The 114354-nt window shown below is 57.9% G+C and carries 109 protein-coding genes and 2 rRNA genes (2 of these 111 running past the window's edge); 51 read left to right on the plus strand and 60 right to left on the minus strand.

What is annotated here, in order from left to right; genetic code table 11:
• From EY643_RS03925 to EY643_RS03940, 4 genes are all read left to right on the plus strand, one after another.
• Window positions 1–575, plus strand: a 23S ribosomal RNA gene (locus tag EY643_RS03925); it begins 2327 nt to the left of the window's first position.
• 170 nt (window positions 576–745) lie between these two features.
• Window positions 746–861: ribosomal RNA gene (rrf, locus tag EY643_RS03930) — 5S ribosomal RNA — on the plus strand.
• 106 nt (window positions 862–967) lie between these two features.
• A complete protein-coding gene (locus EY643_RS03935) occupies window positions 968–2002 on the plus strand; it encodes a patatin-like phospholipase family protein (protein ID WP_152660961.1) in 1035 nt (344 codons plus the stop codon).
• Window positions 2003–2069: 67 nt separating this feature from the next.
• On the plus strand, window positions 2070–2273 hold the full coding sequence (locus EY643_RS03940) for a hypothetical protein (protein WP_152660962.1): 204 nt from the start codon (window positions 2070–2072) through the stop codon (window positions 2271–2273).
• 6 nt (window positions 2274–2279) lie between these two features.
• Here EY643_RS03940 and EY643_RS03945 read toward each other — a convergent pair whose 3' ends face one another.
• Together EY643_RS03945 and EY643_RS03950 are read right to left on the minus strand one after the other, a co-directional pair.
• Complete coding sequence (locus EY643_RS03945; RefSeq protein WP_205743144.1) at window positions 2280–5426, minus strand: HD domain-containing phosphohydrolase; 3147 nt, start codon at window positions 5424–5426, stop codon at window positions 2280–2282.
• Window positions 5427–5540: 114 nt separating this feature from the next.
• Window positions 5541–7844: an Ig-like domain-containing protein gene (locus EY643_RS03950; RefSeq protein WP_152660963.1), complete on the minus strand. Its 2304-nt coding sequence runs from the start codon at window positions 7842–7844 to the stop codon at window positions 5541–5543.
• A 326-nt stretch (window positions 7845–8170) separates the two neighbouring features.
• Here EY643_RS03950 and EY643_RS03955 point away from each other — a divergent pair, with 326 nt between their 5' ends.
• The 4 genes from EY643_RS03955 to EY643_RS03970 are packed head-to-tail and all read left to right on the plus strand — an operon-like array spanning window position 8171 to window position 10630.
• Window positions 8171–8995 carry a glycosyltransferase family 2 protein gene (locus EY643_RS03955; protein WP_152660964.1) on the plus strand — a complete coding sequence of 275 codons (825 nt, stop codon included), beginning with the start codon at window positions 8171–8173 and terminating at the stop codon, window positions 8993–8995.
• Window positions 8996–9038: 43 nt separating this feature from the next.
• A complete protein-coding gene (locus EY643_RS03960; RefSeq protein ID WP_152660965.1) occupies window positions 9039–9788 on the plus strand; it encodes a uracil-DNA glycosylase family protein in 750 nt (249 codons plus the stop codon).
• A gap of 1 nt (window position 9789) precedes the next feature.
• Window positions 9790–10230, plus strand: a complete 441-nt coding sequence (gene rimI / locus EY643_RS03965) for a ribosomal protein S18-alanine N-acetyltransferase (protein WP_152660966.1) — start codon at window positions 9790–9792, stop codon at window positions 10228–10230.
• Window position 10231: 1 nt separating this feature from the next.
• On the plus strand, window positions 10232–10630 hold the full coding sequence (locus EY643_RS03970) for a hypothetical protein (protein ID WP_240732816.1): 399 nt from the start codon (window positions 10232–10234) through the stop codon (window positions 10628–10630).
• A 9-nt stretch (window positions 10631–10639) separates the two neighbouring features.
• On the opposite strand, the gene EY643_RS03975 is transcribed toward EY643_RS03970, so the two are convergent.
• Genes EY643_RS03975 through rsxA form a run of 6 tightly spaced genes read right to left on the minus strand, consistent with a single transcriptional unit; the run spans window position 10640 to window position 16281 of the window.
• Entirely contained in the window at window positions 10640–11356 is a 717-nt protein-coding gene (locus EY643_RS03975) for an electron transport complex subunit E (RefSeq protein WP_152660967.1), read from the minus strand.
• 36 nt (window positions 11357–11392) lie between these two features.
• Window positions 11393–12007 (minus strand): electron transport complex subunit RsxG, encoded by a 615-nt coding sequence (gene rsxG, locus EY643_RS03980; protein ID WP_153240901.1) that lies wholly within the window; start codon window positions 12005–12007, stop codon window positions 11393–11395.
• Window positions 12007–13038, minus strand: coding sequence for an electron transport complex subunit RsxD (gene rsxD / locus EY643_RS03985; protein ID WP_152660968.1), 1032 nt, complete (start codon window positions 13036–13038; stop codon window positions 12007–12009). Before rsxD ends, rsxG begins: the two co-directional genes overlap by 1 nt.
• 1 nt (window position 13039) lies before the next feature.
• Entirely contained in the window at window positions 13040–15073 is a 2034-nt protein-coding gene (gene rsxC, locus EY643_RS03990; RefSeq protein ID WP_152660969.1) for an electron transport complex subunit RsxC, read from the minus strand.
• The gene (gene rsxB / locus EY643_RS03995) at window positions 15070–15696 is read right to left on the minus strand and encodes an electron transport complex subunit RsxB (protein WP_152660970.1); all 627 of its coding nucleotides are present in this window, start codon (window positions 15694–15696) and stop codon (window positions 15070–15072) included. The genes rsxC and rsxB overlap by 4 nt, the downstream gene beginning before the upstream one ends.
• A gap of 6 nt (window positions 15697–15702) precedes the next feature.
• Window positions 15703–16281 carry an electron transport complex subunit RsxA gene (rsxA, locus tag EY643_RS04000; protein ID WP_152660971.1) on the minus strand — a complete coding sequence of 193 codons (579 nt, stop codon included), beginning with the start codon at window positions 16279–16281 and terminating at the stop codon, window positions 15703–15705.
• Window positions 16282–16503: 222 nt separating this feature from the next.
• On the opposite strand from rsxA, the gene metG reads away from it, so the two are divergent.
• The 3 genes from metG to dcd are packed head-to-tail and all read left to right on the plus strand — an operon-like array spanning window position 16504 to window position 19985.
• Window positions 16504–18543 carry a methionine--tRNA ligase gene (gene metG / locus EY643_RS04005; RefSeq protein ID WP_152660972.1) on the plus strand — a complete coding sequence of 680 codons (2040 nt, stop codon included), beginning with the start codon at window positions 16504–16506 and terminating at the stop codon, window positions 18541–18543.
• 8 nt (window positions 18544–18551) lie between these two features.
• Window positions 18552–19370, plus strand: a complete 819-nt coding sequence (gene apbC, locus EY643_RS04010; protein ID WP_152660973.1) for an iron-sulfur cluster carrier protein ApbC — start codon at window positions 18552–18554, stop codon at window positions 19368–19370.
• A gap of 45 nt (window positions 19371–19415) precedes the next feature.
• On the plus strand, window positions 19416–19985 hold the full coding sequence (gene dcd / locus EY643_RS04015) for a dCTP deaminase (RefSeq protein ID WP_152660974.1): 570 nt from the start codon (window positions 19416–19418) through the stop codon (window positions 19983–19985).
• A gap of 13 nt (window positions 19986–19998) precedes the next feature.
• Here dcd and EY643_RS04020 read toward each other — a convergent pair whose 3' ends face one another.
• Genes EY643_RS04020 through purM form a run of 3 tightly spaced genes read right to left on the minus strand, consistent with a single transcriptional unit; the run spans window position 19999 to window position 22401 of the window.
• Window positions 19999–20724: a DUF3108 domain-containing protein gene (locus EY643_RS04020; RefSeq protein ID WP_152660975.1), complete on the minus strand. Its 726-nt coding sequence runs from the start codon at window positions 20722–20724 to the stop codon at window positions 19999–20001.
• On the minus strand, window positions 20705–21313 hold the full coding sequence (purN, locus tag EY643_RS04025; protein ID WP_240732884.1) for a phosphoribosylglycinamide formyltransferase: 609 nt from the start codon (window positions 21311–21313) through the stop codon (window positions 20705–20707). Before purN ends, EY643_RS04020 begins: the two co-directional genes overlap by 20 nt.
• A 47-nt stretch (window positions 21314–21360) precedes the next feature.
• Complete coding sequence (gene purM / locus EY643_RS04030; protein WP_152660977.1) at window positions 21361–22401, minus strand: phosphoribosylformylglycinamidine cyclo-ligase; 1041 nt, start codon at window positions 22399–22401, stop codon at window positions 21361–21363.
• Between the two features lie 155 nt (window positions 22402–22556).
• Here purM and EY643_RS04035 point away from each other — a divergent pair, with 155 nt between their 5' ends.
• The 4 genes from EY643_RS04035 to EY643_RS04050 are packed head-to-tail and all read left to right on the plus strand — an operon-like array spanning window position 22557 to window position 26412.
• Window positions 22557–23594 carry a DUF2066 domain-containing protein gene (locus EY643_RS04035; protein WP_152660978.1) on the plus strand — a complete coding sequence of 346 codons (1038 nt, stop codon included), beginning with the start codon at window positions 22557–22559 and terminating at the stop codon, window positions 23592–23594.
• Window positions 23582–24664 (plus strand): AI-2E family transporter, encoded by a 1083-nt coding sequence (locus EY643_RS04040; RefSeq protein WP_152660979.1) that lies wholly within the window; start codon window positions 23582–23584, stop codon window positions 24662–24664. Before EY643_RS04035 ends, EY643_RS04040 begins: the two co-directional genes overlap by 13 nt.
• Complete coding sequence (hda, locus tag EY643_RS04045; RefSeq protein WP_152660980.1) at window positions 24654–25349, plus strand: DnaA regulatory inactivator Hda; 696 nt, start codon at window positions 24654–24656, stop codon at window positions 25347–25349. Before EY643_RS04040 ends, hda begins: the two co-directional genes overlap by 11 nt.
• 22 nt (window positions 25350–25371) lie before the next feature.
• The gene (locus EY643_RS04050; protein WP_152660981.1) at window positions 25372–26412 is read left to right on the plus strand and encodes an OmpA family protein; all 1041 of its coding nucleotides are present in this window, start codon (window positions 25372–25374) and stop codon (window positions 26410–26412) included.
• A 41-nt stretch (window positions 26413–26453) separates the two neighbouring features.
• Here the strand turns inward: EY643_RS04050 and EY643_RS04055 are convergent, their stop codons facing one another.
• From EY643_RS04055 to EY643_RS04070, 4 genes are read right to left on the minus strand one after another with little or no spacing between them, the layout of a single operon-like run.
• Entirely contained in the window at window positions 26454–27356 is a 903-nt protein-coding gene (locus tag EY643_RS04055; RefSeq protein WP_152660982.1) for a DUF3014 domain-containing protein, read from the minus strand.
• Window positions 27357–27390: 34 nt separating this feature from the next.
• On the minus strand, window positions 27391–28164 hold the full coding sequence (locus EY643_RS04060) for an amidohydrolase (protein ID WP_152660983.1): 774 nt from the start codon (window positions 28162–28164) through the stop codon (window positions 27391–27393).
• Entirely contained in the window at window positions 28152–29300 is a 1149-nt protein-coding gene (locus EY643_RS04065) for a methionine aminotransferase (protein ID WP_152660984.1), read from the minus strand. Before EY643_RS04065 ends, EY643_RS04060 begins: the two co-directional genes overlap by 13 nt.
• Window positions 29301–29777: an Lrp/AsnC family transcriptional regulator gene (locus EY643_RS04070; RefSeq protein WP_152660985.1), complete on the minus strand. Its 477-nt coding sequence runs from the start codon at window positions 29775–29777 to the stop codon at window positions 29301–29303.
• Window positions 29778–29910: 133 nt separating this feature from the next.
• Here EY643_RS04070 and EY643_RS04075 point away from each other — a divergent pair, with 133 nt between their 5' ends.
• From EY643_RS04075 to EY643_RS04085, 3 genes are all read left to right on the plus strand, one after another.
• On the plus strand, window positions 29911–33408 hold the full coding sequence (locus EY643_RS04075) for an indolepyruvate ferredoxin oxidoreductase family protein (protein WP_152660986.1): 3498 nt from the start codon (window positions 29911–29913) through the stop codon (window positions 33406–33408).
• A gap of 32 nt (window positions 33409–33440) precedes the next feature.
• Window positions 33441–34499 carry a Glu/Leu/Phe/Val family dehydrogenase gene (locus tag EY643_RS04080; RefSeq protein WP_152660987.1) on the plus strand — a complete coding sequence of 353 codons (1059 nt, stop codon included), beginning with the start codon at window positions 33441–33443 and terminating at the stop codon, window positions 34497–34499.
• Between the two features lie 84 nt (window positions 34500–34583).
• Window positions 34584–36392 carry a DUF885 domain-containing protein gene (locus EY643_RS04085; protein WP_170287273.1) on the plus strand — a complete coding sequence of 603 codons (1809 nt, stop codon included), beginning with the start codon at window positions 34584–34586 and terminating at the stop codon, window positions 36390–36392.
• 285 nt (window positions 36393–36677) lie between these two features.
• Here the strand turns inward: EY643_RS04085 and EY643_RS04090 are convergent, their stop codons facing one another.
• From EY643_RS04090 to EY643_RS04100, 3 genes are all read right to left on the minus strand, one after another.
• Window positions 36678–36974 (minus strand): hypothetical protein, encoded by a 297-nt coding sequence (locus tag EY643_RS04090; RefSeq protein WP_152660989.1) that lies wholly within the window; start codon window positions 36972–36974, stop codon window positions 36678–36680.
• Between the two features lie 260 nt (window positions 36975–37234).
• Window positions 37235–39346, minus strand: a complete 2112-nt coding sequence (locus EY643_RS04095) for a peptidase domain-containing ABC transporter (protein ID WP_152660990.1) — start codon at window positions 39344–39346, stop codon at window positions 37235–37237.
• Window positions 39343–40590, minus strand: coding sequence for an HlyD family secretion protein (locus EY643_RS04100; protein ID WP_152660991.1), 1248 nt, complete (start codon window positions 40588–40590; stop codon window positions 39343–39345). Before EY643_RS04100 ends, EY643_RS04095 begins: the two co-directional genes overlap by 4 nt.
• 165 nt (window positions 40591–40755) lie before the next feature.
• Between EY643_RS04100 and EY643_RS04105 the strand changes: the two genes are divergently transcribed.
• Window positions 40756–40935, plus strand: coding sequence for a hypothetical protein (locus EY643_RS04105; protein ID WP_152660992.1), 180 nt, complete (start codon window positions 40756–40758; stop codon window positions 40933–40935).
• A gap of 4 nt (window positions 40936–40939) precedes the next feature.
• Here EY643_RS04105 and EY643_RS04110 read toward each other — a convergent pair whose 3' ends face one another.
• Complete coding sequence (locus EY643_RS04110) at window positions 40940–41707, minus strand: queuosine precursor transporter (protein WP_152660993.1); 768 nt, start codon at window positions 41705–41707, stop codon at window positions 40940–40942.
• A complete protein-coding gene (locus EY643_RS04115; protein WP_152660994.1) occupies window positions 41707–42408 on the minus strand; it encodes an SDR family NAD(P)-dependent oxidoreductase in 702 nt (233 codons plus the stop codon). The genes EY643_RS04110 and EY643_RS04115 overlap by 1 nt, the downstream gene beginning before the upstream one ends.
• A gap of 43 nt (window positions 42409–42451) precedes the next feature.
• Here EY643_RS04115 and EY643_RS04120 point away from each other — a divergent pair, with 43 nt between their 5' ends.
• The 3 genes from EY643_RS04120 (at window position 42452) to EY643_RS04130 (ending at window position 44252) form a co-directional block, all read left to right on the plus strand.
• The gene (locus EY643_RS04120; protein ID WP_338035561.1) at window positions 42452–42991 is read left to right on the plus strand and encodes a 6-pyruvoyl trahydropterin synthase family protein; all 540 of its coding nucleotides are present in this window, start codon (window positions 42452–42454) and stop codon (window positions 42989–42991) included.
• Between the two features lie 123 nt (window positions 42992–43114).
• Window positions 43115–43807, plus strand: coding sequence for an aquaporin Z (aqpZ, locus tag EY643_RS04125; protein WP_152660995.1), 693 nt, complete (start codon window positions 43115–43117; stop codon window positions 43805–43807).
• 13 nt (window positions 43808–43820) lie between these two features.
• Entirely contained in the window at window positions 43821–44252 is a 432-nt protein-coding gene (locus tag EY643_RS04130) for a hypothetical protein (RefSeq protein WP_152660996.1), read from the plus strand.
• On the opposite strand, the gene prlC is transcribed toward EY643_RS04130, so the two are convergent.
• The 3 genes from prlC to EY643_RS04145 form a co-directional block, all read right to left on the minus strand.
• Window positions 44253–46286, minus strand: coding sequence for an oligopeptidase A (prlC, locus tag EY643_RS04135; RefSeq protein ID WP_152660997.1), 2034 nt, complete (start codon window positions 46284–46286; stop codon window positions 44253–44255).
• An 80-nt stretch (window positions 46287–46366) separates the two neighbouring features.
• Window positions 46367–46891 (minus strand): RNA 2',3'-cyclic phosphodiesterase, encoded by a 525-nt coding sequence (thpR, locus tag EY643_RS04140; protein ID WP_152660998.1) that lies wholly within the window; start codon window positions 46889–46891, stop codon window positions 46367–46369.
• Window positions 46891–48216 (minus strand): DEAD/DEAH box helicase, encoded by a 1326-nt coding sequence (locus tag EY643_RS04145; RefSeq protein ID WP_152660999.1) that lies wholly within the window; start codon window positions 48214–48216, stop codon window positions 46891–46893. The genes thpR and EY643_RS04145 overlap by 1 nt, the downstream gene beginning before the upstream one ends.
• Window positions 48217–48284: 68 nt before the next feature.
• Between EY643_RS04145 and EY643_RS04150 the strand changes: the two genes are divergently transcribed.
• From EY643_RS04150 to EY643_RS04165, 4 genes are all read left to right on the plus strand, one after another.
• Window positions 48285–50426: a cation:dicarboxylate symporter family transporter gene (locus EY643_RS04150; RefSeq protein ID WP_152661000.1), complete on the plus strand. Its 2142-nt coding sequence runs from the start codon at window positions 48285–48287 to the stop codon at window positions 50424–50426.
• Between the two features lie 77 nt (window positions 50427–50503).
• A complete protein-coding gene (locus tag EY643_RS04155) occupies window positions 50504–52384 on the plus strand; it encodes a metallophosphoesterase (protein ID WP_152661001.1) in 1881 nt (626 codons plus the stop codon).
• An 85-nt stretch (window positions 52385–52469) separates the two neighbouring features.
• On the plus strand, window positions 52470–53729 hold the full coding sequence (locus EY643_RS04160; RefSeq protein WP_152661002.1) for an NTP/NDP exchange transporter: 1260 nt from the start codon (window positions 52470–52472) through the stop codon (window positions 53727–53729).
• Complete coding sequence (locus EY643_RS04165) at window positions 53722–54693, plus strand: quinone oxidoreductase family protein (RefSeq protein WP_152661003.1); 972 nt, start codon at window positions 53722–53724, stop codon at window positions 54691–54693. The genes EY643_RS04160 and EY643_RS04165 overlap by 8 nt, the downstream gene beginning before the upstream one ends.
• Here the strand turns inward: EY643_RS04165 and cysK are convergent, their stop codons facing one another.
• From cysK to EY643_RS04185, 4 genes are all read right to left on the minus strand, one after another.
• Window positions 54694–55674 carry a cysteine synthase A gene (cysK, locus tag EY643_RS04170; RefSeq protein ID WP_152661004.1) on the minus strand — a complete coding sequence of 327 codons (981 nt, stop codon included), beginning with the start codon at window positions 55672–55674 and terminating at the stop codon, window positions 54694–54696. It abuts the gene before it with no gap.
• Window positions 55675–55967: 293 nt separating this feature from the next.
• Complete coding sequence (locus EY643_RS04175; RefSeq protein ID WP_152661005.1) at window positions 55968–57410, minus strand: right-handed parallel beta-helix repeat-containing protein; 1443 nt, start codon at window positions 57408–57410, stop codon at window positions 55968–55970.
• Window positions 57411–57469: 59 nt separating this feature from the next.
• A complete protein-coding gene (locus EY643_RS04180; RefSeq protein ID WP_152661006.1) occupies window positions 57470–57952 on the minus strand; it encodes a TlpA family protein disulfide reductase in 483 nt (160 codons plus the stop codon).
• Window positions 57949–59178: a YihY family inner membrane protein gene (locus EY643_RS04185; protein ID WP_152661007.1), complete on the minus strand. Its 1230-nt coding sequence runs from the start codon at window positions 59176–59178 to the stop codon at window positions 57949–57951. Before EY643_RS04185 ends, EY643_RS04180 begins: the two co-directional genes overlap by 4 nt.
• A gap of 86 nt (window positions 59179–59264) precedes the next feature.
• Between EY643_RS04185 and arsC the strand changes: the two genes are divergently transcribed.
• The 5 genes from arsC to EY643_RS04210 are packed head-to-tail and all read left to right on the plus strand — an operon-like array spanning window position 59265 to window position 62793.
• Window positions 59265–59615, plus strand: a complete 351-nt coding sequence (arsC, locus tag EY643_RS04190; RefSeq protein ID WP_152661008.1) for an arsenate reductase (glutaredoxin) — start codon at window positions 59265–59267, stop codon at window positions 59613–59615.
• Complete coding sequence (gene wrbA, locus EY643_RS04195) at window positions 59615–60214, plus strand: NAD(P)H:quinone oxidoreductase (RefSeq protein WP_152661009.1); 600 nt, start codon at window positions 59615–59617, stop codon at window positions 60212–60214. The genes arsC and wrbA overlap by 1 nt, the downstream gene beginning before the upstream one ends.
• Window positions 60211–60582, plus strand: a complete 372-nt coding sequence (locus tag EY643_RS04200) for a DUF2069 domain-containing protein (protein ID WP_152661010.1) — start codon at window positions 60211–60213, stop codon at window positions 60580–60582. The genes wrbA and EY643_RS04200 overlap by 4 nt, the downstream gene beginning before the upstream one ends.
• A 3-nt stretch (window positions 60583–60585) precedes the next feature.
• Window positions 60586–62433, plus strand: coding sequence for a signal peptide peptidase SppA (gene sppA / locus EY643_RS04205; protein ID WP_152661011.1), 1848 nt, complete (start codon window positions 60586–60588; stop codon window positions 62431–62433).
• Between the two features lie 3 nt (window positions 62434–62436).
• Entirely contained in the window at window positions 62437–62793 is a 357-nt protein-coding gene (locus tag EY643_RS04210; protein WP_152661012.1) for a diacylglycerol kinase family protein, read from the plus strand.
• On the opposite strand, the gene EY643_RS04215 is transcribed toward EY643_RS04210, so the two are convergent.
• The 3 genes from EY643_RS04215 to EY643_RS04225 form a co-directional block, all read right to left on the minus strand.
• Window positions 62790–65930, minus strand: coding sequence for an efflux RND transporter permease subunit (locus tag EY643_RS04215; protein ID WP_152661013.1), 3141 nt, complete (start codon window positions 65928–65930; stop codon window positions 62790–62792). The two genes, EY643_RS04210 and EY643_RS04215, sit on opposite strands and share 4 nt — an antisense overlap.
• Window positions 65927–67231, minus strand: a complete 1305-nt coding sequence (locus tag EY643_RS04220) for an efflux RND transporter periplasmic adaptor subunit (RefSeq protein WP_152661014.1) — start codon at window positions 67229–67231, stop codon at window positions 65927–65929. The genes EY643_RS04215 and EY643_RS04220 overlap by 4 nt, the downstream gene beginning before the upstream one ends.
• A 138-nt stretch (window positions 67232–67369) precedes the next feature.
• The gene (locus tag EY643_RS04225; protein ID WP_152661015.1) at window positions 67370–68185 is read right to left on the minus strand and encodes a mechanosensitive ion channel family protein; all 816 of its coding nucleotides are present in this window, start codon (window positions 68183–68185) and stop codon (window positions 67370–67372) included.
• 167 nt (window positions 68186–68352) lie between these two features.
• On the opposite strand from EY643_RS04225, the gene EY643_RS04230 reads away from it, so the two are divergent.
• Genes EY643_RS04230 through EY643_RS04240 form a run of 3 tightly spaced genes read left to right on the plus strand, consistent with a single transcriptional unit; the run spans window position 68353 to window position 70794 of the window.
• Window positions 68353–68808 carry a MaoC family dehydratase gene (locus tag EY643_RS04230; protein WP_152661016.1) on the plus strand — a complete coding sequence of 152 codons (456 nt, stop codon included), beginning with the start codon at window positions 68353–68355 and terminating at the stop codon, window positions 68806–68808.
• Window positions 68809–68818: 10 nt separating this feature from the next.
• On the plus strand, window positions 68819–70351 hold the full coding sequence (locus EY643_RS04235) for an FAD-dependent oxidoreductase (protein ID WP_170287274.1): 1533 nt from the start codon (window positions 68819–68821) through the stop codon (window positions 70349–70351).
• Window positions 70348–70794: a c-type cytochrome gene (locus tag EY643_RS04240; RefSeq protein WP_152661018.1), complete on the plus strand. Its 447-nt coding sequence runs from the start codon at window positions 70348–70350 to the stop codon at window positions 70792–70794. The genes EY643_RS04235 and EY643_RS04240 overlap by 4 nt, the downstream gene beginning before the upstream one ends.
• Here EY643_RS04240 and EY643_RS04245 read toward each other — a convergent pair.
• Together EY643_RS04245 and EY643_RS04250 are read right to left on the minus strand one after the other, a co-directional pair.
• Complete coding sequence (locus EY643_RS04245) at window positions 70756–71943, minus strand: lipid-transfer protein (protein ID WP_152661019.1); 1188 nt, start codon at window positions 71941–71943, stop codon at window positions 70756–70758. The genes EY643_RS04240 and EY643_RS04245 overlap by 39 nt on opposite strands.
• Window positions 71944–71959: 16 nt before the next feature.
• A complete protein-coding gene (locus EY643_RS04250; RefSeq protein ID WP_152661020.1) occupies window positions 71960–72394 on the minus strand; it encodes a Zn-ribbon domain-containing OB-fold protein in 435 nt (144 codons plus the stop codon).
• Window positions 72395–72532: 138 nt separating this feature from the next.
• Here EY643_RS04250 and EY643_RS04255 point away from each other — a divergent pair, with 138 nt between their 5' ends.
• Complete coding sequence (locus EY643_RS04255) at window positions 72533–73210, plus strand: SOS response-associated peptidase (RefSeq protein WP_152661021.1); 678 nt, start codon at window positions 72533–72535, stop codon at window positions 73208–73210.
• Between the two features lie 40 nt (window positions 73211–73250).
• Here the strand turns inward: EY643_RS04255 and EY643_RS04260 are convergent, their stop codons facing one another.
• Window positions 73251–75716, minus strand: a complete 2466-nt coding sequence (locus EY643_RS04260) for a TonB-dependent receptor (RefSeq protein WP_152661022.1) — start codon at window positions 75714–75716, stop codon at window positions 73251–73253.
• Between the two features lie 295 nt (window positions 75717–76011).
• On the opposite strand from EY643_RS04260, the gene EY643_RS04265 reads away from it, so the two are divergent.
• Window positions 76012–76809, plus strand: a complete 798-nt coding sequence (locus EY643_RS04265; RefSeq protein ID WP_152661023.1) for an SDR family oxidoreductase — start codon at window positions 76012–76014, stop codon at window positions 76807–76809.
• On the opposite strand, the gene EY643_RS04270 is transcribed toward EY643_RS04265, so the two are convergent.
• The 5 genes from EY643_RS04270 to EY643_RS04290 are packed head-to-tail and all read right to left on the minus strand — an operon-like array spanning window position 76806 to window position 80817.
• Complete coding sequence (locus tag EY643_RS04270) at window positions 76806–77378, minus strand: PqiC family protein (RefSeq protein ID WP_152661024.1); 573 nt, start codon at window positions 77376–77378, stop codon at window positions 76806–76808. The genes EY643_RS04265 and EY643_RS04270 overlap by 4 nt on opposite strands.
• Window positions 77375–78343: an MlaD family protein gene (locus tag EY643_RS04275; protein WP_152661025.1), complete on the minus strand. Its 969-nt coding sequence runs from the start codon at window positions 78341–78343 to the stop codon at window positions 77375–77377. Before EY643_RS04275 ends, EY643_RS04270 begins: the two co-directional genes overlap by 4 nt.
• Window positions 78344–78356: 13 nt before the next feature.
• Complete coding sequence (locus EY643_RS04280; protein ID WP_338035562.1) at window positions 78357–79124, minus strand: ABC transporter ATP-binding protein; 768 nt, start codon at window positions 79122–79124, stop codon at window positions 78357–78359.
• Window positions 79124–80254, minus strand: coding sequence for an ABC transporter permease (locus EY643_RS04285; RefSeq protein WP_152661027.1), 1131 nt, complete (start codon window positions 80252–80254; stop codon window positions 79124–79126). The genes EY643_RS04280 and EY643_RS04285 overlap by 1 nt, the downstream gene beginning before the upstream one ends.
• A 59-nt stretch (window positions 80255–80313) precedes the next feature.
• Entirely contained in the window at window positions 80314–80817 is a 504-nt protein-coding gene (locus tag EY643_RS04290) for a DUF3806 domain-containing protein (RefSeq protein WP_152661028.1), read from the minus strand.
• A gap of 172 nt (window positions 80818–80989) precedes the next feature.
• On the opposite strand from EY643_RS04290, the gene dapA reads away from it, so the two are divergent.
• The 3 genes from dapA to EY643_RS04305 are packed head-to-tail and all read left to right on the plus strand — an operon-like array spanning window position 80990 to window position 83683.
• Window positions 80990–81865 carry a 4-hydroxy-tetrahydrodipicolinate synthase gene (dapA, locus tag EY643_RS04295; RefSeq protein ID WP_152661029.1) on the plus strand — a complete coding sequence of 292 codons (876 nt, stop codon included), beginning with the start codon at window positions 80990–80992 and terminating at the stop codon, window positions 81863–81865.
• The gene (gene bamC, locus EY643_RS04300) at window positions 81862–82917 is read left to right on the plus strand and encodes an outer membrane protein assembly factor BamC (protein WP_152661030.1); all 1056 of its coding nucleotides are present in this window, start codon (window positions 81862–81864) and stop codon (window positions 82915–82917) included. Before dapA ends, bamC begins: the two co-directional genes overlap by 4 nt.
• A 10-nt stretch (window positions 82918–82927) precedes the next feature.
• A complete protein-coding gene (locus EY643_RS04305) occupies window positions 82928–83683 on the plus strand; it encodes an MBL fold metallo-hydrolase (protein WP_152661031.1) in 756 nt (251 codons plus the stop codon).
• Here the strand turns inward: EY643_RS04305 and EY643_RS04310 are convergent.
• Together EY643_RS04310 and EY643_RS04315 are read right to left on the minus strand one after the other, a co-directional pair.
• Entirely contained in the window at window positions 83680–84561 is an 882-nt protein-coding gene (locus tag EY643_RS04310) for a lysophospholipid acyltransferase family protein (RefSeq protein ID WP_152661032.1), read from the minus strand. The two genes, EY643_RS04305 and EY643_RS04310, sit on opposite strands and share 4 nt — an antisense overlap.
• Window positions 84558–85055, minus strand: coding sequence for a leucine-rich repeat domain-containing protein (locus EY643_RS04315; protein WP_170287276.1), 498 nt, complete (start codon window positions 85053–85055; stop codon window positions 84558–84560). The genes EY643_RS04310 and EY643_RS04315 overlap by 4 nt, the downstream gene beginning before the upstream one ends.
• A 65-nt stretch (window positions 85056–85120) precedes the next feature.
• Between EY643_RS04315 and EY643_RS04320 the strand changes: the two genes are divergently transcribed.
• The 3 genes from EY643_RS04320 to EY643_RS04330 are packed head-to-tail and all read left to right on the plus strand — an operon-like array spanning window position 85121 to window position 88040.
• Entirely contained in the window at window positions 85121–86446 is a 1326-nt protein-coding gene (locus EY643_RS04320) for a hypothetical protein (RefSeq protein ID WP_240732817.1), read from the plus strand.
• Window positions 86433–87221: a class I SAM-dependent methyltransferase gene (locus EY643_RS04325; RefSeq protein WP_240732818.1), complete on the plus strand. Its 789-nt coding sequence runs from the start codon at window positions 86433–86435 to the stop codon at window positions 87219–87221. Before EY643_RS04320 ends, EY643_RS04325 begins: the two co-directional genes overlap by 14 nt.
• 60 nt (window positions 87222–87281) lie before the next feature.
• On the plus strand, window positions 87282–88040 hold the full coding sequence (locus tag EY643_RS04330; protein WP_170287277.1) for an SDR family NAD(P)-dependent oxidoreductase: 759 nt from the start codon (window positions 87282–87284) through the stop codon (window positions 88038–88040).
• Here the strand turns inward: EY643_RS04330 and dapE are convergent.
• From dapE to EY643_RS04345, 3 genes are read right to left on the minus strand one after another with little or no spacing between them, the layout of a single operon-like run.
• On the minus strand, window positions 88026–89159 hold the full coding sequence (gene dapE, locus EY643_RS04335; protein ID WP_152661036.1) for a succinyl-diaminopimelate desuccinylase: 1134 nt from the start codon (window positions 89157–89159) through the stop codon (window positions 88026–88028). The genes EY643_RS04330 and dapE overlap by 15 nt on opposite strands.
• 14 nt (window positions 89160–89173) lie before the next feature.
• Window positions 89174–90193 carry a 2,3,4,5-tetrahydropyridine-2,6-dicarboxylate N-succinyltransferase gene (dapD, locus tag EY643_RS04340; protein WP_152661037.1) on the minus strand — a complete coding sequence of 340 codons (1020 nt, stop codon included), beginning with the start codon at window positions 90191–90193 and terminating at the stop codon, window positions 89174–89176.
• A gap of 25 nt (window positions 90194–90218) precedes the next feature.
• Entirely contained in the window at window positions 90219–90575 is a 357-nt protein-coding gene (locus EY643_RS04345) for an ArsC family reductase (protein ID WP_152661038.1), read from the minus strand.
• 74 nt (window positions 90576–90649) lie between these two features.
• On the opposite strand from EY643_RS04345, the gene EY643_RS04350 reads away from it, so the two are divergent.
• Window positions 90650–91078, plus strand: a complete 429-nt coding sequence (locus EY643_RS04350) for an MAPEG family protein (RefSeq protein ID WP_152661039.1) — start codon at window positions 90650–90652, stop codon at window positions 91076–91078.
• A 32-nt stretch (window positions 91079–91110) separates the two neighbouring features.
• Here the strand turns inward: EY643_RS04350 and EY643_RS04355 are convergent, their stop codons facing one another.
• The 4 genes from EY643_RS04355 to gatC are packed head-to-tail and all read right to left on the minus strand — an operon-like array spanning window position 91111 to window position 94623.
• On the minus strand, window positions 91111–91401 hold the full coding sequence (locus EY643_RS04355) for a PA4642 family protein (RefSeq protein ID WP_152661040.1): 291 nt from the start codon (window positions 91399–91401) through the stop codon (window positions 91111–91113).
• The gene (gene gatB / locus EY643_RS04360; RefSeq protein ID WP_152661041.1) at window positions 91398–92840 is read right to left on the minus strand and encodes an Asp-tRNA(Asn)/Glu-tRNA(Gln) amidotransferase subunit GatB; all 1443 of its coding nucleotides are present in this window, start codon (window positions 92838–92840) and stop codon (window positions 91398–91400) included. Before gatB ends, EY643_RS04355 begins: the two co-directional genes overlap by 4 nt.
• Entirely contained in the window at window positions 92840–94306 is a 1467-nt protein-coding gene (gene gatA / locus EY643_RS04365; RefSeq protein WP_152661042.1) for an Asp-tRNA(Asn)/Glu-tRNA(Gln) amidotransferase subunit GatA, read from the minus strand. The genes gatB and gatA overlap by 1 nt, the downstream gene beginning before the upstream one ends.
• Window positions 94307–94335: 29 nt before the next feature.
• Complete coding sequence (gatC, locus tag EY643_RS04370; RefSeq protein WP_152661043.1) at window positions 94336–94623, minus strand: Asp-tRNA(Asn)/Glu-tRNA(Gln) amidotransferase subunit GatC; 288 nt, start codon at window positions 94621–94623, stop codon at window positions 94336–94338.
• A 235-nt stretch (window positions 94624–94858) separates the two neighbouring features.
• Between gatC and EY643_RS04375 the strand changes: the two genes are divergently transcribed.
• The 6 genes from EY643_RS04375 to EY643_RS04400 all read left to right on the plus strand — a co-directional run bounded on the left by EY643_RS04375 (window position 94859) and on the right by EY643_RS04400 (window position 103427).
• The gene (locus EY643_RS04375) at window positions 94859–95896 is read left to right on the plus strand and encodes a rod shape-determining protein (protein WP_152661044.1); all 1038 of its coding nucleotides are present in this window, start codon (window positions 94859–94861) and stop codon (window positions 95894–95896) included.
• Between the two features lie 131 nt (window positions 95897–96027).
• A complete protein-coding gene (gene mreC / locus EY643_RS04380) occupies window positions 96028–96828 on the plus strand; it encodes a rod shape-determining protein MreC (RefSeq protein WP_240732819.1) in 801 nt (266 codons plus the stop codon).
• Between the two features lie 2 nt (window positions 96829–96830).
• On the plus strand, window positions 96831–97319 hold the full coding sequence (gene mreD, locus EY643_RS04385) for a rod shape-determining protein MreD (protein ID WP_152661046.1): 489 nt from the start codon (window positions 96831–96833) through the stop codon (window positions 97317–97319).
• Between the two features lies 1 nt (window position 97320).
• Window positions 97321–97923 carry a Maf family protein gene (locus tag EY643_RS04390; protein ID WP_152661047.1) on the plus strand — a complete coding sequence of 201 codons (603 nt, stop codon included), beginning with the start codon at window positions 97321–97323 and terminating at the stop codon, window positions 97921–97923.
• Window positions 97920–99377 carry a ribonuclease G gene (gene rng, locus EY643_RS04395; RefSeq protein ID WP_152661048.1) on the plus strand — a complete coding sequence of 486 codons (1458 nt, stop codon included), beginning with the start codon at window positions 97920–97922 and terminating at the stop codon, window positions 99375–99377. Before EY643_RS04390 ends, rng begins: the two co-directional genes overlap by 4 nt.
• A gap of 51 nt (window positions 99378–99428) precedes the next feature.
• A complete protein-coding gene (locus tag EY643_RS04400; protein WP_205743145.1) occupies window positions 99429–103427 on the plus strand; it encodes a YhdP family phospholipid transporter in 3999 nt (1332 codons plus the stop codon).
• On the opposite strand, the gene yjgA is transcribed toward EY643_RS04400, so the two are convergent.
• From yjgA to EY643_RS04465, 13 genes are all read right to left on the minus strand, one after another.
• On the minus strand, window positions 103421–103942 hold the full coding sequence (gene yjgA / locus EY643_RS04405) for a ribosome biogenesis factor YjgA (RefSeq protein WP_152661050.1): 522 nt from the start codon (window positions 103940–103942) through the stop codon (window positions 103421–103423). The genes EY643_RS04400 and yjgA overlap by 7 nt on opposite strands.
• Window positions 103935–105287, minus strand: coding sequence for a magnesium transporter (gene mgtE, locus EY643_RS04410; RefSeq protein ID WP_152661051.1), 1353 nt, complete (start codon window positions 105285–105287; stop codon window positions 103935–103937). The genes yjgA and mgtE overlap by 8 nt, the downstream gene beginning before the upstream one ends.
• 6 nt (window positions 105288–105293) lie before the next feature.
• Window positions 105294–105563: an HPr family phosphocarrier protein gene (locus EY643_RS04415; protein WP_152661052.1), complete on the minus strand. Its 270-nt coding sequence runs from the start codon at window positions 105561–105563 to the stop codon at window positions 105294–105296.
• Window position 105564: 1 nt separating this feature from the next.
• Complete coding sequence (gene rapZ, locus EY643_RS04420; protein ID WP_152661053.1) at window positions 105565–106419, minus strand: RNase adapter RapZ; 855 nt, start codon at window positions 106417–106419, stop codon at window positions 105565–105567.
• A gap of 3 nt (window positions 106420–106422) precedes the next feature.
• Window positions 106423–106875, minus strand: a complete 453-nt coding sequence (gene ptsN, locus EY643_RS04425; RefSeq protein ID WP_152661054.1) for a PTS IIA-like nitrogen regulatory protein PtsN — start codon at window positions 106873–106875, stop codon at window positions 106423–106425.
• Between the two features lie 8 nt (window positions 106876–106883).
• Window positions 106884–107171 carry a ribosome hibernation-promoting factor, HPF/YfiA family gene (hpf, locus tag EY643_RS04430; protein ID WP_152661055.1) on the minus strand — a complete coding sequence of 96 codons (288 nt, stop codon included), beginning with the start codon at window positions 107169–107171 and terminating at the stop codon, window positions 106884–106886.
• 138 nt (window positions 107172–107309) lie between these two features.
• Complete coding sequence (locus EY643_RS04435) at window positions 107310–108797, minus strand: RNA polymerase factor sigma-54 (protein ID WP_152661056.1); 1488 nt, start codon at window positions 108795–108797, stop codon at window positions 107310–107312.
• 143 nt (window positions 108798–108940) lie between these two features.
• Window positions 108941–109666 (minus strand): LPS export ABC transporter ATP-binding protein, encoded by a 726-nt coding sequence (gene lptB / locus EY643_RS04440; protein ID WP_152661057.1) that lies wholly within the window; start codon window positions 109664–109666, stop codon window positions 108941–108943.
• Window positions 109644–110210, minus strand: a complete 567-nt coding sequence (gene lptA / locus EY643_RS04445; protein ID WP_170287278.1) for a lipopolysaccharide transport periplasmic protein LptA — start codon at window positions 110208–110210, stop codon at window positions 109644–109646. Before lptA ends, lptB begins: the two co-directional genes overlap by 23 nt.
• Window positions 110194–110751, minus strand: a complete 558-nt coding sequence (gene lptC / locus EY643_RS04450) for an LPS export ABC transporter periplasmic protein LptC (RefSeq protein ID WP_152661059.1) — start codon at window positions 110749–110751, stop codon at window positions 110194–110196. The genes lptA and lptC overlap by 17 nt, the downstream gene beginning before the upstream one ends.
• Window positions 110751–111269: a KdsC family phosphatase gene (locus EY643_RS04455; RefSeq protein WP_152661060.1), complete on the minus strand. Its 519-nt coding sequence runs from the start codon at window positions 111267–111269 to the stop codon at window positions 110751–110753. The genes lptC and EY643_RS04455 overlap by 1 nt, the downstream gene beginning before the upstream one ends.
• Window positions 111269–112252 (minus strand): KpsF/GutQ family sugar-phosphate isomerase, encoded by a 984-nt coding sequence (locus tag EY643_RS04460; protein ID WP_240732820.1) that lies wholly within the window; start codon window positions 112250–112252, stop codon window positions 111269–111271. Before EY643_RS04460 ends, EY643_RS04455 begins: the two co-directional genes overlap by 1 nt.
• 12 nt (window positions 112253–112264) lie before the next feature.
• Window positions 112265–113239 carry a calcium/sodium antiporter gene (locus tag EY643_RS04465; RefSeq protein WP_152661061.1) on the minus strand — a complete coding sequence of 325 codons (975 nt, stop codon included), beginning with the start codon at window positions 113237–113239 and terminating at the stop codon, window positions 112265–112267.
• A gap of 175 nt (window positions 113240–113414) precedes the next feature.
• Between EY643_RS04465 and EY643_RS04470 the strand changes: the two genes are divergently transcribed.
• Both EY643_RS04470 and EY643_RS04475 read left to right on the plus strand, forming a co-directional pair.
• Window positions 113415–114089 carry an MlaC/ttg2D family ABC transporter substrate-binding protein gene (locus tag EY643_RS04470; RefSeq protein WP_152661062.1) on the plus strand — a complete coding sequence of 225 codons (675 nt, stop codon included), beginning with the start codon at window positions 113415–113417 and terminating at the stop codon, window positions 114087–114089.
• Window positions 114090–114265: 176 nt separating this feature from the next.
• Window positions 114266–114354 carry the 5' portion of a BolA family protein gene (locus EY643_RS04475; protein WP_152661063.1) on the plus strand. Its footprint extends 151 nt past the window's final position, so only the first 89 of its 240 coding nucleotides appear in the window; its start codon is at window positions 114266–114268; its stop codon lies off the right edge, out of view.

Here is a 114354-nt window from a genome sequence, read left to right on the forward strand (position 1 = left end):
GGCACAAGCGCGCTTGACTGTGAGTCTGACAAGACGAACAGGTACGAAAGTAGGTCTTAGTGATCCGGCGGTTCTGAATGGAAGGGCCGTCGCTCAACGGATAAAAGGTACTCCGGGGATAACAGGCTGATACCGCCCAAGAGTTCACATCGACGGCGGTGTTTGGCACCTCGATGTCGGCTCATCACATCCTGGGGCTGAAGCCGGTCCCAAGGGTATGGCTGTTCGCCATTTAAAGTGGTACGCGAGCTGGGTTTAGAACGTCGTGAGACAGTTCGGTCCCTATCTGCCGTGGGCGTTGGAGAATTGAGGGAAGCTGCTCCTAGTACGAGAGGACCGGAGTGGACGAACCTCTGGTGTTCGGGTTGTGTCGCCAGACGCATTGCCCGGTAGCTACGTTCGGACAGGATAACCGCTGAAAGCATCTAAGCGGGAAGCCCCTCCCAAGATTAGTTCTCCCTGAGACTTTAAGTCTCCTAAAGGGCCCTTGAAGACTACAAGGTTGATAGGCTGGGTGTGGAAGCGCTGTGAGGCGTTGAGCTAACCAGTACTAATTGCCCGTGAGGCTTGACCATATAATCCAAGTTATTTGCGCATGAGAATGTGCGAAGTTAAGAAGACAACGGATGTTGTGATTGAGTCCAGTGTTGAGATACACACAGAACATACAGTTTGATTTACCACCCTATTTGTTGAGACGAGGCAGTCCTTAGGGGCTTAAGACCGACGACAGCAAGCCAGTTTGCCTGGCGACAATAGAGCAATGGAACCACCTGACCCCATCCCGAACTCAGAAGTGAAACGTTGCATCGCCGATGGTAGTGTGGGGATTCCCCATGTGAGAGTAGGTCATCGCCAGGCTTCTAAACCTAAAATCCCGTTACTCCTTGAGTAACGGGATTTTTTTTGGGTTCCGTAAATAGACTACACTCAAGGCATCCGGTCTTCCCAGGGAGGGCAGTGTGCCATGGACTATCCGTTCAGGAATCTCGTATTCGAGGGAGGCGGAGTCAAGGGGATCGCCTATGTGGGCGCCATGCGCGTTCTGGAAAGTGAGGGCATTCTCAACCAGATCCAGCGTGTAGGCGGCACTTCAGCTGGCTCTATCAATGCTGTGTTGTTCGCAGCGGGTTACTCCAACGAGGAAACTCGTAAAATTCTCAAAGCGCTGGACTTCAACACCTTCAAAGACGACAGCTGGAATGTGCTTAGCGATATGAAGCGCTTGAAGGACGAGTACGGCTGGCACAAGGGGAACACCTTCCGGCGCTGGATCGGTGCTTTGCTGGAAAAAAAGACGGGGAGCCGTGACGTCACGTTCAAGGCGCTCCAGGATCATAGTGGCAAGGCGCTTTATGTGTTTGCCAGCAATCTATCAACGGGTTTTGGCGAGGTGTACTCTCCGGAACACACGCCACGCATGCGTGTGGTCGATGCCGTGCGTCGATCCATGTCTATTCCGCTGTTCTTTCGCGCTATTCGGGACGACAGGAACGACGTGTTTGTAGACGGTGGTGTCGTCAACAATTATCCAGTGAAACTCTTCGACCGGCAGAAGTATCTGCAAAATACCTCGCTAGAGCGTATCCCTGCTTATTATGAGGAGGAGAACGAGCGCCTGGAAGCCTTGATCCCGGGTCGAAGCCCCTACGTTTACAACAAGGAAACACTTGGCTTTCGTCTCGATTCCGCGAGGGAAATCGGTGTATTTCGCGACGGCCAGGAGCCCGCGAGTGAAAAGATAGACAACTTTATGGATTACACCCTGCAGTTGGTTAAAACCATTCTCGCTGTGCAGGACACCCAGCACCTGCACAGTGATGACTGGCACAGGACCATCTATATCGACACCCTGGGCGTCGGTACGACCGATTTCGACCTCAGCAACACCCTGAAGAACAAGTTAGTAGCGGAAGGTAAGCGTCGAACCCTGGCCTACCTGAAGTGGTGGCGAAATACCGCTGGAGAACTCCCGATCAATCACCCCGATTCCACTGAATAGTGCTGTAATTGGCCGAAAAGGGAAATATGGACTAGTCTGGTGGCAGGAATTCTCAGGAGATATAAGGATGCGCTCTTTAGTAATTGTTGTTGCTCTGGCTGCATTGGCCGGTTGTTCCACCCAAGGTGTAGTTCACCACTCGCCCTACGACCTGGATCGAGACGGGACCATGGATGCCCGTTGCCCGGGCCTTGAGTATGACACCTCCAAGAACACCCTGTACGGGTGGCGCTCGAAGGGGTCAGAGGCTTGCGAGGAACAGAGTAGCTAAGCGTCGCTAGTGGCTTAGATACTTTCCAATTTCCACCTTGTCAATTTGCTCCGGGGCCAGATAGGCCTCGGCGTATTCCATATATACGCCTTCGCGGATGAATAGCTCGAAGCAGTCCCGATCGATGTGGTTGTCTTCCACCATCTTGTGCAGGATATCCACCGCTACGGATACAGGCTTGGCTTTTTTGTAGGGCCGGTCCGACGCGGTGAGGGCCTCGAATACATCTGCGACCGCGAGTATTCTTTCTGGGATGGACAATTCTTCTCCCGGCAATTTGCGAGGGTAGCCGCTGCCACGCATGGTTTCGTGGTGAGTGGATGCGTAACGGGGGACTTTACTGAGTTCTTCGGGGAATGGCAGGCTTTCCAGCATGCGAATGGTGCTGATCATATGCTCGTTGATCTTGAAGCGGTCTTCGGCCGTGAGCGTGCCTCGGGAGATGGATAGGTTGTAGACTTCGCCCTGGTTGTAGAGGTGCTCGGGAATATCCATATTGATCCCCAGCTTGGGATCGTAGTCGGTGGAACGGGTCCGTTCCACAATGTGCTCTGCCTTATCGGCCAGTAGTGCTTCCGTGGCGGGAGTGGGCACTCCCTTACCTTTGAGGTTAAGCTCTTCAACGGGTGACAAGCCGGCACGGTCGTCAAAGTTGCGGGTCCAACTCTTCTGGGCAATGGTTTTGAGGCGAGCCTGAGCCTCATCCCCGAGAAACTCCCCGCCTACATTACACTTGGCGACGAACTCGAAGTCGTCCTGTAGCTGATGGTGTGTTGCCGCAAGTTGCTCTGCCAGTGCAGCTTCCTGCTCGGGGTTCGCGTGTCTCTGTTGCCAATAGTCCACTTCAGCATCGCGCCAGAGCACTTCAAACCGCATACGTACCTCGTGGATTCGATTGTAGATGGTCTCAAGCTTGCTGCCTTTGTCGACGATGTGCTCCGGGGTGGTGATCTTGCCGCAGTCGTGCAGCCAGGCCGCGATGCGATACTCGCGCCACTCATCTTCTGATTCCGGATGGAACTGGTCGAAAGGGGCCGCGTCACTGTCAGCGGCGCGTTTGGCCAGCATCAAGGCCAATTCGGGTACACGCTCGCAGTGGCCGCCGGTGTAGGGTGATTTCTCGTCAATGGCCTCGGCGATCAGGCGAATGAAGGCGTCCATCAACTCCCGCTGGGCCTCTTCGTATTCTTGGATCGAACCGACCATGCCGACCATTGATTCAGAGAGTTCGTCCAACTCTTTGACCCGCGATGGAATACGTACGACGCTGTCAAATTCCCGCCGGCGCACTTTGTCGTTTTCCATGGCCAGTTGGCGCACAGGTTTGACAATGGGATTAGCGAAAAGCCAGGAGAGCGGCAGGATCAACAAGAGCAAGCCTACGGTAATAGCCATGGAGAGGCGTACTTTTTCCAGATACGGTGCCATCACCGTATCTAGTGGAGTGACAATACCCAGCAGCATACCGTTGGTGCCCGCGGCAATCGGAGTGCTGAACACGACGTGGTCGCGCCCCGCGAGCTGGGCGCTGTGGAGCTGGTCTTGCATGGCCGGTGTATTGGCTATTTCCACCAGCAATTCTGCAGGTACGCTCTCTGACGTGCTTTCATCAAGCTGGGAGTCGAACTTGAGCCACGTGGCTTCAAGTCTGGCCAGGTTCTCTGCGTCGATGGCAGCGATGGCCTTGTCGATAATCACGCGCAGCTCTGGTTTGTCATGGGCTACGACCACGTGCAGCTTGTCGGGCACCTTCGTAGCGTCCAGGTCGATATTTTCGTGATACTGGATGCCCCGCACGAAGTAGTGGCGTGTGAGATAACGCAGAATTACCTCGTTATCCAGCGCCGCATACACTTCACCATTGGCGACTTTCTCTACCGCTTCCAGCGTGCTGGCGACTTCTACAATCGGGATCTCAGGGTGGTTTGCGCGTACGACTTCGAGAATCGACCATCCCGCCGGAATGGCCAGTGTGCGCTTTCCTAAATGGGCCACACGTTTTAGCGGTGGTTCGCCCTCACGAGTGAGCAGGGCATACGGTATACGGATGTAGGGCTCTCCTGGCAGGCCCCAATCCTTGTTTTGCTCGGTCAGGGTAACCGAGTGCAGCAGGTCGATGTCACCGGCTTTGAACGTGTCCACCAGCTGGGTCCAGGTCATGCCATTCACATATTCGATCTCAATCTGCAGCATCCGCGCGATGAGGTTCATGGTGTCGATCGAATAGCCTCGGGGCTGGCCTTCCTGGGTGTAGTCGAAGGGGGGCCAGTTGGTCTCATTGGATACCCTGAGCGTCGGTAGTTGCTCCAGGTAGGCCCTCTCCGTGCCTGTGAGCTTCACCCGCGGGGCGCGCAGCTCGTCCGCGCCATACTTGTGGGTCACGCTGGAGGCCACCACCGTGCCTTCTGTGTCGTAGAGATAGATGGTGCTATCCCCGGCCATTTCGCGGGTAGCCAGAAACTTGGAGGTCGTGGCCATGGTCATGTCGAGGCCCACGACAGCTTCCGATCCCGCGATGCGTCGCGAAATGCTGCGCCCGGGTACACCCAGGTGGGCGAACAGGTAGGGGGCTGAGGTCTCAACCTTGCCGCTTTCGTAAGCCGAGCGATACCAGGGGCGGCTGGTCACCTGGTAGTCAGTGGGCTCGCTGCGGCTGGTGCGCCGTCGGCCGTTGGTGTCCAGATACTCGTAGCTGCGCATCCAACCTTCGGGAGTGTTTTCGACCCTGATCACGACCCAGTGGTCGGTTGGCGTGGCGAATAATTCTTTGCGGGCCAACTCGCTGACCTGCAGGTTGACGACTTGATACATGTAGCCATCGCTATGGCCCACGTACGCACCGTAGATCATGGGGTTGAGTTCGAGCACCTGGGTAAAGATGTCCAGCGCAGCGGCTTCGTTTTCGCGGTTAACCAGGTCCTGGTTTCCCGCAAGCAGGTTGACCACGTTGGTGTTTACCCTGCCGATGGCCTGCAGTTCTGACGCAACGCTCTCCGCCGTGCTTTTATAGAGTTCGGCGGCGGCGTTGCGGGCCATGGAGTGGCTGAAGTAGTACTGCAGGCCGATCGCCACCGCGGCGGTAAATAACGTGGCGAACACGAAAACGGTGACCACGGTCATACGGATGGTCGTGTGTACCTTGGGTGTGCTCAAGTGGCGCGATCCTTGTTCCGGGCTTGTAGCTTATAACTAAAGCACAAAATTGGCTTTTCGAAAGGCAAAAAAAAACCGCGGACAGTGCCGCGGTATTTTTTGGTAGAAAGCAGTCTAGCCGCCTAAGCCCAGACCATCATCGCCACCTTCCTCGGGATCGGGGCAGTTGCTGGCATCGTCGATGATCTCGACAGTACAGGTGAAGCTCTCGCTGTACTCGTCGTCAACCTTGATCTGGAACTCACTGGTGCCAGAGGGGCGTTCTTCACCATTACAGGAGGAGTAGGTGACAGAGCCTGCCTGGGTGAGAGCCACACCGAAGGCGCCAGGCAGGATCGCGTCGGGCACTTGGGTGTTACCGGACAGCGTCACTTCACAAACGCTGGATTCCGTGCTGATGGTGGTGCCAGCGATCGGTGAGTTGTTGTAGGTATCAGATACATACACCTGGTACTCGCCGCCGTTGTAGGCGGTGCCGCCCACGGCGTTGCCGCTGTTGTTGATCAGCAGCAGTGCCCAGTTCGGGTTGTCCGACAGGATGATCTGCAGGTCGTCGCGTACGTTGACCAGTTCACGGCTACAGTACACGCCGTCGCCTTCCGGTGGGCAGAGCAGGCCGTTGTAAACCGCCGTCACACCTTCATCCGGGTAGCCATTGGCGGGGTCATCACCGTTGGCATCGAAAACGCCATTGTTGTTGAAATCGGTGAAGATCTCTTCAGAACCAGCGCGACACTCATCCAGGTTGGGGTTGTTCAGGCAGTAAGTGCGTGCCGGATCGTAGAAACCATTCCAGTTGTTATCCAGGTAGGCCTCGGTGAGGTTGGCGAAGCGTTCACCTTCGTCGTACACACCGTTGGCGTTGCTGTCGATGAAGGATTCTTCGCCGATGGCAGTCACCAGGATGGTGGAGCGAGCTCCGCGGATATAACCAAGGCTGTCTGGGCAGGGGCCGGCAGCCGCGTTGTGGCTGGGGCAGGCGTAGTCAGGGTCGTAGATGGTCTTCACCAGGGCCTGGTTTTCTGGCAGCGTCGGGAAGCGCGGTGCCTGGCTGGTCCAGGTCACGCTGCACGAACCGCCGGTAGTCTGACAGTTGGATTCAATGGAGCCGTACTCAGTGGTAAATACCGCAGCCGTGCCGTCGGGAACCGGGTTGTTGAATTTGTCAGCCATACGCACAGTGATCGAGCGGGTGATGCCGTCCGTGCTCATCGCGTCTTTCACAATCAGGCTGGTGCCTTCTACCGACAGCGAGATGGAGTTCTGGTCAGGTAGGCCGGTGCTGATGGTCAGTACATCGGAAACCGCAGATACTTCAGTCGAACCGTCGCTGGCTTCCAGGCTGGCTACTACGCGTACTACCGTAGCCACATCGCCTGAGTTGACGAAGGTAGATACGTTACCCTCGGCGTCGGTGGTGGCTGAGGTGGGGTTGAAGGTAATACCGCCAACATCAGTTGTCAGGGAGAAGCGAATTTCAACACCTTCCTGTGGGTTACCCAGCGAATCCACAGCTGCGAAAGTAACTTGCGATTGTTCCTTGCGATCGGGGCCGCCACCTGTGCCTTTGAGCACGATCAAGGTGGGATCAGCGCTGATAAATGTCAGTGAATCGGCAGTGGGGTCGGCGATTTCAATAGTGCCGAATGCCTGAGCGCCTTCACCGACCAATTCGGCGGTGAGTTGATCAACGCCTGAGCAACTCCCAGCGGTGTAGTCAATCTGCACTTGGCCACTCGCCACAGCGATCGGGCTGGCAGGTGCAATCGTGGACTCACCGGAGGTGAGGCAGCTACTGGTGAGGCGGATGCTCTCTGCACTGCCGATGGGCAGGTCGTTCTCATCCACGATCGCCAGCGCTAGTACTGCGGTGCCTTTGGGGGAGATCGGCTCGTTCGGGGCGATGCCGATCTCACCTTCGAAGAACTCTCCATTGAGCAGGTAGCCGATGCGGAGGCCATTCACGCCCAGCTGGAAGTTGATAGTCTCGGTGACCGTGGTGCCGTTTTGGTCGTCTACGGAAACGTTGATGGTGCCCGCGCCGCGACCTTCGCCAGCTTCGATGCGGAACGTGACCGCGCCCTCGGCGTTAGTCAGTTTGGAACCGCTGGAGGGGAAGAGTAGGCCACTGCTAGTGGACGCAGTGACGATCACATCGGCAATAGGGTTGCCGTTGGGGCCATTCCTGGTGATAAGCACCTGGAGTGTGCCGGGGGAATTGGTGCTGACCGTGCTGGTCTCGTTGCCGTCTGAATCCTTCAGCACAGCCTGAATATAGTAAGTATCGCTGCTGCTCCCTGCGTCACCCAGGAAACCGCCGCCTCCACCGCCGCCCCCGCCGCCACAGGCGGTGATGGCAAACAGCGCTATAAAAGTAGCAGCCAATCGGCTGCTGAAAGAGGCGAATCGAGTAATCATCTTGTTCCCCTATGGCTCACATCCTGCGAGTCTTAATATTGTAGATTCGGCTTCTACTGATTCTGGTGTTATCCACCAGCGTGTCAACCTTCCGTTCACACTTTTCACAGCTTAACACGGAGATTTATAAAAACCCCATGAAAACATGGTGATAGCCGGGTTTTGTGATTTTTAACACAAACTTTGAGCTACCCCTGTTCAGGTCGATAATATCCCCGTGGAATGGGAATAAAAGAAAAATTTGGTAAAAAGTTATGAAACGGTGTTTTTGACGTCAAATCGGTCGAAATACGACCTCGATAGGCTCTAACTGGTAACATGCGCCGATGAACCTCACCGTGTCGATTGTCACCTATAACAACGCCCTCGAAATGCTGCAGCGCACGCTCGCCAGCTTGCGGGAGGCGGCAGAGCAGGGTCTGGAAGCCGGGGCGGTGTCTAATGTGGCTGTGTCACTGGTAGACAACGGTTCTGACACCGCATATCGGCGCCGGCTGGAGCAGTTGGTGGCCGATCAGAGTACTCAGGCCACTTACCAGCTGGACTTTGTGCCATTGGCGCAGAATCGGGGCTTTGGCGCAGGCCACAATGCCGCGCTGGCTCGCTCGCGGGGCGACTATCATCTGGTGCTCAACCCGGATGTGGAGATAGCAGCGGATGCGCTGGCAGTGGGCCTTATACGATTGCAAAATGCGCCGGAGCTGGCCTTGCTAAGCCCGCGCTGCACCGGCGGCAGTGGCGAACAGGAATTTTTGTGTAAGCGCTATCCATCGCTGATGGTACTTGCCCTGCGAGCGTTCGCTCCGGGCCTTGGCCGGCGCCTGTTTCCGGCGCGAATGGAGGCCTATGAAATGTCGGACACCTGCGGCGATGTGAATGAGGTGGAAGTGCCGCTGGCGAGCGGTTGCTTTATGCTCACTCGAGGCGCTCAGCTGGCAGAGGTAGGGGACTTTGATGAGGGCTATTTCCTCTACTTTGAGGACTTTGACCTATCGCTGCGCCTGTCGCGGCTGGGCAAGGTACTCTACCTGCCACAGATGCGCATCGTTCATCACGGCGGCTATGCCGCCAGTAAGGGCCTGGCCCACCTGCGAATGTTCGCCAGCGCAGGCCTGCGCTTTTTTCGCCAGCACGGTTGGCGCTGGACGTAGCTATTGCTCTCGTTCGCGGGAGGAATGCTGTTATCATTAGCGTGTGAATCAATCCGCTGAAACTGCCGCCGCCGAAATTCGTCGAATGCACTACCTGCAGGCCATGGGTGTCGAAACCTATGTCTCGCGCCGGCAGCTGCCTGGTGCTGCGCCTAGTCAGCGGCTGACCATCATCCCGGCTGCTGCTGCGGCACCCGTGCCGGCGACGCCCCAGCATGAATCTCATGTCGCCAAGCGCGGCCCCGCGCCGGAAATGCCCCGGTTGGATGCAGGCGATGGAACCAGTGTAAAACCCTCTTCGCGCCAGCCGTCAGCGGCATCGAAACCCGCCGCCGCCAGGTCTACAGATGCGACGCCAGCCCTTACATTCAGCCTTGGCGTGGTGATCTGTGGCGATGTGGCCTGGGTGGAGGCCCTGGACTACCCTCTGGCACGCGAGCAGGTGCAATTGATACAGGCGATGGCCAGAGCCGTGGGCGCCACCCAGGCCAAGCCCAAGGTGGCCCAGTTCGATTGGCCCATGCACAATAATCCCCAGCTTGACCAGGGCGAAGCCGCCGCTCGGGCCAGCCTTGCCGCCTATCTTGATCGTCACCTGAGCGAGGCCAACTGTCGGGCTGTGGTGAGTCTCGGCGATACCGGTACCAAACTGACACCAGTGGAAGCGCTCTCTGCCTTCACCTGTGTCGCGACTCACAGTACCCGGGACATGCTTGAGAATCCCACTTGCAAGCGCAAGGTTTGGGCGGACCTGCAAGTCATCACCGCGCCTGCTGAAGTCACTTCCACGTAAGGTGCTGCGCACCGGCGAACCCGCAGATGTCCCACTGGCGGCGGCGCTGGATACACTCGTTTCAGACAACCCCTGGCAGCCAGCCTCCCTGATGCGCTACTTTGACAATACTGCGAACGCCAGGTCTCTGGTGTGGGAATCGGCCGGTGAGCTCAGGGGTTTTCTCGTCTACTCACTGGTATTGGACGAGGGCAGCGTGGACAATGTCGTGGTGCATCCCGACGCTCAAGGTCAGGGCTATGGCCAGCGCCTGCTTGACGCTGTGCTGGCGCAATTGCGGGAGGCCGGCGCCCGGCGTTGCCTCCTGGAAGTGCGGGAGGGCAATACTGCCGCCCGCGCACTGTATGAAAAAAATGGCTTTACCGAAGACGGCCGCCGAGCCGGCTACTATAAAACTGCGCAGGGCAGCGAAGACGCCTTGCTGATGTCCAGGAGATGGTGAATTGTCGATAAGCATACTCGAGACAGAATGGTGGAGTCTTGCGTTGCCACCAGAGTGGTGGGCAGAGTCGGAAGAAGAGAGCATCCTGGTGGGCGACCACGACGGTGTGGGCTGTATTGAGATATCCACCCTGCACAAGGAAACAGGCGAGTTCGACCCGGTCACGGTTGAGCAGATTGTGCGCGAGGAGTCAGAGCCGGAGCAGGTGTGGAATGCCGCAAGTCTTGCAGAATTCAAAGGGCTCACCAGCAGCTACGTTGCGGAAGATGCTGCCATACGCGAGTGGTACGTTGCCCGCGGTGCGATGCTGTTGTTTGTGACCTATAGCTGTGAGGTAGAGAACCGGGGCATGGATGATGCAGCGGTGGATGAGATCCTCGATACGCTTGTAGCGCTGTAAGAGAACCTCTTAAGAAATAGTGCCCGTTACCCGTACCCGGCGCGAACCGGCCTCTGGTTTTTCCTTCAGCGCATCCATGCGAGCCTGAATACGGCCGTCGATAATATTCTTCACGGCGATAATCAGTCCGGTAAAGATAAATGCCCCGGGTGGTAAAATCGCCAGCAAGAAAGACTCATAGTTTTCAAATAGAACCACTTTCCAATCTGCGGCAGCCGGCCCGAATAGCAAATCCATATCTGCAAACAGGGCGCCTGTACCGGCAAGTTCACGCATGGCTCCCAGCAGGATCAGGATGACACCGAAGCCAACACCCATGATCAGCCCGTCGTAAACAGAGGGCAGCAGGCTGTTCTTGCAGGCGAAGCCGTCAGCTCGGCCGAGGATTACACAGTTCGTTGTGATCAAGGGCAGGAAAATACCGAGGATCTGGTACAACTCGTACGCAAATGCCTGCATCAACAATTCGGTACAGGTCACTGCAGCCGCAATGATCATGACGAATACGGGCAAGCGGATCGCGTCGGAGACAATATTGCGGATCAGCGAAACGCAGGTGTTCGAAGTCACCAGTACCAGCGTGGTGGCCAGGGCCAGGCCAATAGCATTCACCACACTGCCGGTCACAGCCAGCAATGGACACAGGCCCAGCAACTGGACGATCGCCGGGTTGTTCTTCCACAGCCCGTTAAGGGAGAGCTCTTTGTAGCTGACGTCAGTTGTCATAATCTTTTCCAATCGCTTGCGCAGATCAAGTCTCGCCTACGATTCGTCTCCAAATAGCACTGCCTCATTTGCAGCAGCGTACTCTAAAACTCGTTTGGTCGCCGCAACCACCGATCTCGGAGTGATCGTCGCACCGGTAAAGGCATCGAATTCACCGCCGTCTTTGGTGACTGCCCAGGTGTTTTCAGCCAGTGACTTGCCCTCAAAACTCAGGACCCAGTCAGATTTTTTGAGATCAACCTTGTCCCCTAAACCCGGAGTCTCCTTGTGGGAGAGTGCGCGTACCCCTGCTACGGAACCGTCGGCATTGACGCCTACGATCAGATCGATATCGCCGCTATAGCCATCGCGGGCAGTGACCGGAATGATTGCGGCCACGGTGCGTCCGTTTTTACGCGCCAGATAAATACGCTTCTCACTGCGTAGCCCCAGAGCCGCAATGTCGGCTCCCGCTGGCAGGGTGTCATCCAGCATCGAGTTATCATGGCGCTCGCGAGGCACGATCTGTAGCAGCGCCTTTTCTTCGGCTTTGCGGATTTCCGCAGCAATGCGGTCCTTGGTACCGAGATAGCTGCCGGCCAGCGTAAGCGCAGCGGCGATGGCAAAAACGGCAAGCAAGAGCGAATTCTTGGTGATGGACTGGCTCAGCATCACTTCTTACCTCCGGCCGATTGACCATGGCCGTAGGTGCGAGGCTGGGTGTACTGATCAATGAACGGGGCGGCAAAGTTCATAATCAGTACTGCGAACGCCACTGCGTCGGGGTAATTGCCCCACACACGAATCAAGTAGACAAGCAGACCGATCATGGCGCCGTACACCAGTCGGCCGCGAGTGGACACGGCTGAGGTGACCGGGTCTGTCACAATAAAAAAGGCCCCGAACATGGTGGCACCCGAGAGCAGATGGAACAGCGGCGAGCCGCCGCTGGCGCTGGAACCACCGTCGTAAAACAGCGAGCTCATCAATGCCAGCACCACGAGCATTGCCACCGGGGCATGCCAGGTGAATACGCGCTGGTAAATCAGCCACAGGCCGCCGGCGAGAAACGCGATGTTTACCCACTCCCAACCGAGACCCGCCCAACGGCCGAATTGCGGGTTTTCCTGCCACAGATCTTCGATCAGCAGACTGTTGTTCTGCTTGAGTACATCGAGTGGGGTGGCCATGGTCACACCGTCGAAGGCGGCGGGCGTAAACAGGGCTTGAAACGCCTGCATAAGGTCGGGCAAGTCGCCGGCACCGCGGGGCGCGGCCCAGGTGGTCATCTGCACCGGGAAGGAAATAAGCAGTACGACATAGCCCACCATGGCCGGGTTGAAGGGGTTGTAGCCCATCCCGCCATAGAGATGCTTTGCCAACAGTATTGCGGAGGCCATGCCCACGGCGATGAGCCACCAGGGGGAGTAGGGTGGCAGTGCCACGCCCAGCAGTATGGCGGTAACCAGGGCACTGCAATCTTTCAGGTAAAAACCCAGCGGGCGTCCGCGCAGTTTTAGAGCCAGGGCCTCAAAGGCAATGGCCAGGATGCTGGCCCAGGCGATATTGACCAGAGTGCCGAAGCCGAAGAAATAGCTGAGTACCAGCACGCCGGGTACGGTGGCCAGCAGTACATTCTGCATCAGGTTGCCGGTTGAGCGAGCGGTGTGGGCGTGGGGTGACGTTATCCGCAGCAGTGCCATATCAGTTCGCCCCCTCGGTTTCAGTCACTGCCGCGCGGGCGTCCTCGATCTTACCTTTAAGGCGCTCTACGGTGGATTCGAGGGCAGAGATGATTTTCTCCTCGTCGGCTGCGGCTTTGCTCTCAGCTAACTTGGCCTCGGTTTTACTGAGCCGGGTCTCAAGCTTGGCGAGGTTCTCGCGTGCTTTTTCAGCGGGGCTTTTGCTGGCTTCTGCCTCGCGCGCGGCCATCGCTCTCTGGATCGCCAGTTGCGCTGCATCAGCCGGCTCAGCTGCGGCCGGTTCTTCCTGCGGCGCGGCGTTGGCCTGCTGATAATCTTGCAGAGCTTTCTCTGCAGCTTCGAGCTTTGCTCGGGTTTTGTCCACGCCGGTTTGTAGCGCATCAACAAGGTCAGAACCCTCTGCCTTGGCCGCTTCCAGTTTTGTTGTTGCTGTGTCCAGGCGCTTGCGGGTGGTCACCACTGCTTTTTCCAGTTTGTCGCCTTCACTTTCACTGGCTGAAGCATCTGCCTGGGCGGCCTTCTTGGCCTTGGCCCGTTCAATGGCGGCCTGAATCGGGTCTTCCTCGGTAGCGCCCTGCTCAGCGGCCAACTTGGCCTTGGCTTCAGCTGCCTTCTTGCGTGCCGCGCGTTTGGCTTCTTTTTCTGCCTCCTCTCGGGCCAGGCGCTCTTGCCGGGCTTCGAACCGTTTCAAGGAGTATTCTGATTTCTCGGCGTCTTTGCGCTGCTGCAGGATGTCGGCCTTGGAGGCGCGGTAGTACTGCACCAGGGGGATGTGGCTGGGGCAGACATAAGAGCAGGCACCGCACTCGATACAGTCAAACAGGTTGTGCTGTTCGAGCTTCTCGAATTCCTGGCCCTGGGCAAACCAGAACATCTGCTGTGGCAGCAGGCTGGCCGGACAGGCTTCGGAGCAGGTGCCGCAGCGTATACAGGCCTGGGCCGGTGGCGGCGTTGGAAGTTCCGCCTCGGTCGGCGCCAACACGCAGTTGGTGGTCTTGACGATGGGTACCTCTGCCTGGGGCACGGTGAAACCCATCATCGGGCCTCCCATGATCAGACGATTGTTCTTGTCCGGCGCATAGCCGGCCCGGGCCAGCAGGTGGCTCATTGGGGTACCAATCAGGGTCTCGAAATTCTGCGGTTCGGCCACGCTCTCACCGGTGACTGTGGTAATGCGCGATACCAGGGGTTTTCCTTCGAGCACAGCGTCACGGATCGCGACGGCCGTACCGACGTTTTGGCACACGATGCCTACGTCCGAGGGGAGACCGCCCGACGGGACTTGCTTGCCGGTCAGAATTTCAATGAGTTGTTTTTCGCCGCCGGAGGGATATTTAGTGGGGAAAACGACAATCTGGATGTCGGTTCCTTCTGCGGCCTGTTGCAGCGCGCTGATACCTTCCGGCTTGTTGTCTTCTACGCCGATCAATGTTTCGCCCGGTGCGACCAGGTGGGTCAGGATTCTGGCGCCCGCGATGATGTGCTCGGCGCGCTCGCGCATGAGGATATCGTCGGCTGTGATGTATGGCTCGCACTCGGTGCCGTTGAGAATCAGCGTCTCGATATGGGTGCCCGGTTTGACCGACAGCTTCACCGCAGAAGGGAAGCCCGCCCCGCCCATACCGGCGATACCCGCATTGCGAATGAGGCTTATGAGTTCTGCTTTTTCCAGGCTGTCGTACTCGGGAGTACCCTGCAGTGGAACCCACTCGTCCTGGCCATCGGTGTCGATAACGATGCAGCGCGCAGCGCGCCCTGAGGGGTGGGCAATTTGCCGGTCTTCAATCGCTGCGATGGTGCCTGAGCTGGGCGCGTGCAGTGGCACACTGACAAAGCCTGCTGGCTCTGCAATCACCTGGCCTTTGAGAACCTTGTCGCCCACGCTTACAACCGGGGCTGCAGGTGCACCAATGTGCTGCGACAGTGGCAGAATCAACTGGTCAGGGATCCCGGCACTCGCAATCGGTGTGCGCACTGACTGGTGTTTGTTCTCGGCCGGGTGGATGCCACCGTGGAAGTCGAAAATCTTTCTCACGCGGCTTTCTCGGCTGCTGATGGCTTGGCGTCCGTGGCGATAATATCAACTTCACGGCTTACCGGGTCAGGCAGGTCCCATACCCAGTTTTGCAGGGTGGCTGCTTCCGCGGGGCGCATCTCGATGCAGTCTACCGGGCAGGGTTCAACGCACAGGTCGCAGCCGGTGCACTCACTGGCGATGACCGTATGCATGTGTTTCGCCGCGCCCAGAATAGCGTCTACCGGGCAGGCCTGAATGCACTTGGTGCAACCGATGCACTCGGGTTCGCGGATAAAGGCCACCTGGGTCTCTGCTTCTTCGCCGTGCTCGGCGTCGAGCTCCGGGGCTTCTACGTCCAGCAGGTCCGCCAGGGCCTGCACCCCGGCCTGGCCGCCTGGCGGGCACTTGTTAATCTCCTCGCCCTCGTTGGCTATTGCCTCGGCGTAGGGACGGCAACCAGGATGGCCGCACTGGCCGCATTGGGTCTGGGGCAGGATCGCATTGATCTCTTCGACAATGGGGTTGCCCTCGGCCTTGAACCGCACAGCGGCATAGCCAAGAAGGGCGCCGAAAATTAGTCCCAGCGCAACCAGGGCAAATAGGGCGGCAAGCAGGGGGTATTGTGCGATGAGTCCGTACACGTGCGTTTACACCAGACCCGCAAAGCCCATAAAGGCCAGCGACATCAGGCCGGCGGTAATCATACCGATAGCGGGGCCTTTGAAAGGGGTGGGTACGTCGGCCACGGCGAGACGTTCACGCATGGCAGCAAACAGCACCAGCACCAGCGAGAAGCCCACTGCAGCCCCAAAACCATAGAACAGGGCCTGGGTGAAATTATGTTCCTTATTGATGTTGAGGAGCGCTACGCCCAGTACCGCGCAATTGGTGGTGATCAGCGGCAGGTATACGCCCAGAACTCGATGCAATAGCGGGCTGGATTTGCGCACCACCATTTCGGTGAATTGCACCACCACGGCGATGACGAGAATAAATGAAATGGTTTTCAGGTAGGCAAGACCCAACGGGTCCAGCAGGAAATGGTAGGTGATGTTGGAAAGTGCGGACGCCAGGGTGAGTACAAAGGTGGTGGCCATAGACATGCCCATCGCCGTCTCCAGTTTGTTGGACACGCCCATAAACGGGCACAGTCCCAGGAACTGTACCAGTACGAAGTTGTTCACCAGGATCGCCCCGATCAACAGGATGGAATAATCAGCCAACATGGCGCTATCTTACCGCATGAATGCAAAACAGTCAGCTCGGACTTTTTTGCCGAATCAAAGTGCGCCTATTCTAACCTGTCGTCCGTGGGATCGCAGTATGCAATCCCAAACTAATGGTTATTAGGCTGGGCAATATGTCTCAACCGGGTCTTCTAGTGACCCTATCCCCCAAAACAGCTATAGTAGCGCCCCTTTTTTGCGAGCAAACGGACACTGAAACCCATGGCTGCCAACGCCCCGCGCAAGATTCTCGTGACCAGTGCACTGCCCTACGCCAATGGCCCTCTGCATCTGGGCCACATGCTGGAGCAGGTGCAGACCGACATCTGGGTGCGCTTCCAGAAATCCCGCGGTCACGACTGCCTTTATGTCTGTGCCGATGACGCCCACGGCACGGCAATTATGCTGGCGGCAGAGAAGTTGGGCATCACGCCCGAGCAGCACATCGACAATATGCGCGCGCTGCACATGGCAGACAGCGAAGGCTTCCTGATCGATTTCGCCAACTTTCACTCCACTCACTCGGAAGAAAACGAGAAGTGGTCGGCGGAGATCTACAAGCGCCTCAAGGCCAACAGTCATATCGCCAGCCGGGAAATTACCCAGGCCTTTGACCCGGAGAAAGAGCTGTTCCTGGCGGACCGCTTCATCAAGGGCACCTGCCCGCGTTGCAAGACCGCAGATCAGTACGGTGATAACTGCGAGAACTGTGGCGCTACCTACAGCCCCTCCGACCTGATCGATCCAGTGTCTGCCATTTCCGGAGCGACCCCTGTCGACCGGGAGTCCACCCACTTCTTTTTCCGGCTTCCCGAATTCGAGGCCATGCTCAAAGAGTGGCTTGATTCCGACACCTTGCAACCACAGGTGGCAAACAAACTGCGAGAATGGACCGACGCTGGCCTGCAGGAATGGGATATCAGCCGTGATGCGCCCTATTTCGGATTCGAGATTCCAGGCGAGCCTGGCAAGTACTTCTATGTCTGGCTGGACGCGCCGATCGGCTATATCGCCAGTTTTGAAAACTATTGTGAGCGCACCGGCCACGCATTCGATGAGTATTGGCAGCCCGGCGGGAACACTGAGCTGTATCACTTCATTGGTAAGGACATAATAAACTTCCACGGCTTGTTCTGGCCCGCGATGCTGGAGTCTGCTGGCCTGCGCACGCCCACAGCAATTTTCGCTCACGGTTTCCTCACAGTGAATGGCACCAAAATGTCCAAGAGCCGCGGCACTTTCGTTAACGCCAGCACTTATCTGCAGCACCTGCAGCCGGAGTACCTGCGTTACTACTTCGCGGCGAAATTGAGCGACTCCGTCGACGATATCGACCTGAACCTGGAAGACTTTGTGCAGCGGGTGAATTCAGATGTTGTTGGCAAGGTAGTGAATATCGCCAGTCGCTGTGCGGGTTTTCTCAAGAAAGGTTTCAACAACCGTCTGGCGCCCGTGTGCGCCGAGCCGGAGTTGCTGGCGGACGCGATCGCGGCCGGCGAGCAGATAGCCGAGCTCTACGAGAAGCGCGAATTCAATAAGGCGATCCGCGAGATCGTTGCCCTCGCCGACAGGGCGAACCAGTACATTGATGAGCACAAGCCCTGGGTGCTGGCGAAAGAAGAGGGCCGTGAAGCGGACGTTCATGCCGTTTGTTCCGTAGGCATCAATCTGTTCCGGGTTCTGATGACCTATCTCAAGCCAGTACTTCCTGCGATGGCTGAGAAATCTGAGGCGTTCCTGAATATCTCGCTGGACTGGACTGTACTCGAAGCACCGCTGGTTGATCATGAGTTGACCAAGTTCAAACCCTTGATCCAGCGTATCGACCCGAAAGACGTAGAGGCGATGGTGGAAACCAGCAGGCCGGCAGAGGCCCCTGCCGAGAAAACACCGGTAGCAAAGAAGAAGGAGCAACAGCCTGTGGACGAGAGTGGCACCATCGAATTCGATGATTTTGCGAAGGTGGACCTGCGGGTAGCGAAAATTGTAGCTGCCGATCACGTCGAAGGTGCCGATAAGCTTTTGCAACTGACACTCGACGTTGGCGAGCTCGGCACCAAGAACGTGTTCTCCGGCATCAAGGCCGCCTATAAGCCGGAAGACCTGGTGGGCAAGCTCACTGTTATGGTCGCCAATCTGGCACCGCGAAAAATGCGCTTTGGTGTGTCAGAGGGCATGGTCCTCGCGGCAGGCCCCGGCGGCGAAGACATCTATTTGCTGGAGCCACATGCTGGCGCCCAGCCAGGTATGCAGGTTAAATAAGGCGCTTCATGAACGAAATCAAACACATTATTGCCGTAGCTTCCGGCAAGGGCGGCGTGGGCAAGTCCACGACTGCGGTTAACCTTGCGCTCGCGCTCAAGGCGCGCGGCGCTGAGGTTGGCCTGCTCGATGCGGACATCTACGGCCCCAGCCAGCAACTGATGCTGGGCGTGGCGGACGATGTGCGGCCGGAGCAACAGGGCGGCCAGTTCCTGCTCCCGGTGAAAGCCCATGGTCTCAAGACCATGTCGATGGGTTACCTGGTGACAGATAAGACTCCGATGGCATGGCGCGGCCCGATGGCCGGCGGTGCACTTGCACAGATGCTGGAGCAAACCCTGTGGGGGCCTCTGGATTATCTGGTGATCGACATGCCGCCGGGTACGGGCGACATTCAGCTGACTTTGTCCCAGAAGGCCCAGGTTGCCGGCGCTGTTATTGTGACCACGCCACAGGATATCGCCCTGTTGGATGCGCAAAAAGGCATTGAGATGTTCCGTAAGGTTGATGTGCCGATTCTGGGCATTGTTGAGAATATGGCCATGCATGTGTGCAGCAACTGCGGTCACGCAGAGCATATCTTCGGTGCCGAGGGCGGCGAGCGCATGGCGCAGGATTACGGAGTGCCGCTGCTTGCCAGCTTGCCGCTCCAGCGCAGCATCCGCGAGCAGACCGATGCCGGCAACCCGACAGTGGTCGCGGAGCCCGAATCTCCGGCCGCGCTGCTGTATCTGGCGATGGCCGACAAAGTGGCGGCGGCGCTCGCTGCGCAAGGCCCCGACAGTGCAGTAAAGCAATTTCCTGAGATCAAGATTTCAGACGACTGATTTAGAAAATAAGCAATCACCAGGCATTCACAACAGGACAGACACGTGAGCATCAAAGCAGACAAGTGGATCCGTCGCATGGCGGAGCAACAGGGCATGATCGAACCTTTTGAAGCGGGCCAGGTGCGCGTCGACGAGGGCGGCGACAGGCTGATTTCCTACGGCACGTCCAGCTATGGTTATGACGTTCGCTGCTCGAATGAATTCAAGGTATTCACCAATATCAATTCTGCCACGGTGGATCCGAAGGGCTTCGATGAAGGTAGCTTTGTCGATGTAACCAGCGATGTGTGCGTGATCCCGCCGAATTCTTTTGCCCTGGCCCGGACGGTCGAGTACTTCCGCATTCCGCGCAATGTGCTCACCATTTGCCTGGGTAAATCCACCTATGCCCGCTGCGGCATCATTGTAAATGTGACACCCCTGGAGCCTGAGTGGGAAGGGCATGTGACGCTGGAATTCTCCAATACCACGACCTTACCGGCGAAGATCTACGCCAACGAGGGCGTTGCCCAGATGTTGTTCTTCGAATCTGATGAAGTATGCGACGTGAGTTATAAGGATCGCGGCGGCAAGTATCAGGGCCAGACTGGCGTTACCCTTCCCAAGGCCTGAGCGGCGCTCACAGCTACTTGCCTATATTCGCGTCGAGTAACACCATCTCCACTGGCTTACCGTCCTCTACGTGGACGGTTTTCACCATGAGATAATCCAGCTCCGGTGCGATCCAGGTATCTGACTTGCGATCCGGATCGTCGTGAACGCGCTCGAAATGCAGAGTGTTGAATTTGCCCATCGGCGTTTCAATTTCTGCTTCGCCACGGTAAGTAAGAACGTAGTCTTTCACTTTTTTGGCGTCGGCGACGCGAATAGTGACGTCTTCCTTGGGGGTGGGGTCGTTGAGCAGGAACAGGCGCAATTGCTCCTGCTGGCTCATGCGGTCCAGAGTGCCCTCGGTGTAGGGAAGGTCGTACCACTGCTCTTTATAGAGGCTGCGGATCACGTCTGAGCCGGGGGTGAAGTGCACCTCGCGACGACGATTGATCAGCCCCGTGCCTTGATAGACATACGATTTGGGTTGCACCTTGTCGCCGTCGACCTTGAATACACTGATTTCCTGAAAACCCACCACCATGATTTTGCCGCCGTTGGTGAGGGTATAGCTACCATCCCGATTGGCCTGCAGTTTGCGCGTGAGCTTAAGGCCAATACCGCGCGCCGTGGTTTTGTACTCAGCGGTGTAGGGCTTGAGAGAGGTTTCGCTTGCCTGTGCCGGAAACCCGACAAGGACCAGCCCCAGGGCCAATATCGTGCCCAGGGCAGGCAGGCCGGTTTTAATGAACACCTTCAACATAATCTATACCTGTGGCGGGTATGGGCGCGCCGTCAAGGCGCGCGCCAGCCGCGGTCAGTTCCAGTCTACCCTCTAGCTGCCAACGGGCGGCGATAGGGTAGATAACGTGTTCCTGCACTATGACGCGTGCCGCCAGTGATTCGGCGGTGTCGCCGGGCTCTACCGCGACTCGGGCCTGGATAATCGGCGGCCCGCCGTCCAGCTCCGGGGTCACGTAGTGCACGGTGACACCCGCTTCGGCGTCGCCAGCAGTCAGTGCGCGCTGGTGGGTGTGCAGTCCCGGGTACTTGGGCAGCAGGGACGGGTGAATGTTCAATAATTTTCCGGCAAAAGGTTCGATGAAGACCGGTGTGAGAATTCGCATGAATCCCGCGAGGATAACCAGGTCCGGCTCGTGGCGGGCCAGCGCGTGCACCAGGGCGGCGTCGAACGTTTCGCGCGAATCGTAATTCTTGTGGTTGACGCAGGTGGTTTCGAGACCTGCCTGCGCAGCGCGCTCAAGCCCCGCTGCATCCGGCTTGTTGCTCAGCACCAGGCAGATTTCAGCGTTGAGGTCGCCGGTCTGGCAGGCGTCAATAAAGGCCTGCATGTTGGAACCGCGCCCGGATATCAGGATCGCGATGCGGGCTTTGGCGCTCACGGCTTGAGTACGACCTCGTTGCTGCCGGTGGTAATGCCACCGATGCGCCATGCGCTGTGGCCGGACGCTTGCAGTGAGGCGATCGTAGCCGCTTCATCGGCAGCGCTTACGCACACTACCATGCCCACGCCGCAGTTAAATGTACGGTACATTTCCCGTGTGTCGACGTTGCCCTGACTCTGCAGCCAGTTGAATACGGCTGGCCAGTCCCAGCTGGTGGTGTCGATCTCTGCATTGCAGTTTTCGGGCAGTACCCGGGGCAGGTTTTCCAGCAGGCCACCACCGGTGATGTGGGACAGGGCTTTCACATTGACCTGTTTGAAGAGCGCCAGCAGGGCTTTGACATAGATGATGGTCGGAGCCAACAGTGCTTCGCCCAGGGTGGTGTCGCCCAGAGCTTGTCCCAGGTCGGCATCGCTCACCTCGATAATCTTGCGTACCAGGGAGTAGCCATTGGAGTGGGCGCCGCTTGAACCGATGCCGATCAGTACGTCGCCCTCGGCGACGCCGCTGCCATCGATAATTTCAGATTTTTCGACCACGCCAACACAGAATCCGGCCAGGTCGTAGTCTTCACCCTCGTACATTCCGGGCATTTCGGCGGTCTCGCCGCCCACCAGCGCGCAGCCAGAGAGCTCGCAACCTCTGCCAATGCCCTCGACGACATCTGCCGCGGTGTCCACGTTCAGGGCGCCGGTGGCGTAGTAATCGAGGAAGAACAGCGGTTCGGCGCCAGCGACGACCAGGTCGTTGACGCACATCGCCACCAGATCGATACCAATGGTGTTGTGAACGCCAAGGTCCATGGCCAGGCGCAGTTTGGTTCCCACGCCATCGGTGCCCGATACGAGTACCGGCTGTTTATAGCCTTCGGGGATCTCACACAGCGCCCCAAAACCGCCCAGGCCGCCCATTACTTCAGGGCGCGCCGTGCGCTTGGAAACACCTTTGATACGCTCAACCAGGGCATTGCCGGCGTCGATATTGACCCCTGCGTCCTTGTAGCTGAGGGAGGAGGGGGTGCTGCTGTCAGTCATGGGCTTTGGCGTCCGGGGTAGATGTAAAGTGGTCATTGCAAAACGGGCGGCTATTTTAGCTTGCCAGCCTCTCCGGCGCACCTGCCAATTTTGTGGCCGCTGTTGGATTGATGGCTGCTACAATACTGGCCCTGATCATTCACTGGAGCTAGCTGGTGCCCGGTACAATATTTCGTCTTTTGGCCGTGATGGCAGTCGGCCTGCTGCTGGCCGGCACTGTATCTGCCGATGTGGTGCAAAACCTCTATTCCGCCCGGGTGCCTGTTGTGGACCAGAGCTCCCAGACTATTGCGGCTGCAGCCAGTGATGCACTTGGCCAGGTGGTTGTTAAAGTGTCCGGCAGTGAAGAGGCTCTCGAACATCCCACTGTCCGCAAGGCCATGGGCAACGCCCGCAGCCAGGTTCAGCAGTATGCCTTCCAGGATGGTGATACCGGACTGGTGGCGCGCTTTCAGTTCGAAACCAGTTATGTGCAGCGCCTGGTCAAGCAGGCAGGATTGCCATTGTGGACCGCCAACCGACCGCGGGTGATCGCGTGGCTGGTGACAGAGCAAGGCGGCGAGCGCCAATTCGTGAACATGGATACCACGCCTGAGCTGGCTCGTGAGTTGATGGACGAATTTGACGCTCGGGGCGTACCCGCCCAGCTCCCGCTTTACGACCTCACCGATGCCACGGCAGTCAGTACTGACGATGTCTGGGCTCTCAATGGCGATGCCCTGCAAGCCGCGTCGCAACGCTACGACGTGGACGATGTGCTGTTCGGGCGTGTAGTGGCGATGTCCACTGGCGAATGGCTGGGTGACTGGAGCTATCTCTATGGGCGCCATCGCCTCGACCGTCACGCATCGGCTCCTGAGTCCCTTGGTTTCTCTCGCCAGGGAGTAGCGCTGGCGGCGGAAAGCATGGCGCAGCGGTACGCCGTGGTCACCAGTGGCGCCGACGATGCTCGGGTGGTGATGAATGTAACCGGTATTAACGAGTTCGGCGCTTACGCCGAGCTGGTCAACTGGCTGGAAGGTCTCGAGCTGGTCGACCACGCCAATGTCAGGCGTATTGCAGGTGACCGGGTGGAGCTCACTCTGGTCTCTATGGCTGACGCTGACGACCTCGCCAAGCTGATTGAGTTGAATGAACATCTCGTGCCTCAGGCGGTAGTGCCTGGACAGCTGGATTACCTATGGCAGAAATGACCCCTCAGCAGGAGGCCGTGATCAAGCGCTGGCCGCTGTTGCTGGCGGTTTTTGTCGTGGCCGGCGTGCTGCTTTACATGCTCGAACCCATTCTCAGCCCTTTTGTGTTGGGCGCACTGATTGCCTATCTGGGTGACCCGCTTGTGGATGCCTGGGAGCGGCGTGGTCTCAGCCGTACCGGTGGCGTATTGGTGGTTTTCCTGTTGTTTACCCTGTTGTTCCTTGCCGCCACGTTGTTTGCCGTGCCGCGGCTGCTGCATCAGTTGGATGCGCTGGTTTCGCGGGTGCCGGATATTTATCACTGGCTCACCCAGGTAGCGGTGCCCTGGTTGCAAGTGAGGCTTGATCTGCCGGGCTCGAGCCTGCCGCAAATGGACTGGTCTGAACAGGTGGCGAATAACTGGCAGTCAGTGGGTAAGTTTACGGCCTCGACGCTGAGACAAATTACCGGATCTGGTGCCAGCCTGATGTTGGGCCTGGCCAATCTGGCCCTGGTGCCGGTCGTGGCGTTCTACCTGATGCGTGACTGGGACCACCTTGTGGCCAAGGCGCTCGATATTCTGCCGCTGGCATGGCAGGACCGTGTGGGTTACATGGTGGGCGAGGCGGACGAGGTGGTTGGCGCGTTTCTGCGAGGCCAGTTTCTGGTGATGTGCGCTCTGGGGGTTATCTACAGCCTCGGTCTCTGGGTCGTGGGCCTGGAACTGGCGCTGCTGCTCGGACTGATTGCCGGGCTTGCCAGCATCGTGCCTTACCTGGGTTTTCTGGTGGGAATTGTAGCCTCTTTTATCGCCGCATACGCCCAGTTTGGAGAGTGGACGGCGCTACTGTGGGTGGCGATCGTTTTTGGTATCGGCCAGGCGCTGGAGTCGATGATTCTCACTCCTGTTTTAGTGGGCGACCGAATCGGCCTGCATCCCGTCGCCGTTATTTTTGCTTTGATGGCGGGCGGTCAGCTAGCCGGCTTTGTGGGCGTGGTTATGGCCCTGCCAGTGGCGGCTGTCATCATGGTGTTTGTCCGCCACGCTGTGGCTCACTACCGCGCCAGCGAGCTTTATCATGGCGAGTGAGGCGCAGCTCGCACTGCCCGTCCTCATACGGGACGATGCTACCTTTGATAATTACCTCGCGGGCGAGGGCGGCAAAGTGTTGCTCGGTGGTCTGCGACAGCAGCTGACCCCTGACGGGGAGCCGCTGATCTTTCTTCACGGCGGCGCGGGCAGCGGCAAATCGCACCTGTTGCAAGCAGCTTGTCACCTGGCCGAGGGGAGAGCGCTTTATCTACCGTTGGCAGATCTTGCCGGCTATGCGCCTGAAGAGGTTTTGGCTGGCGCCGAGCAGATGCCGCTGCTGTGCCTGGATGATCTGGATGCGGTGGTGGGCAATGAGGCTTGGGAGCTAGCTCTTTTTAACTTGTATAACGCGGCACGTGATGCTGGCTGTCGCTTGCTGCTGGCGGCGGCGGCCTCGCCCAGAGAACTCGCGATTGATCTTGCCGACCTGCGTTCGCGCCTGGCCTGGGGGGTGGTGTATCACCTTCCGGCGAGTGACGATGAACGCAAATGCCTTATCCTCGAGTTCCGCGCCGGCCTGCGCGGTTTGCAGTTACCGCCAGAGGTAGCCGCATTTTTGGTCAAGCGCGCGCCGCGCAGCCTGGATGGCTTGCTGGATTGCCTGGATAAACTGGACCGAGCGTCACTGGCACACCAGCGCGCGCTCTCAATTCCTTTCGTAAAACAAACACTTGATTTGTAACCCTGTAGGGAGATTCAACCGCATGCAAAAGAAAATACTCACAGCTGTTGTAGCAGCAACCATTAGCCTGGGTGCACTTGCTCCCGCGGCGAACGCCGAGCTACCTCTGACCCTGAACCTCGGTATGGGCTTATGGAAAAACGATAGCTCGCGAAATCTGAACGACACCGAGACACCATGGGCTGGCCTTGAATGGGCATTCAATGACAACTGGGCCGCCGAGGTGATGTACGCCGACGACGATGCTCGCACTGAAGATGGCATGGGGCGCGCTGATATCGTGACCTGGCAGTTGGGCATGAAGTACTACGGAGGCAGTTACATTGGTGATGCCGGCCGCATCCGTCCTTACCTGGCCTTTGGTGCTGGCGAGATAGACATTGACTACGGAGCTGCGGATACCGTGGAAACCACGCTGAACGGCGGCCTCGGTGCCCGTTGGATGATCACCCAGCGCCTGGGGCTTTCCGGTGAAGCGCGCATGCTTTATAGCCTGGATGAGCACTATAAAGATACGCTGCTCAGTATTGGCCTGAACTTTTACCTCGGTAATGTTGATGGCAACACCGGAGCCGGCGCCAGTGATGCCGGCGGTTATTCTACCGGCGATGAAGATGGCGACGGCGTGACCGATGATATGGATCAGTGCCCAGGTACACCCGCCGGTACGCGGGTCGATTCAGTGGGCTGCCCACTGCCGGTCACCGAGGTGGCTTCCATCAAAATGATGGTGAACTTCGGTTTTGATTCTTCAACCGTTGAAGAAAAGTACTTCAGCGATATCAGTGAACTGGCTGTATTTCTGCAGCGCTTTGAAGACGTGCATGTAGACGTCGAGGGGCACACGGATAGCTCAGGCCCCGATGACTACAACCAGAGCTTGTCTCAGCGACGGGCACAGGCTGTTGTCGACTTGCTGGTCAATGAGTACGGCATCGCGGCTCGCCGTCTGGAAGCAAAAGGTTACGGCGAAAGCCAGCCTGTTGCAGACAATGCTACCAAGGAAGGTCGCGCTGAGAATCGTCGCGTGATGGCCACTCTCGAAGTCGAGTACGCCGACTAGGCAATTATGTAAGCGCGGCTTTAGCCGCGCTTACACCTCGCCTACTGATTGAGCAATTCCTCACGCAGCGCTCTGGCCTGCGCCTGCAGCAGGGCCTGGTTCTCAGGCCCCATCCGCAACAGCTGCTTGGCTAGTGGGCTGAGCGCTTCCAGTTCCGGGTCCACGTAGTGCCAGGTGGTGACATCTTTCTCCAGCGCAGCGGGCCCCTCCAATGTTGGTGCTTCGATCACCTGGTCGAGAGCGCGGATAAGCGTGTTGTCCAGCTGCTGTTCCTTATAGCCCAATGCCGCATACGCCTCTTCCAGTAGTGGGCGGAAAGTATTGAATGCCGTCGCCAGGGTGCCTGTGTCCAGTGTCGCGATGGCCTGGGTATAGCCGTCGTAGCGGCTGTAGCTGGCGGGATCAATGTAGGCCGTGTCCCCCTGCTGTATTACCGCGAATTTTTCCTCCGGGGGTGGCAGCTTGAACACCTCATGGAAGACGCGCCCCTGGCTGGTGGCATCTATGAGTCCGGCCATGCGGTCTAGCAGTTGATCGTTGTCCAGCGTGTTGGCGAGATCTGTGTCAGCCAGTAGCGGGGCCATTTCGTTCCGTACCACGGGATCGCTTTCGTCCAGTGTCAAAGGCGGAGGGGGTGGCGGCTCATTCGGCTCGGGGGTGATGTCTTCGATTACCTCTGGTTCAGGGATGTCCGGTTCGGGCGGTGCCACTGGCTCTGGCAGTGCGGGCGGTTCGGCGGGGGTGATCTCTGCCGCCGGTGGTGGGGGCGGTGGCGGCGCATCGTCCGGGCTGAACAGGAACCAGGCTGCGGCGGCGACTAGCAGGCCCACGCCGATGATAATCGGGATGACTGGCAGGCCACCCTCGGTTTCCTCTTGCTCGAAGTGGCGATCTTCCTGGTCCGCTTGCATGGGCTGCTCCGTGCTCTCATTGTCGGTATTCATTCGACTCCTCCGGCTGGATTGGGTTCCTTCGATATCAGGTCAATTCAAACTTATCCGCGTCCATGGCAAACGGGAAACGCTGTCGATACTTTGCGAGCTCGTCGCCCGAGAAAGTTACCGCACTAACGGTGTTTGCGTCTGCCATGTCTGCGGCCAGCGTGCCATCTGCCTTTACTGCCAGGCTATCGCCACTGTAACTGAGCTTGTTGGCGTCTTTACCGATGCGATTCACGCCTACCACGCAAGCCTGGTTCTCGATAGCGCGGGCAACTAAAAGTGACCGCCAGTGCAGGGCACGGCTGTCGGGCCAGTTCGCCACGTAGAGGGCCATGTCGTAGTCGTCGCGGTTGCGCGAGAATACCGGGAAGCGCAGGTCGTAGCAGACTTGCAGCAGTATTCGCCAGCCGCGCCATGTCACTACCACGCGTTCTTTGCCATCGCCGTAACGTTTGTGTTCGCCAGCCATGCGGAAGAGGTGCCGTTTATCGTAAAACTCGCAGCTGTCCGCGGTGACGAATAACATACGGTTGTAGACTGTACTGGCATCAAGCGTCACGGCGATACTTCCGGTTATCGCGCAATTGTGTTCACCTGCCAGCTCACGCATCCATTGTTCGGTAGCGCCCCCGGGCCGCTCGGCGTTGGCCAGTGCATTCATGGAAAAACCGGTAGTGAACATTTCCGGCAAGACGATCAGGTCTGATTCAGGGGCAAGGCCAGCAATGGTATCGCCAATCTGTTTGCGGTTGTCTTCAGGTGACTCCCAGGCGAGCTCGCGTTGTACCAGGGCTACGGTTATATCTTGCATAGAATCTCCGCTGCTTGGAGCAGCACCTCGTCTGACTTGGCAAAGCAAAAACGCAGGACTTGCCGCTCCGGAGGTTCCTGCGAAAATGGCGAAATTGGTATGGACGCCACACCGAGCTCTCGCGTCCATTGTTCGCACAGTTGGTGATCGGGGGTGGACGTGATCGCACTGTAGTCCAGCAGTTGGAAGTAGGTGCCGCTGCTGGGTGTGATCGCAAAACGCGAATCGCGCAATGCGTAGATAAACAGATCTCTCTTTGCCTGGTAGAAAGCGCCCAGACCCTGTGGGTAATTTGGCTCGGCCGCAAGAAAGTCGGCCAGCGCTTGCTGGACCGGCGTCACCGCGACAAACGCCACAAATTGATGCACTTTGCGCAGTTCTGCCGTGAGCGCGGGCGGCGCCACGCAGTAGCCGGTTTTCCAGCCGGTGACACTGAAGGTTTTACCGAACGAGTAGTGAGCAAAGCTGCGCTGGCGAAGCCCTTCCCATTGCAGTACCGAGCAGTGACGTTTGCCGTCGTAGACGAGGTGTTCGTACACCTCGTCGCTACACACCAGTAGGTCGTGCTCCTCCACCAGTCGTTCCAGTTCGTCCATGTCCTGCACGGTAAACGTACTACCGGTGGGATTGTGTGGCGTGTTGATCATTATCATACGGGTGCGTGACGTGATCGCTGCGCGAATACGCTGCCAGTCCGGTGTGAAACCGTCTTCGCTGAGGGGGACGTGCACCGCCACGCCGCCGGCGAGTTCAATGGAAGGCGCGTAGCTGTCGTAGCAGGGGTCAAGCACGACCACCTCGTCGCCCGACCGCACACTGGCCATGACCGCGCAGTAGATGCCCTCTGTTGCACCGGGTACCACCGTGATTTCGGTGTCAGGGTTGACGCGCACACCGCGGGTGACCTGCAGTTGATGAGCAAGTTGTTCACGCAGGGCAGGCAGGCCCGCCATGGGCGCGTATTGATTGTGGCCTTCCATCGTGGCGCGGGCGAGTGCCTCTCGCAGGCCCAGGGGCGCCTCGAAATCGGGAAAACCCTGTGACAGGTTGATAGCCCCGCACTCTGCCGCCATCGCGGACATGCGAGTGAAGATCGTGGTGCCCACATTCGGCAGCTTGGATTGTAAGGTGACCATCTACAGCTGGGTATCCAGTGGTAATTCAGTGGTGTTCTTGATTTCCGTGACCGCCATATGGGAGTGCAGCTCGCGGATCGAGGGGCTGGCAGTGAGCGTGTTGCGCACGAACTCTTCGTAGTGGCGTATGTCGCGGGTGACAATCTTGAGCATATAGTCCCATATTCCAGTCATTGTGTAGCACTCGGTGACCTCGGGATGATCGACAATGGCCTGCTCAAACTCGATCAAGTTTTGGCGACCGGTAGACGTCAGATTGATGGTGGCGAACACCACCACATCCATACCCAGCGCGGCGCGGTCCAGTAGGGCAACCTTGCGCTTGATAACACCTTCTTCCTCCAGCCGGTTGATGCGGCGCCAGCAGGGGGACTGTGAAAGATTGATCTTTTCGGCGATAGCCGCCGTGCTGGTGGTGGCATCTTTCTGCAGGAGTTTGAGGATTTCTACGTCCTGCTTTGCGAGTAACTCAGTCATTTTATTCTCTAATGGCATGATCAATAGATAATTTATGCATATTTAGTCGTAAAACGCGCGTAAATCAAATAAAAATTTCGGCCAATTTCGCTCAAAATGTCGCCACCTATAAAAGTGCTAATTGGTGAGCAGGATGGGCAAAGACCACGCCGACCAGATCCGGAGAGTTTCTCTGGATGACAAGTATGCATTGGACACGACGCGGGCCTATATGACCGGCATCGAGGCGCTGGTGCGTCTACCCATGCTGCAGCACCAGCGGGATGTTGCCCGCGGCCTGAACACTGCCGCCTATATTTCCGGCTATCGCGGTTCACCACTGGGCAATGTCGACCAGGCCATGTGGAAGGCAAAGCCTTTCCTTGCTGAGCACAATATCCATTTCCAGGCGGGCATCAATGAAGACCTCGCTGCAACAGCCGTCTGGGGCAGCCAACAAACCAATCTGTTCCAGGGCGCCAAGTACGACGGTGTATTCGGGATGTGGTATGGCAAGGGCCCCGGTGTCGATCGCTCTATGGATGTCATCAAGCACGCCAATGCTTTCGGGACCTCGCGATACGGCGGTGTACTGGCAGTGGCCGGCGATGACCACGCCTGTAAGTCGTCGACGTTACCGCACCAGTCTGAGCATATGTTTATGGGAGCCTCGGTGCCGGTGCTGGCACCTTCAAACGTGCAGGAAGTACTCGACCTGGGAGTGATGGGTTGGGAGCTCTCGCGCTATTCCGGTTGCTGGGTGGCGCTCAAGGCGATCACCGAGAATATGGATTCGGCTATCTCTGCCGATATTGACCCTTCACGCATCCAGATTGTTACGCCCGAAGATTTCGAGTTGCCGGAGGGCGGGGTGCATGGCCGCTGGCCGGACAAGCCCCTGGATCAGGAACTGCGTCTTAACAAGTACAAGATTTACGCTGCCCGCGCCTTTGCCCGCGCCAACGGTATTGATCGTGTTGTGCTGGATAGCCCAAAGGCCCGGCTGGGAATCATCTCGAGCGGCAAGGCCTACCTGGATGTCATGCAGGCGCTGGAAGACATGGGTATCACTGAGGCTGTGGCCGCCGAGATCGGCCTGCGGGTGTACAAGGTGGGCATGCCCTGGCCGCTGGAACCGCAAGGCGCTCATGCATTTGCCGATGGCCTGGAAGAAATCCTGGTGGTGGAAGAGAAACGTTCCATCATTGAAGACCAGCTAACCGGCCAGCTCTACAACTACGCCGTGGGCTCACGCCCGCGGGTGATCGGAGAGTTCGATGAGGAAGGGCGCGACCTCCTGCCTAACCTGGGCGAACTTACGCCAGCGACTGTGGCCCTGGCTATTGCCTCCCGTGTGCGCAAGTTCTATAACTCCGAGAGCATGGAGCAACGCATTCGCTGGATCGAGGAAAAAGAAGCCTCGCTGGCCACGCCGCGCGAGACCATCGAGCGAGTGCCTCACTTCTGTAGCGGCTGCCCGCACAATACCTCGACCAAGGTCCCCGAGGGCAGCCACGCTCTGGGCGGCATTGGCTGTCACTACATGGCTACCTGGATGCCTGACAGGGAAACCCATACCTTTACCCAGATGGGTGGGGAGGGCGCAACCTGGATCGGTCAGGCGCCGTTCACTGATACGCAGCACGTGTTCCAGAATCTGGGTGATGGCACATACTTCCACTCCGGTATTCTGGCGATTCGCGCGGCGGTATCTTCGGGCGTGAACATCACCTACAAAATTCTCTACAACGACGCGGTGGCGATGACAGGCGGTCAGCCCATCGATGGTCCACTCAGTGTGGGCGACCTGATCTTGCAGCTGCGAGGTGAGGGTGTGCGTCGTATCACCCTGGTGAGCGATGCGCCGGATCAATGGCGCGGCCAGTTCCGCGACGTGCCAGGCTTTAGCCTGCATCACCGCGACGAGATGGACGCACTGCAGAAAGAACTGCGAGAGTTCAAGGGCACGTCTGTCATCGTCTACCAGCAAACCTGTGCCGCAGAGAAGCGTCGCCGGCGCAAGAAGGGCATCCTGGCTGACCCCAATGTCCGTTTGTTTATCAATGATGCTGTGTGCGAAGGCTGTGGCGATTGCAGTATCAAATCCAATTGCCTGTCGGTGATGCCGAAAGAAACCGCTCTGGGCCGCAAGCGCGAGATCGACCAGAGTGCCTGCAACAAAGACTACAGCTGCGCCAATGGTTTCTGCCCCAGTTTTGTAACCGTCGTTGGTGGCAAACTTAAAAAGTCTGCGGGCAACCTGGGCGGTGCAGATGTATTGTTTGATCCTTTACCGGAACCGCAACTTCCATCACTCGAGCGCCCGTGGAACACCGTCGTAACCGGCGTTGGTGGCACTGGTGTTCTGACCATCACTGCTCTCGTTGCCATGGCGGCTCATATCGAAGGTAAGGGCTGTGCCACCATGAATCAGACCGGCCTGGCGCAGAAGTTCGGCGCGGTGGTCAGTCACGTGCGGGTGAGCGAAAACCAGGAAGATATCAAGGCAGTGCGAATTCCTGCCGGTGAGGCCGACTTGCTGGTGGGCTGCGACATGGTGGTCACCTCAAACTATGAAGCCATGGGCAAAGTGGCGCACGGTCGCACTCACGCTGTCGTGAATGACAAGGAAGTGGCCACGTCTGCCTTTGTACTCAACCCCGATGCCAGGTTCCCCACGCTGGCCATGAAGGAAAAGATCAAGACCGAGGTTGGCGGAGACGACTGCCACTTCATCAATGCCACTGATATCGCTACCCAGCTATTGGGCGATTCCATCGCCAGCAACCTGTTCTTGCTGGGTTTTGCATGGCAGCGCGGCCTCGTGCCTGTTTCCGCCACAGCGTTAGAGCAGGCGATCGAGCTCAATGGTGTAGCCGTGGACTTCAACAAACAGGCTTTCCTGTGGGGTAGGCGCTGTGCGCACCAACCGGAAAAAGTACTGCAGATGGTGCGTAGCGAAGCGCCCGAAAAATTCCCGGAAACCCTGGACGAAGTCATGGCTGATCGCGCCCGGCGCCTTGCTGACTATCAGAATCAGGCTCTGGCGGATTCGTATCTGGCAGAAATTAGCGCCCTGCGTAGCCGCGATCCTCGCGCTGATGAGCGCACTTCGTTCACGCTGGCTGCAGCGAAACAGTTGTTTCGTATGATGGCGATCAAGGATGAATACGAAGTGGCTCGGCTGTACACCGACGGTGAATTCCAGCGCAAGTTAGCGGCCCAGTTTGAAGGCGACTTTGAGTTGCGCTTCAACATGGCGCCGCCGCTACTGGCGAAGAAAGACCCTGAAACAGGCGAACTGCAGAAGCAGGAGTTCGGGCCGTGGATGATGAAGGCCTTTGCGGTTCTGGCAAGGCTTCGCAGGCTGCGTGGATCCAGCCTGGATATCTTCGGCTACACCGCTGAGCGCAAGCGCGAAAAGCAGGACCTTGCTGATTTCCGTGCCATGTTGCAGGAGTTTTCCGGCGATCTTGAGAGCGGAGATTACGCCGCTGCCGAAGAAGCTGTGGCGGACACTCGCCGCCTGCGTGGTTACGGCCACGTGAAAGACCGTAACCGCGAAATGGTGTTGGCCCAGCGCGAAGTCTTCATGCAGCGTTTCCGCGGAGATGTTGCTGAAGATACGGTGCAGTTCGTCAACGCTGCCTGATACTTATAAGACAAACGAGAGAGGATAAGTGGATGTCCATTTTTACAGCACCGGCTTTCGATAGCCACGAACTGGTTACTTTCGGCAGGGACGAGGCCACCGGCTTGCGCGCCATTATCGCCGTGCACAGTACCGCTCTAGGCCCCGCTGTAGGCGGCTGCCGCATGTTTCCCTACGCCACTGAAGACGAGGCATTACACGATGTGTTGCGTCTGTCGCGTGGCATGACCTACAAATCAGCGCTGGCGGGACTGCCCTTTGGCGGCGGCAAGTCGGTGATTATTGGCGACCCGCGTAAGGATAAGACTCCCGCATTGATGTATGCCATGGGTGAATTTGTGCACTCCCAGGGCGGCCGCTATGTAGCTGCGGAAGATTCCGGTACCGGCGTCGCTGACATTCGCCTGATGGCCGAGCGTACACCGTTTGTCAGTGGCATGGACGACAACGAGTTTGGTGGCGACCCTTCACCCAGTACGGCATGGGGCGTGTTTATCAGCATTCGCGCTGCGGTGAAGCATCGTCTCGGTCAGAGTGATACCAAAGGGATTCGTGTGGCCTTGCAGGGGCTTGGCCATGTCGGCTATTACCTGGCGAAGTTTCTGGTGGAGGATGGCGCACAGGTGATAGCCGCTGATGTCAATCAGGCCAACGTCGATCGCGCTGTGGCTGATCTGGGAATAACCGCCGTTGATCCCGGCGTTATACTTACTCAGGAAGCGGATGTGTTTTCTCCCTGTGCCATGGGTGCCGTACTGAATGCCCAGAGCATTGGTCAATTGCGGGTGGGTATCGTAGCCGGTGCGGCCAACAATCAGCTGGCCACCGAGACCGATGGTGCGCAACTCAAAGATCGCGGCATTTTGTATTGCCCCGATTTTCTGATTAACGCGGGCGGTATCATCGATGTGCATCACCAGCGTATAGGTTCTGCTGATACTGTGAAGCGCGCGCACATTGATCATATCGAGGAGACCCTGGCGCAAGTACTGCAGCAGGCCGATGCGACTCACCGTGAAACCAACCTGATTGCAGAGAGCCTGGCAGAAGAGATTCTCAAGAGCGCCCGCGACAGGGCGCTTGCCGCCTGACTTTTCCGTTAATCCAAGGCGGGACGGCGTATGGTCGCCGTCCCACCGATTGTTGTAACTGTTCTTATCCCTGAGGAATTTGAAATGCGTCTAGTGATCGCTGCCTTTGTGGCTGTGCTCGCCTTTGGTTCACCTGTATTTGCAGTGGACGAAACTCCTTCATTGAATGAGTGGCTGAATCAGGAGTATGAAAAAGAACTGCAAGCCAGCCCCATGACGCTTACCATTTATGGTCGCAAGGAAAAGTACGACCAGGTTGATGCATGGACTGCGGCGGCCGAGCTTGCCGAGATCGAAGCGCTTGTTGCCAGTGCCAGGAAAATGGAGACACTGTTCGATTACAGTGCTCTAAGTCCACAGGAGCAGGTGTCCTACGACTTCTGGAAATTCCGTGCGGCAAGCGGAAGTGCGCAGCGTCCTTTCCTCTATCATCGCTATGTGTTTAATCAATTTAGTGCGCTACACACCTACCCGGTGCGCTTTCTCCTCAATTATCATCGGGTGGACAACGAAGCAGATATGTTGGCTTACGTTGAGCGAGTTAAAGGTCTGTCGAGGGCGTTACGCGAAGCACTTGAGAGTGCCGAGCGCGCAGCAGAGCTCGGCATTCGCCCGCCACGGTTTGCTTACGAATCGGTATTGGCTGAGTCTCGCGGAGTGATCGTAGGGAGGCCATTCACGGATGCTTCTGAAGATTCAGTTATCTGGGCCGATGGCACCGCCAAGATCGCCGCGTTGGTGGAAGCTGGCGAAATCGATGCGAAGCGCCAGCAGGAACTGCGCAATAGCCTCGCTGACGCCATGGCCGCCCACTTGCTGCCTGCCTATCAGGCGTTGATCGCCTGGCATGAGCAGGATATACGGAACACCTCCAGTGAAGCTGAGGGCGTGCATAGCCTGCCCGAAGGCGATGCTTATTACACCGAGCGCCTCGCCTACTATACCCATTCGAACATGACGGCAGATCAGGTCCATCAACTGGGCCTCGACGAGATAGCGCGCATCCAGGAAGAGATGGTCGCCATCAAGCGTGAGCTTGGGTTCGAAGGTAGTCTGCAGGAATTCTTCGCCTATGTACGCGACAACGAGCGCTTCTATTTTCCCGACACAGATGAAGGTCGTGCAGCATACGTTGCAGACGTTGAGAGATTGCTTGGCGATCTGGAACCAAGGTTGCCGGAATATTTCGGTGTTCAGCCGAAGTCAGTGCTTGAGGTGAAGCGCGTTGAGTCTTACCGCGAGCAGGACGGTGCAGCCCAGTTCTACCAAGTAGGTACAGCCGATGGTTCCCGCCCTGGAATCTATTACATACACTTGTCGGATATGGCCGCCTACAACAAGACCGACCTTGAGACTACGGCCTACCATGAGGGCAGCCCCGGTCATCATATGCAGTTGTCTATTGCCAAGGAGCTTACTGGTATTCCCGTATTCCGCACCAATGTTCGCTACTCCGCCTATACGGAGGGCTGGGCGCTCTATTCCGAATATCTGGCTCTGGAGATGGGTGCCTTCCAGGATCCATACAACAACTTCGGTCGCCTCGTGGCTGAGATCTGGCGTGCGATCCGCCTGGTGGTAGACACCGGCTTGCACGCCAGGGGCTGGAGTCAGGAAGAAGCCGTGCAATATATGCTGAAGAATTCAGCAATCCCCGAAAGTGCTGTTCGCTCAGAGATCCGGCGTTACCTGGTATCCCCCGGTCAGGCGACGTCCTACAAGGCCGGCATGCTGAAGATTCAAGATCTCCGCGGAGAGGCTGAGCGACGCCTGGGTGACAAGTTCGATATCCGCGCATTCCATGACGTTGTACTCGGTGGCGGTGCGGTGCCGCTTCCGATACTCGAGCGGATGGTGGATGAGTGGACTAAGTCGGTGGAACGCGAAAAGTAGTTTTACTCTTCGCGTTCTGCCATCCGATCCGCGCCGGGTTTTAGTTTCGAGAATGCGGTACCTATCAACCAAATTACTACCAGCAAGAGATATTTGGAGCCGAATATGAGTAGTAGATCTGATTTGCCCTCGGTCGGTGAATTTAGATACATTCTAAATTCTGTCCCGAATGTTGCCGTTATGAATAGGAATAAGCATAAGAGCGTGATGTAAGATACATTTACCACTGGCATTCTCCTCCGGTTAGCAATGTCGGATACGGATATTATCTACGGAGAAGTATCACTACTTCGCAGTAGTCGCGTCGACTGGCGTTCTAGATCTCCCGCCAGCCCCCGTAGTTGCTAGAGAATAGCCAACTGACACTGAGTATCCAATAGCAGCGCCTATGGCCAGTCCGGCGAATCCACCGAACACTAGTCCACCAATTGCGCCCGCCGCAGTGCCTGCGATTACTGACATGGTGCCGCCCGCGATGCTCTCCGCGGTGTCGCCGCCGCCTGACACATGGGTTAGCTCATGATTCTCAAGAGGTCTAACCTGCATGGTTTTCTTCTCGGGGTCTATTTGTTGTAAGTTCATGAATTTCTTCCTTCTTTACGTTGGTTTGTTTTCTAGAGTTCGAATGACTTTGCAGCGCCATTTGTCCAAAGGCGTGATAACGCAGACGTAGGTAGCAGTGGTGTCCTAGCGCCATTTGCAGTGTTACGCGGAACAATGACTCCAGTCGCATTTGAGCCGCCACTGACACACTCGAACTCTCTGTGGACTAGAGAGCGTATTCCTCGTGATTTTTTTTGCATGATATCTTCCCTTTCGTGGTTTGCCTTTCTTGGGCACGTTCACCCGGAATGGGTGAAATCTGGTAGTTCGAACTGTCTATCTGCCGACCTGATAGTGGATTCTCGATGGGCGACGAGGATACGGGTGATAGGCAACTTGGAAATGTTTTCTGAAAGCTGTTGTTCGCAGGCGGAATCAAGGTGGCTGGTTGCCTCATCCATGAACAGTATCTGCGGCTGCCGATACAGGGCCCGAGCGATACAGATGCGTTGCTTCTGCCCTCCGCTCAGACTGGCGCCCATTTCGCCCACCAGAGTGTTGTACTGCATCGGCATGCTGGCAATATCGTGGTGAACGCATGCGGCAGCTGCCGCGTCCACGACACGCTCCATGTCCGGCGTTGTATCGAAGAAGCTGATGTTGTCTGCGATGCTACCGCTCAGTAGCTGGTCATCCTGCATCACGCTGGCGATCGACGCTCGGTAACTGCTGCTGTGCTGTACATCGTGTTCGCCCCAGCGGATGCGCCCGTGGGTAGGTACGATCATGCCAGTGAGGCAATGCAAGAAAGTGGTTTTTCCGCAGCCGCTGGGTCCGGTGATTGCAACCGACTCTCCCGGCGCTATATCCAGGCAAACGTTTTCAAACAGGGCGCTCGACATTCCAGCGTGGCAATACGACAGCGATTCGATTTGTAGGTGATTGGCGCCATTGTTCTGGATATCCAGAGGTGGAGATTGTAGCCGCCTGTTCTCGGCAGGCGTCAGTGCGATATCAGCAAGACGCTCCAGATGCATGTCGAGCATTTTCAGAGCTATCCATTGCTCGACCAGGTTCTCCGCGCCTTGAACGAAACGCTGCGAGTAGCTTAGAAAGGCGTATAGCATCCCCACCGACATCAAACTAGCCATAACTGAACCCGCTGCCATATAGATGAGCAACAACTGCCCGGCACCAAAGAGCCCGGTGTTGATGGCGCTCTGTATTATCTCGAGCTTTCTTACGCCGATCTCCGCACCGATGGTGCGGATAAGGCGGTGCTGCCAATGGCCGATGCGCTCCCCTTCGCGTTGGTGGAGTTTGATGGGAGCCATCGCACGTATGGATTCCATCAGGGAGCTCTGGGTGAGTGCATCTTCACGAATCGTCTCTTCTGTGCGCCTGCGCGTGACTGGAAAGAGTGCAAGCCTGGCAGCGATATAAGCGGCAGAAATAAGTAAGGTGAGTAAAGTCAGCTTTGGGCTGTACACAAACATTGCGGCTAGCGCGACGATGGAAAAGAGCCCGTCAACGAAGATTGCCACCAGCCCCTCTGACAAGAGCTGCCGGATTGCGGCGAGCGAGCCATAGCGAGACACAATGTCACCTAGATGGCGCGACTGAAAATAGCCAAGCGGAAGGCGGAGCAGATGATTGATCAGGTTGGTGGCCAGTTGGAGGTTCAGTCGGCTTGCCAGAGTGAGAATGAGCAGTTGTCGCAGGCTTCTGGTGGCGATCTCAAACAGCAATAGCAGTCCAAACCCCATCGCTAAAATGGTCAAGAGGTCGGCGTCGCGTCGAGGGATGGCTTCGTCCACCACAAACTGAAGATAGAGTGGTGTGGCGAGTAGCACGAGCTGCAGCATGAGTGATAGCCCCACAATGATCCCAATGCTCTGTCCAAGCCCTTGTATGCTGCTCCACAAGTCGTTGAGTGTCAGCTTGCTTCGCTCCTGCATGGGCTTGAAGTCACTGATCGGTGTGAGCTCGAGCGCGACTCCGCTCACTGCTTGCTCAAGTTCGTCCAGCGAGCATACGCGCTTACCTCGTGCGGGATCATGAATTGTCGCCGTGTTTCCTCGCGTGGCCTTTAGTATGACGAAGTGGTTCATATTCCAATGCAGCAGACAGGGTGTTTCCAGTTCCGCTATCACATCCAACTCGAAGCGCAGCGCTCGCGGTGAGAGTTGAAGTTCGCTGGCGATGTCCATTAGGACTTTTAGTGTCGCCCCCTGCAGTGACTGTGGAAACTTGCATCGCAAAGCGCGCAGATCAACATCGTGACCGTGGTATTGCGCAACCATGGCGAGGCAGGCGAGCCCACATTCTGCGGCTTCAGCCTGGTGGATAATCGGCAGGCTTCGCCGAGACATCGCTATGGTTGAAGGTTCGATGGCGGCAGAGACTGTCATAGCAGTCTCCCCCTCATGGAGTATATGGGGCTGAGTAGCCACTGTAGTAGCGAGCGTTCCCCAAGGATAATAATTGCGTCGAAAGTCATGCCTGGTAGAAGATTTTGCTCATCGCCAGCGGCGCGCAAGCGTTGGTCGCCCAAACTGGCGGTGACTTGGTATACAGGTTCAGCGATGGGCAGTGGATTGTTGTCCACTTTCCTGGGGAGTATTGCCTGCCCGGTGAGCTGAACGATTTCACCTGTGTAGCTGCCAAATTGTTGGTATGGAAATGCGTGATACTGAATCGATACTCTCTGCCCGGGTTGGATAAATCCGACCGAGCGAACGGGCACAAGTAGCCGCGCCTCCAGGGCTCCTGCACTGGCGATATCCATCAGCGGTCCGTTGACCTGTGATACTTTCAGCCCCTGCCTTGCTTGTAAGTTATGCACGGTGCCGCTGCGGGCGGCCTTGATGGTGAACTGACCGTTGCCCTTTATCCTGTATATATTCTGGAATAATTCGCTGAGCTCGACCGCTATTGACGCTGTCTCTTCATCGGCCCGCACCGGTAAGAGTGATAGCTCGCTTTGGAGGCGGTTGATCCTTGATGTCAGTGCTTGTTCACGCTGGCGCAGGGCAGCATGCGCGCGGGTACTTGCGAGGTAACGCAGGGTGGTTTCATCTGCACTGTAGCGTGGTAGGTGGCCCTTGCTGGCCAGTTTCAGCGCCTCTTCTTTTTGCGTTGTCAGTAGTGAGCTTTCGCTCCTGGCTGCCTTGATCTGATCGTCAAGAAAACGCAGTTCCTGCTTGGCCTGGAGCAGCGTCTGCTCAGTTTGTTGTTCGAGCTGCTGGTTGCGCTGTGCCACGCTGTTGCGACGGTTGATGAGGGCGTCGTGTTGGAGGCGGTATTGCTCCAATAGTTTGTCTTCGAGTTTGACTCCGGATGCGAGGACCTGGCTGCGCTGCAACACCAGCAGTGTTTGCCCTTCGATGACGGTTTCACCTTCAACAACAAGGACTTGCGCGATTGAGGCATCGGCAGGGGCCGTTACTTCTATTGAGCCATCAACTGGCTGCAGCCAGCCCTGAACACTTTCCCGCTTGGCATAGCTGCCCTTGGCGAGCCATAGAAGCGATGTAGCGAACCACAGCAGCAGGAATATGGCGCAAACCCGATGCGAAATCCGAGGTTTGAGCATAACCTCGCCATAGAGGCGATAGCGCTGCGCGTTCAACGCCTGTTGCCGAAAGAGTTGCATCCCTGAACACGTCCTTGTGTTTTGGTGATAGCGTTGTCTTTACCTTAGGACTTGCTCCATAAGAGGACAAGCTTACCGGTAAATCAGATGCAGCCAGGCCCTGCAGAATGCGCTGGCCAGAGCTATAGTATGTGCCTTAAAGCGATTGTCTGGAGGTGCGGCGCTATGCCGAGAACAACAGGACAGAAATTTGCCATCGCTCTGCCGATGTTGCTGGCAGTGTGTTCCGCATGGCTAGTTCTGGAGGAGTGGTTGGGGGAAGGCTCCATCAATGTCTTCTATGCGATCATGCTTGTGTTCGCGCTTGTGATGATGGCGCAGCGCATTGGAGAAACCGGGGAATAGGCGTTCAGTCGTGCGTCGCCGTCTCGCCCGGCTCGAGTTTCAGATATCTCCGCAGGTAGTGCACTCCGAGATAGAAGGGCCCTGTATCCAATAGCGCCACGGTAGCCTTGAAGATGTAATTGCTCGCAACCAGCACCATCATCATTTTGAACGTCAGCTCATCCCGCATGAACGCCGCACCAAAGGTCACAGTGATTACCATGACTGAATCCACCATCTGGCTCATCAGCGTGGAGAAGTTATTGCGCACCCACAGGTACTTGCCCTTGGTTACACGCTTCCAGAAGTGGAAGAGCTGCACGTCGCAGTACTGGGCTGCGATATAAGCGAGCATCGAAGCGAAAACGGCGCCTGAGGTGGTCGCGTAAATCAGCTGGTACAGACCAACAGTCTGTTCGACGGTTTCGCCGTTGGGCAGGTGTACTGGGGCCGCCAACTGCAGGATTTGCCAGGGTGGCATGGATTCCGCCGGTACCGATGGCAGCGCGTTGCCCAGCAGCAGCACACCGAGAATCATAAAGTTCAGGCCCAGGCCCACGGTCACGAGGAAGTTTGCCCGCTTGCGGCCGTAGAGTTCGCAGATGAGGTCGGTGCAGAGGAAGGTGAGCGGGTAAGGCAGTACGCCCACGGCAAGAGCCATCGGGCCCAGCTGTACGAAGCGTGTGATACCAATAATGTTCAGCAGCGTCATGGCGCACAGGAAGGTGCCCGCCAATACGAGGAAAACGCGTTCACGGCGCTCGTGTAGCTGGCCTGGGCTCACCTCACTCATCAGGATTCCTTCTGGCCTAGATTGGCGTGCAGCACGGCGCCGTTGATCACGGGGTTGTCGTGGGCCCAGCGCAGCAGTTCAGCGATTTCTACCGGGTCGATCAGGCGGCCGAAGCTGTTCAGGGCGCCGATGGCCTTTTCGGTTTCGGGGTCAGTGCCTATGTGGGTGCGCAACATCTCGGTGTCGGTGAACCCCGGGCAGATCAGTGCGGTGTGGATTCCCTTGCCCATGAGGTCCTGGCAAGTGGCCCGCATCATACCCAGTTGGGCGTGTTTGCTGATGACATAACTAAACGAGCCCGATACGGCTTTCTCGGAAAGCGTGGACCCCACGTAGAGCAGGCTTGAGCCTTCGGGCATGAGCGGCAGCAGGGCCTGGTTGAGGCTGTTGATAGCGACCACATTGGTGTCGAGCACCGCCGCGAGGCTGTCGCTGGCACAATCGTCGGCCATGTCCTTGCGCATCTGGCTGGCATTGTGGATCAGGGTGACGCGTTCGGCCCCCGTCAGGGCGGCCTGCAGTTCGGTGCAGGCAGCTCTTATGGATGCGCTGTCGGCAAGGTCACAGCTGAGATTGTGCACGCCATCCAGGGGGCAGGCACGACGAGATAGGTTGTACACCGCGTAACCCTGTTCCAGGAAAAGGCGCGCTGCCTCCCTGCCAATACCCACACTGGCACCAGTGATTATTGCTGCCTTCATAAATCCGCCGTTAAGTTAATTGCGTAAAAGAGTCGATGATTTTATGCGCACCGTCAAGATGCCGCCGGTTGCGCTCTACATACGCACGCACCACAATGGACGGATGACCAGAATTACAACACTGCATATCGACAAAGAGAGCCATAAGTTTTCCGCGGCGCACTACACCATTTTTTCCGCCACCGAGCGCGAACGGCTGCACGGGCACAACTACTCCGTGTCGGCCCGGATAGTCGCGCCCATGGGGGACAATGGGTTTGCCGCCGACTACAACGTGTATAAGCGCCGCATTGCGAAAGTGTGCGAGGCGCTCGACGAATACATGGTGTTGGCTGGGGATTCGCTGTATCAGGAGATCTCGGAAGAGGGCGACAATTATCGGGTGCGATTCAACGGGGAGGAAATGCGATTCCTGAAGTCCGACACCCTGGTGCTGCCCCTGCGCAATGCCACGGTGGAAGAGTTTTCCCATTACCTGTTGCAGCAGCTACTTGCCGAGTGTGAAGGAGATAGCCTGGCGGAGTTGGAGGTGTGGGTTGCCTCCGGGCCCGGGCAAAAGGCGAGCGCTCTCTGGCGCGGCTAGGGCTTCGGCCATGTGTTTGGTAGCGCTCACACAACCCACAGTGCTGTGCTAATCTGTCTGTGAATACGGAACACCTGTAGCGCCCGCAAGGCGACAATAAGCAATAACAACGGAGTGGTGAGTATGAGCATGAGCAAAAAACTGGGCGCCGAGTTTATCGGCACCTTCTGGTTGGTTCTCGGCGGTTGCGGTAGCGCTGTTCTGGCGGCGGGTGCGCCCGAGGTCGGTATTGGCTGGCTCGGCGTGTCGCTGGCCTTCGGTCTAACCGTGCTAACCATGGCCTTCGCGATTGGCCATATTTCAGGCTGTCATTTGAATCCTGCGGTGTCTGTTGGCCTGCTGGTTGGCGGTCGCTTCCCTGCGAATGAACTGGTGCCTTATATCATCGCCCAGGTCCTCGGCGGCCTGGTGGCTGGCGGAGTGCTGTATGTGATAGCCAGTGGTACCGCCGGTTTTGAAACGGCCGGTTTCGCGTCCAACGGTTACGGCGAGCACTCCCCAGGGGGCTACAGCCTGACTGCGGCTCTGGTGTGTGAGGTCGTGATGACCTTTATGTTCCTGATTATTATCCTCGGGGCGACAGACAAGCGTGCTCCCGCCGGGCTGGCCCCCATTGCGATTGGCCTGGGCCTGACGCTCATCCACCTTATCAGCATTCCCGTGACTAACACCTCGGTCAACCCCGCCCGTTCCACGGGCGTAGCCCTGTATGAGGGTGGCTGGGCGATCAGTCAGCTGTGGTTGTTCTGGATAGCGCCCATCGTAGGCGCAGCGCTTGCAGGCATCGCCTACAAGTGGCTGGGCAGCGAGGACTGAGGGCGCTTCACGTTTGAGTGGCGTTACTGAAACACGGCTAAAGGTCTATCAGGCGACAGCACTGTTCAGCGTGCTGTTTGCCCTGGTGGGTTTTTCGTATAACGTCTGGCGGCTGGAGGTCACTGAGCACAACAGCAATGTGCGCGAGGCATCCTTTGAGCTGCTGTTACAGTTGGCTGAGTTGGAGCAAGTGGTTTATGCCGCTCACTACGATCGTGATCTGGAGCGGGGCAGCCCCCGCGATGGTTGGGTCAAGGTAGGGTTGATCAACGATCTGAGTGGCACCTGTGGCGAGGCCGTAGTGGCCTCTGCTGCAGTGCTTAAGGCAGTCTGGAGCTCAAACTGGGCCCAGATGGCGGAGCAGAGCTCCGCTACCGACGCGGTGGTTACCGCGATAGACGATACTCGCGCCGAGGTGCGGGCGGTGTTATCCACCCTTAACTAGTCAGGCTGCGATACCACTGTGTCGCAATAGTGGCTCGATGCTGGGCTCGCGGCCGCGGAAAGCGACAAAAGCCTCCATCGGTTCTTTCGAGCCGCCTACCTCCAGGACTTCGTGCATGAATGACCGGCCCGTTTCCGGGTTAAAAATACCCTCATCTTCGAAGCGCGAAAACGCATCCGCTGAAAGCACTTCTGCCCATTTGTAGCTGTAGTAACCCGCCGCGTAGCCACCGGCAAAGATGTGGGAAAAACTGTTCTGGAATCGATTGAAGGCGGGAATTGGCACGACGGCCACCTCACTGCGCACATCTTCCAGTAGTTGCTGAACCGTGCTTGCATCGCCGCCATCCCAGTTGATATGCAATTGGAAATCGAACAGGGAAAATTCCAGCTGGCGCACCATGAACATGCCGCTTTGGAAGTTCTTCGCCGCCAGCATTTTGTCCAACAGGGCCTGGGGCAGGGGTTCGCCGGTTTCGTGATGGCCGGAGATGAATGCCAGCGCCTCGGGTTCCCAGCACCAGTTCTCAAGGAACTGTGAAGGCAGTTCAACCGCATCCCAGGGCACACCGTGGACGCCGGCCACCGCCGCGACCGTTTGTTGAGTCAGCATGTGGTGCAGGCCGTGGCCGCACTCATGGAACAGCGTGGTCAGTTCATTGTGGGTGAGCAGGGCGGGCTCGTCGCCCACGGGTGGTGTGAAGTTACACACCAGAAAGGCCACCGGTAACTGCACTTCCCCTTGCAGCAGGCGGCGCGCGCTGGCGCCGTCCATCCAGGCTCCTCCACGCTTGTGGGCGCGGGCGTAGAGATCGAGGTAGAAGTGAGCAATAACCTCGTCATCTCGCACTAGCGCGTACAGTTTAACGTCGGGATGGTAAGTATCGAAGTCGGTCACCTCGCGCACCGTCACGCCATACAGGCGACGGATTACCTCGAACAGGCCGGGAAGCACCTTGTTCACGGGCAGGTAGGGGCGGATATCTTCCTGGGACACCTCGTAGCGCGCCTGCTTCAGCTTTTCGCTGTAATAGCTCACGTCCCACGCCTGCAGTTCTGCCACGCCATGGGACTCCCTGGCGAAGGCTGCGAGTTCCTCGAATTCGGTGTGTGCCTGGGCCCTGGACTTGGCGGCGAGCTCGCGCAAGAACTCAACCACCTGGGGTGGGGTATCTGCCATCTTGGTGGCCAGAGAGAGCTCGGCGTAGTTGTCGAAGTCCAGCAATTGGGCCAGCTCTCGACGCAGGTTGAGTGTCTCCACCATGGTCTCGGCATTGTCGAACTCGCCGGCATGCGGGCCGAGCTCCGAAGCGCGGGTGGCATTGGCCTCATAGACCTCACGTCGCAGATCGGCATTGTCGCAGTAGGTGAGTACCGGGAAGTAAGAGGGGAACTCCAGGGTCAGAAGGTAGCCCTCGACACCTTGCTGCTGAGCGGCCTGTTTGGCCAGAGCCAGAGTGCTGTCCGGCAGGCCGGCGAGTTGCTCTTCAGACACCTGCTTGGTCCAGGCGTTGGTCGCGTCCAGTACATTCTCGCCGAATTTTGCGCCCAGGTCCGAGAGCCTTGCCTTGATCTCGCCGTAGCGCTTTTTCTTTTCGTCGTGCAGGGCCACGCCTGCCAGGCGGAAGTCGCGCAGAGAATGCTCCAGTGCTTTCTTCTGGCCTGCGCTTAGAGCGGCGTAGTCATCGCTGTCGGCGATCTGCTGATAGGCCTGATACATGGCCTCGTGCTGGCCCGTCCAGGTGCCGTATTCCGATAGAAGTGGCAGGCAACTGTTGTAGGCGTCGCGCAATTCGTCGGAATTGCACACATGGTTTAGATGGGCCACTGGCGACCAGGCGGCCGAGAGCTCGCTGTCCAGGGCCTCAATAGCTGCGGGCAGGCTGGCGTAGTTGAACTCACTGCTCTCTTGCAGGAGCGCGTCGATGGCGCTCTTGTTGCGCTCGATCAGGCTTTCGATGGCGGGCTTGATGTGATCCACCTCAATAGTGGAGAACGGGGGAAGAGAGTGGCTTTGCAGAAGGGGATTGGTCATTGCAGGGGTGTCCGGCTGAATGAATTGCGTCTTATAGAACTCTGGGGGCAAGTAGAGCCTTTTACAAGTTCCGGGCGTTGTTAAAGCAGTTCCCAGGCGGCGACCGGCTCATAGCTCACCCCAGTGCGCCCCTGGCGTGATTCGAACAGGGCGAAGTGATCCAGGCTAAGCTCGAAGTCGGGTGCGAGTATCGGCGCCGGCGGTGGTGCATCACAACCGCGATAGAGGGTGATGTGGGGGCGGTATTCTCCCCGATTGCGCTTGCAGCCCTCGGCCACGCCCAATTGGTCGAGCTTGTGCGCGAGTTGATCGAGTTCTCTGGGCCACCGGTCTGGTCCAAGCCAGCAGATCCGCGGTTTGGACCAATAGCCGGGTTCGGTGAGTCCGAGCTCCAGCGTAGACGGAGCACCCGCGTCCAGTGTGTTGTCCACGGCGCTGCACAGCCGATCCAGTCGCTGCTGGCTCACCTCGCCGAGAAACGCCAGGGTAATATGGAAGTTCGCGGCCGGTACCGCTCTGCCCTGGGCGGGCAGGTACCGCTCGCGCCATTCGGCTATCGCCCTGGCATCCTCTGGGGAGGGCTCCAGGGCGAAAAACAGGCGCATCAGTCGTCCGTTTTCTTTTTCTTCATCAGCGGGGCGAAGCCGTCATTGCTCTGCTGCTTGTTGCCACCGCCTGGGCGCCCTTTGGCCTTTTGATTGCGCGCCCGGGACTTGGCTTTGGCCTTGGTGGTCTTGGGTTTCTTTTTGCTGCCTGCAGCCTTGCCTGAGCCCTTGGTTTTTTTGGGCCCGGCGTATTTCGCCTTGAGACCTGGCAGGGCGCGTTTCTCGAAGTCTGTTTTGAGGTAGCGCTGGATGCTGACCATCAGGTTCCACTCATTGGCGGACACTAGCGACACCGCCAGCCCGGTCGAGCCCGCCCGACCGGTGCGGCCGGTGCGGTGCAGATAGTCGTCTCCTGAGCGAGGCAGGTCGTAATTCACCACCAGGTCTATCTCTTTTACATCGAGGCCGCGCGCGGCCACGTCGGAGGCGGAGATGATGTCGATCTTGCTGTCGCGGTACTGGGTGAGTACGTGTTTGCGTTCCTCGGTACTGAGGTCGCCATGCAGGGAGCCGCAACGCAGGTCGTGGTGCCCCATCAAGCCAGACAGGCGTTCCGCGGTTATTCGCTTATTGGCGAATACCAGGGCACGGGTGAATCCTCCGTTTTGCATGAGGGCCACTAACAGCCGGTCTTTGTGTTCCTGGCTGTCTGCCAGGATGCGCTGGTGATGAATGCTGCTGTGGGGGGCGCGGACTTCATTCACGGTGATGGTCTTGGGCTCGTGCAGCAGCTCCTTGGTGACAATTGCCAGGCCCTTGTGCCGCAGCGTGGCCGAGAGCAGGATGACCTGGCGCTTGTCGCCACAGTATTCGGCAACCTTTAGCACCTCATCGCGAAAGCCCATGTCCAGCATGCGGTCGGCCTCATCCAGTACCAGGGTCTGGAGCGAGGCGAGATCGGCACTGCGTTTCTCACAGTGTTCGAGCAACCTGCCCGGGGTGGCGATAATGACTTCCGGGTTTTTGCGCAGCAGGGCTCTCTGGTATTTGAAATCGGCACCGCCTGTAATGGCCTGTGCCGACAGCGGTGTCTTGGCCATCAGGTCGCGACAGTTCTTCAGCACTTGCCGGGCGAGCTCGCGAGTAGGCACCAGCACCACTGCGAGGGCGCCGGCATTGCGGTTGGGTTTGTTGGCCAACATACGTTGCAGCGCCGGCAGCAGGTAGGCCAGGGTTTTGCCGCTGCCTGTCTCGGCGGTTACGCGCAGGTCGCTGCCCTCCAGAACCGCGGGCACCACGGCCTGCTGTACTTCAGTGGCCTGTTCAAATCCCAACTCCGACATGCTCAGGCGCAGGCCGCGGTCCAGTTCCAATTCTTCCAGCACTTGCGCTGTCTCCCTTAAATCATCATCTGCTATTATCGGCGACTATCTAGGGGAATAACAGCGCAGCTATGACACTGTCTGGAAGAATACTGATCGGCCTGCTGGCTGGCGTCGCAACGGGCCTTTTCTTCGGTGAAATGGTGGCGTGGATGAAAGTCGTCGGTGACGTCTTCGTCCAGTTACTGCAAATCACTGTATTGCCCTACATTATTGCATCCCTGATCTCTGGTATCGGCCACATGAGTATGGCCCACGCTCGCAATCTTGCCTGGCGCGGTGTAGTGGTGTTGCTGTTCATCTGGGCGATGGCTCTTACCCTGATCTTCTGCGCCGCCCTGGCCTTCCCGGATATCGACACGGCCTCTTTCTTCGGTAGTGCCGCACCTCTGTTTGTAGAGGAGGTCAACTTATTGGAGCTGTATCTACCCGCCAACATCTTTTATTCCCTGACCAATAATCTGGTCCCGGCTGTGGTGCTGTTCAGTATTCTGGTGGGGGTGTCGCTCATCACCATCGATGAGAAACAGGAAATTCTCAAGTTTTTTGACAGCATTGCGGCCGCCATGGCGCGTATCAATCAGCTGGTGGTGCAGCTAACGCCCTTCGGTATCTTTGCCATCGCTGCTGCAGCGGCCGGCACCATGACCATCGATGAGGTAGGCCGTGTGCAGGTCTATCTGGTGACGTATATTGCCCTGGCCCTGTTGATTACTTTCTGGATTTTCCCAGGACTGATCTCCGCCATGAGCGGTATCCCGTTCAAAGATGTATTCAATACCTTCCGCGATCCGCTGGTTACGGCTTTCGCCACGGGCAATCAGTTTGTGGTGTTGCCGCAGATCGCCGAGAACTGTAAAGCGCTGCTCAAACGCCACGGCGCAGACAGTGAGGACGCCCAGTCGGCCGTCGATATCCTGGTGCCGGTGTCGTTCAATTTCCCCTCCCTGGGCAAGCTGCTGGTGCTGTTGTTCGTGCTGTTCTCGGCGTGGTTTACCGATGTGGACCTGGCTTTTGGGGACAGGGTGTCGTTGGCATTTGGTGGGCTGCTGAGCCTGTTCGGGAGTATCAATGTCGCCGTCCCCTATATGCTGAACTCGCTCAAGATTCCCGCCGATATGTTCCAGCTGTTCCTGGTGACGGGTATTGTGGTTGGGCGTTTTGGCGCGATGCTGGCGGCCCTGCACATCATTGTGCTGTCTGTTATCGGCAGCCTGGCGCTGGTGGGCAGGCTCAAGGTGTCCGCGCAGTCCATGGTGCGCTACCTCGTTATTTCGGCGCTCGCCATGGTGGTCATGATCGCCGGGTTGAGAGTCTACTTTGAGGTATTTGTGCCGCCCCCGGCGCCGCGCGATGAGGTGCTGGCCAACGTATCGCTATCCAATGAGTGGCTGCCCTTCACGGTGAGCACTGAAGTGCCGGAGCGAGACGTGACCCGGATGGAGGGGGCCAGACTGGACCATATCTTTGAAACGGGTGTGTTGCAGGTGGGCTATCGTCCTGACAATCTGCCCTGCAGCTTTATTACCCCTGCCGGCAAACTGGTCGGCTTTGATGTTGAGATGGCGCAATATCTGGCGATCGACCTGGGGGTGGAGCTGGAATTTGTGCCCTTCGAATTTGATGAGCTCAAGCCGATGCTGGATTCGGGCCAGATCGACGTGGCGATGTCGTGTATCGCCAGCCTGCCAGACCGGTTCACTATGGCCAGTTTTTCGCGTGCCTACCTCGAGTTGCGGTTGGCGTTTGTGGCACTGGACCACCAGCGGCACATCTTCGACGACCTGGAGGCTTTGCGCAGCCAGCCAGAGCTGCGAGTGGCCCTGATTCATTCCAATTATCATGAAGAGCGGCTCAAACACCTCATCCCCAATGCAGAGTTCGTCAGGCTAGAGTCGGCCGAGGCATTTTTCACCGACGACACGCACGGCGCCGATGCGCTGGTGCTCACGGTAGAAGAAGGCAGCGCCTACGCCTATCGCTATCCCCGTTTTACGGTGATTGAGCCGCCGGCCAAGGTGGGCTATCCCGCGGCCTACGCTGTACCCAAGGGCGATATTGAAACCATCGAATTCCTCAACAACTGGGTCGAGCTCAAGCGCATGGAGGGCACAACGGACGCCATGTACAACTACTGGATGCTTGGCGGGGCCGCTGAATCGCGCCAGCCGCGCTGGTCAATTGTCCGCGATGTCCTCGGCTGGATAGACTGAACCGGCGCAGCACGTGCTAAATCCTCGATTTGGCACTACACTTTTAGTCGAATCAATGACTGGATTGGATCGCACAAATGCCCGCCCGATTGCTCTGTGTTCTGCTTGCCTTATGTTTCGCCCTGACCGCGCGCGCTGCCGACTATGAAGTTCGCACCGATGCTCGCGTGGTGGCCTTTGCCGATGTCCACGGCGCCTTTGACGACTGGGTAACCCTGCTTCAGGAAGTCGATGTTATCGACGATCAATTGAACTGGAGCGGCGGCAATACGCACTTGGTGTCTGTCGGTGACCTGATAGACCGGGGGCCGGGCTCCCGCGATGTGGTCGAATTGCTGATGAAACTGGAGGGCCAGGCCAGGCAAGCTGGTGGCGCGGTGCATATGGCGCTGGGGAACCACGAGGTCATGGTGCTTACCGGTAACCTCTCTTATGTGTCCAAAGCCGAATTCTCCGCGTTTGCTGCAGACGAGACCGCCGCCGAGCGCGACGCGCTGTTCGCCGAATACCAGAAATACTCGCCGGGCGCGACCCGGGCTGATTTTGACAAGGCTGTTGCGCCCGGCTTTATCGGCCTGCGCAAGGCCTACGCCACCAGTGGCGAGTTGGGTGCCTGGCTCTCCAAACGGCCATTTGCGGTTAAGGTCAATGACAAGCTCTATATGCATGGCGGTATCTCCTCGACGATTACCGATATGAATCTGAAGGAGTTGAACCAAAAGCTACAGGGCGAGCTTCAGGGTTATCTGGCCGCGGTGGAATCACTGGACGCGGCCGGCCAGTTGCCCAGCTATGTCGGTCGGCAGGATCGGCTCAATTTCCTGAACGCGCGGGTGGAAGACTTTGCAGCCGCCAACCCGCGGTCAAAGCCAGATTGGTTCAAGGATGTACAGTTGGTCTTCGCAGCTCAGGAGTATCTGCTATTCGATCCGTTTAATGCGCCTACATGGTACCGCGGTACCAGTCGCTGCCATCCGCTGTCAGAATCTTTCAACACTGAAAAATTCCTCAAGAAATCCGGCGCGAAGCAACTTGTTGTGGGCCACGATCCCAGCCGGGGTACCGCCATATCCCGTATGGATGGCCTGGTCATTCGCCTCGATACGGGTATGTTGCGCTCTGTATACAAGGGGCGCGCAGCGGCGTTTATTTCCAATGATGGTCCGGACTATATTCACTATCTTGGAGCCACCGAACGCACCGAGGCGGCCGTAGAGAACACCAGCCTGTCGCGCCGTCTCTCGGGTATGGAAGATGCGGAGTTGGAAGCATTTATGCGCACCGCGCCCGCGTCCAATGTGGAAGATATTGGCACCGGCGTCACCAACCCCTGGCGGGTGACCCAGACCCAGGGCGACTTCAGCAATGATGCAGTGTTCAAGTATGAAGACACGAATCCCGGTATGCAGGACGCCAAGAAATACATCAGCCGACGTTACAACGACAGCGATCGCTATCAATACGATGTCGCCGCCTACAAACTCGATCGTATGCTGGGCATGGAGATGGTGCCCACGGCAGTGATCTCTGAAGTCCGGGATCGTGAGGGTGCTCTGTCCGATTGGGTCACCGGCGCGATCAACGAGCGCGACCGTCTGGAACAGGATTTGCCTTTCGAGAGCTACTGCAAGCAGTGGGAGCAATACCGGATGCGGTTTGTGTTCGATATCCTCACCCACAATACCGATCGCAATCTCACTAATATCCTGTGGGACAAGAAGTCCTTTATGTTGCGCTTTATCGATCACAGCCTGGCATTTCGTACCTCTGATCGTCGGCCCAAGCAATATGCCAAGGTAGATTTGGAAGTGTCTGACCTGCTCATGTCCCGGCTACAGAGCCTGAATATGGAAAATCTGACTGCAGAACTGCGCCCCTACCTGCACCCTCGCCAGATCGAGGCCATTCTTGAGCGACGCGACCGCATCCTGAAGGAGGCTGAGCGCTCTGGCGACTGAGTCCAAAGACGGCGGGGGTTGGCTCCGCCGCACACTGTTTCTCGGTGTAGAACTTCGTCCTGGGGAAACCCGGGGTGTCGTGGCCATGTTCGCCACGTTGTTCCTGATTCTGTTCACCGCCTATCTGTTGAAGCCTGCTCGGGAAATGTTGATTCTCACCGAAGGCACGGCTGAGATTCGCAGTTACGCCGTGGCCCTGCAGGCGTTGCTGCTGCTCTTCTTTATTCCTATATACGGTAAGTTTTCCCGGCGTTACGACAGCTACCGCTATATGCGGATTGTCAGTATGGTTTGCGTTGCCACCTTGCTTGCCTTCGCCGCGGCGGGCTCGCTGGGATTGCCCATTTCTGTGCCTTATTTTGTCTGGCTGGGTGCCTACAGTGTGCTCATCATCGCCCAGTTCTGGGCCTTTGCCTCGGAGCTTTACAGCCGGGAGGCAGGGGAGCGGCTGTTCGTCATAGTGGCCCTGGGAGCGTCTGTTGGAGCGTGGGTAGGCTCTGCGGTATCCCGGGAGCTGGTTATTTATATGAATGCCTACGGTTTGATGATCGCGGGCGCCATCACCCTCGCGCTGGCTGCCGTGCCAGCTCAGTGGGCGACCTTGTCGGTGCCGGAGGATTCGCGCGGCGAAGGCCGTGGTGACGAGGCGACTCACACCTCTGTGTTCGCCGGCTTCCAGTTGGTACTCAGCCGACGCTACCTGATGCTGATGGCAGCATTTGTCATTGTACTCAATCTGGTAAATACCACCGGCGAGTACCTGCTCTCCGCGATTCTCGAACAGATGTATGCTGCCGGCAGTGCCGATGGCAGCATTGATCTGGACAAGGGAACCTATGTGGGGCGTTTTTACGGTGGCTTTTATTTCACTGTGAATTTGCTCGGTGTGCTTATTCAGTATTTCGCGGTGTCGCGCTTAATCCGTGTTGGCGGTTTCAGTTTTGCATTTCTGTTGACCCCGATAGTGATCTTTCTTGGCTATGCATCGCTGGCCCTGTTGCCGATTATCGGCTGGTTCCGGTACTTCAAAATCGCGGAGAACAGCCTCGATTACTCGCTCCAAAATACGGCCCGGCAGATGCTCTACCTGCCGCTGTCGCGACAGGAAAAATACGAGGCGCGAGCGGTTATCGACCCCTTCGGTCAGCGCCTGGGGGATATGTTCCAGGCGGCTATTATTTTCGCCGGCTTGCACCTGTTGGGTTGGGGGGCTACCGATTTTATTCCCGCTGCCGCGGTGATGGCCGGCGTTGCGCTGTTGCTTGCGGTGTTGATTGTGCGCGAGCGCGCACGGATACTTGCAGCGCAGAAAAACATGCACCCTCAGGAAGAAAGTCATGGTTAGTCGTGTCAGCATCACCGAGAACGGTGGCCCGGAAGTAATGCAACTGATTGAGGAGGCTCTGGAAGCGCCGGGGCCGGGGATGGTCACCGTACGCAACCACGCCATTGGCCTCAATTTTATCGACACCTATCACCGTAGTGGCCTGTATCCGGTGCCGTTACCCACAGGCCTGGGCGGTGAAGCTGCGGGTGTGGTGGAGGCGGTGGGCGAAGGGGCCGAGTTCACTGTGGGCGACCGGGTCGCCTATTGCTCGGCCGGCCTTGGGTCCTACGCAGAGGCAGTAAACCTGCCGGCTGAGCGGCTTGTGGCCTTGCCCGATGATATAGATTTCGAAACGGCGGCGGCCTGCCTGCTCAAGGGCCAGACCACGGAGTACCTGATTCAGCGCACTTACCCGCTGCAGTCCGGTGAACAGTGCCTGTTTCACGCCGCAGCCGGTGGCGTTGGTTTGTTGTTCGGCCAGTGGTCTGCAGCGATCGGGGTGGAGGCGATAGGTACCGTTGGCTCAGACGAAAAGGCTGAGCTTGCCCGTGCTCACGGCTACGCCCATGTCATTAATTACCGCACCGAGAACGTTGTCGAGCGGGTGATGGAGATCACCGGCGGCGCCATGCTGCCAGTGGTTTACGATGGTGTAGGCGCCGATACGTTTGCTATGTCACTGGACTGTCTGCGCCCGCGAGGGTTGATGGTGAGCTTTGGCAACGCCTCTGGCTCCCCAGCGCCGCTGGACATACAAACGTTAACTGCCAAAGGCTCGCTGTACCTGACGCGCCCCAGCTTGCTGGCCTATACCGCCTCAAGCGCAGATCTGCGTCAGTCCAGTGAAGATTTGTTTGCGCGTATCAAGGCGGGAGACATCAAGGTGGAGATCAACCAGCGTTACGCGCTTGCCGATGTGCAGCAAGCGCATATTGATCTGGAGGGGCGCAAGACCACAGGATCTACGATCCTGCTGCCCTGATCAGCTGATTGTGGCCTGCACCGTCTCGTTGTCGGAGAAGCTGCCTTCGAACAGGGGTGAGGTCAGGTAGCGCTCGCCGGAGTCGGGCAAGATTGCCACGATGGTCTTGCCTGCGTTTTCTGGCCGTTGTGCGAGCCGGTCCGCGACAACCATGGCTGCTCCGCAGGAAACGCCAGCGAGAATGCCTTCTTCTTGCATCAGCCGGTGCGCCATCGCCATGGCATCTTCGCTGGTCACCTGTTCGACGCCATCCACCATGGTCAGATCCAGGTTAGGAGGGACAAATCCGGCACCGATCCCCTGGATCTTATGGGGCGCGTGGGTTGGTTCTTCCCCCGCCAGGGTGGCAGTAATCATGGTGCTTGTGTCTGGTTCCACGGCGATGGTCGTAATGGCTTTGCCGCAGGTGTTTTTGATGTAGCGGGAAATGCCTGTGAGCGTGCCACCGGTGCCTACGCCAGATACCAGGATATCGATCGCGCCGTCGGTGTCATTCCAGATTTCTGGCCCGGTAGTCGCCTCGTGGATAGCGGGATTGGCAGGGTTCTCGAACTGGTGCGGCCCCCAGTATTTGTCTGGGTCTGAGGCGATAATATCTTCGGCCGCCTGCATCGCCGCGGCGATGCCCTTGGTGGCGTCAGTCAGGCGTATTTCCGCCCCTAGCGCCTTCATCAGCATGCGCCGCTCAAGGCTAAAAGAGTTTGGCATGGTGAGAATGCAGCCGTAGCCCTTGGCAGCAGCGACAAAGGCGAGGGCGATACCGGTGTTGCCGCTGGTGGGCTCAACGATGGTCATACCCGGTTTCAGGCTGCCATCTTTCTCGGCCTGGGCGACCATAGCTGTGCCAATTCGGCACTTCACCGACATGGCCGGGTTGCGGCTCTCCAGCTTGCCATAGATTGTGCCTGAGCTGATGTTATTGATCTTGACCAGGGGAGTGCCGCCGATGGTCTCCGAATTGTCGTTGAAAATTTTGCTCATCATACTGTCCTTGTTGATCAGGGCCCGGCCGGGCGAATGAGGAAAAGCCTAGTACTCTCGCGGGTTTCTGTCCATTTATTGACGCGTTTTGGGCCGTTTGAAAAAAGTTGGAAATTTTTTTGAACTAAGGCAAATGGGGCCGGTCATATTTACCAGTTGCAACGCGTACCTGAGACTCCTGCGCTGCTAACTTACTGGACTCGTCCAGGTTTCATATCCCTCTGTTTTGAGATGAAGAGTGTGTTGCGGCCAGCCGGAAGGATGGCCGCTTTTTTTTGCGCGTTTTTTTTGCTTTAGCGTGAGCGTCTAACAGCGAAACCAAGCAGTCCGATCAGTACCAGTAAGAGAGGGGCGGGCACGGTGGGTACCGGCACGCTAAGGCTGACTCGGGTAGCGCTGAAGGGGGCAAAGTTGATGGTGCCAACGGAGTCGTCGATCACATTGGTCGCATCGGCGACCGCATCGCCTGTGCCAGCAGGGTTATTCGTCGGATGAGTGGGGCCGCTACGCGCACCCCAGAAGTTGCCGATGGCGTTGACGACCATCGTGGGATCGGCGTCGTCGTAAATCATCAAGCCCGCTGTGGTGTTGCCGACAAAGTTAGTGATTTCAATATTGATATCACCGTTTGCGATGTTCCCGTCGATGCGAATACCGATGCCGTTGTTGCTCACATCGACTTCGGAGATGGTGACATCGCCGAGAATTTGATCTTCATCAGGATCGCCTCCACTCGTGGTCCAGCCGTCAATTTCAATCCCTTTGCCGGAACTGTGCCCACTGGCAACCACGTTGGTAATGCTCAGGCTGCTGTATGCGTCCACTTCAATGCCGCTGTCGCCCTCTGCTTCGGTGTCATTGTCCTGAAAGGTGGAGTCGCTGATTACAACGATCGAGGCATCTTCCAGATCAAGTCCATCGCTTTCGTTTCCATTGGCTGTGATATCAGTCAGGGTTGCGGTGCCGTTCGCCGCGCGCAAACGAATGCCGTCACCCCCATTGCCGTTTGCGTTAATGCTGTGCAGGGTGGGGTTGACCTGCATGGTGGTCTGCACCTGCTCATCCCTACCGATAAAAATTCCCGTACTGCTATTGTTATTGGCAGTAGAGTCCATCAGCGTGAAAGTGTGCTGGTTTCCATCGACTTCGGGGTCGATCTCGAAATTGAGACCTCGGTCCGCGTTATTGTTCGCGGTCAGTCGAGTCGCTGTCAGAGAGGCCCCATTGCCTATAAAGTCGATGTCTATGCCGCTTTCACCTGTGTTGTTGGCAACGAGGTCGGCCAGATTGACATTTCCCTGTACGGACATGAGTAGGCCAGCCGCGCTTGGGCTGACAAAGTTAATACCATAGACGCTGAGAGTGCCCACCAGAGTCGTGCCCATTCCCATTGCGGCGCCTGCGTCGGGCGAGGACAGGGTAACTGTGCCAACAGCCGGAGAGCCACCCGCGTTCAGGGCTTGAAAGCTGATAGTCCCAGGAGAGCTTCCATTCATAGTGCCCAGATCCAGCGACTCGCTGTAATTGCCCGGGAAAATGCGAATATCCGCCGGAATCGTAGCGGCGTCCACAGCGGCTTGAACTGTCGTGGTGCAGGGAGAGTTACCGCCGCAGCCCCCGCCGCTGCCATCAACGTAGCGAGTATCCGCCGCTGCCGTATGGCTTATGACTGCCAGGGAGAAGGCTGTGAGAAATGCCAGAGGCAGTCGGCCTGCCTGTATTTTTCTATAAGTCACTAAGGTCACCTTGTTGCTTCTTATTTGTATTCTTGTCGTTGCTTTGTCGGTACTACTGTTCAGCGCGGCAGGCTATTCTCCTGCGTGGATTCAGGCTCTTCGACCGGGATGCTCACCTGCCCGGTTGCCATGGCCAACGATTCCAGTGTCTGTGGCCCCACCAGGCTATGTACCAGTTTGCCGTCTGGGTTGAGGATGAAGGTCGCAGGCAGGACTACCGGGCGCTCTACTTGCAGCGTATCGGCCGGGTCCAGTGCCAGAATCGGGAATTCAATGCCGAGCTTTTTCACCTGTTGCGCCAGCGGCACGCCGGTTGCTCCGTCGAAGTTGACGCCCAGGACCGCGACCTGAGGATAGCTGGCATCCAGTACGTTGAGCTCCGGTATCTCTTCGATGCAGGGTTTGCACCACTCTGCCCAGTAGTTGATTACTAGCCAGCGCCCCTGGTAGTTCTCGAGGTTTAGCCCTTCCGGGGCAGAGGAATCTCCGTTGCTGCAAGCGACCAGCAGGGCTGTCAGGAGTAGGGTGGCTAATTTTTTCACTGTTCGTAAAGCTCCACGAGGCTCATATGCATCAGTTCTTGTTGTTGCGTACGCTGGCCGCGCAGCAGTTGGTAGGCGTTTTCCTGCCAGTTCAAATGCGCGCTGATATCTTCCCGTTCCAGCGGCTGTTCTTCATTCACCCAGGCTTTGAGTTGCCAGAAAGGAAGGCTGTGCAAGTCTCGCGCCAGCAGATAGTTACCGCGGTCGTTCTGGGTGATGACCCGGTGTTCAATAAAGATGTCACGCAGGGCGCGCCAGGTGACGCTATCCAGCCCCTTGGTGACGCGATGGCTGCTGTTGAGCAGTTCGATCTCACGCACGCTCTCACCGGCCTGTTGCTTGGTCCAGAACAGGTACAGGACATCCAACGCCTTGAGGACATTGGGACGGCTGGCCTGTTCTGCATTCTGGTAAGCCGAAAGGCTGTGAACCAGAATCCCGCCCATCAGTACGATATTCCAGGACAAATATATCCAGAGCAGGAACAGGGGCACCGCGGCGAAGGCACCGTAGATGAAGGTGTAGCTTGAGCCAACGACCAGGTCGGTGAATACCGTGCGCGCGCCATGAAATGCCAAGGCAGTCACCACGCCACCGACGATCGTGTGCTTGAAAGGCACGCGGCAGTTGGGCACAGCAATGTAGAGCAGGGTAAACGCTGCGCTGCTGAGCAGAATGGGTGAGATTTTCAGCAGAAACGCTTTGGCGCCGAAGATGTCGTAGTCGTCGAGCATGTGTGAGAACGACGAGAGGTAGGTGCTGATGCCCAGCGCGAGGCCCAGCGCTACAGGCGCAAGGCTCAGTACGGCCCAGTACAGCAGAAAACTGGAGACCGCGCTGCGGTTTTCGCGGGCGCGCCAGATCAGGTTGAAAGCCTTCTCGATGTTGCGCAGCATCAGTACGGCAGTGATCACCAGGAAAATGATGCCGGGGCCTGTCAGATTCTTGGCCTGGCGAGAAAAATCGCTGAGATAGCTCTCTACATCGGAACTGGTATCGGGCATCAGGTGCTGAAACAGGAATTCCTGCATTTGCTCTTCCAGGCCCTGGAACGTGGGAATGGCGGAGGCCATTGTGTAGAGCACGGTCAGCAAAGGTACCATGGCAAACAGGCTCATATAGGTGAGCGCTGCGGCGTTTTCGGAACAGCGGTCCTCGCGAAAGCGCGAGAATAGATAGCATGCTCGCCGCCACGCTCCGCGCATCTTGTCCTGATAATGTTCCATTGCTTTATTATGCCTGATTGATGGCCCCGCGGCTAAACCCCTTTGGTATACTGCGGCGCTGTATCAATGTACCGCTGGAGCCCCTGATGAGTCAGTTCACCCTCTACCACAACCCCCGCTGTTCCAAGTCGCGTAGCACTCTGGCGCTGCTGCAAGAGCACGGTATTGAGCCTGAAATCGTGCTCTATCTGGAGACTTGCCCGGGAGAGGGCGAGATTCGCGAACTGCTCGGTAAGCTCGGTATTACCGCAGCCCAGCTGGTGCGCAGGGGAGAAGATGCCTATAGGGGAAATGGTCTGGGCAAAGATTCCAGCGATGATGACATTGTCGCCGCCATGGCTGGCCACCCTAAACTGATCGAGCGCCCGATTGTCGTCCGGGGTGATCGCGCCGTGTTGGGTCGCCCTCCTGAAAACGTATTGGATTTGATCAGCTGATGTCACAGCCATTTATTCTGGTGCTCTACTATTCCCGTCAGGGCGCCACTGCCGAGATGGCGCAGCAAGTCGCGCGTGGAATTGAAAAAGTGAGCGGCATCAGTGCTCGCTTGCGGACGGTGCCGGCGATCTCAGCCAATACCGAACAGACGGAAGATGATATTCCTGAATCGGGGCCATTGTATTGCGAGCAGGAGGACTTGCGCGACTGCGCAGGTCTAGTGCTTGGCAGCCCCACGCGCTTTGGCAATATGGCCGCGCCGCTCAAGTACTTTGTCGACCAGACGTCCAGCCTGTGGTTGTCCGGTGCCATGATCGACAAGCCTGCAGCGGTGTTCACATCTACCTCGAGTATGCACGGTGGTCAGGAATCGACATTGCTCAGCATGATGTTGCCTCTCCTTCACCACGGTATGGTTATCGCGGGTTTACCCTACAGCGAAAGTGGGCTTATGAGCGCCACGTCTGGCGGTACACCATACGGAGCCTCACACTGGGCGGGGCCGCAAAATAATCTTGCTCTGGATGACAATGAGGCCGCTCTTTGCCGGGCCCTGGGTTCGCGGGTGGCACGACTGGCAGTAGGAGAGAAAGTATGAAGACAAAGGCCGACTACGCGCGGGTGATCGTCTGGGTGAGCCTCGTCGTACTATTTATGGTGCAGGTGGCTGAAGTCTGGAACAGTGCGGCGCCATGGATTGTGTGGATCGCTTTTCTCGTGCCGCTGCTGATTTTTGTGCCGGGTATGCGCCAGGATAACCTGCGCAGCTATATCTGGCTCTGTTTTGTCCTGTTGCTCTATTTTATGCGTCTGGTCGTTGCGTTGTTTGCAGACCCTTCGAATCCAGTGGCCATCGTGGGTATGGTCGCGGTAGTCACGCTGTTTGTGACGGCTATGATGTATGTGCGCTGGCGCGCGGGAGAGCTTAAAGGTGCCGCTGCCAAAGCATCGGGTCACGGAGATTAATCTATGAGTAAACCCTCGTTGTTACGCCGCTTTTTTGGCGGTATCTGGAAGACACTTACCTGGATACGTTTGGGATTGGCCAATGTGCTGTTCCTGGCCATGCTGGCGGTCATCTACTTCGTATATTTCGGTGGCACTCCAGAGCCGCTGCCGCAGAAAGCGGCCCTGCTATTCAATCCTGTCGGCAGTATCGTCGACCAGAAACAACCGGTGGATCCGCTCTTTGCGCTCTCTGGTGAGCAGAGCCCGGAGGATCGCGAGGTCCTGCTGCAGGATGTTATCGATTCGATTGAGGCAGCTGCAGGCGATCCTGCTATCAATTCAATGGTGATGGAACTGGGGGGGCTCCGGGGGGTGGGAATATCGCGCAGTGGCGAGATAGGCACTGCGCTGGAAGCGTTCAAGGCCACGGGTAAGCCAGTGGCAGCCTATGCGGATTTCTATACCCAGAATCAATACCTGCTGGCCAGCTATGCCGACGAAATTATCGCCCACCCTATGGGCGGTGTCGCTCTGGAAGGGTTTGGCAGCTACCACAACTACTACCTCGAGGCGCTTGAGAAGCTTGCGGTCAATATGCATGTGTTCCGCCGCGGCAAGTATAAGTCGGCAGTTGAGCCCTATCTTCGCAACGATATGTCACCGCCGGAGAAAGAGGTCAATCGAGCCTGGCTGGACGACCTCTGGGGTCGTTATACAGCGCAGGTGGAGGAGCGCCGTGAACTTGAAACCGGCGCCGTGAACGCGTTCATCAACGGCATGACGGACAGGATGGTCGCCGGCAACGGTGACTCGGCGAGCGATGCGCTGGATGCCGGTCTGGTCGATCAATTGCTGGCGCGCTCTGCTGTAAACAACTGGCTCGCTGAGATGGTGGGAGCTACCGATGAAGACGGTTATTTTGAGTCGGTGGGCTTCGAGTACTACCTCTCGCGCAAGGGCCCCGTCAGTGATGACGGTGAAGTGGAAGGGCGCGTAGCGGTCATTACCGCTCAGGGCAATATCCTGCCCGGTGAGCAGCCTCCAGGGACCATAGGCAGTGACAGCCTGGCGTGGCTAATCAGCGATACTGTCTCGAGCGGTGATGCCGATGCGATTGTGCTGCGCATCAGCTCCGGCGGCGGCAGCATGTTCGCCTCAGAGATCATCCGCGAACGTGTTCTGGAAGCGCGTGCCAAAGGGATTCCTGTGGTGGTATCGATGGGCGCCGTGGCGGCGTCGGGCGGTTATTATATCGCCGCTAATGCGGATGAGATTTGGGCGACCCCCACCACTATCACCGGCAGTATCGGTGTTATCGCAGCGTTCCCCACGCTGGAGGGCACACTCGCGAAACTCGGCATACATACCGATGGTGTCGGGACTACAGACCTGGCCGGTTCCCTGCGATTGGATCGCACTCCCAGCCCCGAGTTGAAGGCGTCGGTGGACGCGGGAGTAGGGTACGCCTATGACAGTTTCCTGGAGGTTGTCGCCGAGGGCCGTAGCATGAGCCTGGAAGAGACGCGGGAAGTGGCGGAGGGGCGTGTCTGGAGCGCTGACGCCGCGTTGGCGAACGGCCTTGTGGATTATCTCGGTAGCCTGGACGATGCGATCGCATCCGCGGCGGCTATTGCCGAGCTGGGTGTCTACGAAATTGAGTATGTAAAACCACATCTGTCACCCCAGGAATTATTCTGGCAGCAGCTCAGCGAGCGGGTTGAACTCCCTGCAGTCATAAGCCAGAGCGGAACGGTTGCAGCTTTGCAGAGCTTGACCCGACCGGTATTGCAGGCCGTGAGCGAGGTGTACTCACTACAGGACCCCCGCAATATGTTCTACAAGTGCCTAGACTGCTCGGTCGTGGAGTAACGCTTGTCCTGGCTGGCGCAGCGCATAGAGAGTTTTGGCCATGCCATTCGCGGTGTGCGGACTCTCCTGCTGGAAGAGCACCACGCCCAGTTGCATTTGCTCGCTACACTGATCGCGCTTACGGCTGGTGGGTTGCTGGGTATTAGTCGTGCAGACTGGCAGGTGCTGATACTCACCATTGCCATGGTGTGGCTGGCTGAGGGCTTGAACACCGCGCTGGAGCATCTCTGTGACGCAGCCGTGCCAGAGCATCATTCCCTGATCGGTAAAGCCAAGGATGTCGCCGCTGGTAGCGTCCTGATTACCGCAGGCTTCGCCGTGGTGATGGGCGCTCTGATCTTCCTTCCCTATATCTTCTAGGCGGGTTCCGCTGGGGGCGAAGGCTCTTCACTGACGCCAAACAACTTGCCGAGATCATCCAGAACCATATAGAGGCTGGGCACCAGCAACAAGGTGATCACTGTCGCGAATACAATACCTACCGCGAGCGAGATCGCCATGGGGATCATGAACTGGGCCTGGGCGCTTTTCTCCAGCAGCATCGGGAACAGGCCGAGGAAGGTGGTCATCGAGGTGAGCATGATCGCACGGAAACGGCGACACCCGGCATCGATGATTGCCTTGTACTTGTCAGTGCCAGCGGCCACTTTCTTGTTTACATAGTCCACCAGAATCAAGCTGTCATTAACTACCACTCCCGAGAGTGCGATGATGCCCATCAGCGACATCATGCTAAGCGCGTGGCCAAAGAACCAGTGGCCGACGATAGCGCCGATCATGCCAAAGGGAATCACGCCCATGATGATCAGGGGTTGCAGGTACGATTTGGTCGGGATTGCGAGCAGGGCATAGATACCGAACATGGAGAGGGCGAAGCCGATCATCATGCTCATGACCATCTTCCTTTCCTCATCCGCCATGCCTGATTTCTCCCAGGTGAGCCCCGGATATTTCAATGCGAGTTCAGGCAATACTTTTTTCTCAATATCGGCCATGACCTTGGCGGGTTCAACGATGGAAATGTCGGCTTCCGCGGTGACCTCAGCTGCGCGCCGGAAGTCGATGCGAGTAGACTTGAGCAGGCCTTTTTTCACCTGCAGGCGTGCAACGGTCTCGAAGGGGATTTCATCACCCGCTGGTGTGCGGATGTACATATTGTTGAGGCTGGCCACGGTCTCGCGATCGGTCAGTGGGTAGCGCACCATGACCTTGATTTCGTCGATGCCACGTTGGATGCGCTGTGCCTCTGCGCCATAGAAGGCATGGCGGACCTGGGAGCCCAGCTCGTAGCGCGATAGCCCCAGCGCCTCTCCTTCAGGCAGCAGTTCAATATGGAATTCGTCGCGCGTGTCCGATGCGCCATTTCGGATATCACTGAGACCATCGTAGTGGCGCAGCTTTTCCACCAGTTCTTCAGATGCCTGCCGAAGGGCGTTGAAGTCTGCGTGCTTGAGGTCGAAGGAAATGTCTGGACCGAAGCTCGGTCCATCGGAAGATTCGAAGCCCAGAACCTCTACGCCATGTATGTGCCCAACCTCACTGCGAAGGCGATTGATAATATCTTCGTTGGCCAGCTTGCGGGTGTCTTGCTTGGTGAGTTCGATATCGATCCTGCCCTCGATGTCGTTGAACGCAAAGGCACTTACGTGGGCCACCAGGCCATTTTCAGTGTCGTTCTTGTTCTGATAGTCGCGGTCGATCTGGTCGAGCGTTGTGACGATGCTGGTCACAGTCTCTACGGTGCGTTCCTCTGGCGTGCCTTCGCTCATGCGGAGTTCGATCTGAACAAATTCGCCCGGTGTGTGTGGCGAGATCACGACGCGCACAACGCCGCCGATAATCAGGCCGATACTCAGAATGAACACGGCAAGGAAGCTCGCCAACGTAATATAGCGATTTGCCACGCAGCGTTGCACGGCAGGGCGATAGCGGTTTTCGACAAAATTGCGCAGCCGGTCGTTGATGCCTTCCTGAATATGGTCGATGGATAGCAGGAGCTTGTTTCGCGTCGGCTTGCTGTGCGCCAGGTGGGCGGGCAGGATCCATTTGGATTCTATCAGGGAGAAGGTCAGACAGAGGATGACCACCCAGCCCATGGCGGCGGGCATGGGCGCAAATACCCCCTGTACAAATAGGGTAGGCGCAAAGGCCACGATGGTCGTCAGCACGCCAAAGGTGGCCGGCGTGGCTACCCGGTGAACGCCGTTGATCACATTGTCCACACTGTGACCTTTTTCCTCGGTCTCGGAGTAGGCACTCTCCCCCATGATGATGGCATCATCCACCACGATACCCAGTACCAGAATAAACCCGAACAGACTGATCATGTTGAGGCTTGCATCGATATAGGGTGTGTTGAGTATTCCCATTGCACCCAGGAAGCATACGGGGATACCGATCATTACCCAGAATGCCAGCTTGATCTCCAGGAACAGCGCCAGCGTGATAAACACCAGTAGCGCACCAATGGCCAGGTTCTTCACCATCATTCCGAGGCGCTGCTTCAGGTAATAAGTAACGTCGCCCCAAACGTCCAGGGTCACGCCTTCGGGCAGGGTCGCCCTTCGCTGCTCCACATAGGCTCGGGCGGCGTCCGCAGTTTCGATAATATCCTGCTGGCCCATGGAGAATACGTTGATACCCAGGGAGTACTGGCCGTCGAACGAGGCATAGCCGGAACCGTCGACAAATCCGTCGCGAACTGTGGCGATATCGCCGAGTAACAGGCGCGTGCCGTCTGGCCACGTCTTCAACACAATGTCTTCAAAGTCTTGCTGGACATAGGCCTGGCCGAGTGTCCGCAGCATGATGTCGCCGTTTCGTGTCTGCACTGAACCCGAGGGTAAATCCAGTGATGACGCTGAGATCGTGTTGGCCACATCGGCGAGAGAGATGTGGTACTCACGCAACAGTTGCTCAGAGATCTCTACCGAAATTTCATAGTCTCTGGCGCCTACGATGGCAGCGGATGAGACTTCAGGATAGGTCAGAAGATCGCGGCGTATCTCGTCGGCTAGCGCCTTCATGCTGCGCTCGTCCAGAGCGCCTGAAATCTGCAGGGTGACAGCGGCGAACAACAGATCCGGTTGCACCAACACGGGTTCTTCTGCATCTTCCGGGAACGTTGTAATGCCGTCGATGCGGTTCTGAATATCGTTGTAGAGACGGCCGATAGGGACACCGTCCTGCGGCTCGATGATGATTCGTCCCAGGGATTCGTAGGAGTCAGACTCTACGCGTTTGATGCCGTCGAGGTCGTTGATGGCTTCCTCGACCTTCATCACCACCCCTTGTTCCACCTCTTCAGGCGCTGCACCAGGGTAGGGGAGGTTGACGAAAATGACTTCGAAGTTGAAAGCGGGGAAAATCGCACGCTGTAAGGTAAAAGCGCTGCCTATACCCACGGCGATGATGATCAGCATCAGCAGGTTGGCGGCAACAGGGTTGCGCGCGAACCAGGCAATGATGCCTGTGTGGGACTGCGTGTTTTCGTTCATTCTTCCAGCGCCGCAGTAACAGGGTCGACTGGGGCGTCAGCTGCATCGAAGGCGGGCTCTTCTGAGACCAGCTCTTCGACGGGTGTTTCCGCCTCAAGCGCCGGGCTACCGGAGTCATGCATTAGATCGCTCGGCGTGCTCGACTCGACCTTGACCTGGGTGCCAATGAGGGACGCATCCAGAACAGTGAGTGAAACCTGTTCGCCCTCGTCCAGTCCCGCGCTGACATAGATAACATCACCGCCTGTGCGCAGTACGTCTACTTTGCGATTGCGCAGAATGTTGTCTTCGTCGACAACCCATAAATGATTGCCAGCCCGCAGGATGTAGCGGGGCAGGGCTACGATGTCGTCGAATTCCCGGCCGCTGATGTCGGCGTTGACAAAGGTGCCCAGGCGCAAGGGTTCACGTTCATCGGTCGCTAGCGCATAGGGATCGTTGATCCGGGCCACGGTGTAGAGCGCGCGTGAGCGCTCGTCAAATACACCCTCAGTGCGGTGGAGTGTGGCCGGCCAGTGTTTCACTTCCCCGGCTACATCAGTGTACAGGTCTATGGAGGCTCCCCCGGCATAGCCCTCGACCCCTGGCAGGACAAGGTAGTCCAGTTTGCTCTGGGGAATGGGCAGGCGCACTTCAGCCTGATTTACCGAAAAAACGGAGGCGAGTCTGGTTCCAGCGCCGACGAACTGGCCCAGCTCGCTATCTTTGCTGCGGATAATGGCGTTATAGGGTGCTTTGATGATCGTGCGTTCAAGCCGATCGCGCGCGGTGTTCAGGTCTGCCATGGCGGCAAGCAACTGGGCTTCAGCTAACTCCAGTTGCGGTTTACGCAGGTAGAGATCTTTCGCTTCCTGACTGCGCTGGGCGTTGGTGGGAAGTTTCTGCCATTCGCGCAGGGCGACCTCTGTACGGCCCTTCTCCTGGGCGAGGTTGCTCTCGGCAGACTCCACTGAGGCCTGGGCGCGGAGCAATTCGGTCTGGTAATCGCGAGGGTCTATGCGCAGCAGCACTTCCCCTTCAGCGATAAAGCCACCCACCAGGAAGTGGTCGGCGGTCTCGATGATGCGTCCGGAGACTTCTGCAATCAGGGCTGTTTCGCGCAGAGGCGTGACTGTTCCCTGAGCCTGTACGTGTACCTGGATGGTTTCTTTGACAGCAACCGCCACGTCCACTGTAACGGGGCGGTATTCAGGCTCTGCCATCTTGGCTGGGGGCTTACTCAGGAACAGAAGCCCTGCCACGCTGGCAGCACCGACGAGCAGGAGAGCTGAGATGGTAGTTTGTTTCTTGATTGAGGCCACGGTTCGGTCCGGCTAAAACAGGCATGTTTTATACCACAGCCGACCTGAACACACTGTGAAAAACTTGTAATTTCCGCGGCTTACGGGGGCCAGGCGCAAGAGAGCGGGTGCGGTTCAAACCGCACCCGGGGCCTGCTGTCAGTCGCTGCTGCTTGCCTGGTCCATGTGGACGTCCATCTGGGGGTAGGGGATGCTGATGCCGGCCTCGTCGAACTTGAGTTTCACGGCCTCAGTGGTGTCCCACAGTACGCCCCAGTAGTCGGCGGCGTTTACCCAGGGGCGGACGAGGAAATTGACGCTGGAGTCGGCGAGTTCACCCAACGCCACCACTGGCGCTGGCTCAGCCAGCACGCGCTCATCGGCGGCGAGAATGCTCTCGAGAATTTCCTTGGCTTTTTTGATGTCGTCGTCATAGCCAATGCCAAAAACCATATCAACCCGGCGGGTTGGGCGAGCGGAGTAGTTGATGATGTTGTTGCCGAGCACTGCACCATTGGGAACGATCACTTCCTTGTTGTCTGGTGTGGTCAGGGTGGTAGTGAAAATGCTGATGGCGTCTACGGAGCCCGAAGTACCGGCGACTTCAACGAAATGACCTTTGGTGAACGGGCGGAAAATGATCAACATCACGCCGGAAGCGAAGTTTGAAAGTGAAGACTGGAGCGACAGGCCGATAGCCAGGCCGGCGGCACCGAGAAGCGCGACCAGTGATGTTGTGTCAATTCCGAGCTGGCTGAGGGCGGCTATCACCACGAAAAGCAGCAGCACCCAACGCAGGATCGAACTCAGGAACTTGACCAGAATGTCATCCATTTCCCGGCCGGTCATGAATTTCGCGGCCACCGACACCACGCTGGAAACGACCATACGACCGACGATAAAGATGGCGAGGGCAAGCGCAATCTTGATGCCCCAGGGAAGTACGTAAACGTCCCAGAGTGTGTTGATATCCATTAATGTTTTCCTCAAGAAATTGGTTGAAAAAGGTTTATCTAACTATAGACGAGGCTCTATTCTTTGCAATGTCCGGTCGGTGGTGAATCTGTTTAAACCGGTGAGCTGAGAACAGCGCAGAGCGGGTGTTATAGTCGCCGCTGTTTTACCTGTCAGGGAGAGTAACTATGCCAACCATTTTCGAACAACCCGCCGATTTGCTTGGTGCGGTTGGACAGCACCTTGGATACAGCGATTGGGTGGAAATTGACCAGCAGCGTATCGATTTGTTCGCCGATGCTACCGGCGATCACCAGTGGATTCATGTCGATCCCGAGAAAGCTGCCGCAGGCCCTTTTGGCTCCACGATTGCCCACGGCTACCTCACCTTGTCCCTAGCCAACTTGTTTCTGCCCCAGATCATGGAGGTACGCAATACGTCGATGGGCGTTAACTATGGCTGCGAAAAAGTCCGATTTCCGGCGGCAGTGCCGGTCGGCAGCCGCGTGCGCGGCGGCGGAGAAGTGATTAGCGCCGAGGAGCTGAAGGGAGGCGTGCAGGTAGTCGTCCGCGTAACCATCGAGATAGAGGGCGGGGAACGGCCCGCCTGCGTCATCGATACCATCAGCCGCTTTTTCCCCTGAGTGTCGATTTTTGACCAAGCGCCCCAATAAAACACCGGGTATAAGTCGCCGCTCCCTGCTTGGGGCCGGCGCTGCCGCTGTCACTTCGGCAGCGGCGGGCGCCGCTGCGCTCCCTGCATCTTCCATTGGTGGCTGGGATCTCACTACCGATGTACTGGTGGCGGGTTCCGGCGCCGCGGGTATGTGCGCAGCATTGGAGGCCGCGGCTGCAGGCAGTCGCGTGATGGTGATCGAATCCCTTGGTCAGGCGGGTGGCAGCTCGGCAATGTCCGGCGGTGTGATCTATGCCGGGGGTGGTACGGCGCTGCAAAAGTCCCACAAGATTGAAGACTCGGTCGTGGAGATGTACCGCTTTCTCAAGGATGTCAGCGGCGCTGGCGTGTCTCTGCCCAAGGTCCAACTCTATTGCGAGGAATCTGTCGCCCACTTTGACTGGTTGTTGCAGCAGGGTGTGCCCTATGGTGGCGGCTTCACGGCTGCCAAGGGGCTGCCTGAGGGCGAGGAATCGCTCTACTATTCAGGCACCGAACTCGCCTGGCCTGCTCGCGATCTCGCTCGCCCTGCCCCTCGCGGCCATGTGCCGGGAGTGCGTGGAATGAATGGCGGTCGCAAACTGATGGAAGCGCTTTTTGCCCGTGGCGAGGCTGCGGGTATCCGCGTTCGCACCCGTACTTCAGGTCAGCATCTGGTGACGGAAAGCGATGGCCGTGTGGTGGGTATGCTGGTTGAGGATGGGGCCGGGCGACGCCAGCGCATTCGCGCCCAGCGTGGCGTGGTGCTCGCCTGTGGTGGCTTCATCCACAATCGAGAGATGCTTGAACTTTACGCGCCGGAGCTGGCTGCGGCGTCGGTGCCCTGGGGCAACGCCGGCGATCAGGGCCAGGGCATCAACATGGGAATTTCGGCGGGGGCTGCGGCACTGCGCATGCACGAGGGATTCGCCATAGCCCCTATTTATCCCCCGGAACACACGCTGGCAGGTCTGGTGATAAATCAGGTGGGCCAGCGGTTTGTTGCCGAGGACGCCTATCACGGGGTGCTGGGTCACCACATCGCGTACCACCAGAGTGGGAAAGCGTGGCTTATTACCGACCAGTTCAGCACCTTCGGATATAAACAGGATAATTTTCCTATGGTGGCCCAGGCTAATTCCGTCGGTGATCTCGCCGATCAACTGCGCCTGCCACGGGGCAGCTTACAGAACACTGTGGCCTACTTTAATCGCTTCGCAGCGCGTGGTGAGGACCCTCTCTTTCGCAAGAGCAACGCTTTCCTGCGCCCGTTGCAGGCGCCGCCGTTTCAAGCCTGGGATCTGTCGGTCGACAAGGCGTTTTTCCCAGTGCACACCTTTGGCGGCCTGCATACCAGTGTTGATGGCGAGGTCATCAGCAGTTTTGGTGAGCCGATTCCTGGCTTGTACGCAGCCGGCCGCAATACCGCGGGGCTGCCAACGGCGCCCTATATTGCCAGTGGTCTCTCACTGGGAGACGCGACCTTCTTCGGCCGCCGAGCCGGTCGCGCCGCAGCGGGAGTCTCGACATGATTCGTGTACTGGTGCTCTCCGTGTGTTTTGCGTTTGGCATTGGCAACGTATTCGCCCAATTGCCCACCACCATAACCACAGCCAGCGAGAGCCTGCCTCAGGGCAGCGCCGAGCGCGGACGGTTAGTCTTCGCTCCCTGCCGCACCTGCCACTACCCCGAGCAGTACATGGGGCACAATAACGGCCCCAATCTCAGCGCAATTTTTGGCAAGGTGGCGGGTAAACAGCCGGGGTTTCGATATTATTCACAGACTTTCAGCGACGCTGAGTTCGTCTGGACACCGCAGCTGATGTACGCGTGGTTAGAAAAGCCTATGGAGATGTTTCCAGACTCCAGCATGATGAGCCTGGGAGTGCCGGACCCGCAGCAGCGGGCCGACTTGATAGCCTACCTGCTGCAGGCCTCAGCGCTTGACGATAACGGAACTACCGTGACCGAATAACCCCTGGTTGGCGGTAATACCTACTTTTGCGCCCTGTACCTGGCGGTCGCCCGCTTCCCCGCGCAGTTGCCATGTCAATTCGCAGACCTGGGCCAATGCCTGGGCAGGAACAGCCTCGCCAAAACAAGCCAGACCGCCGGAGACATTCACCGGTATCTTGCCGCCGATGGCGGTGTCGCCAGCTCGCAGGAGTGCGGCCGCCTCGCCACGGGGGGCAAGCTGAAGGTCTTCGATCCAATCGAGCTCCAATGCGGTAGAGAGATCGTAGACCTCGGCCAGGTCAACGTCGCCAGGCCCGATACCCGCTTCCTCGTAGGCCTTTAGGGGCAGTGTGGAGCGGAACGAGTGAGCGTCGATGCCCACTGCTGCGGCCGAGTCAGTGGCAATGTCGGGCATCTCCACCACGCTGCTGGCGAAGGTGGGCGTTGTGGTCGAGATTGCGGCCACTCTGGGCGCATCGCCCTTGCCGATTTTTCTGGCATACTCCACGCTGGAAACAATCAACGCCGCGCCGCCATCAGAGGTGGCGCAGATGTCCATCAGACGTAGTGGGTCGGCTACCATCGCCGACGCGGCGACATCTTCGGCGGTGAATTGTTTTTTGTAACGCGCTCGTGGGTTGTGCGCACCGATTTTCGAGTTCTTAACTTTAACGGCTGCGAAATCTTCCAGGGTGTCGCCATACACGTCCATGCGGCGTCGGGCGTACAGGGCGAAATACGTCGGGTTGGTGATTCCCAGATAAAATCTGACCCAATCGGGATCTTCCGGGCGGTAGCCTCCAGCTGGCGCCAGAAAACCTTTCGGGGTGGTGTCGGCGCCGACCACAAGGGCCACGTCGCACTCGCCTGAAAGAATCTTATTGCGCGCGGCGGCCAGAGCCTGAGAGCCAGAGGCACAGGCGGCGTAGGAGGTGTTTACCTCGGCGCCCTGCCAGCCAAGAGCCTGCGCAAAGGTGGCTCCGGCCACGTAGCCAGGATAGCCACAGCGCACGGTCGCGCCGCCGGAAACGAATCGGACGTCTTGCCAGGGCACGCCTGCATCAGCCAGAGCTTCGCGGGCAGCCGCTACGCCATACTGGACAAAGTTGTGGCCCCATTTACCCCAGGGGTGCATGCCTGCGCCGAGAATGGCGATTTCATTGGACATTGTTGTTAACTCCCGCTCAAGCCTTAACAGGCTTCCATTTCCAGGTCATCTTGATGTCGTCGTCGGTCTCGTGCAGTTGCTCGAGCACCAGTTCTACCGGCATGCCGACCTTAAGCTCGTCACAGGACACGCCTTCGATGACCTGCCCCAGGACGACCATTTGTTCTTTCTCCAGCTGCACCGCGGCTATCGAGTAGGGCTCGAAGGGCTCGGCTGCGACAAAAGGCTCTGGCGGCTTGTAGCTCGCATTGGTGTAACTCCAGATATGACCGGTACGGCTGAGCTCCACTTCACTGAATTCGGTGGAATCACAGGCGGGGTTGCGACAGTACGCATGGTTCATGGGAAAGAAGTAAGAGCCACAGCTGTTGCACTGGGTGCCGATCAGGTGTGGCTTTACTTCCATGGTGTGCCAGCCATCGATGGCTGGGGCCAGCGGTTTATCGCTCATGGTGTTCTCCATAGAAAAGCGCGAATCAGGGTAAACCCCGGGCGGCGGGCAGGCAAGGAAGGCGCCCAGAGAGCGCGAGGGGGTATACCTAAACAGACCTGTATTGAGCCTGCCGCCGGTTTTGGGCAAAGTGGTGGTATGTGTGGAAGATTCAACGTTATCGACAGCCCTGGTCTGCAGTCTCTGCTGCGCGATCTGGGTATAGACCTGCAACTGCCTACGGCAACCAATGTTGCGCCGACCGAAGGCGTCGGTTTGGTCCGCGACGCGGGGGCAGGCTCCCAACTGGATGCCGCGCGTTGGTGGTTGACGCCCTCGTGGGCGCCGGCAGTCGATCAGAAGTACAGCATGTTTAACGCCCGCTGTGAGAGTCTTGCGACCAGCCGTGCGTTTCGCACGCCGTTCAAGCGTCAGCGGGGCATCGTGCCGATGAGTAGTTTCATCGAGTGGCGCACTGTGGCTGGGCGCAAGAGCCCCTGGCTGATATCGAATGCACAGCAGGCGCTGGCGGTAGCAGCGCTGTGGGACGTCTGGGACGGCGATGGTTCACAACTGCTCAGCTGCACCCTGGTAACCACTGCAGCGGCACCCCAGTTTGAACCCTGGCACAAGCGTATGCCGGTGGTGCTTGCAGAGGAAGAGTGGGGCCGGTGGCTCGACAGCAGCCAGCCGATTGCAGCGAACGATCCGCTTTTTCGCGCTGAACTCAAGTCAGAGTGGTACTTGCAGGAATTGTCTGGTGCTATTGGCAACGCCAGAAACAAAAACCCCTCCGAGATGGAGGGGTTTGGGGAACTAATAGAACTTCGCCGCTAAATCACTCGCGCCCCTGTTCGAGGCGCGGGGCGAGGGTCGCTTAGAAGGAGTAACGCAGGTCGATGCCGTAGGTCAGCTGGTCATCGATGCGGGTGTGGTATGCACCCAGTACGCTAGCAGCGAGGCCACCGGGGTTCTCGGCGCGCTCTTCGTCCAGCAGGTTGTCACCCCACAGTGCCACTTCGATATTTTCGTCATCATTGGTCCAGGAGATGCGAGCGTTGAGAAGCTTCTCGTCCTGGAAGTACCACGGGCCAGTTGTGTAGATCGCGGTATCTTCGTTCGGACCTGTGTTTTCGTTAAACACGTAATGAGCGTGGACCAGCAGGAAGCCTCTGGGGATCTCAGGCGTCCAGTCAAACTTCAGCGTGTATTCAGTACCAGAATCGTCCTTGATGGTATCACCGCCAGAGAGATCACCCGCTGAGTTGTAATAGGTCTCAGAGGTCTCTTCGGTTTCGCGATAGGTGGTGAGCGCGCCAACACGCAGGCTGTCTGTGACAGTCCAGGTCAGCAGCAGCTCGATACCATCGACTTCGAGGTCTTCACTCACGATACCGGGGGCGGCCGTGGGATCGTCCGGGCCGTCTTTGATGTCGCGCTGTACCTGGCGATCATCCAGTTCGTGGCGGAAGATCGACACTTCGGTACGCAAGGTCTCGTTGAAGAAATCACCCTTCAGGCCGATTTCGACAGACTGAATTTCCTCAGGATCGAAGGAGCCGGTCTGAACCGATTTGAAGCTTTGGCCATCAAAGCCGCCGGACTTGTAGCCGGTGGAGTAAGAGGCGTATGCCATGGCGATATCACTGAATTCCCAGTCAGCAACCAGGCGGCCAGTGGTCTTGTTCCAGTCGTCGCTGGATTCGAACTTGTTGAACCACTGGTCCTGGGGAGCACCGGTCTCAGCGGGGTCGTAGGCGACACGCGCGGGAGCAATAGGCCAGTCGATAGAAGACTGGTAGGTCTGCCAGGAGTAGTCCTTCTCGTCATAGCTGTAGCGCAGGCCGGCTGCGATGCGAATAGTGTCGGTCAGCTGGTATGTGCCGTCGATGAACACGCCCCAGTTCACAAAGTCACCGGTGTTATCCATGGTCTCGGTGGAGTAGTCACCGGAGTACGAAGGCGGCAATACAGCTACGCCAGCGAGGTTTGAGATGCCGAGCCACCATTCGTCAGGCTGGTCCGCAAACAAGTCCCAGGCATGAGTGTCCTGGCTGGGCGGGATGCCGATTTCGGGAAGCAGGTCGATGCTGACAAACTGCATGTAGGAGTCGGCCAGCAGACCGATGTCGGTGCGCTGGAACACATCTTCCTGGCTGTAGTTTGCGCCGAAGATGAGGTCGAGGTTGTCCTGCACAAAGTTGAAACGAATTTCACTGTAGAAGATGTCGGAATCTTCGATGTTGTTGGTGTCGAGGTAGCGGCGCATCTCGGCCGTGCCGTCTTCTTCCTGCAGGTTGGTGGTTTCCCACTCACGGTAGCTGACAATACCGAACATGGACCACTCGTCGTTGATGCCGTGATCAATTTGCAGCGACACGCCGTACATTTCACGCGTTTCTTCTTCGTTATTGCGGTTGCTGTCGTAGGTGTTTCCCGCGCCGGCTACATCGTGCTGGTCCTTACTGCGGAAGGGATCATCGCTGCCCTGGTAAGAGTACTTGGGGTTGACGCCAATCGCAGCGCGGGGCATTTCATCCCGGTCTTCGAAGTCAGCGGCGAGCTGGATGGAGGTTTCTTCGGCGACATCCCAAAGCAGGACACCACGGCCGGCAATGAAGCCCTCGTTCCGGAAATCGTCACCGTTGGTGGCGGTTTCGGTAAAGCCGTCACGCTGGTGAGAGAACAGGTTGCCGCGGAAGTACAGGCCGTCAGTAATGGGGGCGTTCACCATGCCCTCCATGCGTACCATGTCCTGGCTACCGACGCGGGCTTTCACGAAGCCTTCAAATTCATCGTGCGGTTTGTTGGGTACGATGTTGATTACACCGGCGGTTGCGTTGCGGCCGAACAGCGTTCCCTGTGGGCCTTTCAGTACTTCAGTTCGGGCAATGTCGGAGAACGGAATAGACGTTACCGCGCGGGGCATGTAGGAGCCATCGTAGAACACGGCTACAGACGCATCCTGGCCGGAGCTGATGTTAGGGCTGGAAATACCGCGAATGGAGATGCCGAACTGGGTGGTACCGCCAACAGTATCGGCGATGTCGACACCCGGCATGAAGGTGTCGATATCCTGAATGGTGGCCGCGCCGGTGTTGATCATGTCCTGGGTGGTGAAGGCATTCACTGAACCGGGAACAGACATGAAGTCCTCTTCACGTTTCTGAGCGGTTACCACGATTTCTTCCAGTGCCAGGCTGTAGCCGCCAGACGCTTGCTGTGCCACCGCTGGGATGGTCAGAGTGGTGGCGCCCAGGGCGAGTAGGGCGGTTTTTACCGCCTTGTGCATCGGCGTTTTCGCCGGGACGCGCAATCTGCGGTCGGTCGTTGGCTCGTTCATTGGTTCTATCCCGTAGTGAGTGTGTTTCAGTGTTATGGGCCCGGTGCTCTGCCTCTCTTGACGGGGCAGTAGTGGTCCGGTGCCTTCCTTTAGATCTTTGTTATATAGCCGGTTTCCCTACCATATTTGTGGATTAATTCTACCTCTAAAGGCAATCCCAAAGCCTGTGGAAAATCCACATTTCTCGACATTCTCTGAGTAGGCGCGAATTCTTTGCATAAAACCTTAAACCAAGCTGAAAAGACCATGGATATGACCCCTCTAGTACTGTTTTGAGGCCGATTCGGCGGGCAAAATGCGGATCCTGTCACAGTTTGGAGAAGCGGCCATGGCGCTGTATGCATTGACCGGCGGAACCACCGGAATCGGCGGTGAGTTGAAGAAGCAGTTGCTGGACCTCGGTCACGAGGTCATTTCGGTAGACATCAAGGAGGGAGATATCACTGCCGACCTCTCTACCCCGGAAGGGCGCGCGACTGCCATTGCGGGCATTCGTGAGCGGGCCCCGGACGGCCTCGACGGCTTCATACCCTGTGCCGGTCTGCCGCCTGTGGCGCGTCCATTAGGATTGATTCCAGCCGTGAATTATTTCGGCGTGGTTGAGATGGCCGAGGGGCTGCGCGATCTGGTCGCCAAGCGCCGTGGCACGATTTTGCTGGTGGCCTCCAACTCGGCGCCCATGGTTCCCAAGGACGATCCCTATGTGGAGCTCTGTCTCGCGGGAGACGAAGGCGCTGCGCTGAGCGACATCGCCAGCAAAGACGGCCACACTGCCTATGCCGGTTCCAAGCGCGCAGTGAGCGCCTGGATGCGGCGCAATGTCGTGTCTTACGCGAAGGAGGGGGTGCGTCTGAATGCGGTTGCGCCGGGTATCACTATGACGCCGCTGACCGAGCAGGTGATGGCGGATGAGGAGTTGGGTCAGGCTATGCGCGATTTTGGCGAAATGGTGCCCTGGGGTGGGACCGCCCAGCCGGCCCAGATCGCCAATGTTATGCGCTTCCTGCTCTCAGCTGAATCTGACTTTGTGTGTGGCTCGGTTATATTCATTGATGGCGGTTCCGACGCCATGCTGCGGCCGGACGACTTCTAGTTCAGCCGACCCTGAATTTCTGTTGCGATCTCCTCACTGAGCTTCCACAGAAGTTCGCTGTACGCCGCGGGGATTTGTGGTGCGATTTCTGCACTGCTATCCAGCCCGATCTTGTGTTGGCTGAGCCGTCGCACGAGTTGATTGCCCGAGGTCGGCTGGTACAGCAGCCACTCTGCGATCAGGGTGGCGCCTGTGGGTTCGGCGTCCAGTTTACGAATATTCAGTTTGACCCCGAAGTCGGGCGCCCGCTGTTGATGATAGGGGTAGGTCTGCACGCTGTTGGTTTGCAGCAGCCCCGCCATGTTCAGGCTCACGACCCTGCCAATGGCGCCCTCGAGCGGTTCTGCCCAGCGCTCGGTATTGTCAATTTCAACCTCACTGCCACCCATGCTGTAGACCAGTTGTTCGCGTCGCAGATAGGCGGGCATCTCTACTGGCCCAACACCGAGGGAGGGGGAGCTGGCATCGGGGATCGTGTCCACCCTGGTATCCAGCAGGTAGTGATTACTGGGGGTGGTAGTGCAGGCCCCCAGCAACAGGATGGCGCAGCCGAGTATCAGTGCTCTCATTTTTGGTCTCCTGTTCTGCCGCGCAACAGCGCTTCCGGTTGCTCTTCGAGCGTGCGGCTTAGTTGTTGCAGGGAGCGTCCCGCCTGAGAGAGGTCTCGCAGGGTCCGGTTGAGTTCGTAAATGGTGGCAGAGTCCTGGTCGAGCAACGCTTCCAGCTCGCTCATGCCCGATTCGAAAGCGGAGATAGCCGCTTCCAGTAGGGCGAGGTTGGACTTAACCAGCTCGGCCATCTCGGGCAGTTCTCTATTGGCGGTGTTGATGGTGGTGTTGGCGCCATCCAGCAGCTGGTCGATGCGTGGGCCACTGCTATCAACCTGGGCAGACAAGCGCTCGCTGAGAGCGGTCAATGAGGCCAGAGTGTCCTGGGCCTGTTGCGGTAGACCCTGGAAACCCTCGCTGGATACAAAGCTGTTGATGCCTGCCGCTACCGCCTCGAGGTCACCCGCGACCTTGGCAAAGTCTATGGTCTCCAGTTTCCTCGTCAGTCTCTCCAGTTCCGTTGGAATGGTGGGGATCTGCAGGTAAGGCGTGTCTACATCCGCCAGATTGATCTCGCTGTTAGGGTGGAAATCCAGCTGAATGTAGAGCAGCCCGGTTAGCAGGCTCTGGGTGTTTAGCTGGGCACGAAGGCCGCGAGAAATGAGCTCTTCAGTGAGGGACTCCGTGCTCGCACCGCTGCGGCGAACGTTCTCGCTGCGAATTTCTGCCTCCACCAACATGATCAAGTCGACGGTCTCTGTGTCGAGAATCAGTTCGATGTCGGTGACCTGGCCCACCTGTACGCCACGCAGCGCCACCGGCGCTCCCAGGGTAAGGCCTTTGACCGAGCCTTCGAAGACCATGACTACTTTGCTTCGCTCACTGCCAAAGCCGGTTCCCAGGGCGAAGATTACCGTGGTGATGGCAATAACCAGGGCGCCGGTGACAAAGGCCCCGATGGCAACTGTATTGGATTGTTCGCTCATGGCTGGTTCTCGTTCATAGCTGCTTCCCCTGGCCGGCGCCGGATGCCCGGGCCAGGAATTGTCTCACAACTGCCTGGTCGCTGTGGTCGCGCAATGTCTTTGGATCGCCATAGGCAATCATGGTCTTGCTGCGAGCGTCCAGATAGACCGAATTGGTAGCGATCTCAAAAATGCTCGGCAACTCGTGAGTCACCATGACCACGGTGGCACCAATAGACTCCTGCAGCTGCACAATCAGTTCGTCCAGGAGTCTGGAACTGATGGGGTCGAGGCCTGCGGATGGTTCATCGAAAAACAGGATCTCTGGGTCGAGCGCAATCGCGCGAGCCAGAGCGGCCCGCTTGCGCATGCCGCCGCTGATTTCGGAAGGATAGTAGTCCTGATAGCCTGCCAGGCCTACCAGTGCAAGTTTGTAAGCCACAATGTCGTCGATATCACTGCGGTTGTATTTGGTGTAGAGCTGCAGGGGAAGGCCGGTGTTCTGGGCCAGGGTCATGGCGCTGAACAGCCCGCCTGACTGGTAGGTGATGCCCCAGCGGCGGCGCATGGCCTCCCGCTGATCGGGGCTGGCGGCGACAAAGCTTTCGCCCGAGTAAAGTATGTCCCCTTTGGCGGGGTCCAACAGGCCCAGCATGTGTTTGAGCAGGGTGCTTTTGCCACAGCCGCTGCCGCCCATAATGACAAAAATGTCGCCGCGATTGATGTCGAAGTTAAGGTCTTGTTGGATCAGCAACGAACCGTAGGCCATGGTGAGGTCGCGGACCGCGATGTGAGCGCTCATCAAATGCCCACCTGCTGGCAGATAATATTGATCGCGGCGTCTGCGACGATGAGGTACACGATGGATGTCACCACCGCTTCGGTTGCCGCTTGGCCAACGGCCGCCGAACTGCGGCCGCTGTTGATGCCGGCGCGGCAACCGGCCACCGCGATGAGGACGGCGAACACCAGGCTTTTGAATATACCCACCAGCATGTGATCGAAGCCGAGCGCGGTCTCGCCTTCGGCAATATACATGAGAGGTGTAATGCCCATGCCGCCCGCCACGATGCCGCCACCGATCATGCCCAGCAAATTGGCGTACACAGTAAGCAGCGGCATGATGACGACAAGGGCCAGCATTCTCGGCACGATCAGGAACTCCATCGGGGAGATGCCCATCGTGGTAATTGCGTCGATCTCTTCATTGGTCTGCATGGTGCCGAGCTGCGCGGCATAAGCCGCGCCGGTGCGTCCAGCCATGACAATGGCGGTCATCAATACACCCATCTCTCGCAGCATACCAATCACGACCAGATCGGCCACGTAGATCTCAGCGCCAAACTGCTGCAGCTGCACAGCGCCCAGGTAGGCGAGAATCATGCCGACCAGCAGGCTGGTCAGGCTGATGATTGCGAAGGCGTCGGGGCCTGCCTGATAACAAAATTGACGAAAATCCACGAAGCGGGTGTTTGCGCGCCCTCGGACCAGGTTGAATAGCGCGAGGCTTAGTTCTCCGATAAAGGCCAGGCTCTCGTGGGTGCGCGCCCATGCCATGCGCCAGAGCCGTGCCGGATTTAACTGGTCCAGCAGCGAGGGGGCTGCATCTGGCGGGGGATTGTGCTCAGGCACGGTCGTAGCGACGCGAAGGAGGCGCTCCACGCCCTCTGGCATATTCTGGGTGGAAAACTTGAGCCCGGCCTCACAGCACTGGTTGTAGCACTGGAGCAGGAAAGCCATGAGTACCGAATCCCATTGCCCCAGGCCGGCTCCGTCGACCACGAGTTCCTCCGCCTGGATATAGGGCAATTCGTCTCGCAGGATGTCAAAATCACGGTGCGCACGGCCCTGGGCCCAGTCTCCTGTCAGTGCCAGGGTCGCCTGTTCCGAGGTCTCTGTGATCAGTTGGAAGCCGGCGGGGTTGGAGTCCATGCGGTCCTTGGTGGGGAGTTTATGTGCAGTCTACTGCCAAGCAGCGTGAATACCAATCTCTAGTGATAGGGCAGAGGCGGCATGGCCGAACGCATTGCCGCTTCTGCGCGCGCATAAATATCTTCCACTGACTCGGTATTGCCGGCCTCGTGACGGCGGGCAATCATGGTCATGGGGAACAGATAGGCGTCTGTTTCGCGGTAGCGCAGAGCGCGGCTGCGTCCGAGTCTGTCTTCGTAGATAACCCAGTGCAAATCGAGTTCATTGGCCAGCAGGTCGCCCATAACCACGCCCATGGCCTGGAGTTCTCGGGTTTGGTCGGGCCCTACCAGTTCGTCGTCCAGTATCCGCTGCAGCAGCTCCAGGTCATTGGGTTTCACCTGCTGGAATCGGCGTCCGTATTCACTGGCCACCAGGGTTCCGATGAGGTCGCGTTGCTGCTGCATATAGCCCAGGTCGAGTTTGGACATTTCACTGATTCGCAAGTCATCCTGAGAGTGGCTCAGCACAGGAAAAATGGAGAGTGCGGCGGCCAGCAGGAAGGTTTTGATTGCTCGGTGCATCGAAGTGGATCCAGTCTTGGGCAAGGTCCTTCATTCTAGGCCTCAGGAGAGCTCCGGGAAAGGGGCTCTGTAGGGCCTTCGCGGTTGTTATTCCGGCCTCTACATGGATAATGGCCCTCTTCCCTCGGGCCGGTATATTCAAGGCCGCCCCAGACAGTATCGGAGACAGTAAATGATTAGCGGTAGCATTGTTGCCCTGGTGACGCCCATGAATCTCGACGGGACCGTCGATTGGGTTGCCCTTGAGCGACTTCTGGACCTGCACATCGAGGCCGGCACGGGTGCCATTGGCGCGGTCGGCACAACGGGCGAGAGCGCCACACTGAGCGTGCCGGAGCACTGTGAAGTCATCAAACACTGTGTCGACCATGTCGCTGGCCGTATCCCGATTATGGCGGGCACTGGTGCCAACGCCACTCGCGAGGCCATCGAGCTAACGCGCGCTGCTGCCGACGCTGGCGCTGATTGCTGTCTGCTGGTAACACCCTACTACAACCGACCCACGCAGCGCGGGCTGTACGCGCACTTTAAAGCGGTGGCTGAGGCGGTTGATGTTCCTCAGATTTTGTACAATGTCCCCGGGCGCACTGCGGTCGATATGCAGAACGAGGTGGTGGCGGAGCTGGCCAGCCTGCCCAATATTGTCGGCATCAAAGACGCAACCGGCGATCGTGAGCGCGGCCGCGACCTTATCGCCCGCTGCGGTGAACAGATTGCTGTTTACTCCGGTGATGACCCCACAGCAATGGATTTGATGCTGGCTGGGGGCAAAGGCAATATCTCGGTGACTGCGAATGTAGCGCCAAAATTGATGGCGGAGCTTTGTGCTCAGGCCATGGCGGGCAATCGAGACGAGGCCAGTGCGATCAACGATCGCCTGACACCGCTGAACGACGTTCTGTTCCTCGAAGCTAACCCGATTCCGGTGAAGTGGGCTATGGCCCAGCAGGGCCTTATTGGCGAAGGTATTCGCCTGCCCCTCACTGTTTTAGATGAGCAGTACCACGGCGATGTGAAGGCAGCGCTGGAGGCAGTGGGAGTCCAATGATCAAGGCTAGCAACATATTTCGCGGTACAGCGGCGGCGTCAATAGCCATAGCACTCAGTGGCTGTGGATACCTCTTTGGCGACGGCGGGATGTTCCCGGATCGGTCGCAAGACTACAAAAATGCGGAAGAACAACCGGTTATCTCAGTGCCCGAGGGCAAAGACACGCAGAATTTGCAGGAGATCTACCCGATCCCCGAAGTTGAGCAGGACGTGGTTCTGGCGGGAGATTTCGAGGTGCCGCGACCCACACCGCTGGTCGCGGGCAGCTCCGACCAATTGGTGCGCATCCAGCGCCTGGGCGCCGAGCAATGGGCGCTGGTAGCGGAAGCTCCCGGTGAGGTCTGGCCACAGGTGCGCAGTTTCCTCACGAGTGCAGGCATTTCGGTTGCGCGGGTAGACGCTCGGGCCGGCTTGATGGAAACAGGCTGGATGGAACTCGAGTCACAGCCGATAGCCAGTCGCTTTCGTATCCGGATTGATCAGGGCGTCCAGCGCGGTACCAGCGAGCTTCATGTATTGCAGATGATTCAGGCCGGAGATATCGAGAACTGGCCAGCGACCTCCGATAATCCAGAGCAAGAGTCCGAGATGCTCAGCGCGGTGGCGCAATATATTGCCAATGCCGCCGGTAGTGCTCAGGTCTCCATGGTGGCCAACCAGACCATCAGCGCCAGCGGCAAAATCGCCATGGCTGAGACCGCCGCAGGCGAGCCGTATATCGCACTGGAACTGCCTTATGATCGCGCCTGGGCCTCACTCGGACGCGCGATCGAAAAGTCGACCTTCGAAATTGCAGATCGTGACCGCAGCAGCGGCGATTATTTCGCAGTATTCCTGGGCCTGACGGCCGAGGAAGAGGCTGGCTGGTTTGATTGGCTGTGGGACAGTGAGGCGGAACAGCCTCATGTCGGCGAGACTTTTGTGATAAGCATGAGGCGCGAAGATGAGGAAAATATGGCGATCTTCCTGCGCCCGCAGGAGTCGAAGGTGAACCTCACTAAACGCGAGCAGCAGGCTATGTTAACCCTGATCAAGGGCAACATTAACTAGAGCGCGGGCGATGCGTTTCGCTTCACTGGGCTCGGGTAGCAAGGGCAATGCAACCCTGGTCCGCGCCGGCGACACGCTATTGATGGTGGACTGTGGTTTTTCCGTGCGGGAAACCACCCGCCGGCTAGAGCGCCTGGACCTGACGCCCTCAGACCTGACCGCTATTCTGGTGACCCACGAGCACAGTGACCACTGTGCGGGCGTGGCCCGTCTTTCGCGCAAATTCGATATTCCTGTCTATCTCTCTCACGGCACTGCTGGCAGCGGCCGCTGCGATGGCGCCTACGAATTGCGCTGCTTCAATAGCGAAGATCGGCTATCACTGGGAGAGGTGGAGGTGCAAACGGTGAGGGTGCCGCACGACGCGGCCGAACCCTGTCAGTTTCGCTTCGAGGCTGCGGGGCGGAGCCTGGGAGTATTGACAGACCTGGGGTGCATAACACCCCATGTGATCGAGGCTTATCGCGGTTGTGCGGCGCTGCTGCTGGAGTTTAATCACGATCGGGAAATGTTGCAGCAGGGCAAGTATCCGCCCCAGTTGAAACGCCGTGTCGGCGGCGACTGGGGTCATCTCAATAATCAACAGGCGGCTGAATTACTGTCGCACCTTGATTCGGCGTCTTTGAGCCACCTGGTAGTGGCGCATATCAGTGAGCAGAACAACGCACGGGAATTGGCCGAGGCCGCCTTGGATCGGGTGCGGGCTTGCACAAACAATGTCGTCTGGGCCTGTCAGTCAGAGGGATTTGGCTGGTTGGACGTCTAGCCGGTTTCCTGTTCCGCAGCGGCGCAGGCTTCCTCTGCGGCTCTATCGCGTTTCCAGCGACGGTTGCTCCACAGCCAGCTTTCCGGGTCTGCAGCTATCGATTTTTCAATGAGTTCGACATAGCGATCCGTGATCTGGTGTGACTCCTTGTCGTAGGGGGGGCTAGCGACCTCGTGAAATTCTATTTCGTAGTACCCCGTCCGCCGCCGATGGCACTGGGCGAAAACCACCGGAAAGCCGGTCATCTTGGCGATGGTTTCGGCGCCAAGGTAGAAGTTGGCTTCCTGGTTCATGAATGTTGTCCAGTAGCCACGCTCGCTGCGTACCGGTGACTGGTCTGCCAGCATCACAAAAATCCTGAACTCGCGTCGGCGTCGGAGAATGTCGCGGGTGGCTTTGTCCATAGCCAGTGGCCGTGAGCCAAACTGGCTGCGAATGTCGAAGATTAGCTGGTCAACAGTTTCGTTGTGCAAGGGTTTGTACACGGGGTCTATAGGCGCTCCGAATTCTGCCAGGGCACCGTGTAACATCCATTCCCAGTTTCCCTGATGAATAGACAAAACAATGGCGGATTGAGTTTTTTCCGCGGTATGTTTCCGTAACAATTCGGGATTGATGACTTTCACTCGTTCCCTGAAGTCCGCTTCTTGCATGCGCCTTGCTTTGAGAATCTCCAGCGCGACCTGGGCCAGGCGCTGGTAGAATCGGCGGCCGATCTGGGCGCGGGTTTTTGCATTCATCTCCGGAAATGCGCGAGTCAGGTTCTGGCTAACGACATTCCGGCGGTAACGAAACACGTGGTAGAGCAGTACGTAGACGAGCCAGGCCGTCGCGTATAGCAGCGGGAACGGTAGGTAGGCGATGAGGCGGTATATCATCGTCGAGGGCAGTGTCCGGGGAGTTTCAGTTCATCAAGTTGCAGCAACGCGCTGTTGCCAGGGCAGGTAAGAGACCCATTGCCCCGCAGATCGAGGCTTTGCAGGGCGGGCAACTGGTAGAGACCCCGCGGGTCAACAATCTTGTTGTTGGCAAGTTGGAGGTCGCGCAACAGGCTGAGCTTCCCTAGCTCCGTGGGATCGCTAATACGGTTGTCTGAGAGGACGAGACGGGCGACACTGGTGAAAATACCCAGCCCTGCCACGCTCTCGACGCCGAGGTCAGAGCAGTCCAGGTCTCGCAGCTGGCTCGCCTGGGTGATTTTCAGGCGCTCGATCTCGGTGGAGACGCAATTGCGCAGGGCCTCGTCGGCGAGGGTGTATTCGCTAAACAGAGGCAGCGGTGTGTAGACCACGCGCTCGTTGACCGAGAGGTCGTAGCTGCCGCAGCCGGCGCTGACGAGCAGAGCGACGGCGGTGATAATCCGCTGGAACACGAATAGGTTCTCCTTACAATGGTGGCGGCGTTGGCCGCCTCGCAACAGGGTTCCTATAATAGCACTTGAGCAGCGAAGAAAAGGGAGTAGAGATGGACGACAAGGGCAGTATTTCCGGGACCGGGTCAGGCGGTACCGACAGCACAGCGATCTCTATCGTCCAGCGGGGTAACCTGAAGACTCTGGAACAGACCCTGCGAAAGCAGTGGCGGCTGGGCCAGAATATCGTGCTGAGCTGGAGTGCCGACGAGCGTGGCCTGCTGGTAATTATGGTGCCGCACTATTTCCTGGGTAACTATTGTGCAGATGAAAACCAGGACAATGAGGGCTTTATCCGCGAGCTCATTTCCGGCAGACGCCGGCGTGACCGCGACGATATGTTTGCGATCTCCAAGCGCCTTGAAGTAGCGCCTATTTTTATCAAGTTAAGTTCTCCGCTGAGTGAAGAGCCAGCAGTGCTGGACGCAGTTGAGCAAATGATTTGCCGCTATGGGGTCAGCTATGTCGACAGCCGGGCGGTTCTGCTCTTCGATATTGTTGAGTTCTCCCTATTCACCCCGTTCGAGCAGGCGAGCCAGCTCAACAGCCTCTCCTATTCGTTCAACTCGGCCTATAACAAGCTCGCCTCGATGGGTATCGATATCGAGTTTGCGCGCACGACAACGGGCGATGGTTACTATGTCTGGAACAAGCGATTGGGCCCCGAGGCCAATCGCGACCTGTTCTACTTCATGTTGCTGGTGGGCGCGGATAACGCCGTCGCAAGGGCTGCGTCTCGCGGTAACACGGTCCCGCAGATTCGCACGGCCTACCACGTGGGCGGCCACTATGAGTTGTATCAGGCTGCTGGCGTTAATCCATCGGTGTTCAGTTACATCGTGGGCGACGTCACTATCGAGCTGGCGCGAATGCTGGACATGGCCGTTTCTGAACAGATTCTGGTGGGTGAGTTCGATACCACCATTGCCGATGGCAGCCTGGGTTCGCAGCGGGTGCCCTCGCCAGCGTTTGTGAGCGCCTGTAATCGTGGCCTCGAAGCTCTGTCGGGGCTGCAGCTTTCGAGTAAGAACCTCAACAGCATTCGCTGCCAGCTCTCAGAGTATCAGGACGATGAGTCAGTGCGCAGGCCGCGGCGTTTCCTGATCACCGACAAGCACGGCCTCTCGCGCCATGCCTACAATCTGCAAGTTGCTCTCGATCTGGAGGGCAAGCCACTTAAGCTCGGCCTCGAAGAGGGGCGGCTGAGTGACGCCATGCGTGCAGAGGCCGCTGAGCCCCCCCCATCGACTGGAGAGGCGCCGGCGGGCTCTGCGGCAACGGCTGAGGAACTGTTCGATGACCTCGCCCAACTCCTCGGCAAGCGCAGGCAGGGCAGCATTGTCGAAGATTGATTACGCCTGCGTCGCGCCAATAGACGACGCGTTTCTCACCAGCGCGCAAGAGATCGCAACACGGCTCGATCTACCTCTCATTGCTGTGCCCGTTGCCCCCCGTCAATGCACCGAGACGGGTTTACTGTTGCAGTGTGGTGAAGAACTGGCGCTGCAGCTGACAGGCCCCAACGCACCTGGCCCGGTGGCGGTAGACTTTGGATCCTCTCACATGCGTCACCGCCGGCAGTCCGGACACAACGAGCTTCTGGGGCGCGCGGCTGGCGTGGGCAAGAAGCCCCGGCTTGGCGTTGTGGATGCAACCGCAGGACTGGGACGGGACAGTTTCGTGTTGGCTGACCTCGGCTGCGAAGTCCTGCTGTGTGAGCGCAACACCCTGATACAAAGCCTGCTGCAAGACGGCTTGCGCCGCGCCGGCCTGGGGGATCTATGGCTGCAGGAGGTGGCCTCGCGAATGTCCCTCTGGTGTGGCGACAGCACGGGAGCGCCCCAGCTGGCGCAGGGCGAATGGGATGTTATTTATCTGGACCCGATGTTTCCCGCGCGCGAAAAGAGCGCGGCAGTCAAAAAGGAAATGGCGCTGTTTCAGTACCTGTTGAGCGACGATGCGCAGGATCAGGGTGCGCTGTTGGATTGGGCGCTGATGCAGGACGTGGCCAGGGTAGTTGTGAAGCGCCCACCGAAGGCAGAGCATCTGGGAGATAAAAAGCCGTCTCACAGTATCAAGGGTAAGGCTGTTCGCTACGACGTGTACGTTCTTCGTGCGCTAGCCTGACACTGGGCCCGACTGCGAGGTATGATCCCTCCGCAGCTACTTAGCTTACTGGACACATACATGCCTGAATCAAAAACCATCGCGCTGGTCACCGGCGCCTCCTCCGGACTGGGTCTGGAATTCTGCCGCCAACTGGCTGGCCGCTGTGACGTGATCATCGCAGTTGCACGACGGGCTGATCGCCTCGAGGCGCTGGCGGTAGAGCTGGATGGCGTAGCAGAGGTTCACCCGGTAGTAGCGGATCTCGCCACTGTGGAAGGGGTGGCTCACACCATGGAAATGCTGCGCCAGAAAGGGCCAGCGGATATTCTGGTAAATAACGCGGGATACAGCCCATACGGTTATTTTTCGACGTCGGCGATCGACCAGCAGCGCGGCATGCTTGCGCTGCACTGTGACGCCACAATCACCCTGTGTCGGGCGGCAATTCCGTTCATGGCCGAGTCCGGTGGCGGCACGATTATCAACGTATCTTCTCTGGGTTCATTCGTGCCGGGTCCCGGGCTGGCGGTGTACGGGGCGACCAAGGCTTTTCTGAACTACTTTTCCCAGTCACTGGCTGCTGAGGTGGCTACGCAGAACATACACGTCCAGGCGCTTTGCCCGGGCCTGGTTCGCACGGAAATCCACGACCCGATGGCTGACCAGGGATTCGATGGTTCAGTGTTCCCGGATGAGATGTGGATGCAGGCGGACCAGGTGGTAAAGGCCAGCTTGGCGGCACTCGGCAGTGGTCAGGTGCTGGTGACGCCCGGCCAGGGCAATACCGATATCGCGCGCATGGGTGCGCAGGCATTGCTCGATTCAGTCGGCGGTTAAAAGGTTCTCAAGAATGCCGCGATAGATAGCGGTCAGACGCGGCAGGTCGGGTGCGTGCACTTCCTCGTTGAGTTTGTGGATTGTGGCGTTGATGGGGCCCAACTCGACTACCTGTGCCCCGGTGGGCGCGATAAAGCGGCCGTCTGAGGTCCCGCCGGACGTTGACAGTTCTGTATCCAACCCAGTCACAGTGCGAATACTGGCGACGGCTGCTTCTACCAATTCACCGCTCGGTGTCAGGAAGGGTTGCCCGCTGAGACTCCACTCGATCGCGTAATCCAGCGCGTGTGAATCGAGAATAGCCTCGGTTCGCTGACGCAGTTCCACGTCGGTCACTTCGGTCGAAAAGCGGAAATTGAAAACGACTTCCACTTCGCCGGGTATCACGTTGGTGGCACCGGTGCCGCCGTTGATGTTGGAGACCTGCATCGACGTCGGAGGGAAAAACGTATTGCCTTCATCCCAGACTTCGTCCGTCAGTGATTTTAGGGCAGGGGCCAAACGATGGATCGGGTTTTCAGCCAGGTGAGGATAGGCAATATGTCCCTGTACACCCTTTACCGTCAGGGTGGCGTTGAGGGAACCGCGGCGGCCGTTTTTGATGACATCGCCAAGCGTTTTGGTACTGGAGGGCTCGCCCACCAGGCACCAGTCAATTTTTTCACCTTGCGCTGAAAGGTGTTCAATCACTCGCACGGTGCCGTCGGTTGCGGGGCCTTCCTCGTCGGACGTGATCAGAAAACCAATGCGTCCGGTGTGATCTGGATGTTCCGCTACGAATTCTTCACAGGCCACCACCATCGCCGCGAGGCTGGCTTTCATGTCAGCGGTACCGCGACCGTAGAGTGTGTCGCCCTTCAGGGTCGGCTCGAACGGAGGAGAATGCCACTGCTCCTCGGGCCCGGTGGGAACGACATCGGTGTGTCCAGCGAACACCAGAATCGGGCCTTTCTCGCCGTGGGTAGCCCAGAAGTTATCTACATCTCCGAAGGGCAGTGGGGTACAGCTGAAACCAATAGCTGTGAGCCTCTCCATCATCAGGGCCTGGCAGCCGCAATCCTCTGGGGTGACCGAGGGACGGCGAATCAGTTCACAGCAGAGTTCCAGGGTACTGTCCACGTTGGCTCCTATGCTCAATTGTGGGCGTGCAGTTCTTCGTTCAGCTCGATGGCGGAACGATTGGTGAGGCATTCGACCGCGCCGTTGGCTGAATTGCGGCGGAACAGCAGATCACTCTTGCCGGCAAGGTCGCGTGCCTTGACTGACTCGACGGCCTGGCCGTCGGCGTCGAGCATGCTGACTTTGGTGCCGGCGGTAATAAACAGGCCGGCCTCTACGGTGCAACGATCACCCAGGGGTATGCCGATACCTGCGTTGGCGCCAATGAGGCATTCTCTGCCAACAGCGATCACAATATCACCGCCCCCAGATAGTGTGCCCATGGTAGAGCAGCCGCCGCCGAGGTCAGAGCCTTCACCGACCATAACGCCCGCTGATATTCGGCCCTCGATCATGCCCGGGCCGTCGGTGCCGGCATTAAAGTTGACGAAGCCCTCGTGCATGATGGTGGTGCCTTCACCCAGATGGGCGCCCAGACGAACGCGAGCGGTATGGGCGATGCGCACACCAGTGGGAACCACGTAGTTCGTCATTTTTGGGAATTTATCGACACAGCTGACTTCCAGTAATTCGCCTCGCAGGCGCGCGTTCAGCTGACGCTCGGGCAGTTCGGCGAGGTCTATTGCGCCTTCATTGGTCCAGGCCACGTTGGGCAGCACGCCAAACAAACCGCTGAGATCAGTGCCGTGGGGCTTTACCAGACGGTGAGATAGCAGGTGTAGCTTCAAGTAGCCTTCGGGGACGCTCGTTGGCGGGGTGTCGTCACCCAGCAGGACTGCCACTGCAGGCCGGCCGCTGTCGCGAACGCGACTGGCGAAGGCGGCGAGTTCTGGTTCGCCGGCGTCGGTCAGTTTTTCTGCCAGTGCGCGCAGGTCGTCAGCAGTGAGTGGGCTAGCGCTATCCAGGCCGCTGGTCGCGGCTGTCAGTTCCGCGGATGGAGCCAGCACGGGCTGGGGGAAATATACTTCTAGCCACTCGCCCTTGGCGTTGAGTGTGCCGACGCCGAGGCCGAAGGCAAACGCTGAATCAGTCATGTTCATGTCCTGTGCTAAACCTCGTTCAGAGGGTATGGTGGTTGAATATCTGTTGGTAGCTGGCGTCCTTGAAGCCGCAGTGGTATTCGCCGCCAGCGTCGAGCAGTGGGCGTTTCACCAGGGTGGGCTCTTCGAGAATTGCCGCCAGTGCACTGTCGCGATCCATGTTCTCGCGCTGTTCAGGGCTCAGGCCCTTCCAGGTGGTACTGCGCCGATTGACTACGGTTTCCCAGCCCAGGGCGTCGAGCCAGTTGGCAACGTCACTGGCGCTCACTCCGTCAACGCGAAAGTCGTGGAACCGATAGTCCACGCCTTTTGCGTCGAGCCATTTGCGGGCTTTTTTGACCGAGTCGCAATTTTTGATACCGTAGAGCGTGATCACTGGCGTTCCTGCAGGGTACTTGAAAAATTTGGGTGCGCTAGCATAGCAAAAAACATAATTAGCGAGGTGAAAAAATGGCTCTACAAGACCTGTCTCTTACTCTGCCGATGCTGGGCATGCTTACCCTGACCATGTTGGTATGGGCGTATCTCCTGGTGCAGCGGCTGGGCTATGCGACCTCTCATGGCATTGACGCAGAGAATTTGAAATCGCCAGATCAGGTGGCGGCGCAAATTCCCGCGGAATCCTCTACGGCGAGCCACAATTTCAAGAACCTGCTCGAGGTTCCTGTCTTGTTCTACGTGATCTGCCTGTACCTGACCATGGTCGGCCAGGTCGATTCGCTATATGTCAACTGTGCCTGGGCGTTTCTCGGTTTCCGTGTGCTTCACTCGCTCATTCACTGCAGCTACAACAAAGTGATGCACCGGTTTATCGTCTACCTTCTGGCCAGCTTTGCCCTCTGGGTGATGGTGGTGAGGGCACTGTTGGCCGCGCTTTAATATCGCGCAGTTGAAGCAGCACTCACCGCCAGTCAGGCGGCGCCTGCAGCCTTCAGAATCTCTGCATAGGGCGTGCCCTTGCGGTGCTCGCCCACGATAGCCAGTACGGTGCGGCCATCACGGCCGGTGGCATTCACATCGCGCTCTTGCCCTGTGAACATGCTCACGAACAATTCGAAGTCGTCCGCTCGCATGCTCTGGTAGGCTTTCTGCAGGATATGAAAATCCTCATTGCTTCCATCGTGTGGCCGGAAATCCAAAAAGCTGCGGATGTGATCTTCAGTCCAGACGTCGTCTATTACTTTCTGTTTGTCTTTCTTCATTTCAGTTTCTGTGCGAGTAGTTTGTTGACCATGCCGGGATTGGCCTGGCCTTTGGAAGCTTTCATAACTTGCCCGACGAAATAGCCCACAAGTTTTTTGCGTTTGGCATCATCTGCGGCAAGGTATTGTTCAACCTGTGCCGCGCTGTTGGCTATTACTTCGTCCACCATGGCTTCGATAGCACCACTGTCTGAGACCTGCTTGAGGCCTTTGGCATCGATCACCTCGTCGGCAGTACCTTCGCCATTCCACATGGCTTCGAAGACCTGTTTGGCGATCTTGCCTGAGATGGTGTTGTCGAGAATACGATTAATCAAGCCACCCAGTGCGGCTGCCGCGACTGGAGAGGCGCTGATATCGAGTTCAGCCTTGTTCAGTAGCCCGAGTAGCTCTACCTGTACCCAGTTCGCGGCAATCTTGGCATCGCCGCAGACGGCCACCACGGCCTCGTAGTAGTCGGCCAGGGCAATGCTATCGGCGAGCACGTTGGCGTCGTAAGCAGAGAGTTGGTACTGCTCTACAAACCGGTGTCGCTTGGCGGTGGGCAGTTCGGGCAGCGTCTCGCGCACGGCCTCAACATAGGCTCCGTCGATCACGATCGGCAGCAGATCCGGTTCGGGGAAGTAGCGGTAGTCGTTGGCCACCTCCTTGCTGCGCATTGAGCGGGTCTCATCGCGGTCCGGGTCGTACAGGCGAGTTTCCTGAACGATCTTGCCTCCGTCTTCAAGAATGTCGGCCTGGCGGTCGAACTCATGGCGAATAGCGCGCTCTACAAAGCGGAATGAGTTGACGTTCTTTATCTCCGCGCGGGTGCCCAATGCCTCCTGGCCTTTGGGTCGCAGGGAGATATTGATATCGCAGCGCATGGAACCCTCTGCCATGTTGCCATCCGATATCCCGAGGTACGTCACCAGGCTGTGCAGTGCCTTGAGGTAGGCGACCGCTTCTGCGGCTGAGCGAATGTCCGGTTCGGACACGATCTCCAGCAGCGGTGTGCCGGCGCGGTTCAGGTCGATGCCACTCATACCGTGAAAATCTTCATGTAGCGATTTGCCGGCATCTTCTTCCAGGTGGGCCCGGGTGATGCCGATCTCTCGGGTGCTGCCGTCTTCCATCTGGATCTCGAAGCTCCCCTTGCCCACGATGGGGTCTTCAAACTGGCTGATCTGGTAGCCCTTGGGAAGATCAGGGTAGAAGTAGTTCTTGCGGTCGAACACTGAGCGCATGCCTATCTCGGCGCCGATGCCCAGGCCGAACATGACCGCCATGTGGACCGCTTCCTTGTTGAGGACCGGCAGCATGCCGGGCATGGCCAGGTCTACGGCACTGGCCTGGGTATTGGGCGCGGCACCAAAGGTTGTGGCGGAGCCAGAGAAGATTTTGGAGCGCGTGGCCAGCTGGAGGTGAACCTCAAGGCCTATCACTGTTTCCCATTGCATCAGGCGGCACCTCCATTGACGGTGGCAGGTGTTTGCTTGTGCCAATCGGTGGCCTGCTGCAGGCGGTGGGCCACGTTTAGCAGGCGGGATTCTTCGAAGTGGCGGCCAATGAGCTGCAAGCCAACAGGCTTGCCGTCTACAAGGCCTGCAGGGGTCGAGATGCCTGGCAGTCCGGCCAGGTTCGCCGCCAGCGTGTACACGTCTTCAAGGTACATCGCGACCGGATCGTTGCTTTTGGCGCCCAGAGGGAAGGCCGGGCCAGGAGTCGTGGGGCCCGCTATCACGTCGACGTCGTTGAAAGCCGTGAGAAAGTCGTCGCGAATCAGGCGGCGCGCCTGTTGTGCCTTGCGGTAATAGGCGTCGTAGTAACCCGCGGACAGTGCATAGGTGCCTACCAGAATCCGGCGCTTCACTTCGTCGCCGAAACCCTCCTCACGGGTGCGGGTGTAGAGATCGTGCAGATCTGCAGGGTCTTCGCAGCGGTGGCCGTAACGCACACCGTCGAAGCGCGACAGGTTGGTGGAGGCTTCCGCGGGGGCAATAATGTAGTAGGCGGGAATGGTGAGGGCGGCATTGGGCAGGGAGATTTCCACCAGCTCCGCGCCCTGGGCTTGTAGTTCTCCTAGAGCGGTTTTGATGCGCTCGCCGGTGGCTGCATCCAGGCCATCGCCGAAATATTCAGTAGGCAGGCCGATGCGCAAGCCGTCCAGCGGGGCATTGAGGTTTGCAGTGTAGTCTTCAGATGCCTGTTCTGAGGAAGTTGAGTCCAGCGGGTCGTGACCGGCCATGACATTAAGCAGCAGGGCACAGTCCTCTGCGGTGCGCGCCATAGGCCCACCCTGATCCAGGCTCGAGGCATAAGCGATCATGCCCAGGCGAGAGACTCGGCCGTACGTGGGTTTGAGGCCGGTAATGCCGCAAAAAGCCGCGGGCTGGCGGATTGAGCCGCCGGTGTCCGTGCCGGTGGCGGCCGGTGCCAACATAGCTGCTACGGCAGCGGCAGAGCCGCCGGAAGAGCCGCCGGGTACCAGCTTAATGTCCCAGGGGTTGCGAGTAGGGCCGTAGTAACTGTTTTCGTTGGAGGAGCCCATGGCGAACTCATCCAGATTGGTTTTGCCCAGAATAACGGCCCCGGCGTCGCGAAAGCGACTAATCACCGTGGCGTCGTAGGGCGGGACGAAGTTGTCCAGCATGCGTGAACCACAGCTGGTGCGCATGCCTTCGGTGCAGAATATGTCTTTGTGAGCGATAGGTACACCGGTCAGGGGACCACCCTGACCTGCTGCAATCTGGGCGTCCGCCGCGGTAGCAGCGGCGATAGCGGCCTGCCGATCGACGGTGATAAAAGCGTTGAGTTCGCCGTTAAAAGCGTCGATGCGGTCGAGGTAAGCGCTGGTGAGTTCCACGCTGGTGAAGCGGTTGTCCCGCAATCCTGCGGACAGCTCGGCGACAGTGAGTTCGTACATGGGGGTATCCCTAAAGCGGCGTGCGCTGCTTATTCAATAACTTTGGGGACGAGGTATAGCCCGTCTTCGGTGGCAGGGGCGATCGCCTGGAACGCCTCGCGGCGGTTTAGTTCAGTCACCTCATCGGCGCGCAGGCGCGCGGTGGCGTCCAGCGGGTTTGCCATGGGTTCAACGCCATCTGTATCGGCAGCCTGTAATTGGTCCACCATTCCCAGAATCTCAGTGATGCGCTGGGTTACCTCGCTAATTTGGTCGGCGTCAATGCCGATTCGCGCGAGCTCCGCAATTTTCTCTATCTCGTCTTGCTCTATAGCCATGCTTGTATAACCGGAGGAGGGTCGCCTGGCGGCGACAGGGGGCGTAAACTTATCACATTTGCGCCTTGCCCAAAATCCCCGCGATTGATACAGTTGCCCGAATAATACGACTCCATATAAGTCGGCCGAATTTGCCCCGTTTTCTAGGCCTCAAGGGGCGTCTGAACCGGTTGCCAGGGAGTTCGCGGACTGTCCAGCCCAGTTCTCCGTTGTATTCACAAGGTAGTAAAAATTAATGCTGAAGAAATTGCGTGGAGTGTTCTCCAATGACCTCTCCATTGATCTGGGTACCGCCAACACCCTGATCTACGTTCGCGACAAGGGAATTGTGCTGGACGAGCCCTCGGTAGTTGCCATTCGCATCCACAACGGCCAGAAGACCATCGAAGCCGTTGGTACGGAGGCCAAGCGTATGCTTGGTCGCACTCCAGGTAACATCACGGCTATTCGACCACTCAAGGATGGGGTTATTGCAGACTTTCAGGTGACTGAGAAGATGCTGCAGCACTTCATCGCTAAAGTTCACGAGAGCAAGTTTATTCGTCCCAGCCCCCGTGTGCTGGTGTGTGTGCCCTGCATGTCGACCCAGGTCGAACGCCGTGCAATCCGCGAATCCGCACTGAGTGCGGGTGCGCGCGAAGTACGCTTGATTGAGGAGCCCATGGCGGCGGCTATCGGAGCCGGCCTGGACGTGGAAGAAGCGACAGGCTGCATGGTCGTTGACGTCGGTGGTGGTACCACCGAGATTGCGATTATCTCCCTCAACGGTATCGTTTACCGCGATTCTGTGAGAGTGGGCGGCGACCGCTTCGATGAGGCTATCGTCTCCCATGTTCGTCGCCGATACGGCAGCTTGATCGGTGATGCCACGGCAGAACGCATCAAGGTCGAAGTGGGTTGTGCTTTTGCCGGCAGCGAACTGCGGGAAATTGACGTCCGCGGCCGCAACCTGGCAGAGGGAGTGCCCCGCAGCTTCACCCTCAACAGTGACGAGATCCTGGAGTCGCTGCAGGACCCCCTGAGCTCCATTGTCCAGGCGGTGAAGTCCGCTCTGGAACAATCGCCCCCGGAACTGGCAGCGGACATTGCCGAGAGTGGCATAGTGCTCACCGGTGGCGGGGCGTTGTTGAGAGATCTGGACCGTCTTATCTCCGAAGAGACGGGCCTGCCGGTTATTGTGGCGGAAGATCCCCTGACCTGCGTCGCTCGCGGTGGTGGTCGAGCCATGGAGTTGATGGATCGCAGAACGATAGATCTGCTCTCCACAGAATAGAAAAAAGCGCGGCAGAAGTCGCGGCTACCATAGGCGCGGCTTCTGCCGCGCTGTAAGATGTGATTGATGCCTGAACAACCAGCTTAGGAACTGTCATCAAGCCACTGTTCGTCAAAGAGTCCACCCTGGGATTGCGCCTGCTGCTGGCGATCGTACTTCTTGGCGTATTGATTACCGCCGACCTGCGCTATAACGCGCTGCAAACCACACGCTCATTCATGGAAATTGCTGCCGCTCCCGTCTATTGGGTGGCGGACCTGCCCAGCCGCCTGGTCGACTGGAACGAAACCAATCTTGTCTCCCGCGACGATATGCAGGAGGAAAACGAGCGGCTCAAACGGGAGAACCTGGTGCTGCAGGGGCGTTCGCACCAGATGGCTTCCTTGCAGGCGGAGAATGTCCGTTTGCGGGCGCTGCTAAACTCCAGTGCCCTGTTGCGAGACGATGTGCTGGTGGCGGAGTTGATCGGCGTCTCGCCTGACCCGGTGCGACACCAATTGGTGTTGAACAAGGGCGAAATGGACGACGTATTTGTCGGCCAGCCCTTGATTGATGCGGACGGATTGCTGGGCCAGATCATCGAAGTCAGTCCTATCAACTCCCGCGCGCTACTCATCACCGACGCCACGCATTCCATCCCCGTGCAGGTGAATCGCAATGGCGTACGCGCTATTGCTGAGGGCACAGGCAGTCTTGGCTCGCTAGAGGTTCATCATGTCTCCGCGACCACGGATATCCAGGAGGGAGACTTGTTGGTCACCTCTGGCCTGGGTGGCCGTTTTCCTGTGGGCTACCCGGTGGCCGTCGTTGACAGGATAGAGCGAGACCCAGGCGAACCCTTCGCGCAAATTACTGCCGTGCCGAGTGCTGCCCTGGATCGCAGCCGACACGTGCTGCTGGTCTTTACCCCCACAGCTGACCGGGAAGGCTGACCGTGGTGGAGCATGGCGCACATGGGTACTGGGCCATCGTGGTCTCGTTTTTCATTGCTATGGTGTTGGCAGTGATGCCGCTCCCGCTCTGGTTGGCCTGGGGGCGGCCCGAGTGGGTGGCGGTCGTTTTGATCTACTGGGTGATCGCGTTACCCCACCGGGTGGGTCTCGTGACCGGACTGGTGTTGGGAGTCATGCTGGATATCCTCGAAGGCGCCGTCTTGGGTCAGAATGCGTTCGCTCTGGGCGTGGTGGCCGCCCTGGCGATGACCCTCTACCAGCGCTTGCGGGTTTTCAGCATCGGCCAGCAAGCCGGTGTGGTTTTTGTACTGGTCGGCATCAATCAGATGATCAGCCAGTGGGTGCAGAATCTGCAGGGGGCGGGTGCCACAACCCTCTTATTTCTCTTGCCCGCTTTTTCGAGTGCATTGTTGTGGCCCTTCGTGCTTCACATACTGCGCGGCACTCGACGCCACTATCGAGTGAGTTGATATGGATCTTGTGCTCGCCTCAGCCTCACCCCGCCGTCGAGAATTGCTTGAGCAACTGGGCGCGAACTACTGGCTTGAGCCTGCCGATATCGATGAAAGCGTTCGTCCCGATGAAAAACCGGAGGACTATGTCCAACGGATGGCGCGCGAGAAAGCGATAGAAGTAGCGGGGCGCCATAGCGGGGAAGAGTGCGCAATTCTCGCCGCAGATACCTCTGTGGTCATCGACGACGATGTGCTGGGCAAACCCGTGGATCACTTCGATGGACTGGCCATGCTCGCGCGCCTGTCCGGCCGATGGCACAGTGTTTTTACCGCGATCTGCCTGCAATTGCCGGGCGGACAGATGCATGCAGATCTGGTGGAGACCCGGGTGCGCTTTGCCCAGCTCTCGCGTGAGCAGTGCGAGGCCTATCTCGCCACAGACGAGCCCTGGGACAAGGCCGGAGGGTATGGGATTCAGGGGCTGGCGGGGGCTTTTGTCAGTGCTATCGAGGGCAGTTACAGTAATGTTGTCGGCCTGCCTCTCCACGAGACCTGGCAGCTACTCGCTGCTGCGGGGGTGTCCACCCGGCTGGACTCAACGGGAGGGACTGCACCTTGAGCGAAGAAATCCTGGTCAATGTAACACCCATGGAAACCCGGGTGGCGGTTGTCGACAATGGCGCCCCCCAGGACATCCACATAGAACGCAGTGCCAATCAAGGCGTGGTGAGTAACATCTACGCAGGCAAAGTTGTGCGCGTGTTGCCCGGTATGCAGGCGGCCTTTGTCGATATTGGTCTTGAGCGGACCGGCTTTATTCATGTGTCAGACATCTTCGTCGCTGGCGGGCGAGCGTCTGACTCTATTCGCGATCACCTGCACGACGGCAAGAAGGTGATTGTGCAGGTTACCAAGGAGCCGCTGGGTACCAAGGGCGCGCGACTGACGACAGAGTTGTCGGTTTCCTCGCGTTATCTGGTGTTCATGCCGCAGACTTCTCATGTGGGTGTCTCCCAGCGCATTGACGATGCCGGCGAAAGGGAGCGCTTGCAGGAACTTCTGGCGCAGGGTCTTGAGCTTGAGGATATGGACAAAGATGGTGGCTATATCCTGCGTACGGCGGCCGAAGGGGCCGGCCTTGATGAGATTCGCGCGGATCTGCGCTTTCTCAAGCGTTTGTGGGTGGCCGTGTCTCGTCGGTCTCAGGCGGCGACCAAGCCGCAACTACTGTACACCGATTTACCGCTACATATGCGCACAGTGCGCGATCTGGCGCGGCCCGGAGTGGAGCGTATTCTGATCGACAGCAGGGAGAGCTTTAGCGCCCTGCAGGAGTTCTGCACTGACTACATGCCAGAAGTCTCTGACCTGCTGGAACACTATCAGGGAGAGCGCCCGCTGTTTGATCTGCACGGCATTGAGGACGAAATCCAGCGTGCACTGGGCCGCAAGGTAGAGTTGAAGTCAGGTGGTTATCTGATCATTGATCAGACTGAGGCAATGACGACCATCGATGTGAATACCGGGTCGTTTGTCGGCAGGCGCAATCTGGAAGAGACGATCTTCAAAACCAATCTGGAGGCTGCGACCATGCTTGCCCGGCAATTGCGAGTGCGCAATCTGGGTGGGATTATCATTGTTGATTTCATCGACATGCGTGATGAAGAACACCGCCGCCAGGTACATCGCACTCTGGAGAAGGCGATGCAGAAAGACCCCGCTCGCAACAAGATCACCGGCGTCTCCGAGCTGGGTCTGGTGGAAATGACCCGCAAGCGCACTAGAGAGAGTCTCGAGCATGTACTGTGCGAGGATTGTCCGGTGTGCGAGGGGCGCGGCGCGCTGAAATCCGCCGAGACCGTGTGCTACGAAATTTTCCGCGAAATTATGCGCGACGCCCGGGCCTACGACACGGCAAATCTTATGGTATTGGCCACCCAGGGTGTCGTTGACCGTCTGGTTGATGAAGAGTCGGCGAATGTGGCCGATCTGGAGGAGTTCATTGGTAAGACGATCAGTTACCGCGTAGAGCCCCACAATAACCCGGAACATTTCGACATCGTGTTGCTCTAAAGATCTACCATGAGTGCACCGTCCTCCAGTCGAGATTCAATTTTTCATCGCTTGAGTTCCCTGCTCTGGGGCGCAGCAGTGCTGGCGATTGTAGTGTTGGCAAGCTACGTCAGCCTGGGGCGATTGCTCAGCCAAAACCTGCACAAGTTTCAGGACGAAATCCTCGCAGGTTTTAACAGCCGTGTCCCTTTTGAAATTCAGGCGGACAGTTTGCGGGGCGAGTGGCGTTCTTTTACCCCGGAGATTGTACTCGAAGGTTTGCGTCTCAAATTGCCGGGAGCCGAGGGCGATACGCTGGATCTGAGCGGTGGGCGCATCGGGCTGGATGTGCTTGATTCGCTGCTCGCCCGTAACCTTCATATTTCCTCGATTGAACTAGATGCACTCGAACTGCGCGGGGAGCTTACCGACGATGGCCGCTTCGTGTTTCCTGGTCTCAAGGGCGGCAACACGCCACTAGGGAACTGGTTGCGGGAGTTTTTGCTCAATATTGAGCATGTCACGTTGAAAAACAACACCCTGTACCTTGCGCTCCCTAGTGGGGAGCAGCGCAACTTCGACCTGGGTCTTGAGCTGCATCGCGAGGGAAGCCAGCGCCAATTTCAGGCCCAGTTACTCTCGACTCGTGGCGCAGCATTCGAAGTGCTGGGCAAGGGTGTCGGAAATCCATTCACACCTGATGCTTTCTCCGGCCAGCTCTATGTGTCTGCTGCCACCAGTGATCTCGCCGCAGCCCGCGAGATTTTCGTTAATCCGCAACTCATCTCGCCCGAGGGGCAGCTTACAGCGCAGCTTTGGCTGGACTGGCAGCGCGGGGCGCTGGATGTGGATCTCGATCTGTATTTCGAAAATCTCGTGCTACAGCCGGCCGAGGCCGAATGGCGTATGCCGCTGGATGAACTGTCCCTGTCGGTCAGTCTGGTCGAGCACAGCAATCGACGTACGGTCTATGCCTCTGATGTGTTCGCCCGCAGTGGCGATGTGAAACTGCTGCTTCCCCGGCTGCAGTTGGATAGTTGGGGCGAGTCTTTCAGGTTGCGTGCGCGGGATGTGCCAGTAGGGCCCCTTAGTCAGCTGGCACTGGCTTCGGGAGTGATGCCGGATAACTTCAACTCGGTTTTCTCTACGCTGTCTCCCGAGGGGCAGGTGAGTGCATTGGAGCTCACGGTGGGCGATGTGCGCCAGGCCACAGACGATTGGCAGGTTGAGGCCAACTTCCACGACGTGGTAGTCAGCTCCTGGAAGGGCGCGCCAGGGGTCACCTCGGGAGCGGGCTATCTAGAGCTATCCCAGAACGGTGGCTACGTGGTTTTGGATAGCAAACGTTTCACTATGGATTTCCCCACGGTTTACAAACAGCCGCTCTACTTTGACGATATCAGTGGCACGCTGAATATCAACTGGGACCGTGAATCGCTGCTGCTCGATAGTGGTCTCATTACGGCATCTGGCGTCGAGGGCACGGCCCACGCCTTATTCCGCTTAAACATTCCCTTCAAGCCGACACCCACTGGCCTGGAGATGGATCTGGTGATTGGTGTGGAAGATACTCACCCGATCCACCGCCTCAAGTACCTGCCTTACACGATGAATGACGGCCTGCTCAGCTGGCTGGGTGGGGCAATCGGCGAGGGTGAGGTCCTGGAGGGTGCATTTATCTGGCGCGGTAGTCTCAAGCGCGGCAGTGTGGCTCAGCGCACTGTGCAGCTGTTTTTCAACCTGGCCAACACAAGCATCAATTACCACGAACAATGGCCGCCGGTGAGCAAGGTGGCGGGTATTGTGTTGATCGACGACAGTAATGTCAGCGTCTGGGCAGACTCTGCCCAGATGTTTAGTGCCGAATTGAGCGAACTGTCAGTTGAAACCTGGGTAAACGATAGCAGGCAGATGCAGCTGGCGGTTCACGGGGCGCTGAGCGGCGACGCATCGGATGGCCTGTTGATCGCGAACAATTCTATGCTGGGAGAGCTGACCAGCGGTGTCTTTAGCGAGTGGCAGGCAGAAGGGGGGCTGGAAGCAGAGCTAGACCTGCAACTGAATCTGACTCAACCCAAGGCGCCACCGACGGTGGAAGTCAGCGCAATACTGGACGATGTTGCACTGCGGATTGAGCCGGGCAACCTGGCATTGGAGGAGCTTGGTGGCAGGGTGAACTACCATTCGACGTCAGGGTTTAGTTCAGACGACCTGACTGGTCTGCTGTGGCGTCAACCGCTGACCGCGGAGTTGCGGCAGCGCCCGTTGGAGTCGGGTGAGCCGCTGGCTGGTTTTACGAATTCGGTACTCGAAGTAGGCCTGGAGACCAGGGTAGAAACGGCGTCGTTGCAGAAATGGCTACCGCTCGAAGTGCTGGCGCTTGCAGAGGGGGAGGCCGAGGTGGCTGGTCTGCTTGAGATCGCTCCCGGAAAACCGCCAACCTTGAATCTTGCCTCGCTTCTGGAAGGTATCAGTCTCGATCTGCCCTCGCCCTATGCCAAGCCTGCCGCCGAGATGCGAGCCTTCAGCCTGCAATTGCCTTTAGCGTCGGAGCGATATGATCTGGAGATGCAACTGGGTGTGGATTTGGAACTTCGTTTGCAGTTGGTGAATGGCATTCTTGAAGGAGCGTCCCTGGGGGCGCAGGGTCCCGCTGCACCTGTAGTCGCAGGCATAGTGCTGGGGCATGGCAGTCTGCCCTCGCTGGATCTGGATGAGTGGTTGGCTTTTAGTGACCGCTATTTGTTTCCATCGCCCGTACCTGAAGTATTGGCGCTTGTGGACGCAGCTGATGAGGAGGCTGACGAGGAATCTTACGCGCAGGCTGAAGAGGAGGCTCAAGAGCCAAACTCCAGACTGCGGCTACAACTCGATGAGATGTTCGTCAGCAGTGCCACTATCTGGGGGCAGGAATTCCGCGATGTACGCTTTAGCCTGGCGCTGGATGAAAATATTCTGCAGACCCAGTTGGAAACGGCGTGGCTCCGTGGCACTTATTTCCAGCCCACCGTGGGGCGCGCCGGGCTTAAACTCGACTACCTCGATTTTTCAGGCATGACCGGTGCACTTGGGCGGGCTGCTGAGGAAGAGGGCGCTACGCAGGGAAGTGACGGCGATACCACCGAGTTGCTGGAACTGCCGGACATGCAGGTCGTGATCTCCAATCTGGTGTTGGATGGTGAGCCCCTGGGTCAGTTACAGATGAGCCTGTTCTCGGAGGGGAGTTCCATTCGCGCCACTGACATACATGGCGAACTCGCCAGCCTGGTGTTGACGCCTGAGGCTCCAGCCGAGTTGCACTGGTTGCAGGGTGAGCGGACTGCGCTCAGCGCACCTCTTGGTTTTGACGATTTCGGTGACACGCTGGGTCATTTTGGCTACGACAAATTCCTGGAAACTAGCAGTGGTAGTGTAGATGTCGGTCTGACATGGCCTGGGTCGCCGCAGGATTTTGCGCTGACAGCGGCTGAGGGCGAGCTTAATCTGTCGATGGAGCGCGGGCGTTTCCTCGAAACGCCAGCCGGCGCCACCGGAGCGTTGCGCCTCGTCAGTATTTTCAATCTGGCTGAAGTGGCGAGACGTTTGAGCCTCACGCATATGTTTGAGTCAGGCGTGCCTTTTAATAGCTTACAGGGAAAGATGGGGCTGGAGAGCGGGACTTTGATTGTGCCGGCTATGGCAGTTGAGGGGAGCTCGTCCAGATTCGTCTTCACTCTCGAATCCGACCTTATTGATGAGACGCTTGATGGCGAGTTGGTCGCTACATTGCCTGTCGCCAATAACTTGCCTTGGGTAGCAGCATTGGCCGCCGGATTGCCCGTTGCGGCGGGCGTATTCGTGGTGTCCAAGGTATTCGAAAAGCAGGTGAACCGGCTTTCCAGTGGCGTCTACACTATCGGCGGTAACTGGAGCGAACCAACGATCGAATTCGATCGTATTTTTGACGACGAGACACGGCGGCAGGTGGAGGCGCTGGTGGAGTCAGTCGATCCGAACAACGTGCCGGACCCCAATGAGATATCCATTTTGGGGCTCGAAGTGGTCGACCCCAACGCCCCTTTGCCTCAGTGATCTTCCTGAAGTTCCCGCAAGTAGCGGAACAGTTTACGGCTGGCAGCCGGGGGCTTGTTGTTCTTCTGTTCGCGCTGGGCCTGTAATACCAGCTGACGCAGTTGTTGGCGATCGGCCTGTGGCCATAGGGCCAGGACTTTTTCGACACCGGATACACCCGCTTCCAGCACCTCGTCGCGGAGTTCCTCCAGTTCATGGAAGCGCGCGTTTGCGTCGCGCGCGGGCTTGTGAAGCGCATCCAGCGCGGCCTCTACAGCGGCGGCATCAACGTCACGCATGAGCTTGCCGATGTACTGCATGTGGCGCTTGCGAGCACTGTTGCTGCGGATGTTACGCGTCTCGATGATTGCTTCCATCAGGCGTTCGCTATCGATAGGAATTCGCGCGAGTTCCTTGTCTTTCAGCCGAGTGAGTTTGTCACCCAGTGCCTGAAGCGCGAGCATTTGCCGTTTTACTTCGCTCTTGCTGGGGCCCTCTTCAAACTCGTCTTCAGGGGCTTCTGATTCGTTATGCATAGAAAAGCGTCGCCAGACCGAGGAAGGAGACAAAGCCCACCACGTCGGTCACTGTGGTCAGAATGACCCCGCCTGCCAGGGCGGGATCGATGTTCAGGCGCGATAATACCAGAGGCAGCGCTGCGCCGGTGAATGCGGCGGTGACAAGATTAATAACCATGGCGGCGGCAATAATGATGCCGATGTCCCAATCGTCGAACCATAGCGATGCCGCGATGGCGACAACGACCGCCCAGATAACGCCGTTGATCAGTCCGATAGTAACCTCGCGGGTTAATAGCCAGGCCTGGTTGTTTTTGCCCACCTGGCCAATGGCAATACCCCGGATCAGTACAGTCAGGGTCTGGGTGCCGGCGATGCCTCCCATTGAAGCGACGATGGGCATCAGTACTGCGAGGGCCACGACTTTTTCGATGGTGCCCTGAAACATGTTGATGGTGGAGGCTGCGATAAAAGCGGTGAACAGGTTTATGCCGAGCCATACCGCCCTTCGTGGGGCAGCCTTGGACACGGGCGCAAAGGTGTCCTCTTCTTCATCCAGGCCAGCCATGGACATAAAGGAGTGATCCGCATCTTCGCGAATTACGTCGACCACGTCATCGATGGTGATCCGGCCCAGCAGGCGGCCACTATCGTCGACAACCGGTGCTGAGACCCAGTCATTGCGTTCGAACAGGCGGGCGACCTCATCGTCTGGTGTGTTGACGGCAATGGGGTCCACGTCGGTCACCATCATCTCGCGCACAGTTGCCGAAGGGTCGGACACGAGCAGAGTACGCAGTGGCAACAAGCCGATAAATTGATCGGTGCGATTTACCACGATCAAATTGTCCGTCATTTCCGGAATTTCATCGTGGCGGCGCAGGTAGCGCAGCACGACATCCAGGGTCAGGCGGGCACGGATGGTGATCGTATCCGTGTTCATCAGACCACCGGCGATATCGTCCGGATAGTGCATTACCTGCTCGAGGCGTGCCCGATCCTGATGGTCCATCGAATTGAGGACTTCGCGCGTAACCCGATCAGGCAGCTGTTGCAGGATGTCCGCAAGGTCATCGTCTTCAAGGCCTTCGGCTATCGTCGCAACTTCGGATGCATCCATGCGCGAGAGAAAATGCGCCTGAAGCTCGTCGGAAAGCTCTCCCAGGACCTCGCCCTCGAGTTCCACATCCACCATTTTCCACAGAATGTTGCGGAATCTGGGGGGGGATGACTCAAGCAGGTGGGCAATATCCGCCGGCGGTATGCCATTGAGCATCCGGCGAACGTCGACCATGGCGCCGCTATCCAGCGCTAGCGTCAGCCGGTCGAGTGTCTCCTGTTGTTTTGCCAGGTTCTGTGGCATTCGGACTTACTCCGCTTCGTCGAAGCGGTTTGCGATGAGAGCGGTGATAGCGGCGAGAGCTTCCTCCTCGTCGCGACCGTCGACACGCAGATCAAGCACGGAGCCTTTGCCCGCGGCCAGCATCATCACCGACATGATGCTTTTGGCGTCCACCATATTGCCGTCGCGGCCAGCCTCAATAGCACTGGAAAACGCAGAGGTGCAGCCCACGAGCTTCGCTGCTGCTCTGGCGTGCAAGCCGAGTTTGTTGACGATGGTCACCTGAGTCTCTATCAACTTACTGCAATTCCCTGTGTCTTATATGCATGGCTGGAAATTGTTCCCGGTAATGCTGGAACAGGCGGTTAGCCAAATATACTGACCGATGTTGTCCCCCGGTACAACCTATCGCGATTGTCATATAGCTGCGATTACTGTCGCGGTAGCGCGGCAGCCAATTGTTCAGGTACGCGCTGATATCGCCAAACAATTCGTCGGTCAGTGGCTGTGCCTCAAGGAAACTCTGTACCTCCTGGTCCAGGCCGGTACTCAGTCGCAGTTCTTTGACCCAGTGTGGGTTGGGCAGCATGCGCACGTCGAAAACAAGGTCGGCATCAGCGGGCACGCCGCGCTTGAAACCGAAGGACTGAATCAATATCGACATGCTGCCGCCGGTAGCCCCGAGCAGGCGTTGTTTGATGGCGTCACGCAGCTCGTAGATGGTCATCTGGCTGGTATCCAGCACCAGCGAAGCGGCGCTGGAGATCGGCTCCAGCAGGCGCCACTCGTACTCTATGGCCTCTGCCAAAGGCATCGCCTCAGAGCTCAGCGGATGTTTGCGCCGGGTTTCACTGAAGCGTTTAATCAGCGTTGCTTCCTGGGCGTCGAGGAACAGGATCTCGGTGTTAACCGAATCGGGCAAGGATTCCAGGGTCGCGGTGAAATTGGCGAGGTCTTTCCACGCGTTGCGAGCATCGATGCAGACAGCTGTGCCGCGAAAATGGCCGAAGGCTTCGCCGCTGGTCTCTGCGACCAGAGCAGGTAGCAGCGAAGAGGGCAGGTTGTCGATGCAATAGTAGCCCTCATCTTCCAGCTGGTGCAGGGCTGTACTTTTGCCTGATCCGGAGCGTCCGCTGATGATGATCAGTTGCATTGTCTAGCCAGTGGCCAGCGCGTGCAGGGCCGACGCATCCGCAGCCCCGCGCAAGCGCTTGCAAAAATCTGCGTCGCTGAATTTGCGAGCGATCTGGGCCAGGGTGTCGAGATGCTGCTGGTGTGCCTCGCTGGGTACGAGCAATGCGAACACCAGGTCGACGGGCTGGCCATCCGGTGCGTCGAAGTCGATAGCCTCGTCAAGGGTTACCAGAGTGCCCAGGGGCTGAGTGCAGTTGTCTATGCGGCTGTGTGGAATGGCAATGCCGAGTCCAAGGCCGGTACTTCCCAGTTTTTCGCGGGCAATCAGCTGGGCAAAAATTTCGTCATAACTCAGGGAAATCTGGTCCTCGCTGATAATGTGGGCGATTGTTTCAAATAGTCGTTTTTTGCTGACCCCGGGCACCTGGCAGGCAGTGCGCTCCGGGGTCAGAATTGTATCCAGCGGTTGTTGCATGGCTGGGCTCAGTGTCCTCTTGTCTTTTCCTTATGCTTGATGAGCTGGCGGTCCAGTTTGTCCGCCAGGGCGTCGATTGCGGCATACATATCATCGGATTCGGCGTGAGCGAATAGATCCGCGCCGGATATGTGTACGTTGGATTCCGCTTTTTGAACCATTTTCTCCACGATCAGAGTGACCTGGACGTTGGTGATTTGATCAAAATGTCGTTGCAGTCGTTCGAATTTGCTCTCGACATACTCCCGCAGAGCTGAGGTGACCTCCACGTGGTGTCCGCTGACATTCAGTTGCATACACTTGCTCCTTCTTTTGGTGAACCCGGGGGATTGCCGCCCGGAACCGGCACAGCCGGATTTTGAATCCTCTAGGATAAATTCTAGACCAAGGCCTGCCCGGCGAGTAATTTTTTCCACTGTGGGGCCAATCATTGCCTATACCAGCCTCTTGCGCTCGTTAGACGGCGGTATCAGCAGCGTATCCCGGTACTTTGCGATGGTGCGTCGGGCGACCTTGATGCCCTGTTCTTCCAGCAATTGGGTGATTTTGTTGTCGCTCAGTGGTTTGCGCGGATTCTCGGCGGCAACCAGCTTCTTGATGAGAGCCCGGATAGCGGTGGAAGAGCACTCTCCGCCCGCGGTGGTGGCCACGTGGCTGGAGAAGAAATACTTCAGCTCAAATATGCCGCGGGGGGTGTGCATGTACTTCTGGGTTGTGACCCGGGATATGGTCGACTCGTGCATCTCTACCGCTTCGGCGATATCGTGTAGCACCAGCGGTTTCATGGCTTCCTCACCATATTCGAGGAAGTTGCGCTGGTGTTCGACGATTTTAGTCGCCACCTTCATGAGGGTCTCGTTGCGGCTTTGCAGGCTCTTGAGAAACCAGCGGGCCTCTTGCAGGTTGTCCTTGAGGAAGGTGTTGTCCGCACTGCTGTCCGCGCGCTTGATGAGGCTCGCGTACTCGTTGTTGATACGCAGGCGTGGTGCGATATCGGGGTTGAGTTCCACCAACCAGCGGCCTTCTTTTTTGCTGACAAATACATCCGGAATCACATATTCGACATCGCTGGGGGCGTAGGTCTCACCTGGGTTCGGGTCCAGGGTCTGGATCAGGGCGAGCACATCCTTCAGCTGGCTTTCGTTCAATCGGGTGCGGCGCTGGATCTGGGTGAAATCCCCGCTGGCGAGCTGTCCCAGGTGGCGATTGAGCACCTGACGTGCCTGCTCCAGGTAAGGGGTGTCTGCAGGTAGTTGCTGGAGCTGAACCAACAGGCACTCTTGTAGGTCGCGGGTGCAGACGCCGGCCGGTTCGAACTGCTGCAGCATGTGCAGCACGGCGACGACCTCGTCTTCATCGATATCCAGTTCCGCCTCCAGCAGCGATTGATGAAGCTCTTCAGGGTCCAGCTGGAGGCGTCCGTTGTCGTCGGTGGCGTCGATAATCGTCATTGCGATCAATCGGTCTGTGTCCGACAGGCGGCTCAGATTGAGCTGCCACAACAGGTGTTCCTGCAGGGACTGACGAGAGCCGCCACGGGGCTCGAAATCGCCTTCGGGGAACTCATCCGGTGGCGGTGGGGGGGCTGAACTCGAGGGCAGCAGATCGTCCCACTGGGTGTCTACGGGGAGGTCGTCCGGAAGCGTCTGCGATGATTCCTGAGGTGCAGCGTCACCGGCCATGTCGGCCTGTTCGAGGCTCTCCATTGGGCCATCGCCGGTAGCGGCGGCATCGTCGGCGCTGGCCGATTCGCTGGGGCCCTGCTCCTCTTCGCTGGTCTCCAGCATGGGGTTGCTGTCGAGAGCCTGCTGGATTTCCTGTTGCAGGTCCATGGTCGACAATTGCAGCAGGCGGATAGCCTGTTGCAGTTGCGGGGTCATGGTCAGCTGCTGGCCCAGCTTTAACTGCAGCGATTGCTTCATTGGTGAATCGAGTTTCCTCAGGCGAGTCCTGATGGGCGCGCCGTGCAATACAACGTAGACGAGTTTAGCGCTCGGCCAAGATGGCTTGCAAGGTTTTGGCGCGAAATTTGCTTGTTGACAGCTGCCTGAAAAGGGCGTGGGCGTTAGAGTGAGAACTGCTCGCCCAGGTATATGTCGCGGACCCGCTGGTTGTTCAGTACCTCATCGGCACTGCCCGCTGCGATGATGTGACCCTCCCCGACAATGAATGCTTTTTCACAGATATCCAGAGTGTCGCGAACATTGTGGTCGGTGATCAGTACACCAATCCCGCGACCGCGCAGATGGGTGATAATCTGTTTTATATCATTCACTGAGATCGGGTCCACGCCGGCGAAAGGCTCGTCCAACAGGATGAAGTCAGGCTCGGTCGCAAGGGCGCGGGCAATTTCTATGCGGCGTCGCTCTCCTCCGGAAAGCGACTGGCCGAGGCTGTCGTGGAGATGCTCGACGTTGAATTCCTCGAGCAACTGCTGGCAGCGCTCATTGCGTTGCTTACGGTTCAGGTCAGGCCGTGTTTCCAAAATCGACAGGATATTGTCGGCCACGCTCAATTTGCGGAAAATTGACGCTTCCTGCGGCAGATAGCCGATACCGTGACGGGCGCGTTCGTGCATGGACAGGGGGGTGATGTCCTCGCCGTTGAGCTCGATGGTGCCCCGATCGGCCGCCACGATTCCGATAATCATGTAAAAGCAGGTCGTTTTACCGGCCCCGTTGGGGCCTAACAAACCCACCACCTGGCCACTTTCCAATTCGATGGAAACGTCCTGAACGACTTCGCGACCCTTGTAGGCCTTCGCCAGATTACTCGCTTTCAGTGTCGCCACTGGCTTCCTCTTCCTGGTCGAGGGCTGCGGCCTCGATGACGACCTGAACACGGCTGTCCTCGCGGCTCTTGTCTGAATCGGCCCGCACCAATTGCTCGGTAATAAAGTAATCTATGCTGTCGCCGGTGACGGTGGAGCCTTCCTGTTCGATACTGGCGTTCTCGCGCAGCTGAACCCGGTCTTCGGCCTTGTGATATTCGATAATGTTGGCGTATGCCTTGATCAGCCCCTTTTCGGGTTCGGGCTGCTGTTGCATATGCGCCGGCGCGCCCTCTGCCAGAATGCGGTCGGCGTCTTTGGCATCGTGATAAACGGTAATTCGTTCCGCCTCGATATGCAGGCTGCCCTGGTCCATGGTCACATTGCCAACATAGCGGGTGAATCCCTGCTTTTCGTCGCGGACTGCTTCGTCGGCCTCAATCAGGATCGGCTGGTTGCGATCATCGGGCAGCGCGTTCGCCGGCCCGGTGACTACCAGGGCCAGGGAAGCTGCAGCCAGCAGGCGCGCGATCAGGGCGCAAGGTCGCTCAGGGCGACTGGACATAGATGCTCTCCACATTGGGTTTGAGGCTTATGGTTTCCGTTACCAGATTGGCGATCATGCCGTCGGCGACAGTCTGGTTTTTGCCCTGGGTGATCGTGACCTGCCGGTTGCTTTCCGCGGTACGTTTGTCCAAGTAAATATCCAGTACGTGCGTAGCCATGTTAGTGCCCGTTTGGTCGTGGGACAGTACCACATTTTTTCGCAACAGTAGCCTTTCGCGGTTGTGTTCCCAGCGGCCACGAGTCGCCTTGGCGGACCAGGTTTTACCCTCATCACTATGGGAGTAAAACCTTGGTTCCATCATCATCGAGTAGTCACCCTCGCGAAATCGATCAACTCTCTCGGCCTCCAGAATGTCGCTGAGGACGCCCTGCTCGTCGAACGCCCAGGTGCGCACGGTCTGGATGTAGGTGAGAGGCAGCGCTTCGTGACGTTCACTGGTCGCGAGGTCAGGGGTGGCGGCTGTTTGTGGTTTCCAGTAATAGCTTGCCGCCAGCAATACTGCCAGAGCCAGGAGTATTTGCAGTGCGGGGCGGGGCATCAGTCGAAGTCGGCCTGCAGCGAATCCAGTGTACCGCGCAGCGTCAAAATCATTTCGCAGGCCTGGCGCACGGCGCCCTGGCCGCCAGCAAGTTCGCTGATCCAGTCGGCAGCGTTACGAACTGGCAGGGCTGCATCGCTGACGGTGAGACCAAGGCCCGCGGCGCGCACCGCCGCGAGGTCGGGCAGGTCATCACCCATGTAGGCACATTCTGCCAGGGTGATGCCTTTGTCTTGGCACAGGCTCTTCAGGGCTGTGAGCTTGTCCTCGCGGCCCTGGATTACGTCGTTGATGCCGAGTTCCCTGGCGCGGCGCGCGACAATGTCGGAACTACGGCCAGTGATCAGGGCGATGTCTACACCGCCCTGCTGGAGTAGTTTGATGCCGAGACCATCTTTGATGTTAAAGGACTTGAGCTCCTCGCCATTATTGCCGTAGTAAATCCGACCGTCGGTGAGGATGCCGTCGACATCAAGGGCGAGCAGTTTCAGTGACTGCGCAATTTCTGCGTCGGCCATCAGGCGATCCCGGCGTGGAGCAGGTGCATCAGGTGAAGTACGCCGATGATCTCGCGGCCATCGTCTGCCGTCACGAGCAGTGAGGTAATTTCATGTTCTTCCATAATTCTCAGCGCCTCTGCTGCCAGCATCCCTGGCCGTGCCGTCTTCGGCCGGGTATGTATCAGCTTGCCCATCGATGTTGCGTTGATGTCCACCTGTGCATCGAGCGCGCGGCGCAGATCTCCGTCTGTGAAAATCCCCTCAAGCTTGCCGGCCTCGTCTGTGACTGATGTCATTCCCAGGCCTTTAGCGCTGATTTCGAGCAACGCCTCAGACAGGGAACTTGTTGCGGACACGCGCGGCACTGCTGCACCGGTCTGCATAAGGTCTTCAACCTTTAGAAGCAGTTTCTTGCCAAGGGTTCCCCCGGGATGGGAAAAAGCGAAATCCTCTGCCGTAAAGCCGCGCGCTTCCAGCAGCGCGATGGCCAGTGCATCGCCCATAACCAATGCGGTCGTGGTAGATGATGTGGGAGCCAGGTTGAGCGGGCAGGCCTCGGTTTCCACGCCCGTATCCAGGTGGGCGTCCGACGCCGTGGCGAGAGTGGAAGAGGGGTTGCCAGTGAAACTAATGATAGCCGCTCCAATCCGTTTCAGCAGTGGCATGAGACTCACTACTTCCGCGACCTCTCCGCTGTTTGAAAGGGCGATGACGACATCGGCGCCGGTGATCATGCCCATGTCGCCGTGGCTGGCTTCACCTGGATGAACGAAAAATGCGGGGGTCCCTGTGCTCGATAGAGTGGCTGCTATCTTGCGCGCGATGTGTCCGGATTTACCCATGCCGGTGACAATAACCCGGCCCTCGCAGGCCAGCAGCAATTCACAGGCAAGGTCGAACGCCGCGTCTATTCTCGCTTCCAGTTCAGCGACTGCGGCGGCTTCCATGGAGATGGTGCGCCTGGCTGAGGCCGCATGGATGGAGCTAGATTGTGATGCCATAAACTGGCCCGGTCAGATAGTGATGTAGAGCCAATAATAATACAGGCCGTAGAACGACACTAACAACACCCCGACCGTTCGGCCAACGTAGGAATGGCCCTCGTTCGAGCGGCTGCGCCGTCGGCTGATGTAGATCGCAAGCGCGAGGAACACTGTGAGGAAAGTCATCATCGGGTAGTCGCGAGTAATCACCGAAGGCTCCAGGGATTCGGCGCCCACGATTCCGGGAATTGACATCACGGCGAGTAAATTAAACAGGTTGGAGCCAATGACGTTGCCGAGCGCGATCTCGGTGTGTCCGCGCAACGCGCTGGCTATGGTGGCGGCCAGCTCTGGCAAGCTGGTGCCGATGGCGACAATCGTCAGGCCGATAACCAACTCGGAGACACCCAGTGACTCCGCAACCACTACCGCCCCCCATACCAGCATCCGCGAACTTGCAATTAGCAGGGCGAGGCCGAGACCAAAGGTTATCCAGGCGCGGGCCGGCTTGAGATGTGGCAGGTATTCCTCTTCTGCCTCTTCTACCAGCACTTCATCATTGGATTGGCTGCGGACCATCTGGGTGATGATTAGCACCAGCGCCGCGACCATTAACCAGCCATCCATGATGGAGAGCACATCGTCGATCAATAGAATGCCAGCTCCGAATGTGACCACCAGCAGTGTGGGCATCTCTTTTTTCATACAGCTCTGGTGCACCATCATGGGTGCGACCAATACCGTGATGCCGAGCACCAGGCCGATGTTGGCTATGTTGGAACCGATGGCATTGCCGATGGCGAGGTCGCCAGCGCCAGAAAACGCCGCCGTAAATGACACCAGAACCTCGGGTGCTGACGTACCCAGGGAGACTATGGTCAGGCCGATAATAATGGGCGACATGCCCATGTTTTCGGCAATAGAGGACGCTCCCGCAACGAAGAGATCGGCGCTCCAGATCAGGATAATGAAGCCGACCAGAATGGTGGCGGCAGCTAACAGCATATGAAAACAATTCCTGTTACAGTAGGCGCCCATCGCGCAGGGAACGTCCCGCTGACGCTGTTGTCTGACAGCTACAGGGCGGGCATCCGGCGCAGTGTTCGTGACGCAGTGCAAGGCGCGATTATACAGGGCGCAGCCCTAGAGCATAGTAGCTTTGGCCATTTGGGGGCATGAGATGAGATTTGGTTCGCAATTGACATCACTGGTGGTGCTGTTTCTGTTCGCATTAGCTGTGCGAGCAGAGGGGCAGGATGGAGCGGGAGCGCATGATGTCGTCCGTTCGACCAGCGAACGAATAATGGTCGTGGTTGCGGAGGCTCAAGAATACGCAGACGAGGATTCAGAACGCTACTACGCGCAAGTCCAGGAGATTCTGGATCCTGTAATCGACTTTCGCGGATTTGCCCGGGGCGTTATGGGCCCCTATGCCAGTAGCGAGCGCTATCGCTCTCTCGACGAGCCCGGAAGGGCTCAACTCAGGGGTCAGCTGGACCGCTTTACTGAAGTTATGCGCATCGGTCTGGTACGTACCTACAGCAAAGGTCTGCTGGCGTTTGGCGGATCGCGTATCGAGGTGTCTAGCCCGGCGCCCGATGAAGCGCAGCAAAGTAAAGTCGCGGTGGAGCAATTGATCTATACCGAAGATTCAAAGCCGTATATCGTCATTTACCAGATGGGCCGTGACAAATCGGGTGATTGGAAGCTGCGCAACGTCATTATCGAAAACGTGAACCTCGGTGAGATCTATCGCAACCAGTTCGAGGCGGCTGCGCGTAAGCAGGACGGCAATCTCGATGCAGTGATTGAGAGCTGGAGCGCCATTGAGGTTAAAGACGACGGCGAGAGCTGAACCTCAAACAGCCAAATAGTACGGTCGCTATCGCGACAGATTTCTCCTAAAATGCCGCTCTTTCTCCCGTCGCCAGCGAGGTCCACCCTGCGCGGCGCGGCCAGCGCGGCGCGGCCAGCATGGCGCGGCCTGCGTGGCCCTGTTCGGCGGGATTCAATATACAACTGGAGATTGTTATGGATGCGGCCACCGTTAAAAACCTGCTGCAGGAGCACCTGCCGGAATGTGAATTCCAGGTGCAGGGTGAAGGCAGCAACTACGATAT

Origin of the sequence: Halioglobus maricola (assembly GCF_009388985.1) — a bacterium.
Classification (GTDB): Bacteria; Pseudomonadota; Gammaproteobacteria; order Pseudomonadales; family Halieaceae; genus Halioglobus; species Halioglobus maricola.

Bases quoted from the DNA above. Each gene is read 5' to 3' on its own strand.
- rapZ (WP_152661053.1), bottom strand. From the start codon at position 106,419: ATGCAACTGATCATCATCAGCGGACGCTCCGGATCAGGCAAAAGTACA.
- EY643_RS04305 (WP_152661031.1), top strand. From the start codon at position 82,928: ATGCGTTTCGCTTCACTGGGCTCGGGTAGCAAGGGCAATGCAACCCTG.
- EY643_RS04070 (WP_152660985.1), bottom strand. From the start codon at position 29,777: ATGACTGAGTTACTCGCAAAGCAGGACGTAGAAATCCTCAAACTCCTG.
- EY643_RS04460 (WP_240732820.1), bottom strand. From the start codon at position 112,252: ATGGCATCACAATCTAGCTCCATCCATGCGGCCTCAGCCAGGCGCACC.
- EY643_RS04350 (WP_152661039.1), top strand. From the start codon at position 90,650: ATGGCTCTACAAGACCTGTCTCTTACTCTGCCGATGCTGGGCATGCTT.
- EY643_RS04255 (WP_152661021.1), top strand. From the start codon at position 72,533: ATGTGTGGAAGATTCAACGTTATCGACAGCCCTGGTCTGCAGTCTCTG.
- purM (WP_152660977.1), bottom strand. From the start codon at position 22,401: ATGACTGACAGCAGCACCCCCTCCTCCCTCAGCTACAAGGACGCAGGG.
- gatA (WP_152661042.1), bottom strand. From the start codon at position 94,306: ATGTACGAACTCACTGTCGCCGAGCTGTCCGCAGGATTGCGGGACAAC.
- EY643_RS04455 (WP_152661060.1), bottom strand. From the start codon at position 111,269: ATGGCCGACGCAGAAATTGCGCAGTCACTGAAACTGCTCGCCCTTGAT.
- EY643_RS04020 (WP_152660975.1), bottom strand. From the start codon at position 20,724: ATGTTGAAGGTGTTCATTAAAACCGGCCTGCCTGCCCTGGGCACGATA.
- hda (WP_152660980.1), top strand. From the start codon at position 24,654: ATGGCGAGTGAGGCGCAGCTCGCACTGCCCGTCCTCATACGGGACGAT.
- rsxA (WP_152660971.1), bottom strand. From the start codon at position 16,281: ATGTTGGCTGATTATTCCATCCTGTTGATCGGGGCGATCCTGGTGAAC.
- hpf (WP_152661055.1), bottom strand. From the start codon at position 107,171: ATGCAACTGAATGTCAGCGGACACCACGTGGAGGTCACCTCAGCTCTG.
- EY643_RS04290 (WP_152661028.1), bottom strand. From the start codon at position 80,817: ATGCACCGAGCAATCAAAACCTTCCTGCTGGCCGCCGCACTCTCCATT.
- EY643_RS03975 (WP_152660967.1), bottom strand. From the start codon at position 11,356: ATGACAACTGACGTCAGCTACAAAGAGCTCTCCCTTAACGGGCTGTGG.
- EY643_RS04285 (WP_152661027.1), bottom strand. From the start codon at position 80,254: ATGGACTCCAACCCCGCCGGCTTCCAACTGATCACAGAGACCTCGGAA.
- EY643_RS04240 (WP_152661018.1), top strand. From the start codon at position 70,348: ATGATTCGTGTACTGGTGCTCTCCGTGTGTTTTGCGTTTGGCATTGGC.
- ptsN (WP_152661054.1), bottom strand. From the start codon at position 106,875: ATGCAACAACCGCTGGATACAATTCTGACCCCGGAGCGCACTGCCTGC.
- EY643_RS04465 (WP_152661061.1), bottom strand. From the start codon at position 113,239: ATGCTGTTAGCTGCCGCCACCATTCTGGTCGGCTTCATTATCCTGATC.
- EY643_RS04375 (WP_152661044.1), top strand. From the start codon at position 94,859: ATGCTGAAGAAATTGCGTGGAGTGTTCTCCAATGACCTCTCCATTGAT.
- EY643_RS04075 (WP_152660986.1), top strand. From the start codon at position 29,911: ATGGGCAAAGACCACGCCGACCAGATCCGGAGAGTTTCTCTGGATGAC.
- EY643_RS04150 (WP_152661000.1), top strand. From the start codon at position 48,285: ATGACACTGTCTGGAAGAATACTGATCGGCCTGCTGGCTGGCGTCGCA.
- lptC (WP_152661059.1), bottom strand. From the start codon at position 110,751: ATGCCCCGCCCCGCACTGCAAATACTCCTGGCTCTGGCAGTATTGCTG.
- EY643_RS04050 (WP_152660981.1), top strand. From the start codon at position 25,372: ATGCAAAAGAAAATACTCACAGCTGTTGTAGCAGCAACCATTAGCCTG.
- EY643_RS04245 (WP_152661019.1), bottom strand. From the start codon at position 71,943: ATGTCCAATGAAATCGCCATTCTCGGCGCAGGCATGCACCCCTGGGGT.
- thpR (WP_152660998.1), bottom strand. From the start codon at position 46,891: ATGCGCCTGTTTTTCGCCCTGGAGCCCTCCCCAGAGGATGCCAGGGCG.
- EY643_RS04080 (WP_152660987.1), top strand. From the start codon at position 33,441: ATGTCCATTTTTACAGCACCGGCTTTCGATAGCCACGAACTGGTTACT.
- EY643_RS03950 (WP_152660963.1), bottom strand. From the start codon at position 7,844: ATGATTACTCGATTCGCCTCTTTCAGCAGCCGATTGGCTGCTACTTTT.
- gatC (WP_152661043.1), bottom strand. From the start codon at position 94,623: ATGGCTATAGAGCAAGACGAGATAGAGAAAATTGCGGAGCTCGCGCGA.
- EY643_RS04275 (WP_152661025.1), bottom strand. From the start codon at position 78,343: ATGAGCGAACAATCCAATACAGTTGCCATCGGGGCCTTTGTCACCGGC.
- EY643_RS04280 (WP_338035562.1), bottom strand. From the start codon at position 79,124: ATGAGCGCTCACATCGCGGTCCGCGACCTCACCATGGCCTACGGTTCG.
- EY643_RS04105 (WP_152660992.1), top strand. From the start codon at position 40,756: ATGCCGAGAACAACAGGACAGAAATTTGCCATCGCTCTGCCGATGTTG.
- EY643_RS04265 (WP_152661023.1), top strand. From the start codon at position 76,012: ATGCGGATCCTGTCACAGTTTGGAGAAGCGGCCATGGCGCTGTATGCA.
- EY643_RS04185 (WP_152661007.1), bottom strand. From the start codon at position 59,178: ATGGAACATTATCAGGACAAGATGCGCGGAGCGTGGCGGCGAGCATGC.
- EY643_RS03935 (WP_152660961.1), top strand. From the start codon at position 968: ATGGACTATCCGTTCAGGAATCTCGTATTCGAGGGAGGCGGAGTCAAG.
- EY643_RS04120 (WP_338035561.1), top strand. From the start codon at position 42,452: ATGCGCACCGTCAAGATGCCGCCGGTTGCGCTCTACATACGCACGCAC.
- prlC (WP_152660997.1), bottom strand. From the start codon at position 46,286: ATGACCAATCCCCTTCTGCAAAGCCACTCTCTTCCCCCGTTCTCCACT.
- EY643_RS04090 (WP_152660989.1), bottom strand. From the start codon at position 36,974: ATGAACTTACAACAAATAGACCCCGAGAAGAAAACCATGCAGGTTAGA.
- EY643_RS04435 (WP_152661056.1), bottom strand. From the start codon at position 108,797: ATGAAGCAATCGCTGCAGTTAAAGCTGGGCCAGCAGCTGACCATGACC.
- EY643_RS04055 (WP_152660982.1), bottom strand. From the start codon at position 27,356: ATGAATACCGACAATGAGAGCACGGAGCAGCCCATGCAAGCGGACCAG.
- EY643_RS04065 (WP_152660984.1), bottom strand. From the start codon at position 29,300: ATGGTCACCTTACAATCCAAGCTGCCGAATGTGGGCACCACGATCTTC.
- EY643_RS04085 (WP_170287273.1), top strand. From the start codon at position 34,584: ATGCGTCTAGTGATCGCTGCCTTTGTGGCTGTGCTCGCCTTTGGTTCA.
- dapD (WP_152661037.1), bottom strand. From the start codon at position 90,193: ATGACTGATTCAGCGTTTGCCTTCGGCCTCGGCGTCGGCACACTCAAC.
- EY643_RS04100 (WP_152660991.1), bottom strand. From the start codon at position 40,590: ATGCAACTCTTTCGGCAACAGGCGTTGAACGCGCAGCGCTATCGCCTC.
- EY643_RS04165 (WP_152661003.1), top strand. From the start codon at position 53,722: ATGGTTAGTCGTGTCAGCATCACCGAGAACGGTGGCCCGGAAGTAATG.
- rsxG (WP_153240901.1), bottom strand. From the start codon at position 12,007: ATGCTGAGCCAGTCCATCACCAAGAATTCGCTCTTGCTTGCCGTTTTT.
- gatB (WP_152661041.1), bottom strand. From the start codon at position 92,840: ATGCAATGGGAAACAGTGATAGGCCTTGAGGTTCACCTCCAGCTGGCC.
- yjgA (WP_152661050.1), bottom strand. From the start codon at position 103,942: ATGCATAACGAATCAGAAGCCCCTGAAGACGAGTTTGAAGAGGGCCCC.
- wrbA (WP_152661009.1), top strand. From the start codon at position 59,615: ATGTCACAGCCATTTATTCTGGTGCTCTACTATTCCCGTCAGGGCGCC.
- metG (WP_152660972.1), top strand. From the start codon at position 16,504: ATGGCTGCCAACGCCCCGCGCAAGATTCTCGTGACCAGTGCACTGCCC.
- dapA (WP_152661029.1), top strand. From the start codon at position 80,990: ATGATTAGCGGTAGCATTGTTGCCCTGGTGACGCCCATGAATCTCGAC.
- EY643_RS04310 (WP_152661032.1), bottom strand. From the start codon at position 84,561: ATGATATACCGCCTCATCGCCTACCTACCGTTCCCGCTGCTATACGCG.
- EY643_RS03940 (WP_152660962.1), top strand. From the start codon at position 2,070: ATGCGCTCTTTAGTAATTGTTGTTGCTCTGGCTGCATTGGCCGGTTGT.
- EY643_RS04215 (WP_152661013.1), bottom strand. From the start codon at position 65,930: ATGAACGAAAACACGCAGTCCCACACAGGCATCATTGCCTGGTTCGCG.
- apbC (WP_152660973.1), top strand. From the start codon at position 18,552: ATGAACGAAATCAAACACATTATTGCCGTAGCTTCCGGCAAGGGCGGC.
- EY643_RS04390 (WP_152661047.1), top strand. From the start codon at position 97,321: ATGGATCTTGTGCTCGCCTCAGCCTCACCCCGCCGTCGAGAATTGCTT.
- EY643_RS04225 (WP_152661015.1), bottom strand. From the start codon at position 68,185: ATGGATATCAACACACTCTGGGACGTTTACGTACTTCCCTGGGGCATC.
- EY643_RS04060 (WP_152660983.1), bottom strand. From the start codon at position 28,164: ATGCAAGATATAACCGTAGCCCTGGTACAACGCGAGCTCGCCTGGGAG.
- EY643_RS04200 (WP_152661010.1), top strand. From the start codon at position 60,211: ATGAAGACAAAGGCCGACTACGCGCGGGTGATCGTCTGGGTGAGCCTC.
- arsC (WP_152661008.1), top strand. From the start codon at position 59,265: ATGAGTCAGTTCACCCTCTACCACAACCCCCGCTGTTCCAAGTCGCGT.
- EY643_RS04040 (WP_152660979.1), top strand. From the start codon at position 23,582: ATGGCAGAAATGACCCCTCAGCAGGAGGCCGTGATCAAGCGCTGGCCG.
- EY643_RS04110 (WP_152660993.1), bottom strand. From the start codon at position 41,707: ATGAGTGAGGTGAGCCCAGGCCAGCTACACGAGCGCCGTGAACGCGTT.
- rsxD (WP_152660968.1), bottom strand. From the start codon at position 13,038: ATGGCACTGCTGCGGATAACGTCACCCCACGCCCACACCGCTCGCTCA.
- EY643_RS04355 (WP_152661040.1), bottom strand. From the start codon at position 91,401: ATGAAGAAAGACAAACAGAAAGTAATAGACGACGTCTGGACTGAAGAT.
- EY643_RS04155 (WP_152661001.1), top strand. From the start codon at position 50,504: ATGCCCGCCCGATTGCTCTGTGTTCTGCTTGCCTTATGTTTCGCCCTG.
- EY643_RS04230 (WP_152661016.1), top strand. From the start codon at position 68,353: ATGCCAACCATTTTCGAACAACCCGCCGATTTGCTTGGTGCGGTTGGA.
- EY643_RS04250 (WP_152661020.1), bottom strand. From the start codon at position 72,394: ATGAGCGATAAACCGCTGGCCCCAGCCATCGATGGCTGGCACACCATG.
- EY643_RS04260 (WP_152661022.1), bottom strand. From the start codon at position 75,716: ATGAACGAGCCAACGACCGACCGCAGATTGCGCGTCCCGGCGAAAACG.
- lptA (WP_170287278.1), bottom strand. From the start codon at position 110,210: ATGTCCAGTCGCCCTGAGCGACCTTGCGCCCTGATCGCGCGCCTGCTG.
- sppA (WP_152661011.1), top strand. From the start codon at position 60,586: ATGAGTAAACCCTCGTTGTTACGCCGCTTTTTTGGCGGTATCTGGAAG.
- cysK (WP_152661004.1), bottom strand. From the start codon at position 55,674: ATGAGCAAAATTTTCAACGACAATTCGGAGACCATCGGCGGCACTCCC.
- EY643_RS04115 (WP_152660994.1), bottom strand. From the start codon at position 42,408: ATGAAGGCAGCAATAATCACTGGTGCCAGTGTGGGTATTGGCAGGGAG.
- purN (WP_240732884.1), bottom strand. From the start codon at position 21,313: ATGCAGGCCTTTATTGACGCCTGCCAGACCGGCGACCTCAACGCTGAA.
- EY643_RS04470 (WP_152661062.1), top strand. From the start codon at position 113,415: ATGAGATTTGGTTCGCAATTGACATCACTGGTGGTGCTGTTTCTGTTC.
- EY643_RS03955 (WP_152660964.1), top strand. From the start codon at position 8,171: ATGAACCTCACCGTGTCGATTGTCACCTATAACAACGCCCTCGAAATG.
- EY643_RS04160 (WP_152661002.1), top strand. From the start codon at position 52,470: ATGTTCGCCACGTTGTTCCTGATTCTGTTCACCGCCTATCTGTTGAAG.
- EY643_RS04330 (WP_170287277.1), top strand. From the start codon at position 87,282: ATGCCTGAATCAAAAACCATCGCGCTGGTCACCGGCGCCTCCTCCGGA.
- mgtE (WP_152661051.1), bottom strand. From the start codon at position 105,287: ATGCCACAGAACCTGGCAAAACAACAGGAGACACTCGACCGGCTGACG.
- bamC (WP_152661030.1), top strand. From the start codon at position 81,862: ATGATCAAGGCTAGCAACATATTTCGCGGTACAGCGGCGGCGTCAATA.
- aqpZ (WP_152660995.1), top strand. From the start codon at position 43,115: ATGAGCATGAGCAAAAAACTGGGCGCCGAGTTTATCGGCACCTTCTGG.
- EY643_RS04270 (WP_152661024.1), bottom strand. From the start codon at position 77,378: ATGAGAGCACTGATACTCGGCTGCGCCATCCTGTTGCTGGGGGCCTGC.
- EY643_RS04095 (WP_152660990.1), bottom strand. From the start codon at position 39,346: ATGACAGTCTCTGCCGCCATCGAACCTTCAACCATAGCGATGTCTCGG.